Consider the following 114,342-nt stretch of genomic DNA (forward strand, 5'->3'; position numbering starts at 1 on the left):
CTTGTCGCCGTTGCGATGCGCGCTCAGCGCGTAAATCGAAAAACGCTCGGGATGACGCGCGACCACGTCGAGCGTACTGTCTCCAATCGAGCCCGTGGAACCGAGCAATGTCAGACGTTTTTGCATATCTCTTTCTCTAGCCGAGCAGCAGCATGGCGAGCGGCAGCACCGGCAACAACGCGTCGATGCGATCGAGCACGCCGCCGTGCCCCGGCAACAGGCCGCTCGAGTCTTTGACGCCGGCCTGACGTTTCATCATCGATTCGAACAGGTCACCGACCACGCTGAAAACCACCAGCAGGGTCAGCGCGAGCACCGCGCGCAGCGCACCCAGTTGCGCCAGCAGCGCAGAATACAGGGTCGGCTCGAACGCGTGCAAAAAGATCGCCGCGGCCGCGACGATCATGACCAGCAGCCAGCCGCCGATCGCCCCCTCCCAGGTTTTACCCGGACTGATCGCTGGCGCCAGCTTGTGCTTGCCAAATGCCTTCCCGGAGAAGTATGCGCCGATATCGGCGAGCCATACCAATAGCAGCAGCGACAGCACGAACGGCACACCCTGCATGCGCGCGGCGACGAGAGCATGCCAGCACGCGATGAAACCGACGATTCCGGCAAGAAACAGAAACGCGCGCCACGCGCCCTGCGCGAGCACGGGCTTGCGCAGCAGCACGAATGGACCGGCGATCACCCAGAAAATCGCCGCCGCCTGGAAGAACGGCCGCGCAGGCTCGGTGCCGATGCCCACCCGCGTACTGGTGACGAGTCCGAGTGCCGCGACGAGCGCGTACAGCACCGGACCCGCGCCACCGAGCTTCAGCAGGCGCGCCCACTCCCACGCGGCGAACACGACGACGAAAGCGATCAGCGCGCCGAATGCGCCGACAGGCGCGAACAGCGTGACAGGCAGGAACACTGCCAGCAACACGATCGCCGTGATGACACGGGTCTTTAGCATGGAAGCGAATCGACGTTCTGCGATTGCGGCTCGAGCTGAGCACTGGTGCGGCCGAAGCGGCGTTCCCGCTCCGTGTACGAAGCGATGGCGTGACCGAGCGCGTCGGCGTCGAAATCCGGCCAGAACGTGTCGGTGAAATAGAACTCAGTGTAGGCAAGCTGCCACAGCAGGAAGTTGCTGACGCGGCGCTCGCCGCCGGTGCGGATGAACAGGTCCGGCTCGGGTGCGTAGGCCATCGACAGGTGCTCGGCGAACGCGTCCTCGTTGACCTCGACCGGCTTGCCCGCCGCCGCTTGCTCGACGAGCTTGCGGGTGGCCTGCATGATGTCCCAGCGCCCGCCGTAGTTCGCGGCGATGGTCAGCGTGAGACGGGTATTGCGCGCGGTCTTGGTTTCCGCGCGCTTGATCAGATCGCGGATCTTGTCGTCGAAACGCTCGAGATCGCCGACCACGCGCAAACGGATCCCGTTCGCGTGCAGCTTGCCGATCTCGCGCTCAAGCGCGGTGACGAACAGGCGCATCAGGAACGATACCTCTTCGTTCGGACGGCGCCAGTTCTCCGAGCTGAACGCGAACAGCGTCAGATATTCGACGCCCCGCCGCGCGCACGCCTCGACGGCCGCCCGCACCGCGTCGACGCCGCGCGTATGGCCCGCCACGCGGGGCAGACGCCGCTGCGTGGCCCAACGGCCGTTGCCATCCATGATGATCGCGATATGTCGCGGCACCGCGGCGACTTCAGGCACGCGCACGGTTGAGCTGGTATAGGTCATGGCCGTCGGGACAGTAATGCCAGTAAAGAAGTGGAAATCAGAAGGTGCTGAGCCGAACGGCGTCAGACCGTCATGATCTCGGCTTCTTTCGTTGTGACGAGCTTGTCGATTTCGGCGACGAACTTGTCCGTCAGCTTCTGGACGTCGTCACCGGCACGACGCTCGTCGTCTTCCGAGATTTCCTTGTCCTTGACGAGCTTCTTCAGTTGCTCGTTGGCGTCGCGGCGCAGGTTGCGCACGGCCACCTTGGCCGTTTCGGCTTCGCTGCGAACGACCTTGGTCAGCTCGCGGCGACGCTCTTCGGTCAACGCTGGCATCGGTACGCGGATCACATCGCCATGGGTAGCTGGGTTCAGACCGAGATCCGACTCGCGGATCGCCTTTTCGACGACCTGGACCATCTTCTTTTCCCACGGCTGCACGCCGATCGTGCGCGCGTCGATCAGCGTCAGGTTCGCGACCTGCGAAATCGGCACCGGCGAGCCATAGTAGTCGCACTGGATATGATCGAGCAGGCCCGTGTGCGCACGGCCCGTGCGGATCTTCGACAGGTCGTTCCTGAACGCGTCGATGGAGCGCTGCATCTTCTGTTCAGCGCCCTTCCTGATATCAGCCACAGACATTTTTAAACCTCCGAACCTTCAAAACGGTGCGAGCCGCCCGGCACGCGCGATGCGGCGGCCCGGGCTCGCGTCAAAGCCCACGTAATGTAAACGAAGTTTACACGTGGACGAGGGTGCCCTCGTCCTCGCCTAGCACGATGCGCTTGAGCGCACCGGGTTTGACGATCGAAAACACGCGGATCGGCAGCTTCTGGTCGCGGCACAGAGCGAAAGCCGTCGCGTCCATCACCTGCAGATTGCGGCCGATTGCCTCATCGAAGCTGATCGTGCTGTAGCGGGTCGCGCTCGAATCTTTCTTCGGATCGGCCGAATAGACGCCGTCCACCTTGGTCGCCTTCAGCACCACTTCCGCGCCGATTTCCGCGCCGCGCAATGCAGCGGCCGTGTCGGTCGTGAAGAACGGGTTGCCGGTGCCGGCCGCGAAGATCACGACCTTGCCTTCCTCGAGCTGGCGGATCGCGCGGGGCCGGATGTACGGCTCGACGACCTGGTCCATGCGCAGCGCCGATTGCACGCGCGCCTCGATGCCGGCGTGACGCATCGCGTCCTGCAGCGCCAGCGCGTTCATCATCGTGGCGAGCATACCCATGTAGTCGGCCGTTGCGCGGTCCATACCCGCCGCACCGCCCGCGACGCCGCGAAAAATATTGCCGCCGCCGATCACCACGGCCAGTTGCGTTCCGAGACGGACCACTTCGGCCACGTCCGCCACCATTCGTTCGATGGTTCCGCGATTGATGCCGAAGGCATCGTCGCCCATCAGAGCTTCACCGGAGAGTTTGAGCAGGACGCGTTTATAGGCAGTGGGCATAGGGGTATCCAGATCGCGCAGAACAGGGCAACAACAAGGGACTAATGTAGGGGTGAAATGCTGATTCGGGCAAGCACCGCCAAATTGGCGAACCCTGAGGTTCGCCAGCGGCGGCCGCGCGGCGAGGGTCAACTCGTGCGCGGTCTTGCGGCGCTGCCGACCGCGGCGAGGTCTTGCCTCGCCGCGGGTCCAAACGGTACGGCGGTGAAGCTTGGGTAACGCTTATTGTTGCTTTGCAGCAGCGACCTGGGCGGCCACTTCCGCTGCGAAGTCGTCCTGCTTCTTCTCGATGCCTTCGCCGACCACGAACAGCGCGAACTTCTGCACGCTCGAGTTGCCCGCCTTCAGCATCTGCTCGATCGTCTGCTTGTCGTTCTTCACGAACGTCTGGTTCAGCAGCGACACTTCCTTCAGGTACTTCTGCACGCTGCCGTCGACCATCTTCGCGACGATTTCAGCCGGCTTGCCCGATTCGGCGGCCTTCTGTTCAGCGATGCTGCGTTCCTTGGCGATCAGGTCCGCCGGCACGTCGTCCGACGACAGGGAAACCGGCTTCATCGCGGCGATGTGCATCGCCACGTCCTTGCCGACCTGTTCGTCCGCGCCGGTGTACTCGACCAGCACGCCGATGCGCGTGCCGTGCAGGTACGCCGCCAGCTTGTTCGCGGTGTCGAAGCGCACGAAACGGCGGATCGACAGGTTTTCGCCGATCTTGCCGACCAGCGCGAGGCGCACTGCGTCGACGGTTTGGCCGTCGAGCGGCAGGGCTGACAGCGCCGCGACGTCAGCCGGGTTTTGCGTCGCGACGAGTTCGGCGATCTTCTTCGAGAACGCGAGGAAGTCGTCGTTCTTCGAGACGAAGTCGGTTTCGCAGTTCAGCTCGACGAGCGAACCAGCGTTGCCGTTGATGAACGATGCGACGACGCCTTCGGCCGTCACGCGCGATGCCGCCTTGCTCGCCTTGTTGCCGAGCTTCACGCGCAGCAGTTCTTCAGCGCGCGCCAGATCGCCGTCGGCTTCCGTCAGCGCCTTCTTGCATTCCATCATCGGCGCGTCGGTCTTCGCGCGCAGTTCTGCAACCATGCTTGCGGTAATTGCCGCCATCATTTGCTCCTTGAGTTCTGTCTGTCACACGCCGCCCGCATTTCGATGCCGGCGGCAGGAATTCGTTTCAGCGTTTTCGCGCATTTTTTGCGAGCGACGCGCCTCGCGTCGCCTCGAGCACTCTGCCAGATGCCCGTTACAACAACTGTCATAGACGTCGCGACTTAAAAAAAGGGGGCCTGTAGAAAGCCCCCTTTTATGCCGGACCCTGGGCAGCCTTACGCTTCCGGGTTGACCTCGACGAACTCGTCGCCGTCGCCGCCACGCGCAGCCTGGACCACTTCGTTGACCGCGTTGGCACGGCCTTCGAGGATCGCATCGGCCACGCCAGCCGCGTACAGGGCGACGGCCTTGCTGGCGTCGTCGTTACCCGGGATCACGTAGTCCACACCTTCCGGCGAGTGGTTCGTATCGACCACGGCGATGACCGGAATGCCGAGCTTGTTTGCTTCGGTCACGGCAATCTTGTGGTAGCCGACGTCAACCACGAAGATCGCGTCCGGAATGCCGCCCATGTCCTTCACGCCGCCGATCGACTTCTGCAGCTTGGCCATTTCACGTTCGAACAGAAGCGCTTCCTTCTTGCTCATGCGCTCGGTTTCACCGGCTTCCAGCGCCGCTTCCATGTCCTTCAGGCGCTTGATCGAAACCTTCAGCGTCTTGAAGTTGGTCAGCATGCCACCGAGCCAGCGCGCGTTCACGAACGGCATACCAGCGCGCTGCGCTTCCTGGGCGATCGTGTCACGCGATTGACGCTTCGTACCGACGAACAGGATCGTGCCGCGGTTCGATGCCAGCTGACGCGCGTACTTCAGCGCGTCGTTGTACATCGGCAGCGTCTTTTCGAGGTTGATGATGTGAATCTTGTTGCGATGACCGAAAATGAAGGGGGCCATCTTCGGGTTCCAGAAGCGGGTCTGGTGACCGAAGTGGACACCTGCTTCCAGCATTTGACGCATCGTAACTGCCATGAAATTCTCCACGAGGGTTGGGTCTTAAACCGGCTGCCGTATCGGCCGCGCTCGCCTCTACCTCGGCTGGAACGCGACGACACCCTGGGTGCGCCGGCTTGCGAATTGGTTGCCTGACACGACTTTCTCTCACTCACGACACCCAACAACCGGAGTGCCGCGAGAAGCCGCTCCGCCCAGCTGCCATGCGCGAATTTGCGGACTCGCGAATAAAAGCGGACTAGGACCGACTTAGCCCGAGAGTATAGCACGCGACGACCGACTGACTCAACCGGCCCGACCACCGGCCGATGGTCCTACGCACGGGACCGCGCCGCCGGGCCCGAAGCCCGGCCTGGCGTCCTTTGGGCCGCCAATTTGCCGATTCTGGCGCTTTTCGCCCATTGCCGCCCGATCCTGCGCAACGACCCGGCCCCCACTGCTGTAAAATGCCTCGATTCCGCCACGCGCGGGGGCGTTAAGGATCGACCGGCATTCCGTGCCCGGCAGACGCCCCTCCGCCCGGCCACCGCAACACCCAGCAAGCCTTATCCAGCAAGGCTTCCGAGGAAACCATGGCTATCACCATCAAAAACGAAGACGATATCGCGAAGATGCGCGTCGCCTGCCGGCTCGCGAGCGAAGTGCTCGACTACATCACGCCGTTCGTCAAGGCCGGCGTCACCACTGGCGAGCTCGACCGTCTGTGTCACGAATACATGCTGAAGGACCAGGGCACGGTCCCCGCGCCGCTGAATTACCAGCCGCCCGGCTACCCGCCCTACCCGAAAGCCACCTGCATTTCTGTCAACGACGTGATCTGCCACGGCATTCCGGGCGACAGGGCGCTCAAAACCGGCGACGCGCTGAACATCGACATCACCGTGATCAAGGACGGCTATTTCGGCGACACGAGCCGCATGTTCATCGTCGGCGAAGGGTCGATCATGGCAAAGCGCCTCGTGCAAGCCACTTTCGAATGCATGTGGCTCGGCATCGACCAGGTGCGACCCGGCGCGCATCTCGGCGACATCGGCTATGCGATCCAGAAGCACGCCGAAGGCCTCGGCTACAGCGTGGTGCGCGAATATTGCGGACACGGCATCGGCACCGTATTCCACGAAGATCCGCAGATCCTGCACTACGGTCGCCCCGGCACCGGGTTCGAACTGCAGGCCGGTATGATCTTCACGATCGAGCCGATGATCAACGCCGGCCGCCGTGACATCCGCACGATGCCCGACCAGTGGACCGTCAAGACCAAGGACCGCAGCCTGTCCGCGCAGTGGGAGCACACGGTGCTCGTCACCGAGACCGGCTACGACGTGCTGACCGTGTCGGCCGGCACGCCCGCGCGTCCGCCCGTGGTCGCGGCCACGGCCTGACCGATTCCGACCACACCGCCTTCCTGCCAATGAGTAGCGTTCCAGCCGTCGCCCCCTCCCATGCCTCGTCGCTCAAGGCGGACTACAAAGTGGCCAAAGCCCAGTTGCTGGAACGCTTCCGAACGGCCACCAACGTCGACGCGTTGATGGCCGCCCTCGCGCGCGCCACGGACCATTCGCTGCGCGCCGCCTGGGACACCTGCGAGCTGCCTGACGACCTCGCGCTGGTCGCGGTTGGCGGCTATGGGCGCGGCGAACTCGCGCCGCACTCCGACATCGACATCCTGGTGCTGTTGCCCGACGCGCGGCTCGAGCATCTGGACGCGCGCATCGAGCGCTTCATCAGCCTCGCGTGGGATCTCGGGCTGGAACTCGGCAGCAGCGTGCGCAGCGTGTCGCAATGCATCGAGGAAGCGGCCAACGACGTCACGGTGCGTACCTCGCTGCTGGAAGCGCGCCGCATCACCGGCAGCACCGCACTGTTCGACGATTTCGCTCGGCGCTACCGTGCGGCGCTCGACCCGAAGGCGTTCTTCCAGGCGAAGGTGCTCGAAATGCGCCAGCGTCACGCGAAGTTTCAGGACACGCCCTACGCGCTCGAGCCGAACATCAAGGAAAGCCCGGGCGGGCTGCGCGACCTGCAGCTGATCCTGTGGATCACACAGGCGGCCGGCTTCGGCAGCAGCTGGCGCGAACTCGAAGCACGCGGACTCATCACCGAGCGCGAGGCGCGCGAGCTGCGCCACAACGAAGGCTTCCTGAAGTCGCTGCGTGCGCGGCTGCACGTGATCGCCGGGCGCCGCCAGGACATCCTGGTGTTCGACCTGCAGACGCCGGTCGCGGAAAGCTTCGGCCTCAAGCCGACCGCGACCAAGCGCGCGAGCGAGCAGCTGATGCGCCGCTACTACTGGGCCGCGAAAGCGGTCACGCAACTCGCGACGATCCTGATCCAGAACATCGAGGCGCAGCTGTTTCCGAGCACGAGCGGCATCACGCGCGTGCTGTCGGATCGCTTCGTCGAAAAACAGGGCATGCTCGAAATCGCCTCCGACGACGTGTTCCAGCGCGAGCCGAAGGCGATCCTCGAGGCGTTCCTGCTATACGAGCGCACCCCCGGCGTGAAGGGACTGTCGGCGCGCACGCTGCGCGCGATCTACAACGCCCGCGACGTGATGGATCAGCACTGGCGGCGCGATCCGGAAAATCGCCGGCTCTTCATGGAAATCCTGAAGCAGCCGGCCGGCATCACGCATGCGTTCCGGTTGATGAACCAGACGAGCGTGCTCGGGCGTTATCTGCTGAATTTCCGGCGCATCGTCGGGCAGATGCAGCACGACCTGTACCACGTGTTCACGGTCGATCAGCACATCCTGATGGTGCTGCGCAATCTGCGCCGCTTCGCGGTCGCCGAGCATGCGCACGAATACCCGTTCTGCAGCCAGTTGATCGTCAACTTCGACCGGCCGTGGGTGCTGTACGTGGCCGCGCTGTTTCATGACATCGCGAAGGGCCGCGGCGGCGATCATTCCACGCTGGGCATGGCCGACGCACGGCGCTTCTGCCGCCAGCACGGCATCGAAGGCGAGGATGGCGAGCTGGCCGTGTGGCTCGTGCAGCAGCATCTGACGATGAGCCAGGTCGCGCAGAAGCAGGACACGAGCGACCCTGAAGTGATCAAGCGCTTCGCCGAGCTGGTCGGCACCGAGCGCCGCCTGACCGCGCTCTATCTGCTGACCGTCGCCGACATCCGCGGCACCAGCCCGAAGGTCTGGAACACGTGGAAAGGCAAGCTGCTCGAAGACCTCTACCGCACCACGCTCGCCGTGCTTGGCGGTGCCCAGCCGGACGAGCATTCCGAGCTGAAGTCGCGCCAGGAAGAGGCGCTCGCGCTGCTGCGTCTCGAAACCGTGCCGGAAGGCGCGCAACGGGCGCTGTGGGACAAGCTGGACGTCGGCTATTTCCTGCGCCACGACGCGGCGGACATCGCGTGGCAGACGCGCGTGCTGTACCGCCACGTCGAAACGCCGACGCCGCTCGTACGCGCGCGGCCGTCGCCGATCGGCGAGGCGCTGCAGGTGCTCGTCTACGTGAAGGACCAGCCCGATCTGTTCGCGGGCATCTGCGCGTATTTCGACCGCAACGGCCTGTCGGTGCTCGATGCACGCGTCAGCACGACGCGCCACGGCTACGCGCTCGACAACTTCCTCGTCGCGCACACCGAAGAGGACGTGCACTATCGCGACATCGCCAATCTGGTCGAGCAGGAGCTGACCGCGCGCCTCGCGGGCCACGGCACCTTGCTGCCGGGACCGTCGAAGGGCCGGCTGTCACGGCTGTCGCGCACCTTCCCCATTACGCCGCGCGTCGACCTGCGGGCCGATGAGCGCGGCCAATACTACATCCTGTCCGTGTCGGCGAACGACCGGCCGGGCCTTCTTTATTCGATCGCGCGCGTGCTGGCTGAGCACCGGGTCGGCGTCGCCTCGGCGCGGATCAATACGCTCGGCGAACGCGTCGAGGACGTGTTTCTGCTCGAAGGACACAGCCTGTCGGACAACCGCCTGCAAATTCAGGTCGAGACCGAACTACTGCGCGCGATCGCAGTGTGAGATTTCATGCGAATCAAATTAACAGCGAAGCATCCGCGGCCGGCGTCGTCCGAACGCGCCCCTGTCCGCCCCGGCAGCGCGTCGGCGCGTAAGCCGACCCGTCCAGCGCGGCCGAAGCCATTCGAGGCCGAGGCCGGCGCGAAGCGCGAAGGCGCGGCGTCGACGGGTGGTGGCGCGAAGCGGCCGGTCGGTGCGAAGCCGGCGGGCGCTGGTGCACGCGCGCCGCGTGCCGAAGGGTCGGGCGTGCGCGAACGGGGCGCGGCTGCCGCGGGCGCACCGCGCCGCTTCGAAGGTGCGGCTGAGCGAGGCGAGCGCGGAGAACGCGCGCCGCGTCGTCTCGAAGGCAGCGCTGAGCGTGGTGAACGCGGGCCTCGGCGCGATTTCGGCGAACGGACTGAACGCGCGCCGCGTCGTCTCGAAGGCAACGCTGAGCGTGGTGAACGCGGGCCTCGGCGCGATTTCGGCGAACGGACTGAACGCGCGCCGCGTCGTTTCGAAGGCAACGCTGAGCGTGGCGAACGCGCTCCTCGACGCGAATTCGGCGAACGGACTGAACGCGCGCCGCGTCGTTTCGAAGGCAACGCTGAGCGTGGTGAACGCGCTCCTCGACGCGAATTCGGCGAGCGTGGCGAACGCGCGCCGCGTCGTTTTGAAGGCAGCGCTGAGCGTGGCGAACGCGCTCCTCGGCGCGAATTCGGCGAGCGTGCAGAACGCGCACCCCGTCGTTTCGAGGGCAATGCGGAGCGCGGCGAGCGCGCACCGGGCCGCGACGCCGGCGAACGCCGTCCGTTCAGCGGTCCGCGTCCAGGCACAGGCAGGCCGTCGGAAGGCGGCGCGCGTGGCGATCGTCCGGTGCGCCGGGAGCGCGAGGCCGCCGACCGTCCGCGCTTCGGTAGCGATCGCGGTGAGCCGCAGGAGCGTCGCGGTGGCGATCGAGGTGCGCGCAGCGACAGCACCTCGCGCCGCTTCGAAAGCGAGCGTGGCGAGCGCAGCTTCGCGAAGCCCGCAAAAGGCGGCTACGGCGAACGCACCGAGCGTCGCGAGCGCCCTGCGCGCAGCTTCGACGACACGTTGCCGGCCGCGAACCGCCGCTTCGGCGACGACCGACCGGCCCGCGCCGCCAAGCCGCGAGCCTCGGCATCAGCAACCGCCCGCCCCGTCGACACCCCCGTCGACACCCCCATCGACACCCCGCACCCGCCCCGCCGCGATCGCGAAGACGCGCCGGGCATGCTGCGTCTGTCGAAGCTGATGTCCAAGCTCGGCCTGTGCTCGCGTCGCGAGGCCGACGAATGGATCGAGAAAGGCTGGGTCATGGTCGACGGCGAGCGCGTCGATACGCTCGGCACGAAGGTGTTCCCGGATCAGCGCATCGACATCGACCCGGCCGCCGAAGCCTTTCAGTCGAGCCAGGTGACCGTGATCGTTCACAAGCCGGTCGGGCTCGTGTCGGGCCAGGCGGAGGACGGCTATCAGCCGGCCATCACGCTCGTCACGCCGGAGAATCGCTGGGAAGGCGACCGTTCGGGGATCTCCTTCTCGGCGTCGCATCTGCGCCAGCTCGCGCCGGCCGGGCGTCTCGACATCGATTCGACGGGCCTGCTCGTGCTGACGCAGGACGGCCGCATCGCGAAGCAACTGATCGGCGGTCACTCGGACGTGGACAAGGAGTATCTGGTGCGCGTCGCCTACGGCGATCACACGGTCGACGTCGAAAGCCATTTCCCGGCCGAAAAACTCGCGCTGCTGCGCCACGGCCTGTCGCTCGACGACGTCGCGCTGAAGCCCGCGCAGGTCAGCTGGCAGAACGGCGAGCAGCTGCGTTTCGTGCTGCGCGAAGGCAAGAAGCGTCAGATTCGCCGCATGTGCGAACTGGTCGGTCTCGAGGTGGTGGGCCTGAAGCGCGTGCGCATGGGCCAGGTGATGCTCGGCGCGCTGCCGCCGGGACAGTGGCGCTATCTGTCGGAAGACGAGTCGTTCTGAGGTCCGTCCAATGCGCCTCTTTGCTGAGAGCGGGCGCATCGGCACAACAAAAAACCCACGCACTTTGGCGTGGGTTTTTTGTTGGCGGCAGCTGTGTCAGTCGTCGCTATTCGTATCGAGATCCGGGAACAGGACCTCCGTAAAGCCGAACTTCGAGAAATCGGTAATCCGCATCGGATACAGCTTGCCGATCAGATGATCGCATTCGTGCTGCACAACCCGTGCGTGAAAACCCTCAGCGACCCGGTCGATCGGATTGCCGAACTGGTCGAAGCCGTGATAACGGATCATCGAAAACCGGCTCACCACGCCGCGCAGCCCCGGCACCGACAGACAACCTTCCCAGCTTTCTTCCATGTCCTGCGAGACCGGCGTGACGGTCGGGTTGATCAGCACCGTTTCGGGCACCGGCGGCGCGTCCGGATAGCGCTCGTTCGAACCGAAGCCGAAGATCACCACCTGCAGATCGACGCCGATCTGCGGCGCGGCGAGACCCGCGCCGTTCGCCGCGTGCATGGTCTCGAACATGTCTTCCACGAGCCGGTGCAGTTCGGGCGTGTCGAAGTGATCGACCGGCTCGGCGATTCGCAGCAGGCGCGGATCGCCCATCTTCAGAATGTCGTGAATCATCAGTGCCCCTCCAGGAGCTTGCGCATACCATCTTCGTCGAGTACGGGGATGCCGAGTTCCTCGGCCTTCGAAAGTTTGCTGCCCGCGTCGGCCCCCGCCACCACGTAACTGGTTTTCTTCGATACCGACCCCGCCACCTTCGCGCCGGCCGCCTCGAGCATTTCCTTCGCGTCCTCGCGCGACAGGTTTGGCAGCGTACCGGTCAGCACGACCGTCTGCCCGGCCAGCACGCCCTGCGGCGCCTTCGGCGCTGGCGACCCCTCGGGCCACGTGACCTTGCCCGGCGCGCGCAGCTGTTCGATCACCGTGCGGTTGTGGTCCTCGGCGAAGAACTGGTGGATCGATTCGGCGACGACCGGCCCCACGTCGTTGACTTCGAGCAGTTCCTCCAGCGACGCATCCATGATCGGATCGAGCGAGCCGAAGTGCTTCGCGAGATCCTTCGCGGTCGATTCGCCGACATGGCGAATCCCCAACGCGTAGATAAAGCGCGCGAGCGACGTGTGCCTGGCCTTGTCGAGCGAGTCGAGCAGGTTCTGCGCGGACTTTTCGGCGAAGCGGTCGAGTTCCGCGAGCGTCGTGAAGCCGAGATTGAACAGATCGGCCGGCGTGCGCACCAGGTTCTGTTCGACCAGTTGATCGATGATCTTCTCGCCTAGGCCGTCGATATCGAGCGCGCGCCGCTGCGCGAAGTGCCACAACGCCTGCTTGCGCTGCGCCGGACAGAAGAGCCCGCCCGTGCAGCGCGCGATCGCCTCGTCGGGCAGCCGCTCGATCGCCGAACCGCACACCGGGCACTGCGTCGGCATCACGAACTCGCGCGCGTCGGCCGGACGACGCTCGAGCAGCGCGCTGACCACCTCCGGAATCACGTCGCCGGCGCGCCGCACGATCACCGTGTCGCCGATGCGGATGTCCTTGCGGCGCACTTCATCCTCGTTGTGCAAGGTCGCGTTCGTGACCGTCGCGCCGCCGACGAACACCGGTTCCAGCCGCGCGACCGGCGTGATCGCGCCGGTGCGGCCGACCTGCACGTCGATCGCGACCAGCTTCGTCAGCGCTTCCTGCGCGGGGAATTTGTGCGCGAGCGCGAAGCGCGGCGCGCGCGACACGAAACCGAGCGCATCCTGCTCGTCGCGCCGGTTGACCTTATAGACCACGCCGTCGATGTCGTAGGGGAGCCTGTCGCGCTTCTCGCCGACCGCGTGGAAGAAGCCGAGCAGGCCTTCGGCGCCCTGCACGACCGCGCGCTCGCCATTGACCGGCAAGCCCATCTCCTTGTACCAGTCGAGCAGTTCGCTATGGGTGGCCGGCATCTCGATGCCTTCGAGCACGCCGATGCCATACGCGAAAAACGACAGCGGCCGCTGCGCGGTGATCTTCGAATCGAGCTGCCGCAAGCTGCCCGCCGCCGCGTTGCGCGGGTTCGCGAATTCGCGTTGTTCGGCGGTGCGCTGGCGTTCGTTCAGGCGCTCGAAATCGCGCTTGAACATTAGCACTTCGCCGCGCACGTCGAGCACGTGGGGCACGCGCTTACCCTTCAGCTTCAGCGGAATCGAGCGGATCGTGCGGACGTTTTCGGTGACGTTCTCGCCGGTTGTGCCGTCACCGCGCGTGGAGGCCTGCACGAACACGCCGTCGGCGTAGCGCAGCGAGATCGCGAGGCCGTCGAATTTCAGCTCGGCCGCGTAGTCGACGGGAACCGGCGGCACGCTCGCGTTGTTGCCGAGCGCGTCGCCGATGCGCTTGTCGAACGCGACGATGTCTTCGTCGGCGAAACCGTTGTTCAACGACAGCATCGGCAGATCGTGCACGACCGGCTCGAAACCGCTCGCGGCCTCGCCGCCGACGCGCTGCGTCGGCGAATCCGGCACGATCAGATCGGGATGCTCGGCCTCGATGCGCTCCAGCTCCTTGAACAGCTTGTCGTACTCGGCGTCCGGCAGGTCCGGTTGATCGAGCACGTAATACGCGTAGTTCGCGCGTTCGAGTTCCGCGCGCAACCACACGGCCCGCTCGGCCGGAGCGCTGGTTGCGGAAGGAGGGACGGAGGATCGGGCCATGCTGTCGGAAGCTTCTCGAGAAGAAAGTCGGACATCGGATTATCGCAGGAAGCGTGCCCCTTTACATCGCTGAATCGGGGCGGGCCGCGCTGCGACGCAAGCCGGAAACGACGACGGCCGCACATCGTGCGGCCGTCGTCAAAACGCGTAGAACACTGCAAAAGGCTTACTGGCTGAACAGGCGCCGCGTGGCCGGCGAACCCGCCGGAATACCCGCCTGTTCGAGCTTCGCGTACAGTGTCATCAACTGTTTTTCGATCGCGAGCAGCGCGCTTTCCGGCAGCGGCCGGCGACCGTCGTCGACCACGCGTCCGCCGATGCGCTCGGCCAGCGACTTCGCGTAATCGCACATCAGCCGGAACGGCAGGATGTCTTCGTCGGCGACCGGCACGTCGAGCACCAGCGTGATCATCTCGCCGCCTTTGTACGTGAGGTCGTCGCGCAGGAAGTTGGTGTCGCCGAACTGCAGCATGAACACCGGGCTTTGCCGCGAGTCGAGCTTGACGAAGCGCGTGCCGTCGCGCGACAGCAGCAGACCGTCCTGCGATGCGACCGCCTGCACGTAGTTGGCCGACCACGGCGCGCCGTCCGACAGCACGTTGATCGACAACTGCGCGTCGCACTGGGCGGCAAAGCCGTCGAGCTCGCGCGCCATCGCGACGGTTTCGAGCATGTCGGGGAACTCCGGCGCCGCGTCGAGCGCATCGGCGAACTGCTGTACGCCGGTCACGAACTCGGAAAATTCGAGCTCGTTCAGCGCGCCGCTACGGTTCGCGAGCTGCGCGGCCGCGCGCAGCTCTTCATAGCGCGTGCCGTTCTGCAGCAGCTCCCACGCGCCGCCGCCTTCGGGTTTGCCTTCGATGTGCACGGGCTTGCTGCCCGCCCGACGCAAGCGCTGCGCGAGCGGAAGCACCTTGTCGCCGGCCACGGGGCCGTTCAGCCGGATCGGCACGATACAGTCGATGCGTCGATCGACGATCGCAGGCGGCGCCGACGAAATCGTCGTGGCGGCCGGCAGGATCGGTTCGACCCGCTCGTGCCCGGCGGACGCGGGCTGGGCCGCGGGCGCTTCGGCCGTGGGCCGCTTCGCGTGCGCGCCCGGCGCCGCCGCATGTTCGCCTTCGCCCACGGTATCGGCGTCCGCCGATGGATAACCGTTCGGCGACGTCATCTCGGCCTGGATATCGGCCGGTGTATCGAGCGGTGCGGCGCCCGCGCCGAACGTCGGCTCGACGCGCGCCGCGCTCGGGTCCGCGGCCGCCTCGGCGCTCACGCTCGGCTCGCGCCGCGTGGTCGGCCGGGCCGGCTCGATGAACGGGCTCTGCTCCTCATGCTCGTCCCGCGCAAAGCTCTCGGCGGTGTCGGCCGGCATCGGCCGCGGCATTTTGCGGCGCACCTTCGCGCCCTGCCACGCGTTGTACACGACCACGCCCCCCACCACCACGGCACCCGCGCCGATCAAACCGAGTGTCAACTCGTCCATGCATGCTCCATCAGCAATTCTTCTATCCGCGTGGGCCTGTCGTCCGCTCCACGTACCGCGCGGCGCTCATCGAGGCCGCTGCGCTGGATGCGGATGCCCGCGAAGGCGTTAACTCAAACGATATTCTGGGCGAAACCCGCCGCCGTTTCCATGTCGACCGCGACGATCCGCGAGACGCCCTGCTCCTGCATCGTCACGCCGATCAGCTGCTGCGCCATCTCCATCGCGATCTTGTTGTGCGAAATGAACAGGAACTGGGTTTTGTCGGACATCGCCCGTACCAGATTCGCGAAACGCTCGGTGTTGGCGTCGTCGAGCGGCGCGTCCACTTCGTCGAGCAGACAGAACGGCGCCGGATTCAGCTGGAACATCGCGAACACGAGCGCGGTCGCGGTCAGCGCTTTCTCGCCGCCCGACAGCAGGTGAATCGTCGAATTCTTCTTGCCCGGCGGCTGAGCCATCACCTGGACGCCGGCGTCGAGAATTTCGTCGCCGGTCATGATCAGCTTCGCCTGGCCGCCGCCAAAGAGACGCGGGAACAGCTCGCCGAAATGACGGTTCACTTCGTCGAACGTGCTTTGCAGCAGCGTGCGCGTTTCGGCGTCGATCTTGCGGATCGCGTCTTCGAGCGTTTCGATCGCGCTCGTCAGGTCGGCCGACTGCGAATCGAGGAAGCTTTTGCGCTCGGTCGCGGCCTTCAGCTCGTCGAGCGCGGCCATGTTGACCGGCCCGAGCGCGGTGATCGCGTTGTTGATGCGCGTGACTTCGCCCTGCAGGTACGACGGCTTCATGTCCGCCGTCAGCTTGGCTTGCAGTTCGGCTTCATCGACACCGGCCGCGGCCAGCTGCTCGACGAACTGCTCGCCGCTGATGCGCGCGGCCTGCTCCTTCAACTGCAATTCATTGATGCGGTCGCGCAGCGGCTGCAGGGCGCGCTCGGCGGTGAGGCGCGTTTCGTCGGCCGAGCGCAGCTTCGCGGTCAGGTCGTCGAGCTCGACGCGCGCGGCGCGCAGCGCCTCTTCTTTCACGGCGCGGATGTCGAGCGCGTCCTGCAGCCCGGTGTGCGCGGTCTGCTCGTTGATCGTTTCCAGTTCGGCGCGCGCGTCTTCGAGCGCGCCCGCGACGCGCTCGCTCTGCTCGTGCGCGACCTGGATGCTGCGCTTCAATTCGTCGATGCGGTTCGCCATGTTGCGCGCGGCGAAGCGCGCGTCGGTAGCGGCGCGGTCGAGCTCGCGTGCTTCGCCGCGGGCGGTCGTCAGTTCTTCGTCGAGTGCTTCGAACGCGAGCTGGTGGTCTTCGAAGCGCGCCTGCAGTTCGGCGAGCTCGCCGTCGTGACGCTCGAAGTTCGCTTCCGACTCGGCGCGCAGCGCCCGCTGCTCGTCGATCTGCGCGGCGATTTCTTCGAGTTCCTCGCGAATCTGCGTGCTGCGCTGCGTGTAGCGTTCGTGTGCCTGGGTGAGCCTCAGCACGTCCATCTGCAACGCGTGCACCCGCTGCGTCGCGCGTTCGGCCTGCTGGCGCAGCTCGGCGAGCGCCTGCGCGGCTTGCGTGTGCGCGGCTTCGGCGCGGATCGCGGCGGCCTTCGCCTCGTCGGCGAGCAATGCCTGTGCGCGCACCTGGCGGCCGAGGTTTTCGATTTCCTGCTGACGCGCGAGCATGCCGGCCTGTTCGGAATCGGCCGCATACAGCTGGACGCCGACGCGCGTGACCACGTGCCCCGCCTTGACGACGAACGCGCCGCCCTCGGGCAGCTGCGTGCGCATCGAAAGCGCCTGCTGCAGATCGTCGGCGACGAACGCGAGGCCCAGCCAGTCGGTCAGCACCGCGCGAATACCCGCGTCCTCGATGCGCACGAGCGACAGCAGCGAGCGCAGCGCGCCCGCCGCCGGGGCAGGCTGACCAGCCGCGGGCGGCGCGTAGAACGCGAGCTTGGCCGGTGGCGCGTCGGTTGCGAACGCCTTGACCCAGTCGAGATTCGACACTTCGAGCGCGGCGAGGCGCTCGCGCAGCACCGCTTCGAGTGCGGTTTCCCAACCGGCCTCGACATGCAGCTTCTTCCACAGACGCGGCAGGCTGCCCAGCTCGTGCTTGTCGAGCCACGGCTGGATCTTGCCTTCGGTCTGCACGTTTTCCTGCAACTGCCTGAGCGCGGCGAGGCGCGCGTCGAGCTGATGGATCTGCGCGCTTTCGGCCTGCACGCGCTCCTGCGCGGCGCGGCGTTCACCGTCGAGCCGCGGCAGTGTTTCCTGCGCGTCGGCGAGGCGGGCCTGCGCGTCGTGAAGGATTTCCTCGTGCTCGGCGAGCTGCATACGCAATTCCTCGAGCTGCGCCTCGTCGGGCGCGTCGAGGCCACCCTCTTCCGATTTCAGCCGCTCATGGCGCTGCTGCAGCTGCTGCAACTGCTGATCGGCATTGCGCTGATGCGCGGCTTCGAGCTTCAGCGCCTGCTCGGTCTGCGCGATGCCGCCGCGCTCGGTGTTCAGCTCCGCCTGAGCGTCGCGCCAGCGCGCTTCGAGGGCGGGCAGCGCATCGTGCTTCGCGGCGGCGTCCTCTTCGGCGAGCACGGCCTTTTCTTCAGCGACGGCCAGTTGCTCTTCAGCGTCGGCAATATCGTCCTGCGCCTTGCCGGCCTGCGATTGCCACTGCTCGCGCTGCGCGGTCAGCGCGGCGATCTGCGCCTGCGCGCGGTTGCGCGATTCGACGATGAAGCGGATCTCGGCTTCCAGCCGGCTCACTTCCGCGTTCGCCTCGTACAGCGCGCCCTGCGCGCCCTGCATCGCGTCGCTCGCCGAATAGTGCGCGACGCGCAGCGTTTCGAGTTCCGCCTCGACTTCGCGCAGCTTCGCGGTTTGCGCCTCGAGGTCGATCTGCGCCTGCTCGATCGCGCGTTGCTGGCGCTGCTGCTCGCCGGCCGCCTCGTTCTTGCGCAGCAACCACAGCAGACGCTGCTTTTCCTCGCCGTCGCTTTGCAGCTCGCGATAACGGGTCGCGACGACCGCCTGCCCCTCGAGCTTCTCGAGATTCGTGCCGAGCTCGCGGACGATGTCCTCGACGCGCGTCAGGTTCTCGCGCGTGTCGTGCAGACGGTTCTCGGTCTCGCGGCGGCGCTCCTTGTACTTCGACACGCCGGCGGCTTCTTCGAGGAACACGCGCAGCTCTTCGGGCTTCGCCTCGATCAGCCGCGAGATCATGCCCTGCCCGATGATCGCGTACGCACGCGGCCCGAGGCCGGTGCCGAGGAAGATGTCCTGGATGTCGCGGCGCCGCGCCGGCAGATTGTTGATGTAGTAGCTCGACGTGCCGTCGCGCGTCAGCACGCGCTTCACGGCGATCTCCGCATACTGGCCCCACTGGCCGGCGGCGCGGCCGTCCGCGTTGTCGAACACGAGTTCGACGCTCGCGCGGCTGCCGGGCTTGCGGGCGGTCGAGCCGTTGAAGATCACGTCCTGCATCGACTCGCCGCGCAATTCAGAGGCGCGCGATTCGCCGAGCACCCAGCGCACGGCGTCGATGATGTTGGATTTGCCGCACCCGTTCGGACCGACCACGCCAACCAACTGGCCTGGGACCTGGAAATGCGTGGGATCGACGAAGGATTTGAAACCAGCGAGTTTGATCGAGGTGAGCCGCACGGCGATTTCGCTGTTTGAAAAGAGAGAGTGATAGGTGGCTCGCGAGGTTGCGCCAGTCGTTCACCGCCGCAGCGGGACGGCCCCGCGCAACCTCGCGAGCCTTCGCAATTTGGATGCCGGCTGCATGCGCTCATGCATATCTGAGGCACACACAGGTACGCATGCGCCGGCTAATGAGGGGGAATCATACCATCGCGCGTGGACGATTCTTACCGCCCTTTCGGCGGTCGTCACTGTCGCCGTCAGGGCCGGGTTCGTCACCGCGGTGGTCACCGCGTTTGCTACCGCATTGACCACCGCGTCCATCGCCGCCGCCGGGCCCGTCCGTGCCCCCGATGGCGGGATCGGGCGGCGCCAATTTCGTCCGATGCACCCAGCTCGACAAGGCCGACGCGAGCACGATGCACGCGCCGCCGGCCCATTCGCGCGGGCCCGGTACTTCGCCGGCGAACAGCCACGCCGACAGCGCCGTCACGACGAGTTCGAACAGCATGATGATCGACGCGCGATTGGCCGGCACGCGCGAGAGCCCGTATTGCACGAGCATGTTGTTCGACGCGAGCAGCAGACCGAGACCGAGCACCAGCAGCGCCGCCGTGCCCAGCTGCGCGCCGACGGGCGGCGCGGGCATCGGCTCGAACAGCGACGCGAGCGCGCCGAACAGCGCCGCGCCGCCGAAGATCACCGCGGTGCGCATTTCGGGCTTCATGTCCGGCAGCACGCGGCTCGTCTTCAGGATCAGCACGTTGCTCATCGCGAAGCCCATGCCGCCGGCGAGCCCGGCCCATTCGGCGGGATTGCCGGGCACCGGAATGCCGAGACGCGGCGACCATAGCATCGTCATCGCGCCCGCGAGCGACAGCGCGGCCAGCGCCGCGCCCGACCACGTGAGCCGCTCGTGCAGGATGAAATGCGCGAACAGCGCGGTCCACGCGGGCGTCAGATAGAACAGCAGCAGCACGCGCATCACCTGACCGTGGATCGCGCCCCACACGAAGCCGAGATTCGTGACGCCCGCGGCGAGCGCAAGCGCCGGCAGCAGCCAGTGCCACCGCACGGTCTTCAGCGCGCCATTCCGCACGAGCAGCACGAACAGGCAGCCGGTGCCGCTCGTGAGCGCGCTCGCGGCGGTGCCGGTCACCCCGAGCGCTGCCAGCATCCGCAGCGGATACCAGACCATCCCCCAGACCGACGCGCCCAGCATGATCGCGAGCGTCGGCCAGCCGTTGCGAAGCCAGCTGGTCATGGGGCGGGACTCCGACGGGCGTCGTGGGCGGGTCGTATGAGGGTCCAGCCGGCCGTCTCCTGAACTGCTGCGTACATTGCTGCTCCTGCGTATTCTTTTACGCGAACCGTGGCGGATTCGCGCCGTTCCCGCCGCGGCGCCCCGGTGCGCCGCCTCGCGGATTGCTCCCGCGCCGCGCGCCAGGCTCCCGCCCGGTCCGCGGGCGCGCCACGCTATAATCGCCCGTTCGCCGCCGCCCGCCGGCGCGCGTGCCCGGTTGTCCCGCCATTCGTCCGCGTCCATCCCGATCAGGCCATTTCGTCCGTGAATCCGCTACTCGACTCCCTTCAGCCCTATCCGTTCGAAAAGCTGCGCCTGCTTTTCAAGGACGTCACGCCGCCGGCCGGCCTTGCGCACATCAGCTTCGGCATCGGCGAGCCGAAACATCCAACCCCGCCGCTGATCCGCGACGCCGTCATCGATTCGCTCGGCGGCCTCGCCGCGTATCCGGCCACGCTCGGCTCGGCGCCGCTGCGCGAGTCGATCGCGAAATGGGTCACGCAACGCTACGACCTGCCGCCGCTCGATCCGCTGACCGAGGTGCTGCCGGTGGCGGGCTCGCGCGAGGCGCTGTTCGCGCTCGCGCAGACGGTGCTCAATCCGCGCCGCGATGCTGACGGCGAGCCTGCGATCGTACTCTGTCCGAACCCGTTCTACCAAATCTACGAAGGCGCGGCGCTGCTCGGCGGCGCGCAGCCGTACTTCGTCAACAGCGACCCGGCGCGCAACTTCGCGTGCGACTACTCGGCGGTGCCCGCCGACGTGTGGGCCCGCACGCAACTGCTGTACGTCTGCTCGCCGGGCAACCCGACCGGCGCCGTGCTCACGCTCGACGACTGGCGCGAGCTGTTCGCGCTATCGGACCGCTACGGCTTCGTGATCGCGTCGGACGAGTGCTACTCGGAAATCTATTTCGACGAGTCGAAGCCGCCGCTCGGCGGACTGGAAGCGGCGCACAAGCTCGGACGCGGCTTCGAGCGCCTCGTGATGCTGTCGAGCCTGTCGAAGCGCTCGAACGTGCCGGGCATGCGCTCGGGCTTCGTCGCCGGCGACGCCGCAATTCTCAAGGCATTCCTGCTGTACCGCACGTACCACGGCACGGCGCTGTCGACCGTGTTCCAAAGCGCGAGCGTGGTCGCGTGGAGCGACGAGACGCACGTGCGCGAGAACCGCGCCAGGTACCTGCGGAAGTTCACGACGGTCACGCCGATGCTCGCCGACGTGCTCGACGTGCGGCTGCCCGACGCCGCGTTCTACCTGTGGGCCAACGTCGAGCGCACCGGCCTCACGGACACCGAGTTCGCCCAGCGCCTCTACGCCGACTATAATGTGACGGTTCTGCCGGGCTCGTTCCTCGCGCGCACCGCGCACGGCGTGAACCCCGGCCGCAATTTCGTGCGCCTCGCGCTCGTCGCCGACGTCGACGAATGCACGGCGGGCGCGCAGCGGATCGTCGAATTCTGCCGCTCGCTCAGTGTCAACTGAGTGCAGCCTGAGCCTCGCTTGAGCTACACGGCATGCCCTTCTTCAGACTTCAACCCTTCAGATAATCACGCCTATGTCGCAACAACTTCAGAGCATCATCGATACCGCCTGGGACAACCGCGCCGAACTGTCGCCGAAAGCCGCGCCGGCAGAAGTGCGCGAAGCCGTCGCCCATGCGATCGAGCAACTCGATAAGGGCGCGCTGCGCGTCGCCGAAAAGAAGGACGGCGACTGGGTCGTCAACCAGTGGCTGAAGAAGGCCGTGCTGCTGTCGTTCCGTCTGGAAGACAACGCGCCGATGCCGGCCGGCGGCTACAGCCAGTTCTACGACAAGGTGCCGTCGAAGTTCGCGAACTACACCGCTGAAGACTTCGCCGCCGGCGGCTTCCGCGTGGTGCCGCCCGCGATCGCGCGCCGCGGCTCGTTCATCGCGAAGAACGTCGTGCTGATGCCGTCGTACACCAACATCGGCGCGTACGTCGACGAAGGCACGATGGTCGACACGTGGGCCACCGTCGGCTCGTGCGCGCAGATCGGCAAGAACGTGCACCTGTCGGGCGGCGTCGGCATCGGCGGCGTGCTGGAGCCGCTGCAGGCGAACCCGGTCATCATCGAAGACAACTGCTTCATCGGCGCGCGCTCGGAAGTCGTCGAAGGCGTGATCGTCGAGGAAAACTCGGTGATCTCGATGGGCGTGTACCTCGGCCAGAGCACCAGGATTTACGACCGCGAAACCGGCGCAGTCACGTACGGCCGCATCCCGGCGGGATCGGTCGTGGTGGCGGGCAACCTGCCGTCGAAGGACGGCACGCACAGCCTGTACTGCGCGGTCATCGTCAAGAAGGTCGACGCGAAGACGCGCGCGAAGGTCGGCCTGAACGAGTTGCTGCGAGGCGATTGATGGCGCGCGGCACCAAAACCGTCGTCTACGGCATTCCGAACTGCGACACCGTGAAGAAGGCCCGTGTGTGGCTCGAAGAGCACGGCGTCGAGTTCGAGTTCCACGATTTCAAGAAGGCCGGCGTGACCGAGCCGCTCGTGCAGGACTGGCTCAAGGACGTCAAGCTCGATGCATTGCTGAACCGCCGCGGCACGACGTGGCGCGCGCTGTCCGACGACATGAAGGCGGCCGCGGAAACGCAGCCGGGCGCGATCGCGCTGATGATCCACAAGCCGTCGGTAATCAAGCGGCCGGTGCTGGTCGTGAACGGGCGGGTGAAGTCGCTCGGCTTTTCGGCGGACGAGTACGCGGCGCTGTTTGTCTGAGCGCGGCGCTGAAGCGCCAGGCTCCAGCACGAGGTAGTCGAACGCGTGGCCTCGCGCCGCGTCGTTCAAAGGCTGTTGCCGGCTGCGGTGCCTCACCGCGAGCCGGCATTTTTTCATTTCAAAGTGGCTTGTACTGAATCCATGTCCGGCACCCTCGCCCTTACCGAACAACTGATCGCGCGCGCGTCCGTCACGCCCGACGATCAGCATTGCCAGCGTCTCCTGATCGAGCGCCTCGCCGCGCTCGGCTTCGAGCACGAGACGATCGAATCCAACGGCGTGACCAACCTGTGGGCCGTCAAACGCGGCGTCGACGGCACGCAAGGCAAGCTGCTCGCGTTCGCCGGCCACACCGACGTGGTACCGACCGGCCCGCTCGAACAGTGGCGCTCGGCGCCGTTCGAGCCGACCCAGCGCGACGGCAAGCTGTACGGCCGCGGCGCGGCGGACATGAAGGCGTCGATCGCCGGCTTCGTCGTCGCGAGCGAGGAGTTCGTGGCGGCAAACCCCAGGCACCGCGGCTCGATCGCGTTCCTGATCACGAGCGACGAGGAAGGCCCCGCCACCGACGGCACCGTCAAGGTCGTCGAAGCATTGCAGCAGCGCGGTGAGCGCATGGACTACTGCATCGTCGGCGAGCCGACCTCGAGCGAGCGTTTCGGCGACATGGTCAAGAACGGCCGGCGCGGCTCGATGTCGGGCAAGCTGATCGTCAAGGGCGTGCAGGGCCATATCGCCTACCCGCATCTGGCGAAGAATCCGGTGCACCTGCTGGCGCCAGCGCTCGCCGAACTCGTCGCCGAGCGCTGGGACGAAGGCAACGAATATTTCCCGCCGACCACCTGGCAGGTGTCGAACCTCCACAGCGGCGCCGGCGCGACCAACGTGATCCCCGGCCACGCGGACGTGATGTTCAACTTCCGCTTCTCGACCGCGAGCACCGTCGAAGGACTGCAAAAGCGCGTGCATGCGATTCTCGACAAACACGGCCTCGAATACGAACTGCAATGGACCGTGAGCGGTCTGCCATTTCTGACCCCGAGCGGCGAGCTGTCGAGCGCGCTCGCGCAGGCGATCAAGGACGAAACCGGCGTAGACACCGAACTGTCGACCACCGGCGGCACGTCGGACGGCCGCTTCATCGCGCGCATCTGCAAGCAGGTGATCGAGTTCGGCCCGCTGAACGCGAGTATCCACAAGATCGACGAACATATCGAAGTCGCCCATATCGAGCCGCTGAAGAACGTGTATCGCCGCGTGCTCGAACAACTGATCGCGTAACCTGGAACTTTGCGATGACGCTTCCTTTTTGCACCGTCCGCGACCTGCTGCGTTATGCAGTGTCGCGTTTTAGCGAGGCCAAACTGTCGTTCGGCCACGGCTCGGCCAATGCCTACGACGAAGCCGCCTATCTGATCCTGCACACGCTGCATTTGCCGCTCGACCTGCTCGAACCGTTTCTCGACGCGCGCCTGACCACGGCCGAAATCGAGGCGGTGCTGAAAGTGATCGAGCGACGCGCCGCCGAACGCGTGCCGGCCGCGTACATCACGCAGGAAGCGTGGATGCACGGCTATCGCTTTTACGTCGACGAGCGCGTGATCGTGCCGCGCTCGTTCATCGGCGAGCTGCTGCAGGACGGCCTGCAGCCGTACGTCGAGGACCCCGAGCAGGTCGGCGCGGTGCTCGAACTGTGCACCGGCTCCGGGTGCCTCGCGATCCTCGCCGCGCACGCGTTCCCGAACGCCGACGTCGACGCGGTCGATCTGTCCGCGCCCGCGCTCGAAGTCGCGACGCGCAATGTGCTGGACTACCACCTCGACGAGCGCATCGCGCTGTTCGAAGGCGATCTGTATGCGCCGCTCGCCGAGCGCCGCTACGATGTGATCATCAGCAATCCGCCGTACGTGAACGCCACGTCGATGCAGGAGCTGCCGGCCGAATACAGGCACGAGCCGGAGATGGCGCTCGCCGGTGGCGCGGACGGCATGGACATCGTGCGCCGGATCATTGCCGACGCGCGCAACTGGCTGACCGAAGACGGCGTGCTCGTCATCGAGATCGGCAACGAACGCGAGCACGTCGAGGCCGCGTTCGGCGGTCTCGACCTCGTGTGGCTGTCGACCAGCGCCGGCGACGACAACGTGTTTCTGATCCAGGCCAGCGACTTGCCGGTCTGAGTCCGGCATGCTGACCGTTTGAGCGTCGTTTCAAGCGCGTTTCTCAGGCAGGGTCACGAGCAATCGCCGCGACAGCGCGTGGCCTTGCCCGCAACCGCAGCCTGAGCCCGTTGCCCGACGCGTTCGCCGCAGACCACGGAGCGAGCCCGTGCCCGCCTCCGTTTCCTGAACCACGGCGCTTCGCCAACTGTTCGCGAGCTTATGTCATTCGACCTGCTTCACGTCGGCACGCTGGTTGCTGTTGCCCACATTCTCGGCATCATCGCGGCCGCTCACGCGATTCTCCATACCCGCACCTCGCAAGGGGCGATCGCGTGGGCCGTGTCGCTGGTCGCGATGCCTTATCTGACGCTCGTACCCTACCTGTTCCTTGGCCGCAGCAAGTTCGCCGGCTACGCGGACGCGCGCCGCGTCGAGAACGAGCTGCTGCGCACGCGCGCGCATCCGCTGGTGTGGGACACGCAGGCGTCGTCGGCCGGGGTGCCGACGCAGCAGCTCGGCTCGCGGCTCGTGCAGTCGCTCACGCGCCTCGGCGGCATGCCGTTCCTGCCCGGCAATAGCGTGCGCACGCTGGTCAACGGCACGGCGACTTTCGAGGCGATCTTCGAGGCGATCGAGAACGCGCGCCGCTATGTGATCGTGCAATTCTTCATCGTGCGCGACGACGCGCTCGGCGACATGCTGAAGGACGCGCTGATCGCCAAAGCCAAACAGGGCGTGCGGGTCTACTTCCTGTATGACAGTATCGGCAGCTTCGATCTGCCGCACCGCTACGTCGCGGCGCTGCGCGCCGCCGGCATCGAGATGCAGCCGTTCGCCACGAACCGCCTCTTCGTCAACCGTCTGCAACTGAATTTCCGCAATCACCGCAAGATCGTGGCGGTCGACGGCGAGCGCGCGTTTGTCGGCGGTCATAACGTCGGGGTCGAATATCTGGGCGCGAAGCCGCCGCTGTCGCCGTGGCGCGATACGCACATCGAAGTGCGTGGTCCGGCGGTCGCAAGCATCCAGTTCGTCTTCATCGAGGACTGGTACTGGGCCACGCAGCAGTTGCCCAAGTTCGACGCGCCGGCCGCGGATTCCGTGCCCCCATCCTTCGACCAGCCCGGCGACCACGGCGCCAACGAGCGCGCCGCGAACAACATGCACTGCCTCGTGCTGCCGAGCGGCCCGGCCGACAAGCAGGAGACCTGCTCGCTGTTTTTCGTCGAAGCAATCAACGCGGCACGTGAACGCATCTGGATCACGACGCCCTACCTCGTCCCCGACGAAGCCGTATTCGCTGCGTTGCGCCTCGCTGCGCTGCGCGGCGTCGACGTGCGCATCCTGATTCCGAGCCGGCGCGATCACCTCGTGGTGTTCGCGGCGTCGAAGCTCTATGCGTACGACTCGCTGCGCGCGGGCATTCGCATCTTCCGCTATCAGCCCGGCTTCCTGCATCAGAAAGTCGTGCTGATCGACAGCAGCGCGGCCGCGATCGGCAGCGCCAATCTCGACAACCGCTCGTTTCGCCTGAACTTCGAGATCATGGTGCTGACCGTCGACCGCGGCTTCGCGCTCGAAGTCGAGACGATGCTGCTCGACGACTTTGCCGAGTCGCGCGAAATCGACCGCGACGAGTACCACAAGTCGAGCGCGCTGCGACGCATGCTGATGCACGTCGCGCGGCTCTTTTCGCCGATCCTGTAGGCGCGCCCGCTTACAGCAGCGCTTCGATATCCCCGGTGATCGCCTCGGGCTTGGTCAGCGGCGCATAGCGCTTGACGACGTTGCCGTCGCGGCCGATCAGAAACTTCGTGAAATTCCACTTGATCGCCTCGAGACCGAGCAGTCCCGGCGCCTCGATCGTCAGATAGCGGAACAGCGGGTGCGCGTTCGGACCGTTCACGTCGATCTTGTCGAACATCGGAAACGTCACGCCGTAGTTCTTCTCGCAGAAGCTGCCGATCTGCGCGGCGTCGCCCGGCTCCTGCTTGCCGAACTGGTTGCACGGAAAACCGAGCACCGCGAGCCCGCGCGCCGCGTACGCGTCATACAGTTTCTGCAAGCCCGCGTATTGCGGCGTGAACCCGCATTCGCTCGCGGTATTGACGATCAGCATAACTTTGCCTTCGTACTGCGCGAGACTCGCTTCCTCGCCGCCGAGCGTGCGTGCCGAAAACGAAAAGATCGATGTCATGTGCCCTGCCCTCCCGTGAAAGCCGTCAGTCTATGCCAAAAGCGCTGCCGATACAGTCGGCCGGATGGCCGATGAGCGCTGCGCGCGAAGTGACAGACGGGCAATCGGCGCCGCACGCCCGGCAACGCGCCGGGCAGTCTAAAATAGCGGTTTTCTTCAGCCGGCCACGTCGTGATCCGCTTCAATCAGTTCAGCCTCGCGCGCGGCACCAAGCCGCTTGTCGACAACACCACATTCACCTTGAACCCCGGTGAAAAAGCCGGCCTCGTTGGAGCGAACGGCGCGGGCAAGTCGACGCTGTTCGCCGTGCTGCTCGGCGAGCTGCATGCGGACGGCGGCGATTTCTCGATCCCGCCGACCTGGCGCATCGCGCACGTCGCGCAGGAAACGCCCGCCGTCGACAAAACCGCCCTCGCCTACACGCTAGACGGCGACGCCGCGCTGCGCGACATCGAAGCGCGCATCGCTTCGGCCTCCGCGGCGCACGACGGCGCGGCAGAAGCCGAAGCGCACGCCGCGTTCGCCGACGCCGACGGCTACACCGCGCCGGCTCGCGCCGAAGCGTTGCTGCTCGGCCTCGGCTTCACGCTCGAGCAGACCCGCGAGCCGGTCAGCAGCTTCTCGGGCGGCTGGCGCATGCGCCTGAATCTGGCGCAGGCGCTGATGTGCCGCTCCGATCTGCTGCTGCTCGACGAACCGACCAACCACCTCGACCTCGACGCGATCGTCTGGCTGGAAGATTGGCTGAATCGCTATGCGGGCACGCTGATCGTGATCTCGCACGACCGCGAGTTTCTCGATTCCGCCTGCAACGTCACGCTGCATCTCGAGTACCAGCAGATCAAACGCTACGGCGGCAACTACTCGCAATTCGAAGTGCTGCGCGCGCAGCAGATCGCGCTGCAACAGAGCGCGTACGAAAAGCAGCAGCGCACGGTCGCGCATCTGCAGAGCTACATCAACCGCTTCAAGGCGCAGGCCACCAAGGCGCGTCAGGCGCAAAGCCGGGTGAAAGCGCTCGAGAAGATGGAGCTGATCGCGCCCGCGCACGTCGGGTCGCCGTTCACGTTCGAGTTCCGCACTCCCGACTCCGCGCCGAATCCGATGATGGTGATGGAAGACGTGCGCTGCGGCTACCATCCCGAAGACGGCAGCGAGATTCCGATCGTCGAGCGCGTGATGCTGTCGATCCAGAATGGTCAGCGCATCGGCCTGCTCGGCGCGAACGGCCAGGGCAAGTCGACGCTGATCAAGACGCTCGCGGGCACGCTCGAACCGTTGAGCGGCCACGTACGCGAAGGCAAGGGTCTGCGCATCGGCTACTTCGCGCAGCATCAGCTCGAAACGCTGCGTCCGGACGACACCCCGTTGCAGCACCTCGCGCGTCTCGCGCCCGATACGCGCGAGCAGGAGCTGCGCGACTTCCTCGGCAGCTTCAACTTTTCCGGCGACATGGCGACCGCGAAGATCGCGCCGTTCTCGGGCGGCGAGAAGGCACGCCTCGCGCTCGCGCTGATCATCTGGCAAAAGCCGAACCTGCTGCTGCTCGACGAGCCGACCAACCACCTCGACCTCGAAACGCGCCACGCGCTGACGATGGCGCTCGCGCAATTCGAAGGCACGCTTATCCTGGTCTCGCACGACCGGCATCTGCTGCGCGCGACGACCGATCAGTTCATGCTGGTCGCGAAGCATCGTCTGCAGGAATTCGACGGCGATCTCGACGACTACCGCGACTGGCTGCTGCAGCATGCGGCCGAGCAGCGCGCCGCGCTGAAGGCCAATGCTTCCGGTGCGTCGGACGCAGCGTCCAACGGCGCGGCAAGTGGCGACAGCAACGTCAATCGCAAGGAACAGCGCCGCCTCGAAGCGGAAACGCGGCAGAAGCTCGCGCATCTGAAGAAGCCGCTGCAAAGCCGCATCGCGAAAATCGAAAAGGAAATGGACGCACTCAACACGGAGAAAGCGACGCTCGATACATTCGTTGCCGATCCCGCGAGTTACGAACCGGAGCAGAAGAGCAAGCTGACGGCGGCGATCCGCCGTCAGGCAGACGTGAACGCGCGCCTCGACACGCTCGAAGCCGAATGGCTCGAGACGCACGAGGAACTCGAACAGATCGGCTAGCGGCACCGCGCCGGCATCCACGGGAGCTTGGCTTTGTCATTTGCGAATTCATCGTCCGGGTTATCGGCCCCAGAATCCGTAGCTGCATCGGCAGCCGATGCGCCGCCGTTGCAAGGACTGCGCGTGCTCGACCTCACGCGTCTGTTGCCGGGTCCGGTGGCCGCGCTGCGCCTCGCCGAGCTCGGCGCCGATGTGCTGAAGATCGAGGCGCCCGGCGCGGGCGACCCGACTCGCACGATGATGCAGTCGTCGAGCGATCGTGTCGCGGGCCGACCCGGCGCGTTTTACCGGATGGTCAATCGCGGCAAGCGCGAGACGCGCCTCGACCTCAAGTCCGAAGCAGGACGCCAGGTGCTGCGCGCACTCGCGGCTGAAGCCGACGTGCTGATCGAGAGCTTCCGGCCCGGCGTGATGGAGCGGCTCGGCCTCGGCTACGCGACGCTCAGCGCAGCCAATCCGCGGCTCGTCTATTGCGCGATCAGCGGATATGGCGCGAGCGGTCCGTTCGCGGACCATGCCGGCCACGATCTGAATTACATCGGCTATGCAGGCGTGCTCGATCAACTGGCGAACCGCGACGGTGCGCCGATCCTGCCGAACTTCCAGATCGCCGATCTGCTCGGCGGCGCATTGAGCGCGGTCACGCAGATTCTCGCCGCGCTCTGGCATGTCGCGCGAGGCGGCGCGGGCCGCTTCGTCGATGTATCGATGACGCACACGAGCTATGCGCACAACTTCGTCGCGCAGGTGTCGCTCGTCAACGAAGGTGCGGCGCCCGCCGCGGGCAGTGGTCTGTTGAACGGCGGCGTGCCCTGCTACAACCTCTACCGCACCAGCGATGAACGCTGGCTCGCGGTCGGCGCGCTCGAATTGAAGTTCTGGGAAACGCTGTGCATGGCGCTCGATCGGCCGGAATGGGCGACACGTCACTGGAGCCTGGGTCAGGCGATCGGCGGTCCCGATGCCGTGGCACTCATTCAGGAAGTCGCCAATCTGATTGCGACGCGCACGCTCGGCGAATGGGTGGAATCGCTGGAATCGCTCGATTGCTGCGTGTCGCCGGTGCTGACGCCCGCTGAAGCGGCGCAGCATCCGCTGTTCAATCCGCACGCGTATGCGGCGGTGGCCGCGAGCGCCGCCGACTCACACGACGACGGGGCCTAATGCGCGTGGCGCAGCCGCGACGCGGGCGCAATGAAGATCAAGGCCCGGTCAATCGAAAAACCCGCCGCCGTCAACGCCGCGTCGGCGTCTGCCTCGGCAGCGTTTGCCGCGGCGACTTTTCGTCGTCGTACAGCAGGTGCTTGCGGCCTTCCACATGGCGGCTGATCGTGGCACGCACTTCGGCGGGCGTTACGTCTTCGGCCACCACCCGCCGCGAGATCTGGCCTGCGGTGTCGATCCACTCGACGATCCGGCAAGCGCCGCCCCACGGCTGATGAATCGGTGCGGAGACCCGGCAGCCGCGCACCTGGATGTTATGGTGGGCAGCGGTTTCACGAGACTGTTTCAAGGCGCGATCCTTTTTCGAGCATCAGACGGGATGCATATCATTACAGCTTAGAAAAAAGGCATGGCGACCAGGTTACAGCCAATACGAAGATATTTACCGGGCATTACGGTGCCGCAAGCGTACAAAGTACTGGCGAGCCGTCCCGGCCCCCGTCTATTCGAGCGTGCGGACGCGGTCGATGGCCTGTTCGATCCGTTCGACCGCAACGACCTGTAAGCCTTCGATTGGCTGTTTCGGCGCATTGGCCTTCGGAATCACCGCCACCGAGAAGCCGAGCTTGGCTGCTTCCTTCAGGCGCTCCTGACCGCGCGGCGACGGCCTGATTTCGCCGGCGAGGCCCACTTCGCCGAATACGACGAGCCCCTTCGGCAGCGGCTTGTTGCGCATCGACGAATGGATCGCGAGCAATACCGCGAGGTCGGCGGCGGGCTCGGAGATCTTCACCCCGCCCACCGCGTTCAGGAACACGTCCTGATCGAAACAGGCGATGCCCGCGTGCCGATGCAGCACCGCGAGCAGCATCGCGAGCCGGTTCTGTTCGAGGCCGACCGCAAGGCGTCGCGGATTCGGCGCGTTGGCCGCATCGACGAGCGCCTGCACTTCGACGAGCAACGGCCGCGTGCCTTCCTGCGTGACGAGCACACACGAGCCCGGCACCGACTGCTCGTGCTGCGATAAAAACAATGCCGACGGATTCGCGACGCCGCGCAAACCACGCTCGGTCATCGCGAACACGCCGAGTTCGTTGACCGCGCCGAAACGGTTCTTGATCGCGCGCACGAGACGGTACGACGAGTGCGTGTCCCCCTCGAAATACAGCACCGTATCGACGATATGTTCGAGCACGCGCGGACCTGCGAGCGCGCCCTCTTTCGTCACGTGCCCGACCATGATGATCGTCGTGCCCGACTGCTTGGCGATGCGCGTGAGTTGCGCCGCGCACTCGCGCACCTGCGCGACCGAGCCCGGCGCCGATGTCAAAGCATCCGAATAGACGGTCTGGATCGAATCGATCACGGCGACTTCAGGCCGTTGCTCCGTGATCGTCGCCTGAATTTTTTCGAGCTGGATTTCCGCGAGCAGTTGCAGCTCGCTTGCCTTCGAGCCGGGTTCGAGCAACGCCAACCGTTGCGCGCGCAACGCGATCTGCGCGCCAGATTCTTCGCCGCTGATATAGAGCGCGCGTTTGTCCGCCGCGATTTCCGCGAGCGATTGCAACAACAGCGTCGATTTACCGATGCCCGGATCGCCGCCGATCAGCACCACGCCGCCCGGCACGAGGCCGCCGCCGAGCACGCGGTCGAATTCGCTGACGCCGGTGGAAAAGCGCGGCACGTCCGACGCGTCGATGTCGGCGAGGCGCCGTACCGGCGTGCTCTTCGCGAGCGACTGGAAACGGTGACCGGACGGCGCCTCCGCGACCGATTCGACGAGCGTGTTCCACGTCTGGCAGGACGGGCATTGACCGGACCACTTCGGCGACTGTCCGCCGCATTCCCCGCAGATGTACAACGTCTTCGCTTTCGCCACGCGTTACTCCGCCCGAACCGGCACACGCGGCGCGACCGCGCACATCAGCTCGTAGCCGATCGTGCCGCAGGCCTGCGCGACGTCGTCGATGGGCAGCGCGGTGCCCCACAATTCCACGCGCGAGCCGACGTTGGCGGTCGGCACCGGGGTCAGGTCGACGGTCAGCATGTCCATCGACACACGTCCAACGATCCGTGTGCGCACGCCATCGACGATCACCGGCGTGCCTTCCGGCGCGACGCGCGGATAGCCGTCCGCGTAACCGCACGCGACCACGCCGATGCGCATCGGACTGCGCGCAGTGAACCTCGACCCATAGCCGACCGAGCTGCCTTCGCCGAGCGTCTGCACGGCGATCAGTTCCGACGCGAGCGTCATCGCGGGCTGCAGGCCCGTGCCGTCGATCGCGGCCGTCACGCCGGACGGCGACGCGCCGTACAGGATGATGCCCGGACGCACCCAGTCGAAATGCGCTTCCGGATGCCACAGCGTCGCGGCCGAATTCGACAGACTGCGCGCACCGGCGATGCCCTGCGCGCCGCGCTCGAACGCCTCCATCTGATGCGCGATGCCGCGCTCGGCATCGGCATCGGAAAAATGCGTCATCAACGTGATCTGGCCGACGCCCTGACAGGCACGCGCACGTTCCCACGCGGCACGGAATTTTTCGACCGTGTAGCCGAGCCGGTTCATGCCGGTGTTCATCTTCAACTGAATATTGACGGGTTTCGACAGACGCGCCATTTCGAGCATGCGCAGCTGCTCGTCCGAATGCAGCGCCGTGGTCAAACTGTAGCGGTCGATTACGTCGATGTCGGTCGGCCGAAAAAAGCCTTCCAGCAGAAGAATTGGGCCCGCCCAGCCCAATTCACGCAACTTCACCGCTTCTTCGAGGTCCAGCAACCCAAAGCCGTCCGTAGCGCGCAAACCGGGAAACACGCGCGCGAGGCCATGCCCGTAGGCATTAGCCTTGACGACGGCCCAGATTTTCGATTTCGGCGCATAGCGCCGCGCGACAGTGAGGTTATTGGCGAGAGCAGCGGTATGAATCGTGGCGGAAAGGGGGCGCGGCATGGGATTTTTTCGTAAAGACACTTGCGAATCAGCGGCTTACAGGGCGTTTTCAGCGCTCGGCGGCCCGCTGGGCGGTGCGATCAAGGATTCTGCTAGTCCGAATTCAGCTATTTTCATGATATAAAGCCGTGCGCACAACCCATTTCGATCGGCATAAGCCCGGACACATGACAAACGGCCGGGGCGGACAGACCGCAGCGAGGACAGCATCGCATCAGATGAAAAAAGGTTTTTACACCATCATGGCCGCGCAGTTTTTTTCGTCGCTGGCCGACAATGCGCTTCTGATCGCTGCTATCGCACTGCTGAAAGATCTTCACGCTCCGAACTGGATGACGCCGCTGCTCAAGCTGTTTTTTGTGCTGTCGTACGTCGTTCTTGCCGCCTTCGTGGGCGCATTCGCCGACTCCCGTCCGAAAGGACGCGTGATGTTCATCACCAATACGATCAAGGTGGTTGGCTGCATAACGATGCTGGTCGGCGCGCATCCGCTGATTGCGTACGGCATCGTCGGCTTCGGCGCGGCGGCCTACTCGCCCGCCAAATACGGCATTCTCACCGAACTGTTGCCGCCTGACCGGCTCGTTGCCGCGAACGGCTGGATCGAAGGCACCACGGTCGGCTCGATCATTCTCGGCACGGTGCTCGGCGGCGCGCTGATCAGCCCGCATATCGCCGCGCCGATTCTCAAATGGCACGTCCCCACCGTGAACACGCCCGCGGAAGCCGCGATGCTCGTGATCATGGCCATTTACGTGATCGCCGCGCTGTTCAATCTGCGCATTCCCGACACCGGCGCGCGCTATCCGCGACAGGAGCACGGGCCGATCCGCCTGATCACCGATTTCGCCGACTGCTTTCTCGTGCTGTGGCGTGACAAGCTCGGACAGATTTCGCTCGCCGTGACGACGCTGTTCTGGGGTGCGGGCGCGACGCTGCAATTCATCGTGCTGAAGTGGGCCGAAGTGTCGCTGGGCATGTCGCTGTCCGAGGCGGCGATCCTGCAGGCGGTGGTCGCGGTTGGCGTCGCGTTCGGCGCGATTTTCGCGGCTTCGCGTGTGCCGTTGAAGAAGTCGCTGTCGGTATTGCCGGTCGGCATCATGATGGGTATCTCCGTGATGCTGATGGCGTTCTACACGCGCGATCTGTTTCCCCCGCATTGGGGCGTGTATTTTGGCCGCATGCACGTGTCGGGCTATCTGATTTTCGCGTATATCTTCCTGATGTTCGTGGGCGGCCTGTCGGGCTTTTTCGTCGTGCCGATGAATGCGCTGCTGCAGCATCGCGGGCACGTGCTGCTGTCGGCGGGCCATTCGATCGCCGTGCAGAACTTCAACGAGAATCTGTCCGTGCTCGTGATGCTGTGCCTGTACGCGGTGCTCGTGTGGCTCGACGTGCCGGTCACCATCGTGATCGTGCTGTTCGGCACCTTCGTCTGCCTGATGATGTGGCTCGTGATGCGACGCCATCAGGCGAACCAGCGTGCCTTCGATTCGGTCGCGCTGATCGGCGAAGCCAAGCACTGATCGGCTGCGCCGGGCCGGCCGCGGCACACACGAGCGCGCCCCCCTTCTTCCTCGCTCGACCATGACTCAATCGATTCCCAATGTGCTGACGATCGCCGGTTCCGACTCCGGCGGCGGCGCCGGCATCCAGGCCGATCTGAAGACCTTCTCCGCGCTCGGCGCCTATGGCGCGAGCGTGATCACCGCGCTGACCGCGCAGAACACGCGCGGCGTGAGCGCGATTCACGCGCCGGACCCGGGCTTCGTCACCGCGCAGCTCGACGCGGTGTTCGACGACATCCGCATTGACGCGGTGAAGATCGGCATGCTCGCGAATGCGCCGATCGCGCGTGCGGTCGCCGACGCGCTGCGCCGTCATCAGCCCAAACACATCGTGCTCGACACGGTGATGATCTCGAAGAGCAATCACGCGCTATTACTACCCGATGCGGTCGCGGTGGTACGCGACGAACTGCTGCCGCTCGCCGATCTGCTGACGCCGAATCTGCCGGAAGCGGCCGCATTGCTGGGCATGCAACCCGCCGCCGACGAAGCCGGCATGGTCGAGCAAGGCGAAGCGTTGCGCGCGCTCGGCGCGCGCGCGGTGCTGATGAAGGGCGGCCATCTGAGCGCGACCGATAGCCCCGACTGGCTCGTGCAGGAAAGCGGCACGCTGCGTCTCGGCGGTCCGCGCGTGCCGGTGAAGAACACGCACGGAACGGGCTGCACGTTGTCTTCGGCGATCGCGGCCTTGATTGCGCAGCGCGACGATCTCGCTAGCGCGGTCGCCGATGCGAAGGTTTATCTGACGGGTGCGTTGCAGGCGAGCGAGCGGCTCGACGTCGGCCACGGCGTGGGGCCGGTGCATCACTTTCATCGGTGGTGGTGAGCGACGTCATTGCTTCGCGTAACGCCGCGCGTGCTCGGGCCAGTCGTCGGGCACGATAAAGCCGCGCGAGCGTTCAAGTACACGCCCCGTGTTGTCTTCGATGAATCCGGCGACCATCGTCGGGCCCTGCTGCGGTGAGATCTGCGCGGCGAGCGTGTTTGCGTCTACGTACCACGTGTCGTCCGCACCGGCTTGCGTTCGATATTGCGGCGCGAGCCATTCGAGCCGCGGCAACACCCGCCACCTGTGCGCATGCGCGCACGCGAAAGCCGGCCAGTCGCGATGCGTGACCCACCAGCCGCGACCGTGCGCGGGATCGAGTCCGGCAGGATCGGTGGGCATCTCGCCATGCCGGTAAAACAGCCAGCCTTTGACGAACATCTGCGGCGTCCACGCGCCCGCATAGCCCGTCGAGGCAAATTCCTCACGTGCGCTGAGCGGCAACTGATGATCGAGCAAATGCGCGAGCTTCAGATCGAGGCGGTCTTTCAGATTGGGGCCGACATAATCGGCGAGACGCGCCGCCTCTGCCCCATTCGCATCGCCCGCATGCAGATAGCACTTCACCGCGAGTTCCCAATGCAGTCGCGCGCCTTGGCGCGTGCGCACGAGGAAATCGCATTCACCGAGCGTGAGGCCCGCATGTCGTAGCGGCACACCCGCTGCGATCAGTTGCGTCGCCGGTCCATGACGAAGGAAAAAGCCCAGCAGGCGTTCGGCGTAGCGGCCAAGGCGCGTGATACGCGTTGCCGCGAGATCCTGACGCAGAAGTGCCGGCGCGGCGTCGAGCGCGCGCAGCCAGTCGAGCGTGGCCTGCAATTCCTGCGGCGTGCCGAAAGGATCGGCGAGCGCGCCTGTGGGAAGCTGAGGGCGCAACAGATCGGGACTGAGCAGCAGCCACGCGAGATCGCGGACAGCGGGATCGCGCAGCGCATCGACTGAAGCATCGCCACGCAAACCCAGCAAGGTATCGAGAAGCGCCGCGCGGCTGACAAACGCGGCGGGCATGCGCGCCGCCGGTCCCTCGGGCATCGTCACTTTGATTCGTTCGACGGCACGCCGCCGTTCGCGAGCCACGTGGCACGCGCGAGGCACAGATCCGCCCAGGCCTTGGCCTTGTCGGGCAGGCTACGCAGCAGATAGGCCGGGTGATAGGTGACGATCACCGGCACGCCCTCGTACGTGTGCACGCGGCCGCGCAACGACGAAATGCTCGCGTCGGTCCTGAGCAGACTTTGCGCGGCGAAACGGCCGAGCGCGACGATCAGCTTCGGCTTCACGAGCGACACCTGACGCTGTAGATAAGGTTCACAACGCGCGACTTCGTCCGGCTGCGGATTGCGATTGCCAGGCGGCCGGCACTTGATCACGTTCGCGATATACACGTTGGTGCCGCGCGCGAGCGCGAGCGAGTGCAGCATGTTGTCGAGCAGCTTGCCGGCCTGGCCAACGAACGGTTCGCCTTGTCGGTCCTCGTTCTCGCCGGGCGCTTCGCCGATCAGCATCCAGTCGGCCTCGCGATCGCCGACGCCGAACACCGTGTTCGTGCGCTTCTCGCACAGCCGGCACGCCTCGCATCCGGCGACGCGCTCGGCGAGCGCGTCCCAGTCGAGTGTGTGGGTAGACGGCAGCGCGGGCGCGTCGCGGCGCGCTTCGGCGGGCGCAGGGGCCGATGCGGTTGGATCGTCGAACCACGCGAAGTCGTGCTCGGGAGGGGCGTCGAAAGTCGGCGGGGCTGAAAAGTCAGTTTGCGATTCTGATGTTTCGCGCTGCGCTGCAGTTTCGTCGAAGCGCGGCGTGGATTCGCGCTGCACTTGCGGCGGCTGCACCTCGGCGGACGCGCGCAGCGGTTCGCACGAGGTCTGCGTCGCAGGCTCCGCGCGACGCAAGTCTTCCGCGTGTTCCCGCGGCGACTGCAGCGCATCATGCTGCCCGACCTCCTCTCGCGCCGCGAGTCCGCGACGCACCCACAACGGCGCGAGTCCAAATTCTTCGAGCACCGATTCATGCAGCGCCATCTGCGCCCTCCGTGGCTAACGACAGACGCATCACGATCGCGTCCTCCCGGCCGCGATGCCGCGCCGGATAATAATTTTTGCGCCGGCCGATCGACGCGAAGCCGAAGCGCTCGTACAACCGGATCGCCCGACGATTCGACGGCCGCACTTCGAGCAGCAGCCCCTCGAGCCTCTCCGCGTGCGTGATGCGCACCGCCTCGCGCAGCAGCGCGAGGCCTGCGCCGGCGCCTTGTGCTTGCGGCGTGACGCACAGATTCAGCAGATGCATTTCATCGACGACCGGCATCAGCACGCAGTAGCCGATCAACGTCCCCGTCACGTGACGCAGACAGACGCCGAAATAGCCATTGCGCAGCGAGTCGCCGAAGTTGCCGCGGCTCCACGGAAACTCATACGCAAGTTTCTCGATCGCGGCGACTTCGTCCAGGTCGCTTTCGGTCATCGGCGACATGTAGCGGTCCGTGAGCAGCACGCCGCTCATGGGCGCGCCTCGTCGTGGGACGGTTGGCCGGAGCCGCCATCGGGCGCGTGCTGCGCGGACTGCTCGGCGCTATGAGCCGCTTTGGCTGATTTCGCCGCTTTGTCGGCCATGCGCTCTGCGGTCGTCTGCGCGACCTTGTCGCGCACGTACTCGGGTGCGGCCTGATCGGCGCGCACCGTGCGGCCCGCATGAAACGCGCGCAGCGCCGCGTACGCGAGCGGCAACGCATGCGGCAACGCTTGGCCATCGACGCTCCGCGCGGCCGCGACCGCCGGCAAGCGCTCGCCGAACGCGGCGGCCGCGTTGCCGGCGAGTGTGAACGGCACGTCGGGCAGCACGAGCCGCTCGGGTGCATCGAGCGTCGCCGCCTGCACGGTGCGCCATTCGTGTTGCGTGTCGTCCCACGCGTAGTCGGCCCAGTAGATTTCGTCCATGCGCGCGTCGAGCGCGGCGAGCACGCGCGTCGTCGACGGATCGCGCAGGCGGGCGCTCTCCGCGCACGCGAGCAGCGTGCCGATCGGTACGACCGGCAGGTTCAGGCCGAACGCGAGGCCTTGGGCGACGCCGGTCGCCGTACGCAGCCCGGTGAACGAACCCGGACCCGAGCCGAACGCGATCGCGTCGCAATCCGCCAGCGTGAGGCCGGCTTCGTCGAACAGCTCGCGGATCGCCGGCAGCAGGCGGGTACTGGACACCGCGCCGGTTTGTTCGTGACGAACCCAGACGCGCGGTTCGGCGCTGGGCTGACCGGCGGCATCGACGGACGCGGACACGAGCGCCGCCGAGCAGAACTCGGTCGATGTATCGAGGGCAAGGAGCACTGTTTGAGTCATGGACCGTATTGTAATCGGCGCGGTGCGCCTGAATCGTGGTTTGCGCGGCCGCGCTGCCCGGCTTCGCGGCCGCCATCGTTTGGAATAAGCCCTCGGTCCCGGGGCGGCGGGCAATTGCTATGATTTTCGGCCGATCTCATCTATCCCGCCACGCGGGCCAAACGACCATGACCGACATCAATTCCCAGTTCGAGCAAGCCCAGCAAGACGTCAAGCAACTGCCCGAGCGTCCGGGCAACCTGACGCTGCTGCGTCTCTATGCGCTCTTCAAGCAGGCGAGCGAAGGCGACGTGCACGGCGACAAGCCGGGCTTCACCGACATCGTCGGCAAATACAAGTACGATGCGTGGGCGGCGCTCAAGGGCACCACGCAGGACGCGGCGAAGCAGCAATACATCGAACTCGTCGAATCGCTGAAGAGCGGCACCGCGGCCTGAGTTTCCGGCGCGCCAATCATCTGCCGAAATGGCCGTCTGGCAATGCGGCGACCGCCTTGCGGCGGTTTCGGACACGAAGCTCCGGGCCGCCGCCCTCGCTCGCCTACTTCATTTCGGCACTTTCTTCTGTCGGAACTGCCTGAATGGTGGCGCAGTGCAGCAAATGTCGCTATAATCCTGCCTGCGCTTCACTGCTTTGCCCGTCTTTTCCAGCGGTCCTCGCGGCGCAGCGTCCATAGCGTTTGCTCCAATCCAGTTTAGAACCTGTCCCCTTCTGCCTAGCCCACTCCGGGCTCAAGTCCCAGGCTGGCGACTCGCCATGTTGGCACGTCGCATCCGATACAGCTTCTAACGAAAAACTCGCCTTCATTGTCGCGAGTTGCCCCCGTTTTTCGATTTGCTCGCTGCTGTTTTGCTCGCTGAATCCGACGACTTGGGTATGCCGATTGGCGTTGACGTTTTCATCCGATGAACCACCCAGGATCGTTTTCAAGGATTCACATGACTTTGAGCAACACTCCCAGCAGCCCGTTGAACGTCATCGCCGACGAAGCACTCGGTCTTTCGCCCGCCGCTCCCGAAGTCGCCGCGCAGGCTGACGCCCAGCCGACCTTCGCGTCGCTCGGCCTGTCCGCGGACGTCGTCTCCGCGCTGACCGCCGCCGGCTACGAGCACCCGACGCCGGTGCAGCAACGCGCGGTGCCGGCAGCGATCGCCGGCCGCGATCTGCTGGTTTCGAGCCCGACCGGCTCGGGCAAGACCGCCGCGTTCATGCTGCCCGCCATCGAGCGTTTCTCGCAGCTGCAAAAGACGCAGGCGAGCCAGCCGCGCGAACCGCGCCCGGCCGACGGTGGCCGCGGCCGCCGTCCGCAGCCGGTCGCGCGTCCGACCATGCTGGTGCTGACCCCGACCCGTGAACTCGCGATGCAGGTCACGACCGCCGCCGCGACGTACGGCAAGCACCTGAAGCGCCTGCGCACCCTCAGCATTCTCGGCGGCGTCGCTTATGGCCAGCAACTGATGCTGCTCGCGAAGAACCCCGAAATCCTCGTCGCAACGCCGGGCCGTCTGATCGACCACCTCGAGCGCGGCCGCATCGATCTGTCGCAACTGCAGATCCTCGTGCTCGACGAAGCCGACCGCATGCTCGACATGGGCTTCATCGAAGACATCGAAACGATCGTCGCCGCTACGCCGGCTACGCGCCAGACGATGCTGTTCTCGGCCACGCTCGACGGCAAGATCGGTTCGCTGACCGGCCGTCTGTTGAAGGACCCGGAGCGGATCGAGATCGTCCAGCGCATGGAACAGCGCACCAACATCGCGCAAACCGTCCACTACGTCGACGACCGCGATCACAAGGACCGTCTGCTCGACCATCTGCTGCGTGACGACGGCCTCGACCAGGCCATCGTCTTCACGGCCACCAAGATGGACGCCGACCAGCTGGCGGGCCGTCTGGCCGACGCCGGCTTCGAATCGGCCGCGCTGCACGGCGACCTGCCGCAAGGCGCGCGTAACCGCACGATCCGCGCACTGCGCGAGCGCCGCGTGCGCGTGCTGGTTGCGACCGACGTCGCAGCTCGCGGTATCGACATCCCGGGCATCACGCACGTGTTCAACTACGACCTGCCGAAGTTCGCCGAAGACTACGTGCACCGTATCGGCCGTACCGGCCGTGCGGGCCGCTCGGGTATCGCCGTGAGCCTCGTGCATCACGCCGAACAGGGCGCGTTGAAGCGCATCGAGCGCTTCGTGCGCACGCCGCTTCCGGTCAACGTCGTCGCAGGCTTCGAGCCGCGCAAGGCGGCGCCCTCGGGCAACGGCCGTCCTGGCTTCGGCGGCCGCGGCCGTCCTGGCGGTGGTAACGGCCGTCGCTTCGGCAGCGGCTCGGGCAAGCCGGGCGGCTACGGCGGCTCGCGCAACGGTAACGGCACCGGCAACAGCAACGGCGGCGGCTGGGGTAACAAGTCGGCCGGCGGTTCGCGCGAAGGCTTCGGCTCGCGCGAAAGCCACGGCGGTTCGCGCGAAGGCTTCGGCGGTGGCTCGCGTGACGGCTACGGCGCGCGCCGCAACGACGGTCCCCGTTCGGCACGTCGCGGCAGCTAATAGCGACCCACCTGACCGACCGGATGGCTTCGCGCCGTCCGTGACACAGAAGAAAACCGGCGCTCGGGCGCCGGTTTTTTTTCGTCTATCGACTGCCCGCCCCAAATTTCACGATGTAAAAAATTTTTTTGCGTCGTAAAAAATCATGCTGCAAGGCACAAGAAGGACTATTGCAACAGGGAAAATATCGTTTCTTATCGCGAAACGCAAGCATCAAGTCATTGATTTTATATAAAAATAAATATTGGAAAAACGCTTTGCGGCGTCTATTGCGCGTCCTTCGATTTGCCTAGACTCTTATATAAGACTTCACGAAACAGAACGCCTCTCCGGGCCCGACGCTTCGAGAAGACAGAGTCGCCCATCCTCCATAACTGGCATCGAAGGAGCACATCATGACCATGACCCGCGAACAGCAAGTGCAGCAACTCAAGCAGCAATGGGAAACGGACCCGCGTTGGAAAGGTGTCAAGCGCACCTACTCGGCCGAAGACGTGGTGCGTCTGCGCGGCTCGGTGCAACCTGAGCACACGCTCGCGAAGCGCGGCGCGGAAAAGCTGTGGGCCGCCGTCAACAACGAGCCGTTCGTCAACTCGCTCGGCGCGCTGACCGGCAACCAGGCGATGCAGCAGGTGAAGGCTGGTCTGAAGGCAATCTATCTGTCGGGCTGGCAGGTCGCGGGGGATGCCAACGTCGCCGGTGAAATGTACCCGGACCAGTCGCTGTATCCGGCCAACTCGGTGCCCCTCGTCGTCAAGCGCATCAACAACACGCTGACGCGCGCCGACCAGATCCAGTGGTCGGAAGGCAAGAACCCGGGCGATGAAGGCTACGTCGATTACTTCGCGCCGATCGTGGCCGACGCGGAAGCCGGTTTCGGCGGCGTGCTGAACGCGTTCGAACTGATGAAGGCGATGATCGAAGCGGGCGCGTCCGGCGTGCACTTCGAAGACCAGCTCGCATCGGTCAAGAAGTGCGGTCACATGGGTGGCAAGGTGCTCGTGCCGACCCGCGAAGCCGTCGCGAAGCTGACAGCCGCGCGTCTGGCCGCCGATGTGTCGGGCGTGCCGACCGTGCTGCTCGCCCGCACCGACGCGGAAGCCGCCGACCTCGTGACCTCGGACATCGACGACAACGACCGCCCGTTCCTGACCGGCGAGCGTACCGTCGAAGGCTTCTATCGCACGAAGCCCGGTCTCGAGCAGGCAATCTCGCGCGGCCTCGCCTATGCGCCGTACGCAGACATGATCTGGTGCGAAACCGGCAAGCCGGACCTCGAGTTCGCCAAGCAATTCGCCGACGCGATCCACAAGGAGTACCCGGACCAACTGCTGTCGTACAACTGCTCGCCGTCGTTCAACTGGAAGAAGAACCTCGACGACGCGACGATCGCGAAGTTCCAGCGCGAACTCGGCGCGATGGGCTACAAGTTCCAGTTCATCACGCTGGCCGGCTTCCACGCGCTGAACTACTCGATGTTCAACCTCGCGTACGGCTATGCGCGCAACCAGATGACCGCGTTCGTCGAAATGCAGCAGGCGGAGTTCGCGGCGGCCGAAAAAGGCTTCACCGCGGTCAAGCATCAGCGTGAAGTCGGCACCGGCTACTTCGACGCGGTCACGCAGACGGTCGAGCGCGAAGCATCGACGACCGCGCTGCACGGTTCGACGGAAAACGAGCAGTTCTTCGACAAGAAGGTCGCCTGAGATCAGCCAGTCGGGTTATGCAGTCCCGTGGCCTGAGCGCAGGAACGATCGGCAAACGTCGAGCGGCACCACCAGAGTGCCGCCGACGCAGGGAGGGCCGTGCCGTCCTGGATTGGTGAGAGCGTCAGCGCGAACGCCGACGGCCGGAGAGTCTGAAAGAAGCCAGCACGCGGCAAGCGTGCGGCGAACCTGAACGCGCCGGCAGCGCCGCCGGCGCGCTTTTTTTAGAAGGCGGTGCATGCCGGCACGCTGCCGGCAGTGCCAAGCGATTCAGCGATAGACGATCACAGGAATTTTCGTATGCGTGAGCACGCGCTGCGTTTCACTGCCGATCAGCAGGCTGCCGAGCCCGCGCCGCCCATGCGATGCCATGAAGATCACGTCGCAGCGCCCCTGCTCGGCCGCTTCGATGATGCCGAGATACGGCGCCGGATGCACGCTCGTGCGGCTCTCGACACTGACGCCGACGCGGTGCGCCGCATGCTCGACTTCGCGCAGATGCACGCGCGCCTCACGCTCGCTGCGTTGCAGGAACTCGCCGGGCGGTTCGACCACGACATCGGAGAACGGCGAGTACGGATATTGCGGCAGACAGGCGTATGCGGTAACGCGGGCGCCCACGGCCTGCGCGAGGTCGATCGCGCCCGCTATCGCCTTGCGTGACAGATCTGAACCATCGGTCGGAACCAGGATGTGCCTGAACATGATCCCCTCCGTCGCCGGCTGCCCGCAGACGGCGTCAGCGTCCAACAAAGCCCAGGGTGCAGGTTGCTCGAAACGATTGTAATGCGTATGAATGCGGGTACTCGCGTCTGTCTGGAGATTGGCGCATCAGTCCCAGTAACCGGGTTCGCCGTACGTATGCTTGAGAAAGTCCAGAAACAGCCGCACCCGCAGCGGCAGGTGACGGCGCTGCGGAAACACCGCGTGGATGCCGATCGGCGGCGCGGCGAATTCGTCGAGCACGCTGACGAGGCGGCCCGTCGCGATCTCCGCACCGACCTCCCACCACGAGCGCCACGCGAGCCCGTGTCCGGCGAGACACCATTCGTGCAGCACCGCGCCGTCCGAGCACTCCATCGTGCCGGATACCTTGATCGACACGACCTTGCCGTCGTGCTGAAACATCCAGCCGCGCTGCTGGTTCGCGCTGGCGCCGAGCGCGAGGCAGTTGTGGCGCGCGAGGTCGGCCAGGCTGTGCGGCGCGCCGCGCCGGCTCAGATACGCGGGCGACGCGACACATACGCGCCGGTTCTCCGCGAGCTTCAGCGACACCAGCGACGAATCGGGCAATTCGCCGAGCCGCACCGCGCAATCGAAGCCTTCGTTGACGAGGTCGACGAGACGGTCGGACAGATCGAGCGTGATCGACACGTCCGGATGCGCGACCGTGAACGCGGGCACCAGTGGCGCCACGTGCCGGCGCCCGAAGCCGGCCGGCGCCGACAGCCGGAGATGGCCGCTCGCCTTCACGCCGCCCGCCGACACGCTCGCCTCGGCGTTCTGCATGTCGTGAAGAATGCGCTGGCAGTCTTCGAGAAAGGCCGAGCCTTCGAAGGTCAGCGTGATCTTGCGCGTCGTGCGCACGAGCAGCTTGACGCCGAGGCGCTCCTCCAGTGCGTCGATGCGCCGGCCGATGATCGCGGGCGCGACGCCCTCGGCGAGCGCCGCCGCGGACAGGCTCCCTTTGGCCGCGACAGTGGCGAAGGTCTCGATCTGCTTGAAACGGTCCATGAACGATGCGCGCCGCGGCGAGGCGGAAAAGTGAGCAGTGCGCGTCACATTAGGGACGAAAAAGTAAAAGATCAAGTGATCTTTAGCCTATTTTTTAGCACCTAAGGTCAGCAATACAATCGATCCCGACCTCTGACAGGAGCGCATGGCAATGTCGGCCACAACGACACCTTCCCCGCGAGCAGTGATTTTCGACGCCTACGGCACGTTGTTCGACGTGCATTCGGTGATCGCCGCCGCGGAGCAACTGTTCCCCAGCCACGGCGACGCGCTGTCGCAGCTGTGGCGCCAGAAGCAGATCGAATACACGCAATTGCGCACGCTCGCCGCGCGCAGCGACGCCCCCGGCGAACACTACCGCCCGTTCTGGGACATCACGCTCGACGCGCTGCGCTTCGCCGCGAAAAGACTGCAGCTCACGCTCGGCCGCGCGGCCGAAAAGCGGCTGATGGACGAATACGCGTGCCTGTCCGCATTTCCCGACGCGGTGCCCGTGCTGCGTGCGTTGCGCGAGGCCGCCGCCGCGCCACGCGTGGGGCTCGCGATTCTGTCAAACGGCAATCCGCAAATGCTCGACATCGCGGTCAAGAGCGCCGGCATGAACGCCCTCTTCGATCACGTGCTGTCGGCCGACGCCGTGCGCGCGTACAAACCCTCGCCTGCCGCGTATGCGCTCGGCCCCGACGCGTTCGGCGTGGCCGCGCGCGAGATCGTGTTCGTGTCGTCGAACGGCTGGGACGTCGCGGGCGCGACATGGTTCGGCTTCACGACGTTCTGGCTGAACCGGCAGAACCTGCCCGTCGAAGAGCTCGGCGTGACGCCGCATGGTACCGGTGGCGGCATGAACGATCTGCTGGACTTTCTGCACACACTCGCGACGTCGTCACGCTCGAGCGGCGGCCGTCGAACGAAAATTCATGGCAGTGGCAGTCGCAAGCGCGCCGGCCCGCGCGTATGACGGCACCCCTCGCATTCGGCAATCCACTTCCCCCTTTTCAACCTTCGCATTTTTGCAATCTGACCGACCAAGGAGACAACATGGCTCATTCGCTGTCGTTGCCGCAAGGCATGGAAATCACCGGCGACATCAAGCCCGGCTTTGAAGCGATCCTCACCCGCGAAGCGCTGGAACTCGTCGCGGCCTTGCACCGTACGTTCGAGCCGCGCCGTCAGCAGTTGCTGCAGGCGCGCGTCGAGCGCGCGAAGCGGCTCGACGCGGGCGAGCGGCCCGACTTCCTCGCCGCCACGAAGAGCGTGCGCGAAGGCGACTGGAAGATCGCGCCGCTGCCGCAGGATCTGCAGTGCCGGCGCGTCGAGATCACCGGCCCCGTCGAGCGCAAGATGATCATCAACGCGCTCAATTCGGGCGCCGACTCCTACATGACCGACTTCGAGGATTCGAACGCGCCGAGTTGGGACAATCAGATCACCGGTCATATCAATCTGAAGGACGCGGTGCGCCGCACGATCTCGCTCGAACAGAACGGCAAGGCGTATCGGCTCAACGACAGGACCGCGACGCTGATCGTACGTCCGCGCGGCTGGCATCTCGACGAGAAGCACGTGAAGGTCGACGGCCAGCGCGTGTCGGGTGGCATCTTCGATTTCGCGCTGTACATGGTGCACAACGCGAAGGAGTTGATCGCGCGCGGCTCGGGCCCGTACTTCTATCTGCCGAAGATGGAGAGCCATCTCGAAGCGCGGCTGTGGAACGACATCTTCGTCGCCGCGCAGGAAGCGGTCGGCGTACCGCGCGGCACGATTCGCGCGACGGTGCTGATCGAGACGATCGTCGCCGCGTTCGAAATGGACGAGATCCTGTACGAGCTGCGCGAACATAGCTCGGGCCTGAACGCGGGCCGCTGGGACTACATCTTCTCGGCGATCAAGAAGTTCAAGAGCGACCGCGACTTCTGCCTCGCCGATCGCTCGCAGATCACGATGACCTCGCCGTTCATGCGCGCGTACGCGCTGCTGCTGCTGAAGACCTGCCATCGCCGCAACGCGCCGGCGATCGGCGGCATGAGCGCGCTGATTCCGATCAGGAACGATGCGGCCGCGAACGACAAGGCGATGGCCGGCGTGCGTTCAGACAAGGCGCGCGACGCGGGCGACGGCTACGACGGCGGTTGGGTCGCGCACCCGGGCCTCGTGCCGGTCGCGATGGAAGAGTTCGTCAAGGTGCTCGGCGATCGGCCGAACCAGATCGGCAAGCAGCGCGTCGACGTGCTCGTGGCCGCGACCGACCTGCTCGACTTCCGCCCGGAAGCGCCGATCACCGAAGCGGGCTTGCGCAACAACATCAACGTCGGCATTCACTACCTCGGTTCGTGGCTCGCAGGCAATGGCTGTGTGCCGATTCACAACCTGATGGAAGATGCGGCCACCGCCGAGATTTCGCGCTCGCAGGTCTGGCAGTGGATCCGCTCGCCGAAGGGCAAACTCGACGACGGTCGCAAGGTGACGGTCGAACTGGTGCGCGAGCTCGCGGCGCAGGAGCTCGACAAGGTCAAACAGACGGTGGGCGAAGATACGAAGCCGTATGAGCGTGCCGCGCAGATCTTCGAGCAGATGTCGACTGCGGAGCAGTTCACCGATTTTCTGACGCTGCCGCTTTACGAAGAGATTTGATGGTGCTGATGATGCGGGCTCGAGCGCCTTGGGCCTGCTCGAGCCAGGTGATCGCATCGGCTTGCACGACGGCACGCCGCGGACATACGTGGCGCGCCGTTTTTTTGCTCGCCTTCGTGGACCAGCTCAGCGCGTGCGCCGATGTTCGACCCAATCTCCTGAACGGATCTCGGGCAACCCTTTTACCGCGCTCGGCGCGACCGGATAGAAGCGGCAATTCACGACGTTGCCGTCCACTTTGACCATCACCTCACGTGCCAGAAAACGATCCTCGACGCCCGGATACACGGCTTCGATTTCGTCGAGCACCGCGACGAGCGCATCGTCGATTTCATAGACGTCGCCGCGCACGTCGATGCCCGCTTCGTCGACGACGAGACCCGGATAGGCGCCAAAATCGAACAGATGCCCGCGCACGGTGGTACTGCCGAGCAGGCTCGGTGCGGGGATGTCGTTGCGCGCGGCGGCTTCGCTGATGTCGTTGGTTTCACCGGCACGCAGCGTGCCGTAGACAAAGACGGTCTGCATCGTCGTTGAGTCTCCATGGTCAGAGGTGATGTCGGTGGCTCGGGGGCCATCGGGACATTATGCAACGGCGGCCCGTCGGCAACAGAAACTGGGCACGGCCTACAATGCTTGATGCCCGCGGCGGTGAATGGCCTCGACCGCGCTTCGCCGTTGCCAGCTCCGTGATCCGAACCGACCTTGCCATGACCTCGTCCTCCGACTCCGACTTGTTGAGCCGCGTGCGTTTCGCCGACATACCGCCCGAGTTCGCGCCGAACGAGATGCATCCGATCCGCGTGCGCTCGCGGCCAATGCCGGCGGGCTGGCATATCGCGCGTCATACGCATGCCTGGGCGCAGGTCGCGTATGCGTCGCGCGGCGTGCTGCGGGTCGCAACGACGGGCACGACATGGATGGTGCCGCCATCGCGCGCAATCTGGTTGCCGCCGCATGTGACGCACGAAGTGGTCGCCGTCGAGGATGCGTTCCTGCGCACGCTGTACATCACCGAGAGTACGGTGCCGGCCGGGCTCGATACGCCGCGCGTCGTCGAAGTATCGAACCTGTTGCGCGAGGTGATTGCCGCGCTCGATACGGCTGGCCTGTCCACCGCGCGCGAGCAACTGCTCGGCGCGCTCGCGCTCGATGAACTGACGCGCTCCGAGCCGTTGCCGCTGTCCGTGCCGATGCCCAGCGAAAAGCGCCTGCGCGCGCTGTGCGAGGCCGTGATCGCCGACCCGATGCATGGCCAGTCGCTCGAGCAGTGGGCATCGACGGTGGGCGCGAGCACGCGCACGATCGCGCGGCTGTTCCGCCAGGAGCTGGGTGTGAGTTTTTCGCAGTGGCGTCAGCAGGCGATTCTCGCGCGCGCCATTCCATTGTTGAGCCAGGGACGGCCGCTGTCGCACGTCGCGCAGGAACTGGGCTATCAGAGCCAGAGCGCCTTCTCCGCGATGTTCCGGCGTGCGTTCGGCGCGAGTCCACGCGCGTTTATCGAGCGAGGCGCCGAGCATCGCGCGAGCAACGGCGAGCATGATGACGCGCAAGCGGATGATGAAACGGCACAGGATCAAGCCGGTTCGACGGACGTCGCCGAGCGGTGAATGGCGACAACTTGCGCTGCGCGTCGGCCATCAATGCGGGGCACGCCTCAAACCCGCCGCGCCAGATGACGGATTGCGCCTAGCTGCGCGAGCCGCGGCCCGGCGAGCTTATAGCCCTTGCGCTGATAGAGTCGCGCCGCCGGATTGTCGACGAACACGCGCAACTGCAACTCGCGCAGCCCGCGCTCGCGCGCCCATTGATGCGAGATGTCGAGCAGAAACGTACCGGCGCCAAGCCGACGATATCCTTCGGCGATCTGCACGTCGCGGATATGCAGCGAATCACCCTCCTCGGTGATACGCAGCACGCCCATCGGCACGCCATCCACTTCGAGAATGAAATTCTCCGATTCGCGCCAACTGCCGAGAAACAGATCGCTGCGCCACACCAGATGATGCCGGCGATAGTAGCCGCCCATGTTGTTGCGGGTCAGCGCCTCGGCAAACTCGAAATCGTCCATGCTGGCCGTGCGCAGATGAAACGGTGACGGAGCTTCGGTGGGATCGAACATGGCAGGACCGCGAGGATGAGTCGGATAAACGGTAAAACAGGCCGCGCGCGCTGGCAATGGCTGTTTGTCCCGAGCCTTCCGGGAGGCGCCCGGCAACGGCAGTAGAAACGGAGCGGTTACGGTCCTATGCGCAGGCGCCATCACCCGCTCACCAGCACGACGGCTGCGGACATACACGTTCGCATCGTCGGCACAGCGCACGAAGCAGTGGCCGCGCCGTTCCAGTTCCTTGTCCACCACGTCGAGCAACACGTTGGCCAGCAACGGCGGATCAGCCGGATCACGCTGGCCTCCCCAATTCGTTTTCTGTAGACGGTCAATCAGGATGTCGTGGTTGACCCGGTCGAAGAACTTCTCCAGATCAACGTCCACTACGATTCGCCGGCCCGACTACACGTACGACTGCGCGGCAAGCACCGCGTCGTGCGCACGCCGTCCGGGCCGGAAGCCGTAGCTCTCCTCGTTGAAGGTCGGGTCCAGAACCGGCTGCAGCACCTGCCGCAGCGCCTGCTGGATCAGCCGGTCCGTTACCGTCGGGATGCCAGGCTCGCGCTCACCTCCGTCCGGTTTCGGGATCGTCACCCGCCATACCGGACCGGGCCGGTACGTCCCCTTCTGCAACTGTTCATAAATCGCGGGCCACGCTGTCACCAGATGGTGTTGGCCCGTACCCGTTTGAACGCGTGCTTCAGGTTCTCTTTCGTCAACGCCGCTACCAGCAGCGGTGACCCTGTGTCCCCGGATTCATGGCGCGGGCAACAGGCTTCGTCGCTCACGGAAATAGGCGCAGCTTAACCGCGCGTGCCTCCCGATCGCCCCGCTTGCGCGGGCATCTGACGCAATTCCTGTCGCATCGACATGGCGCTGGACACTCCCTCCCGTTCGGCCCTTCATCACCAGCTCCAGTCTCACTGACCTGTCCTGTGACTACTTACGGCCTCTGCTGACTTCTCGCTCCGGCTCGACGCCGTCGCCCTTTCAGGCATGAGGCGAGATCTCCCCAGGTAAGAGCGCACTCCTTCATGGCACAGCCGCCGCATTTACGCCGCTTCGCCTTGGTCACGAGAGCTTCGCGGTCTATTACCCGCCCGCCCTGCTTGGCAACGCCTTCTATGCGGTTCTCGTTTATCGGCTCGCGACTTACGCTCCACGCTTCCTTCCCACATTCGGCCGCCGTCATGCAGTTGCGCTTCACTTCATTCGCTGTGACCAGCTTATGGCGGGACTTGCACTCGCAGGAGTGCGCCCATGCTGGGCGCACAATAAAAAAAGCCCACTTCTCGCGAAGTGGGCTTTCTCAAATCTGGCGGAGCGGACGGGGCTCGAACCCGCGACCCCCGGCGTGACAGGCCGGTATTCTAACCAACTGAACTACCGCTCCAGATTTTGCATCGCAGCCTGCGAGCCATACTCTCAGCCTGCTGCACCGTTCAAACTTCCAACCGAACGACGCCGATGTTCTGGCGTCCCCTAGGGGATTCGAACCCCTGTACTCACCGTGAAAGGGTGATGTCCTAGGCCTCTAGACGAAGGGGACAACGTACTGCTTACACCTTTAATGAAAAAGCCCGTTCAAGTATGTGTGAACGGGCTTTGTCTGGCGGAGTGGACGGGACTCGAACCCGCGACCCCCGGCGTGACAGGCCGGTATTCTAACCGACTGAACTACCACTCCAGTCTTTACACCCTGCTTGCGAGCGTCGGTTAATTCTCTGCAAGCTGCGCTGCTCTACTACTCGAATACTAAAGCGACGCTGATGTTTGGCGTCCCCTAGGGGATTCGAACCCCTGTACTCACCGTGAAAGGGTGATGTCCTAGGCCTCTAGACGAAGGGGACAAAATCTTTTCAGATCCGTCTCAATTCGCTTTTGACTTGATCAACTCGCGCTAACTTTTCAGTTAATTCGCCAAGCTGTTTTCTGGTCAACAGCGAAGACCGAAATTTTAACTACATTTCAGCGATTTGTGAAGTCTTTTTTCTACAACCATCTGACTTCTTAACCACTTTAACCTCTCTGCTCTCTTGGTGGAGGTAAGCGGGATCGAACCGCTGACCTCTTGCATGCCATGCAAGCGCTCTCCCAGCTGAGCTATACCCCCGCGCACATCAGAGAAACGAGATTTTAGAGGGCGATCTGCGCTTTGTAAATACCCTTTGAGCAATTACATTCGAATTTTCTCCGGAGGCATGCGAAACCTCTGACGCACGCTGCCAACGGATTAGCCAAGCGCTTTTCCGATGCGGCTAACGACGACGTCGCGACCGAACAGCATCAGCACGCTATCGATCGACGGTGTATGCGTCGTACCCGCCACCAGCAGACGCACCGGCATCGCGAGCTGCGGCATCTTCAGCTTGTGCGTGCCAAGCGTCGCTTTCAGCGCGGCGGCGATCGCCTCCTTGGTCCATTCGACCGTATTCAATGCAGCGACCAGATCAGCGAGCGCCGGACGAACCGCGTCGGTGACGTGCTGTGCAAGCGACTCAGCGTCGGGTGCCGGAGTGCGATAGAACATCGCGGCGTTCTGCGCGATCTCCTTCACGGTCGACGCCCGATCCTTCATCAGGCCCACCACGCCCGTCAGATCCGGACCTTGGGCGAGTGTGGCTTCGTCGATGCCGAGCTCCGCGAAGAACGGTTTCGCCAGTTCGGCGAGGCGTGCGTTGTCGGCTTCCTTGATGTAGTGCGCGTTGAGCCAGTTCAGCTTGTCCTGGTCGTACTGCGCCGGCGACTTGCCGAGGTGCTCGAGATCGAACCACTCGACGAACTGCTCGCGCGTGAAAATCTCCGCGTCACCATGCGACCAGCCGAGGCGCGCCAGATAGTTGACGACCGCTTCCGGCAGATACCCCGCATCGCGATAACCCATCACGCTCATTGCGCCGTGGCGCTTGCTCATCTTCTCGCCCTGCTCGTTCAGCACGGTCGGCAGGTGTGCATACACCGGCGGCTCGCCACCGAGCGCGCGCAGTATGTTGATCTGGCGCGGCGTGTTGTTGACGTGGTCGTCGCCACGAATCACGTGAGTGATGCGCATGTCGAGATCGTCGACGACGACGCAGAAGTTATACGTCGGCGTGCCGTCCGGACGCGCGATCACGAGGTCGTCGAGTTCTTCGTTCGAGATTTCGATGCGGCCTTTCACCGCGTCGTCCCACGCGACCACGCCGGTCAGCGGATTGCGAAACCTTAGCACCGGCTTCACGCCCACGGGCGGCTCCGGCAGCACCTTGCCCGGCTCCGGGCGCCACGTGCCGTCGTAGCGCGGCTTTTCGCCTGCTTCGCGCTGGCGCTCGCGCAGCGCGTCGAGCTCTTCGGTCGACATGTAGCACGGATAGACGAGCCCCGCCTCCTGCATCTGCTTCAGCACTTCGCCGTACCGGTCCATGCGCTGCATCTGGTAGAACGGGCCTTCGTCGAAATCGAGGCCGAGCCACGCCATGCCTTCGAGAATCGCGTCGACGGATTCGGTCGTGGAGCGCTCGAGGTCGGTGTCCTCGACCCGCAGCACGAAGGTCCCTTTCATCTTGCGCGCGAACGCCCACGGATACAGCGCGGAGCGGATGTTGCCCAGGTGGATGAAGCCGGTGGGACTCGGCGCGAAACGGGTACGAACGGAGGTGGTCATTAGCGGTTACTCGGAAAACAGGCGCCGGCGCTCAGGCGAACATGGCTGCGAAGCGCGGCAGCGGAGCGTGCCCATGCTGCGCGCGACGTCGCGCACGGCCACGAGGGAATAAGTGCAAGAGCCGAATTATACCTTCCGCACGCGGGTTGCCGCCCTCGTCCGAACGGCCTAAGGCGCATGGGCGAACGGCGTCCGGACATCTGCGTACGCACCTTCCCAGCGCTCGCCCAACTCATCTTGAAAAAGCGCCGCGTCAGTTCCGAATACTTCCTCTGCAACGTTTCATTACAGCGGACCGCGCGAGCCGATCGTTTGCATTAAGATGTGCGCGCGCTGCGATGCGGGCTTACCGCACATCGATCCGATACGGAGCGAACACCGCTGCAGCGCGCGCAATCGCCGTCGGCGATCCGCCCGGTCTGACCTCAGCCTGATCGCGGTACGCGCGACGCCGCTCGCGTCGCGCGCGCCGTTGCTGGAGAACTCGTTGAAACCCTCATCCCCGAACTTGAGCCGCCGCAGCTTTTCGCTGGCGGCCGCATCCGCGGTGCTTGCCGCCTGCACCACGACCGCCGGCAAACTCGATGGCGCGCCGATCACCGCGACGCCCGCCGTTCCCTCGCCGCCTGAAAAAGCGCAACAGAAGCCGGTTCGCGTCGCGCTCGCTCTCGGCGGCGGCGCCGCGCGCGGCTTTGCGCACATCGGCGTCATCAAGGCTCTCGAGGCGCGCAATATCCAGATCGACCTGATTGCCGGCACGAGCGCCGGCTCCGTCGTCGGCGCGCTGTACGCGTCGGGCATGAACGGCTTCGCGCTGAACAAGCTCGCGCTGTCGATGGACGAAGCGTCGATCAGCGACTGGGCGATGCCGTTTCGTACGCGCGGCTTCCTGCAGGGCGTCGCGCTGCAGAACTACCTGAACACGACGCTGAACAACCGCCCGATCGAGAAGATGGCGAGGCCGCTCGGCGTAGTCGCGACCGATCTGCAAACCGGCCAGCCGATCCTGTTCCAGCGTGGCAACACCGGCATCGCGGTGCGCGCGTCGTGCAGCGTGCCGTCGATTTTCGAGCCGGTGAAGATCGGCGGTCACGAGTACGTGGATGGGGGTCTCGTGAGTCCGGTACCGGCGTCGTTCGCGCGCAAGATGGGCGCGGATTTCGTGATCGCCGTCGATATCTCCCAGCGACCGGAAAACGGCGTCACGGCAAGCTCGTTCGACGTGTTGATGCAGACCTTCACGATCATGGGCCAGACGATCAAGGCCTACGAGCTCGACAAGTACGCCGACGTGGTGATCCGGCCGAATCTCGCGGCGATGAGCGGCAGCGATTTCTCACAGCGCAACGCCGCGATCCTCGCCGGCGAGGAAGCGGTCGCGAAGATGATGCCGGAGTTGCAGCGCAAGCTCGCCGCGCGGCGCATGGGAGCCTGAAAGCCCGGCGACGCACGGTCGCTGTGCGTCGCCATGGCAAAAATGCGCGCATCAAACGCAAAAAGCCTGCTTCGAACGAAGCAGGCTTTTTTATCGCCAGGCCTGGCGCCGAATCAGTTATTCCCGCCGATCGTCGCGGTCACGCGCTTGCGCAGATCGTCGGCCTGATACGAGGTCTCGATCCGACGCGCACCCGTAAAGCGCTTTTCCCAGTAGCCGTCATCCATGTCGTCGACGCGGATCGTGCTGCCGGTGGACGGCGAGTGCACGAACTTGTTGTCGCCGATATAGATGCCGACGTGCGAGAACGTGCGGCGCATCGTATTGAAGAACACCAGATCGCCCGGCTTCAGGTCGCTTACCCGCACCTTCTCGCCCACGCGGCTCATTTCCTCGGCACGGCGCGGCAGCGCGAGACCGAGCGTGTCCTGGAACACGTAGCGCACGAAACCGCTGCAATCGAGCCCCGAATCAGGCGTATTGCCGCCCCAACGGTAGCGAACGCCGATCATGTTCAACGCGCCGACCACCACGTCGCCCGCTTTGCCGGCCATGCCCGAAAGGAACGATTTGGCGCTGCCGCTTTCGCTGCCGGCGGCCTTGGTTTGGGGAGTGAGAAGGGAGAGAGGATCCGAGCCGTTGGTGGTCGGATATGAGGCATTCTGATTAAAACCGCTTACTTCGTCGGCGAACGCGCTGGGAGCTGCTGCCATCAAGACGCCAATGAACATCCCGGCGACGACGCGCGTGCAAGCCTGGGTGAAGTTTCTGTGCTGCATTGGTCGGTAGTTTTTGCCAAAAAATCAGGGGTCTAGAAAAAAAGTTTGCTCGATACTAGCCAGTAAGTATTTGCCTGTCAAAAGGAATAGGAAAAATCAATCGACAGACGCACTCAATTGGGGAAAGGGTGAAAAATCAACGATCAAGCGCCGCTTTCAGCAGCTTTCGCGTGTAAGGATGCGCGGGTGCAGCAAAAATTTTCTCGACTTCGCCGGACTCGACGATCGATCCGTTTTGCATCACCACGACTCGGTGCGCCATCGCCCCGATCACTGCCAGGTCGTGGCTGATGAACACGAAGCCGAGGTTGTATTTGTGCTGCAAACCGGTGAGCAGCTTGAGCACCTGCTGCTGGATCGATACGTCGAGCGCGCTGGTCGGTTCGTCGAGGATCAGCACGCGCGGCTCCAGTACCAGCGCGCGCGCGATCGCGATGCGCTGCCGCTGCCCGCCCGAAAATTCATGCGGATAGCGATACAGCGCGGTCCGGTCGATGCCGACTTCGCGCAGCACCGCGACGACCTTGTCGCGCCGCGCCTGCGGAGTCATCTGCGGCCGATGCAGCGCGAGCCCCTCACCGACGATCCGCTCGATCGTCTGCCGCGGCGAAAGCGAACTAAAAGGGTCTTGAAAGACGACCTGCATATTCGAGCGCAGCGCGGTCTTTTCGGCGCCGCGATAGCTCGCGAGCGCCCTGCCCTGAAACTGGATCTCGCCATGCGCAGTGCGCTGCAGACCGAGCAGTGCCATCGCGAGCGTCGACTTGCCCGATCCCGATTCACCGACGATCCCGAGCGTCTCGCCCTGGCGCACCGACACGTTCGCCGCGTCGACCGCGCGAAACCGCCCCGCGCCGAACCAGCCACGCAGGCCGGTCAGTTTCGTTCTGAAGTCGACCGCCACGTCGCGCGCTTCGAGCAGCACCGGCGAGATCGGCAGCACCGGCACGACCTCGCGCTGCGGCCGGCTCGCGAGCAGCCGCTGGGTATACGGATGGCGCGGCGCCTCGAACACCTGCTCGACCGTGCCGGTTTCGACCAGCACGCCTCGCTCCATCACCGCGACGCGCTGCGCGAAGTGGCGCACGAGGTTCAGGTCGTGCGTGATCAGCAGCACGGCCATGCCGCGCTTTTGTGCTTCGTCGCGCTGCAGTTCCAGCAGAAGCTCGACGATTTGCGCGCGAATCGTCACGTCGAGCGCGGTGGTCGGCTCGTCGGCGAGCAACAGGCGCGGCCGGCAGGCGAGCGCCATCGCGATCATCGCGCGCTGCCGCTGCCCGCCCGACAGCTGATGCGGGTAGCTGTTGATGCGCTTCTCCGGCTCGGTGATGCCGGTGCGCGCGAGCAGCGCGACCGCCCGCCTGCACGCTTCGGTCGCGCTGACGCCGTCATGCACGACGATCGTTTCCGCAATCTGGTCGCCGATCGTATACAGCGGATTGAGCGCGGTCATCGGTTCCTGGAAGATCATCGCGATGTCCGAGCCGCGCAGGCCACGCATCGCACGCTCGCTCTTCGCGAGCAGATCTTTGCCATCGAAGCGGATTGCCCCGCTCACCTGCGCGTCGTTCAGCAGGCGCAGCACCGACAGCGCGGTCACGCTCTTGCCCGAGCCCGACTCGCCGACGAGCGCGACGCGTTCACCGCGCGCGATCGCGAGCGTGACGTCGTCGACGGCCACCGTGTCGCCGAACGCGACACGCAGATGGTCGAGTTCGAGCAGCGGCGTGTCCGTCGATTGCGGATCGATTTGCGGCAACGCGCTCATTGACCACCTCCGGCGTGTATCGCGTCGGAGATACGCGTGTCGAGCGCGTTGCGCAGCGCGTCGCCCATGAAGGTCAATAGCAGCAGCATCGCCACCAGCACGCCGAAGGTCGACACCGAGATCCACCACGCGTCGAGATTCGCCTTGCCCTGAGCGAGCAGTTCGCCCAAGCTCGGCGTCGGCGGCGGCACGCCGAGGCCGAGGAAGTCGAGACTCGTCAGCGCGAGAATCGCGCTGCTCATGCTGAACGGCAGGAACGTGATGACCGGCGTCAGACTGTTCGGCAACACGTGACGCCACATGATCTGCCAATGCGACAGGCCCATCGCGCGCGCGGCGCGCACGTAGTCCTGCTGGCGATTGCGCAGGAACTCGGCGCGCACGTAGTCGGACAGGCCGATCCAGTTGAACAGCGACAGCAACACGATCAAAAGAGCGAAGCTACGCTCGAAGATCGATGAAAAGATGATCAGCAGATAGAGCTGCGGCATCGCGTTCCAGATCTCGATCAGACGCTGCCCGACGATGTCCGTTCGCCCTCCGAAGTAACCTTGCACCGCCCCCGCGGCGATGCCGACGATCGTGCTGATCACGGTCAGCACGAGGCCGAAGACGACCGACACGCCGAAGCCGTACAGCAGACGCGCGAACAGATCGCGGCCGCGGTCGTCGGTGCCGAGCCAGTTCTCGCGCGACGGTGGCGCCGGGTTAGGCGCCTTCGAAAAGTAATTGAGCGTGTCGTAGTAGTAATGATTGGGCGGATACAGCGCGAAGTTGCCCGGCGCATCGAAGCGGTGACGGATGTACGGATCGAGATAATCGGTCGGCGTGGGGAAGTCGCCACCGAAGGTGGTCTCGGCGTAGGTCTCGACGAGCGGGAAATACAGATGGCCGTCGTAGCGCACGACGACCGGCTTGTCGTTCGACCACAGCGGCCCCACGAGGCTCGCCGCGAACGCGACGACGAAGATGATCAGGCTCCAGTAGCCGAGACGCTGCTGGCGAAAACGCTGCCACACGCGACGCGCCGGCGACGGCGACATCAGTGCCCGCGCGGGTTCGGTGCGCGCCGCCGCGTCGGCGGAAAGGCGGGCTCGATTCATCAGCGCTCCAGTTGTTCGAATTGGATGCGGGGATCGACCCACACATAGCAAAGGTCGGAGATCAGCCGCGTGACGAGGCCGATCAGCGTGAACAGATACAACGTGCCGAGCACGACCGGATAGTCCCGCCGCATCACCGATTCATACGACAGCAACCCGAGCCCGTCGAGCGAGAACAGCGTTTCGATCAGCAGGCTGCCGGTGAAGAACGCGCCGATGAACGCGCCCGGGAAATTGACGATCAGCGGCAGCAGCGCATTGCGAAACACGTGCTTCCACAACACGCGCCGCTCGGACAAACCTTTGGCACGCGCGGTCAGCACGTACTGCTTGCGGATTTCGTCGAGGAACGCGTTTTTCGTCAGCATCGTGACGACCGCGAAGCTGCCCACCACCGACGCCGTGATCGGCAGCGTGATATGCCATAGATAGTCGAGGATCTTGCCGACGAGGCTCAACTGGTCCCAGTTGTCGGAAGTGAGGTTGCGCAGCGGAAACAGCTGCAGGAACGTGCCACCGCCGAACAGCACGAGCAGCAGCACGCCGAGCACGAAGCCCGGAATCGCGTAGCCGACCAGCACGACGAGGCTCGTCGCGATATCGAAGTGCGAACCGTTGCGCACCGCCTTCGCGATGCCGAGCGGCACCGATATCAGATAGGTGAGAAAGAACGTCCACAGGCCGATGCTGATCGACACCGGCAGCTTCGACACGATCAGCGACAACACGCTCTGATGACGGAAATAGCTCTGGCCGAGATCGAAGGTCGCGAAGCGCTTGAGCATCAGCACGTAGCGTTCGAGCGGCGGTTTGTCGAAGCCGTACAACTGCTTCAGTTGCGCGATCTGTTGCGCATCGACGCCGCTATGCGAGCGCAGCCCGAACGGCGAGGCGCCCTCCGCGCCCTTGCGCAGTTCGTGCTGCATCTGCTCGACGGGGCCGCCCGGCACGAACTGGATCACGACGAAGGTCAGCGTCAGCACGCCGAGCAGCGTCGGGATCATCAGCAGCAGGCGTTTGAGGATGTAGCTCCACATAGGCGGTGTTCCAGTGCGAACGCGTTGGTGGGGGCGATGGATCTGCGGATCAGTCGGCGCTGCCCGTGGGCGTGCGCGCCCGCGGATCCTCGTACCACCACATCGTCGTGATCCAGCCCTCCGCGCCATAGTACAGCGGCAAAGTCTTCGGCCACGCGAGCCCGCGCTTGAACGCGACGCGATGCGTGCCGCTGTACCAGTGCGGCACCACATAGTAGCCATGCGTCAGCAGACGGTCGAGCGCGTGCGCGGCATCGGTCAGCTGCTCGCGCGTTTGCGCATGCACGAGCGCGTTCAACACCGCGTCGACGGCCGGCGACTTCAGGCCGATCGCGTTGTCCGAGCCGGGGGTATCGGCGGCCTTGCTGCCGAAGCGGGTGATCTGCTCGGAGCCCGGCACCTGCACGTCGGGCATGCGAATCGTCGTCACGTCGAAGTCGAATGCGTCGAGCCGCTTCTGATAGACCGCGAAGTCGGTGGTGCGGAAGTTCGCGGTAATGCCGAGCTTTTGCAGATTGCGCGTGAAGGTCGCGATGATCGGCTCCATCGACGAGGCCGAACCCGAGTCGTCGAGTATCTCGAACTGGAAAGGCTCGCCCTTCGCGTTGCGCAGCGCGCCGTCACGATAGGTCCAGCCGGCCTGCTGCAGCAGATCGCGCGCTTGCAGCAGATTCGCACGCAGCGAGCCGGGCGGATCGGTATCGGGCTGCTTCGGCGGCGGCCCGAATACCGCCGGATCGAGTTGGGCGCGAAACGGCTCCAGCAGCGCGAGCTCGCCTGGCGAAGGCAGCCCCTTCGCCTGCCATTCGGTGTTGGCGAAATAGCTGTCGATGCGCGTGTACTGGTTGAAAAACAGCTGGCGGTTCAGCCACTGAAAGTCGAGCGCGAGATCGAGCGCCTTGCGCACCCGCACATCCTGGAACAGCGGCCGGCGCGTGTTCAGGAAAAAGCCCTGCATGCCGGTGCCGTTGTGCTGCGCAAACTCGCGCTTGATCAACTCGCCACTGTCGAACTTCTTGCCGACGTCGCGCCGCACCCAGTTGCGCGCGATGTATTCGACCAGCGCGTCGTACTCGCCAGCCTTGAACGCCTCGAGCCGCGCGGTGCTATCGGCATACAGCTTGTAGACGATGCGTTCGAAGTTGTTCATGCCGACGCGCACCGGCAGATCGGCGCCCCAATAGTGCGGGTCGCGTTTGAACGTGATCGTGCGGCCGTTGTCGTAGCTGTCGATCAGATACGGCCCGCTGCCGACTGGCTTTTCGAATGCGAGCTGGTCGAACGGTACACGGCTGCCGTCGGGCTTCATCCCCCACTTGCGCGAGAACACCGGCATGCTGCCCGCGAGCAGCGGCAACTCGCGATTGCGCTCGCGAAACTCGAAGCGCACCGTGGCCGGATCGACGACGACCGCGCGCTTGATCTCGCTGAAAAGCGATGCGAACTGCGGCGCGGCCTGCGGGCTCTTCAGCGTGTCGAGAGAGAACTTGACGTCGTCTGCGGTCACAAGGTCGCCGTTCGAAAAACGCGCGCGCGGATTGATGTGGAACGTGACCGACAGACCGTCGGGCGCGACGACGATGTCGTCGGCGAGCAGCCCGTAGGCGGACGCGACTTCGTCGCTGCTGCCGATCGTCAGGCTCTCGAACATCAATTCGAGGCCGGGCGCCGCATTGCCACGCAGAGTGAACGGATTGAACTTGTCGAAGCTCGTTAGACGGCTCGGGTTCGCGAGCACGAGCGTGCCGCCTTTCGGCGCATCGGGATTGACGTAGTCGAAGTGCTTGAAGCCGGCCGGATATTTGGGCTCGCCGTATTGCGCGATCGCATGCGCGGCATGCGCGTGCGGTGCGACGAGCAGACTCGCGCACAGCAACGCGACGGCGAGCGCGGCTCGCAAGGGTCCGTGGATCACGCTGTGTCGAAGTCCCTCAGGCGTTTGAACCCGTCGCGAGCCAGTTGTCATGGAGTCGTGCTGGTAAATGGGCAGTGGCGATGTGGGGGATTCTACCCAATTAGCTTGCGCGATCTGGCGGGCGACTGCGACGAAATGCATCAGCGACGGATGTTTCAGCACAAAAAACAAAACCGCCCTCCAAGGGCGGTTCTGTCATCGCTGCGGCCGGTTGGCGCGCTTCAGCGCTGACGAAGTGGCGACTCAGTGCCAGCCGCGATGTTGGTCGTAGTGGCCGCGCGCATAGCCGCCGTGGCCCCGCGGATTGTGGCGATACCAGTCGTCGCGCGCCCAGTAGCGATGGCCGTCCCAGTAACGGTCGCCATGCCAGCCGATCACGATTTGCGGACCGCCGTAGTACACGGGAGCCGGCTGATAGACGACGGGCGGCGGCGGAGGCGGCGGCGGTGCGTAGACCGGAGCCGGTGCGACGTAGACCGGCGCGGGAATGCCGATATTGACCCCGATGTTGAGCCCCGCGGCCATCGCGGCACCCGATGCAGCCAACGTCAACACGCCGAACACAACCGGAACAAGACGAGCGGACTTCATTGATCACCTTTGTAGGAACATGTTTTGTTGGCGGAAATATAACGCAAAGGCAGCAACACGCGTATTTCAACTTTGTAATAACTGATGCTGAAAATCGCCTCGCCGGCGGCGGCGTAATGTCTGGTTACACACGCCAGACGGCGGTGAAAGAGCACCCTCCGCGCGGGCGCCGCTCGCGGCCTGGCTGACATCCCGAAAACGAACATTTTTAAGTTCGAAAGAACATATCTGTTCGATATTTTTCACCACAGTCATCCGATCACCACTCCGATACCAGGCAAAAAAATATCAAATTATCCCGAAAACTCAAGGAAAAACATGGCACCAAGTATGGTTTTCCCGGATATCCAGGTCGATTCCAAGTGATAGGATGACTGCCATTGAAAACCAATAAATGTTCGAATTCGCGCATATCCGAGCACTGCGTCGGAAGCAACCGCTCATGCGCCACGGAGACTAATTTTGAAAACGATCAAGGGATTGCGCTGGTGGATCATCGCCCTCGTGTGCGTTGGGACGATCGTCAACTATCTGTCGCGCAACGCGCTCGGGGTGATGGCGCCCGAGCTGATGAAACTGCTGCACATGAACACGCGGCAGTACTCGTACGTGGTCGGCGCGTTCCAGGTCGGCTATACGGTGATGCAGCCCGTCTGCGGCCTGATCATCGATCTGATCGGCCTGCGCCTCGGCTTCGCGCTGTTCGCGTGCCTGTGGTCGCTGACCGGCGTGTTCCACGGTTTCGCGGGCAGCTGGTTTTCGCTCGCGGCGCTGCGCGGCTTCATGGGCCTGTCCGAAGCGGTCGCGATTCCGGCCGGCATGAAGGTCGTCGCCGAATGGTTTCCCGATCGCGAGAAATCCGTCGCGGTCGGCTATTTCAATGCGGGCACCTCGCTCGGCTCGCTGCTCGCGCCGCCGCTCGTCGTTTTCCTTTCGCTGCGCTACGGCTGGCAGAGCGCGTTCGCGGTGACCGGCGCGCTCGGCTTCGTGTGGGCCGCCGCATGGTTCGTGCTGTACCGCTCGCCCGCCGAGCACAAGCGCGTGAGCGATGCCGAGCGCGCCACGATCGTCGAAGGCCAGGCACCGCCCGCCGCGCGCCGCGCGACCGTGCGTGAAGTGCTGCGCACGCGCCGCTTCTGGGCGATCGCGCAAGCGCGCTTTTTCGCCGAGCCCGCGTGGCAGACGTTCAGCTTCTGGATTCCGCTCTATCTCGCCACGCAGCGTCATATGGATCTGAAGCAGATCGCGATGTTCGCGTGGCTGCCGTTTCTAGCCGCGGACCTGGGCGGTCTGTTCGGCGGCTATCTGTCGCCATTCCTGATGAAGCATTTTCGCGTGCCGCTGATCTGGTCGCGCATCTCGGGCGTCGTGCTCGGCGCGCTGATGATGATCGGGCCGGCATCGATCGGTCTCGTCGCGTCGCCCTACCAGGCCATCGCCCTCTTCTGCGTCGGCGGCTTCGCGCACCAGATGATCTCGGCGCTCGTCAACACGCTCGCCGCCGACGTATTCGATCCGGGCGAAGTCGGCACCGTCGCCGGCTTCGCGGGCATGGCCGCGTGGATCGGCGGCCTCGGCTTCTCCCTGATGGTCGGCGCGCTCGCCGATTCGATCGGCTACACGCCGCTGTTCGGTGCGCTCGGCGCATTCGACATCATCGGCGCGACGCTGCTGATCATCCTGATGCGCGGTGTGCCGCGCCACGGCCGCGCGCGCCACGCCGAACTGAGCGTCAACACTGCTGCCTGACCTTCCTCGAAGACTCATCATGCGTTCACAGATCAATCTCAAACATCCGCCGCGCTTCGCGCTCGTCCCCCACGCTGGCAACCCGGCGGCCAACCCGGTCGTGCTAAGCGCGCAGCCGAATTGCCGCATCGAGCTGTTCGTGCTCGCCGAGGACATCATCCGCGTGCTCGTGCTGCCGGACGGCGAAACGCGCGGCCCGCGCACATGGGCGATCGCGCCCGGGATGGACGACGTGCCGCTCGAAGGCCGCGAGCGCCGCGACCTGAGCGGCTTCACGCCGCCGCCGTTCACGGTGAACGAAGCAGCCGGTCACATCGTGATCGAAACGGCGCGCGTGCGCGTGAGCGTGGCGCTAGATGGCGGCGCCTGCGCCTTGGACATCCTGCACGAAGGCACATGGCATCGCGTGATGAGCGATCGCAAGACCCAGGCGTACAACTTCGGCTGGTGGGACTCGCGCGTCTATCACTACGTCGAGCGGCGCCGCGACGAAATGTACGTGGGCCTCGGCGAGCGTGCCGGCTCGCTCGATCGCGCGCGGCAAAGCTACGAGATGCGCAACATCGACGCGATGGGCTACAGCGCGCGCACCACGGACCCGCTGTACAAGCACATCCCGTTCTACGTGACGTGGCAGCCGCAGACGTCGACGGGCTTCGGCCTGTTCTACGACACGCTCGCCGATTGCCGCTTCGACATGGGCCGCGAGCTCGACAACTATCACGGCCACTATCGGCACTTCATCGCCGAGCATGGCGATCTCGACTACTACTTCATCGCATCGCCCGGCTCGCCGCTCGACGCGGTGCGCCGCTTCACGTGGCTCACCGGACGTCCCGCGTGGATGCCGAAGTGGGGCATCGGCTACTCGGGCTCGACGATGAGCTATACCGACGCGCCGGACGCGCAAAAGCAGATGGGCAAATTCATCGAGCGTTGCCGCGAACACGACGTGCTGTGCGATTCGTTTCATCTGTCGTCGGGCTATACGTCGATCGGGCCGAAGCGCTACGTGTTCAACTGGAATCACGACAAGTTTCCGGACATCGACGGCTTCGTGCGGAGCTATCTCAATCACGGCGTGCGTCTGTGCGCGAACATCAAGCCGTGTCTGCTGCAAGACCACCCAGCGTTCGACGACGTCGCCCACGCCGGCCTGTTGATCGAAGCGCCCGATGGCGATCCCGCATGGGTGCAGTTCTGGGACGAAGTCGGCGGGTACCTCGACTTCACGAATCCCGCGACGATCGACTGGTGGAAAGCTCGCGTGAAGGACGCACTGCTCAAATACGGCATCGCGGCCACCTGGAACGACAACAACGAGTTCGAGATCTGGTCGCCGCATGCGATCGCGCGCGGCTTCGGCAAGCCGTATCCGGCACACCAGGCGAAGGTGCTGCAGACACAGCTGATGATGCGCGCGTCGCACGACGCGCAGCGCGAGCACGCGCCTGACAGGCGCCCGTTCCTCGTGTCGCGCTCGGGCGGCGTCGGCATGCATCGCTACGTGCAGACGTGGTCGGGCGACAACTACACGTCGTGGGAAACGCTGCGCTTCAATCTGAAGATGGGTCTCGGGCTCGCGATGTCGGGCGTGTCGAATAGCGGTCACGACATCGGCGGCTTCTCGGGTCCGGCCCCGGAGCCGGAGCTGTTCGCGCGCTGGGTCGCGTTCGGCATCTTCCTGCCGCGCTTTTCGATTCACTCGTGGAACGACGACGGCACCGTCAACGAGCCGTGGATGCATCCCGAAGTCACGCGGCACGTGGCAGACCTGATCAAGCTGCGCTATCGCCTGATCCCTTATCTCTACGAGCTGCTGTGGCAATCGCATAGCGCGTACGAGCCGGTGCTGCGGCCGCTGTTCGCGGAGTTTCCGCACGATCCGCGCTGCCTCGTCGATGGCGACGACATGATGCTCGGCCCGTCGATGCTGGTCGCGCCAGTGGTCGATCCGGGCCAGAGCACGCGCGCCGTGTATCTACCGGCCGGTTCGCGCTGGGTGTCGTACTGGAGCGGCGAAACGTTCGACGGCGGCCAGACCGTCACGTTGCCCGCGCCGTTCGAGCGGCCGGTGTTCCTGCTGCGTGAAGGCAGCGTGATTCCGCTCAACATCGCCGAGCAGCATTTTGGCCGCCCCGCCGACGAACGCGCATTCCTCGCGGTGCCGTATGCCGACGCGGGCACCGCGCAAGGCGGCTCGATCGAGGACGACGGCGAGACCGAAGCCTGGCGCAACGGCGAGCAAGGCCGCTGGAACGTCACGCTGACGGGCGACGCAAACACTTTGCGGGTGACGCTCGAGCGTTCGCAATGGATGCCGCGCGTGCAGTCACAAGTGCGCGTGTTCGTGCCGATGCGCGAAACACGCGCGGTCGTCTGCGCTAACGGCACGCTCGTCACCGATCACACCGCGGACGGCTGGCGCTGCCTGACGATTTCGGTGCCGCACTGAACAATACACCGCACCGGCCTGAGGGATCAGGCCGTCCCATCAGTCTGGAGACATCCCAATCATGAAAATAAACCAGCGCGCGCGCACCCGCGCGTTCGTCCTCTGCTGCCTGCCGTTCGCGGGCACCGCGTTGTCCACCAGCGCATCGGCGCAAAGCAGCGTCACGCTGTATGGCGTCGTCGACAATGCGTTCGCCTATGCCAGCAACCAGAAGGGGCATTCGAATTTCTATATGAGCCAGGGCAACCTGCAGGCGAGCAAGTTCGGCTTCCTCGGCTCGGAAGATCTCGGCGGCGGCACGAAGGCGATCTTCCGGCTCGAGAGCGGCTTCAATTCGCTGACTGGCGCGCAAAGCACCGCGGGCTACCTGTTCAATCGCCAGGCCTATGTCGGCCTCGCGAACGACCGCTACGGCGCGTTGACGCTCGGCCGCCAGTACACGCCCTACTTCCAGATGGTCGGCGCGCTCGGACCGACCGGCGTGCTGACCGGCGCGACCGGCGCGCACCCCGGCGATCTCGACGCCCTCGACACGACGCTGCGCTTCAATAATTCGGTAACCTACCTATCGCCGACGATCGGGGGCCTGCAGGCAAGCGCGCAGTATGGTCTCGGCGGCGTGCCCGGCAGCGTCGCGAACGGCAGCCTGTTCAGCGCGGCGCTGCGTTATGACTTCCAGCCCGTGTCGCTCGCAGCCGGCTACGTGAAGCTGAAGGACATTTCGACGAGCGCGGCGCTCGGCAGCTTCGCGATCAACTCGCCGGTCAACAACGGTTACGCGAGCGCGCGCAGCGCGCAGCTGTTCGCCGCGGCGGGTCGCTATACGTGGCACGATCTGATGGTGGGCCTCAACTACTCGAATGTGCAGTACGCGCCGGGCCACGGCTCGCTGTTCTTCGACAAGGCCGTGTTCAACACGTACGGTGCGATCGCGACGTACCGGATCACGCCGAGCGTGACGGTCGGCGGCGGCTATAGCTTCACCCAGGCAAGCAAGGCGAACGGCATCAGCGATCCGGCGCACTATCATCAGATCTCGCTCGAACAAACCTACAACCTGTCGACGCGCACCACGCTGTACGCGCTCGAGGCCTATCAGCATGCAGGCGGCAAGTCGCTGATCTCGTCGGGCAGCGGTGTGACCATCGCCGACGCGGTCGCGGTGGTCGGCGACTCGCAGAACACGACGCCGTCATCGGGTCCGTCTCAGTTCGTCGGCATGGTGGGGTTGCGGCACGCGTTCTAAGCGAGGCGGTCTCGGTCAGCGGCACGACGGGATCAGTCATGCGGACTCCTTGCCTGCCGCCCTGGATCTGGCGCGGTTTTCTGCGGACCAGCGTGGCGGGCTAACGGCGCCATGCATTGATCAGCAGACCTGCCTATTCACGTAGGACGTGGTCACACGCTGGAGGGCTGGGAATGCCGCTGACATCGCTGAAGTAGCGAGCGAGATCAAAATCAAGCCCCGCAAAAACAAAAACCCCGCAGAGCCTAGACTCTGCGGGGTTTCGCCACCATTGCTGGCGGAGACGGAGGGATGCAAAATCGCCCGCAAACCCTTGACCAGAAAGGCTCTGAGAAAACGCTTTTCCACTACCCATACTTCTACCCATATTCAAAAAGCCTCGTTTTTTCGCTGTCGGGGACGGCCCGATTCCCGATTTCAACCTGCCGAAAGACGGTTCGAATCCCGATTCAGGACAGCGCCCACGGATCGATGACGGCTATGTCGCACCCGGTGAAATCCTTCACATTACGTGTGGCCAGCGCCGCCCCTCTGGATCGCGTAGTAGCAGCGATCATTGCGTCGAACTGGCTGATCGGCCGGCCGTCGTTTCTGCGCGACACCGCAATCCTGGCGTACTCCTCCGCGGCATCACTGTCGAAGCTCAGGAGCCGGCCGCTAAAATCCTCGGTGAAAATCGCATCGACTGCTGCGGACAGTGCTCTCCTCCGGGTGCCATCCGGCAGGAGACCAAGGCCGTAAAGGATTTCGGCACGGGTTACTGTCGTCGTGAAAAGCGCCGCGCGCGGCTGGGCAGCAAGCCACGCCATTACTCTGGCGTCGGGTAGAGGTCGCAACGTTTCCGACAGAACATTGGTATCCAGGACGATCATGCGCCCAGATCCATCTGTTCCCGAATCGCATCGCGCTCGGGCAACTCCAGGTCGATACCGCCAAGCGGTTCGATCCGGCTCCGGATCGATTCAGCCAGGTTGCGCTGCCCCCCGGTCGATTCGGTCGAGAGCGCCGCACGGAGAATGTCGCGAGCCTCGTCCTCCATTGACCGTCCATGCTGCGCCGCCTGAACGCGCAGACGCGCCTTTAGCTGGTCGTCGATGTTACGAATTGTCATACTGGCCATGTTCGCCTCCAATCATTGATGGCATTTTAATCAATGATGGCAAGCTTTTCAACCACCTCGGCATCTGGACAACTCGAAATTCCAGAGAGCAGAAATCTGTCGTTGGGCGTAACTCCTTATCTGATAGGGGTTACGCGGCTTATCATCGCTATTAGATGCGCCTCGGAGGAGACCATGTAGGTACCATAGGCGTTCCAGAGCACCGCTGCTCCATTGCAATCAATTTGCTTGTCGTGAGGCATCGCCAAGCTGTCTTGCCTTCAGCCCCATGATCGACACGCACCATCGCTGAAGAGGTGCCGGCCCATCCGAAAAGCGAGCGCTGACAGCACACCGACTTATGCCATTCGAATCGCCGACCTGACCTGATCTGGCGATCTGGCATAGCTGGCGCAGCGCCGTTACCGAGCTAGTGCTACCCTGGATATACTCGTGAGCCTCGGGCGGGTACGGCGTGAGTTCACTGCTAGCGCCGAGCAGTTCACAGATAATACGAACGTCGCATTCACTACGGGGAATTTCGTGGCAGAAACTAGCAAGATTGCGCAGATGGCGGTGAAGCTATCTGACGAGGTGTTCGCCGAGTTCTTTTGGGAAAAAGTTGGACCGGAAGACCAAAACTGGCCGTGCGAAGACCCGGATAATCACAAGGTAGCCACACATCCAGCCGATGTCGTTTTCTACTACGACGAGCCTTATTCGCTGAAGCGCACATTCGTCCACTGTGACCTGAAGAGCTACGCGAAGAGCACGATCACAGCTAACGCTGTTCACGGAGCCGTTGAAAGTCTTGCGAAACAAGTCGCCTGCGCCGAGAAGAGCGAAACTTGGCGCAACCTGTACATGCACGGCGACGTCACTCCCGACGTGTGTGGTCTCCTGTTTGTCTATAACCACGATGGTGGTTACGAGAAAGACTTTTCCGCCCATCTCAGCACTGTAAAGGACGATCGCCTACCCCTTCCCCAAGGGGCAAGACTGTTCGTTCTCGGTCCAGAAGACATCTTCTGGCTCGACAATGTCCGCTATGACATACGACAGTTGCGAGGCGCTGCGGGTGGAACAACGCTTCCGGGTGCCCAGTATTGCAAGTACTTCTATCCGCAGCTCGATGGACGCGCGAATTTGCAGCCCGATAAGGCGCGTGCTGCAACGCTTGAGATGCTTACGTCACCTTGGATCGTCCTCGAGTACAAGTACGGATCGGGTCATAGCGAGCGTGGCTGTCTCGTGTATTACCGTCGTCCAGGTAGCACCGAGGAGGAGTTTATGTACCTGCTAGATTACTTGCGGCACTATCAGGTTCTTGACGAGACCACGAAGGTTGAGGTGCGAATGCTTGAAGGGGATGCGGCTGCCTCCGCGCGCTTTCAACGTGCAAAGCAGCGCTACATCGAAGGCCTCGGGGACGATGCACAAACGACGGAGCTTGCGGCTAAGGTTAAGGGCATCAAGTACTCCAAGATGACCCAAATCATCACTGATTTTTCCTCGATCGACATCGGATTGGATTATGCGTGACCTGAGCCAATTGTACTACGCCACTAACCTCGAGATTCGCGATCTGATTCTCTCCGCAAAGCAAAAGATTACTGAGAATGTCTTGCGCGAACTCTTACGAGATCGTGGAATGTTCTGTTCTCCGCGCGACTCACGTGAAGCTCTGGCCGAACGACTCTCGATGTTGACACACGACTACGCTGACGTATGTGGGATCCTTGAGCGTCGCGAAACGTCCAAGCGGGGCGAAAAGACGGCGACGGTAAGTATCAACACCGACCTCACACCTGCCGAGCTCAAGGAGGTTGTAGAAGAGTACCAAAACGATGAGACCCAGGAGAAAATCCACCACCACCAAAAAGGCGCCGCGGGATTTGTCATGAATGTGACTTACTCGGACTTCGACTACTCCAAGACCAGGCTGTTGCAGAGGCAGGAGAGAGACGCCACTATCGAGTTCGTGAAGAAGGAAGGGCGCATGGAACTTCGGCTTCCAGCAACCGATAAAGCCCGTGCAATTGTCGAGAACCTTAAGGGGCGCATAGAGGAAAAGACAAAGCAGGAAATCAAACTTGAAGAAATTGAGTTGACCGAACTTACTTCTCCCGAAGATCGAACGACATTCTTCACACGCCTCATTTCGTCGCTGCCGCAGTTCCCGCTTGAGAACGTCTCGCGTTTGCGGGTTGCCCATTCCAACAGTGAACAGGTTGACGATCTCGACATTGAAAATGAAGAGGTCGAAGACGCCGCGGAACAGATGCTAGGCGTTGTAGAAAACGTTGCACTAACCGGCGAGAATCTGGTGGCATCGGAAATGTATCAGGAGTTGAAGGAAAAGGGATTCTTCATCACATCCATCACGTGGAGGGCTCGTCAGACCGTAGATCCCTACTCCATTGTTGAGTTCGACGCCGGCTTCGAGGACAAACAGGCAGCGAAGAGATTCAGGTACTCCGTACACGGTGCCCGTAGATTCAAGAATGGTAGCTACACCAAGCATAACCGGCCGGTCGAGGAGGTCGAGAAAGCTCAATTGCTGGACATGATCGAAGAAACTGCGCGCAAAGTGCTCGCGGAATTGTTGGCAAAAACATCGGCAGCCGAACCAGATGGAGACAACAAATGAAGCGCTACCGTTGGCTGAAGGCCAAGTGGCCTATCTCGATGCGAGTGCTTGCCAAACGGCTAAAGGCCAAGAGTTTCGAGGAGGATTCAACGGAAGGTTTTGTCATGGATCGGGTTCGCGATGACTATATCGAGGCAAGATTTGTCGAACGGGTTGAGTACGATGACACAATCACCGATCCGTTTGGCAAGGAGCTGTCCTTTCATCGTGTTGAATACAAACAGTGCGAATTCCGGGCGTCGGCCGACGGTCCTGGACTCGAATTGATTGATGCACCAAGAGCTGTTCAAGCAATGATCAGCAGGCTTGCTGAAGCGACTGATTTTGGCCTCGCTATTAGCCCAGTATCGATCAACGCCGTAGAATGGGCCAAAGGAGTGCAAAGATTTCTCAACGTTAATGGATTTGTCGATTCACTCCAAATTGGATCTCTTGAGCTGGCCCCCGGAGTAGAGGCAAAGGTACTGGTCCGCAGTTCGAAAGATGTATTGGGTGCATCCAACCGCCTCGTCGACGGCAAGAAGCACGTTATTGAGAAGGTCCAACTGAAATTGCCGGCGGCGCGCAAAACCGTGCTCATTCTGTCAAGGAACGGAACTGTCCGCATCGATGCCGATACCCCAGCCGACTCTCTGCCGTCCGTTCGGGCGGCTTTGCTGGAGCAGCTAGCGGGCCCTTGAGAATTCGCTTATGGGCTGCGCGATCCTGCGGCGTAAACGCTGCGCATCGTTAAGATGCGCATTCAAGTCAAGTGGATACACGGTCGTCAGGATGGCAGGCTGCTCCGTTCTGCCTGAACTCATCGTAAGCCGGATGGTGGTTCGTCCTGCCGTCATTGCCCCGCCTCTCTGCTGTGTTCGTGTTACTGTCCGCTTTAACACAGCTTGCGAGTATCACGAATTCGCTCTTGGCTTGCGCATACCGCCTGGGCGCTGATCGGGAAAACCGGTCTCCCGCAGCCCTCCCGACAGCTTGCCCCCGAACGGGCAATGCGCCTCGTCCCCGATCTGCTGAATCTCAGGCGCCAATGCCGTCATCACGACCTGGTCGAACGCCGCGCAGACCTGCGCGAACTGAGCCCGTCGCTTGATGTCGTGTGCATGCGCGCACGGTCACGCGGCCGGAACGCACGTCGTGCGCAACCTCGCGCCTGTATTCAGGCCACCACTTCGCAGATGCCCCAGCGCGTATCGAGAATCGCACCCGCCGGCGCGATGACCGCCCCCACCGATCGCGCGCGGAAGGTCACTCTACGGCCCGGCCCCTGCCCGAAGGGTCCAATTTCGACCACTACCAATTCGTGGTCCCGGATCCTGATGCAGGATCCGGTGAAAGCGCTGGTGCGAGAACGCCCGGACATCTGGCCACGCTGTCGCGTCGCATCCAGGGCATTCATGCTCACATCCGCGAGCAGTTCAACATCGACTGTCAAAGGCATGGGTCGCAACGGTCCGTTCTTCAGTCCGGCATTCTAGCAACGATGCCGGAAGCTACGTCACTGCGATCCCAACGCCCGCACGGGGCACCCCCTCCGCTTGCGCTGCGGGCGGGCTTTCATTCTTCGCACCGGGCCGCCTGCGGCGTCCCGGCCCTCGCGGGCTTCAATCCCTGGTGCAAAACCTCAACCCCCGACACCCAACACCTTTAACCTCCAGTCAGGTGAAGGCCGCAGGCGGCCTCCACATTCGCGCTCGCCGCGCGGCGGCTCATCCCGGTCAAACCCGAAGCTTCACATCCACCAGTCCCCTGAGTTCCCGCCCGAACCCCGCGACAGTAGCCGATGGCGGGCAAACGTCAAGGGGCGAGGGACCGTGTTGCCCGCACCCCTCCCTCGCCTTTTTCCTTGACGTTTGCCCGCCATCGGCTCCTTGAGTCGCACGGGCGCGAACTCAGGAGACTGGCGGCAGTAAAGCCAGCCCCGGGTTCCACCGGGACGAGCCCAATCCCTACGAGGCGGGCGGAATCTTGGAGCCCGGTCAGCGCAACACCGTTCAACCCTTTTTGTTGTGGAGAGTGCCATGCAACTCGCTTCCTCCTTCCGTTACGGCTCCCCGATGCTCCGCTCCGACTCGCCCCTGTCGGATGACCAGATCCGCCGTGTCGCCCCTTCAATTTTCGCCGAAGGCAAGCACGACAGCCGCTCCGAGCGCTACACCTACATTCCCACCATCGACGTGCTGCGCGGCCTGCGCAATGAAGGCTTTCAGCCTTTCATGGTCTGCCAGACCCGAGTGCGTGATCAGGACAAGCGTGAATTCACGAAGCATCTCATCCGCATGCGCCCCGCGAACGAAATCACGGGCGAGGACGTCAACGAAATCATCCTCCTCAATTCGCACGATGGGACAAGCTCGTATCAAATGCTGGGTGGCATCTACAGGTTTGTTTGCCAGAACGGCATTGTCGCGGGCGAAACCGTCGGCGAAGTACGCGTTCCCCACAAGGGCTCCATTGTGCAGAACGTCATCAACGGCGCATTCGAGGTGCTCGACGGCTTCGACCTGATCCGCGAACAGAAGGACGGCATGCGCGCCGTGACGCTCACCCGCGACGAACAGCACGCGTTCGCGCGCTCCGCCCTCGCGCTGCGTTACGACCCGACCGACGCGGACGCGCCCGCCCCGATCACCGAAAGCCAACTGCTCAACGTGCGGCGCTTCGAGGACCGCCGCGATGACCTCTGGACGGTTTTTAATCGGATTCAGGAATCTTTAACCAAAGGTGGACTGCACGGGCGCTCGCGCAGCGGACGCTCCATGTCCACCCGCCCCATCACCGGCATCGACCAGAACGTGAAACTGAACCGCGCGCTCTGGATGCTCGCAGACGCGATGCGCCAGATGAAGGCATAAGCAGGGCACGGGCGGCTGCCCATTGCCGCTCGATTCCGTTTCATACCATCAGGACTCCTATCCGGGCCCAGTCCTGACTGGTATCCCGTAACACCGAGACCCGGAACTTTCCTTTTCAACTTTCTGGAGTGAACCATGCAATCCGACGTCAACACGCAAGCAATCGACACCGCAACGGAACCCTCCGCCGCAGACGTGACGGCTACCGCTGCCCCCCTGCTTGAAACCAGTTTCGGTAACGAGCAGCCGGTCGTGACCGTGCCGTATTCCAGCCTGCGGCGCTCGCCGCTTAATGCCCGGACGAAACCGCTCACGGATATTCCCGCCCTTGCCGTTAGCATCCGCGCAAAGGGCCTGCTGCAAAACCTCGTTGTCCATGAGCTGAAGGGGTCGCGCGGCAAACATCGCAAGCTTGGCGTCTGTGCCGGTCAGCGCCGGCAGGCCGCACTCGATCTGCTGTTCGAGCAGAAAGACATTACCGCCGATTACCCGGTCCCGGTGCGGATAGTCAGCGAAGGCGAAGCCCTTGCGATCAGCCTGATCGAGAACAGTGAACGCGAAGGGCTCGACCCGTTCGACGTGCTGCGCTCCTACAGGCTGCTCGCTGAGGAAGGTCGCAGCGCCGACTACATCGCCCTCTTATTCTCGGCCGCGCCGATCACGGTCAAACGACGCATGAAGCTCGCCAGCGCCTCCCCGAGGCTGCTCGCCCTGCTGCGCGAGGACGCGATCACGCTTGACCAGCTTGCCGCGCTCGCGCTCACCGATGACCACGAGACGCAGGAGAGTATCTGGTTCGATGCCAACGAGTGGCAGCGCCAGCCCAACTATCTGCGGCAGGCCATCACGCGCACCGAGATCGACGCGAGCCGCAGCCGTCTGGTTCGCTTCGTCGGACTGAACACCTACGAGGCAGCGGGCGGCTTCGTGCGCCGCGATCTCTTCAGCGACCGCGAAAACGCCGGATACATTGCCGACGCCCAACTGCTGCAACGCCTTGCCGCCGCGAAGCTCGACGCCGCCGCCGAAGAAGTCCGCCGTGAGGGCTGGGGTTGGACCGAACAGCGTATCGAGCGCGATGTGTTGGAACTGAATCGCTACGGCAGGCTGCAACCGGTGCAGCGCGCCCTCACCGCCGAGGAACAGCGGGAAATGGACGCGCTCACCGCGCAGCAGAACCAGTTGGCCGACCAGTTTGATGCGCTCGGGGAGGACGATGAAAACGCGTACGAAGAAGCCGAACGGCTCGAAACCGAAATCGACAAGGTGAACGCCGCGCTCATCGCGCTCGAAAGCCTCACGCAAACATGGGACGCGCAGCAGATGACCGAGGCGGGCGCATTCGTGATGCTCAGCCCGCAGGGGGAACTCGTGATCGAGCGCGGGCTGGTGCGCCGCGAAAACAGCGCAGCACTCGATGCGGCAGGTGCGACCGTGACCGGCACGCCAGAAGCCGAACGCGCATCCGAAGCGACCGAGGAACCCGAGGCGAAGGAGAAGCCGGTCCACAGCGCCAAGCTCTGCCAGCGCCTGAGCGCGCATCGTACCGCCGCCGTTCATGCTGAACTGATCGCGCAGCCCTCCGTCGCGCTTGCCGCCCTCCTGCAACGCCTGATTCCGGCAGTCTTTCCGGAACGGTATGGGATCGGCTTCGCGCCGCACACGCTGGCACTGTCCTGCGACAGCAACCGCGAAAGGCTGCTCGGCGCGGCGGACGACCTGCCCGCCAGTACCGCGTGGAGTGTCATCGAGACGCAGCGCGAGCGGTGGGGCCACGAACTCCCCGCGCGCCGCGCGGACCTGTTGCCGTGGCTGATCGAACAGGACCCCGGCACGACCCTGCTCGACCTGCTCGCGTTCTGCACTGGCACGCTGCTCGACGGCATCGCCGGGGAAGAAAAGCCCCACGCCATCAATGCGCTCGTCAGCGCGCTGAACCTTGACATGACGCAGTACTGGACGCCCACGCGTGCCTCGTATTTCGATCATGTCAGCAAGGCGCGCATCGCCGAAGTCATCGCCAGCGCCGTGTCACCGAAGATCGCCGCCGACATCGGCAAGATGAAGAAGGTCGATGCGGCTGCCGCCGCCGAACTGCGGCTCGCGAGGTCCGCATGGTTGCCGGAAATCCTCACCGACCGCGAAGTCCCGGCAGCGCGCTCTTACGGCGTCGCCCATGACGCGGATGAGGATGACGACGAGGAAGGGGACCCCGGCGATGAAGCGCAGGAGGACGTCGACGCTCACGGCGATGACCACGCCAACGAGCACGCTAATGAGCCCGGTAATGAGCCCGGTAATGACCGGATCAACGGCACGGAACCCGCCGAAGGCACAGGAACTTCATCGCCGGTGGACGGCCCGACCGTGGCACAGGAGCCCGCCCCGACAGGCAGCAACAGTGCGCTGCCCGCGTGGCCCTTCCCGACTGCCGCAACCGCTGCGACCGCTGCGACCGGCGCACCCTCAACGCGGCCTGACGACGCGTCCACGACGCAGGACGCGGCGTAATCCGTGCGGGTTCCGCCGGTCAGCCCGGTGGAACCCGCTGACCGGGCGCAGCCCCGCAGGACCACGCTCCTATCCCGCGTGCCGCCAGCGGCACGCGTATCCAGACAGAGCTCACCATGAAAAAAATCCATCAAGGTCACCGTGATCACAATCAACGACGGGGCTGGCCACGTTTTCACGACTGCCGTTGACGTGACCGATGACGAATACGGCAACGGCGAACACGTCCGCGTCGCAGTCACCCGGACCAGGCTTCGTATCTCCCATGCTGGCTCTGGAGGCCGACGATCTGGTCAGGCTGCTGATGGACATCAGGACATCCATCGCACGGCGCAACGCCATGCACTAACCCATCACGCGACGGGCCGGGAATCCCCTTCCTCCCTCTCGCGCCTGTCGCGCCGGTTTGTTATCCCCGCCATACGGTCAGCCACACAGCGATCGCTGCCGCACCGCCCAGCAGCACTGTCAGCACGAGCGCCAGCATGGCCCCCAGCGCGCGCCAGTACCGGCGCTCTAGTGTTTGCGCCCCGACCTGCGCCCGCCGCCCTGCTTCCCGCGTCGCCCGCTCGAAAGCCGCAACGGCCCCGTCAAGTCGCGCGTGCTGCTCGCGTGCCGCGATGGCGAACGCGCCCACCAGGCGGTTACCCGCAGCATGTGCGATCCGGTTAGTGGCGCGCTCTACCAGCGCATCGAGCGCGGCCTCGTTCAGCCCCGCGAGAGCGGCCCGGTGTCGCTCCTCATGCTCGCGGATCATGTGCTCGGCAAGCCTTATCGTTTCCTTGCAGCGCGCGAGCGCATCACGGTGCTGCGTCATCAGCACATCCGTCGCTTCCCTGGCTTCGGAGCGAACCGTGTCAAGGCTGCCCTCGCCCGCTTTCCTGATGCGATCCGGCATCGCCTCGTACAGCCGCGCATAGTATTCGAGCACGGCGAGCACTGACCAAAGCGCATCGTTATCGTGAAGATTCAGCGCCGCCGACACCCGTCGCATGCGCGCGATGCTCGCGTCGTCCGGGATTTCGCCCGACACGTCGAGGAACAGGCGTGCAAGCGGATCGGGCGGGCGGGCGCGCCGCGCGCGACGCGGACGTCCCGGGCGTGTCCAGGCACTGGATGTTGCGTCAGTCATCGATAATGACACCGGCAAACATCGTGTCATAGAGCGAGCGCCAGCGCAGCAGTTCGGCACGTTGCCCGATGGGCAGCGTCTCTGCCGCCTTGCGCGCCGACAGACGCTGGCTGCGCAGGTCATCGGCCACCCGATCCGCAAGGTCCGGAAAATCCAGAGACAGCCCTTTCGCTTCAATACTCTTGCGAATGTTCGAATCCTGATAGAGCGTGAACTTGTCGGCAGTGCCAAAGTAAGCATTGCGCACGACGTGGGTGGTCGCATCGGGAAACGTCGCACCGAACTCGCGCAGCAGTTCGAGACTGTCGCGCTGCCGGTTGATGACCCAGAACACAACGAGCCGCCGCGCCAGTTCATCAAGCGTACTCGCTAGTGTCGCGCCATACCGCGCCACGCCCGCCTGATTGCGCGCCGCCGTATTGACGATCACGATTGCATCGCGCTTCGCATCGCAGTAGTTGACCAGTCCAATCCAGCCGTCCGCCTCGTCGAGGTCGAACGCTGCACATTCGATCTCGCCGTGGACCGCTTTCATGACATCCGGATTTGACGTGTCCGTCTCGACCAGTACGAGGCTCGCGTGGCGCCGTTGCAGGTGGTCGGCCAGCGCCAGCGCAACAATGCTTTTGCCCACGCCGCCCTTGCTGCCGCCTACCAGATAGATGGGGTTGAGGGTCGTTGCCATTACCGTCCTTTACAGGTCGTCGGTATCGGGTTTGATCGCAAATGCGAGCGAACCCTGTACCGGCATGGGTTGTGATTTGACTTCTGCCTTTCCCCCATGCGCACGCGCTTCAGTGCGCCCCTCAGTACGTCCGTCTGCACGCCCTTCTGTGCGCGGGCGGTTCGCGCGTGACGCGCCACCCTGCACGGTCGCATGCGCGCGCGGCAGTGTCGTTACCATGCCCGGCGCAGGCGCTCCAGTCCCCGAACGTACCATGTTGCCTGTGCTGTTTGCCTTTCCCGCGCCGTTTCCCTTTCCTCCGGAACGCAGCGCATAGCGGATCGTGCCAGCCGTAATATCGATGCCCGCCTGTTTTGCCTGCTCCGCGATCTGCTCCAACGTATATCCCTTGCCTTGCGCATGACGGATATGGGCACGCACGTCTTTCATCGCATCGCGAACACTCAGGCCCCGTTCGGTCTCCGGTTTTTCCGGCAGCGCATCAAGCGTCCGGGCAAACGCATCCCATTGCGATTTCGTATAGACCCTGGCAACAGGCATCGCCACCTCCAGCGCACATTGGTACGCACCGCCTGCGCACCATCCTGCTCACGCATAACGCACCTGTCAACGCCGCCCTTTTGTATCGCAAGACACCGTAGGAACTCCAGGGAACTCGTGGGAACACGGGAGAACAACGCACTTTTTTTCGTGTGTCGTACACACGCAACGCTTCCGCCCAGAAGCACGGCTGTTCGCCGAGATTACGCACGCGGTTTGCGTCGGTCACGGACAACTTGCCGCCACCGTTACGCACTCCGTTTACGCTGAACCCGGCCCCCTTGACGCATCAATATCGCCGACGGTAACGCAACCGGTTTGCACATTGTCGTGAACCCTCGACGCGCGAGATTTGCCAGCGGTTCGCCATTTCTACGCTCATATCACGCTCACGTTGTGCCTTGTGTTGCACACGGCGCCGGACAAGTCCAATATCCGCCCTGCGCAGAAGATACGCTTTCGCCTGTGTTCGGGTGCGCCGCCGGAACGCATTGCATTGTTCCGGCAAAGCGCATTTTTAACGCATGCGGTTTGCGCCTAGTGTGACCACCTTGACGCACGAGGCACACGCACTGATACGCATCTCTGTACGCACGCGGTTTAATCTAAAACGGGATGGCATGACGCACGGGGTTACGCATTTTTTGCGAACCTTGAAGCGCACGGCGTTTACGCTTTCACGGGGACCGTTACGCCATTTCTTCGCACGGGTTACGCAACGTTTCTATAGGGCCTGATCTGTCATTTGCGTGAAAGCCGCCCCCCTGCGCAAAACGTTTACTCCGGGCGACAAAAAGCGCAATGAAAATGAGTGATTGCAGGATAGGCTTGCGCCGGTTTTGGGCGCCCAGGGGGCCAACGCTTGAATTCCAGAGGGTCGTCCGCGCTGCCTCCACATCGTCATCGTGGTCGTACGCGTCGTTTTCGTCGCCGACGCACTGAACTGGATGCCCAACACTGAGCCTACGCAGAACACGACAATAGGATATGGAATGAAGCTCTGACATCAATCAAAATTTTGCTCATTCCTTTTATGTTAAATCCGCTTCTACAAAAACATCTGAGCCGAGTTCCCACGGGCAGTCTTTTTCCCGTGGCCGTCCAGTATGCGTCGAGGCCATGTGGGGTGCCGCATGCGGGTCTCGCCAAGTAGTTGGGTCAAGGCGCGGTGACGAGCATCCAAGTGGATGGACTGCTGACAGACATGCTCTTGTCGCTTGATCTGTGAGGCAACACGGACGCCGTCGAGTCGTGCACCGCAGACTGGTTGCGTCAACATCCATACTGACAAGCCTGACGTGGCACGCGCCGCGCAGCACCGCTCCGAGCCGATTCCCACTTTGCAATAGCCGGCCCGTATGGCCCTTGCGCCTTGCTTGCGCTGTTGATGCGCTGACCGACGAACGTCATCCTGGAACGGTATCGGCCCTGTAATTGTGCGATAGCGCGGTTGTCGCGGACGTCAAAAACTGCTTCGACTCTGGCATTGCCAGGCGTGAACAATCGATCGCAATCGCTCAGACAGCGTTGCCCACAACGCTGTCTGCAATTTGCGCGTCCTGAACGGCTACCCCCGTCAGGTCCGCAACGGTAATCTGCTCGCCTTGAGAATCGTCACGTCCGCGTTTCCCGCTTGCAAGCAAGGTTCCGAGCTCGATCAACCGCTCCTCCTGAATCAGTCCGGCGGATAACGCGTGAGAGACCTCACCGTACTTGCTACATTGCGCGATCGAATCGACCACAATGACGCCTGCGCGCCCGACGATCCAGGCGTCCAATTCCTGTTTGCCAGGACCATCCGCACCAACAGCAGTGATATGGGTGCCGTCCTGAACCCATTGGGATTTCAGCAACGCCTCGCGCGATGGCGTAGCGGTCACAATCAGATTTGAATTGATTGCAACGCCTTCTGCGGACTCGTAGGCATGAACCGAGAACCCGAATACCGACATGTCGTCTGCAAAACGCAGCCGCCGCTCGGCATTCGGTTCCCAGACATGCACGTCGCGGCACGATGTTACCGCGCGCAGATATTCCAACTGTAGCCGCGCCTGCACACCCGTGCCGATGATGCCGATCCCGTGAACCTCGCGCGGAGCGAGCGCGCGTGCAACTAGTTGGCCTGCGATTGCAGTGCGCACGCAGGTCAGCCAGCCTTCGTCCTGCAGCAACGCGACAGGCGCACCGGTCTTTGCCGAGAAGAGCATGACCAGCCCGTCGTTGCTGGGTAATCCCGCTGCGGGGTTGTTGTAAAAGCCGGACGACACCTTCACCGCGAACGTAGCGGCCCCGTCGACGTACGCTGACTTGATGCAGCATTCGCCGTTGCTCGACTCGAACCGGAAGTTCTGAATCGGCGGCACCTGGGCCGTTTTGCGGGAATAGGCGATAAGGCCCTGCTCGACCATGCGTACCGCCCGTTCCATGTCGAAGCGCGCCACGATTTCGTCTTTCGTCCAGATTTTCACTTCACGGCCTCGATGAATTTGTTCAGCATGATGTTCCGGCCGCACAACACGACCGCTACCGCGCGCCCTTGATAGCGTGGCGCGAGCCTGAGCAGCGACGCCAGCGCTACGCCCGCGGCGCCTTCCACCATGAAGCGCTCGGTCTGCGCGAGCAGTTTCATCGCGGCCTTGATTTCCTCTTCGGTCACGAGGTCGGTATCGGAAATGACCTGCCGGCCGATGCCGAACGTAATCGAATCCGGTTCGATGCCACCCGCCGTGCCGTCGGAAATCGTGTCGTACTCTTCGACCTCGATGATTTCTCCCGCTTTCAGCGAGCTATACAGTGCCGTCGAGTTGGCCGGCCAGCAACCGACCACCGCCGTCTGCGGGCTTAAGTGCCGGATTGCTGTCCCTACGCCCGAAATCAGACCGCCGCCGCCGACCGACGCGAACACGGCGGCCAGTTCGACGCCGGCCGCACGCGCCTGTTCGTGCATCTCGATACCGATCGTGCCTTGCCCCGCGATGACGTCGATATCGTTATAGGGCGACACGAACGTCATGCCCTTGAGCTTCGCCTGCCGGCCTGCTTCAAGCTCGACCGCAAGGGAGGTGTCGTCAATCGTGACGACCTCGGCGCCAAGCGCCCGGATCGCGTCGAGCTTGATCGCCGATGCGGAGCTGGTAGCGTAGACCGTGACGGGGACGCCGGCGAGTTTGCCCGCGAGTGCCACACCCTGACCATGGTTGCCGCTCGACACCGTCAACACGCCATTGCGCCGGGACGCCTCGGCGAGCAGACGCAACTTGTTCGTCGCGCCGCGAAATTTGAACGAGCCCGTCAGTTGCAGATGCTCGCACTTCAGATACACGTCACAACCGGTCAGCTTCGACAGCATCGGACTGTATGAAAGCGGTGTAATCGCAACCTGTTGGCGAATGGCGCGATGCGCGTCGTCGATCCGCTGGAATAAATCGTGTGTCACCCGTTACCTCTCAAATCTTTCAGATGGTTGAAAACAGTGGCGCGCCCCATCGACAGCACCTTCGCCACATAATTCGCCGCGCTTTTTCCTTTGAAGGCACCCTCTTCGTAGAGCGCCTCGACGAGCACACGCTTATGCTCGCGCGTGAGCATAGACAGTGTGAGCTTGCGTTCCTGCAACCAGTGATTGAGAAACACGTTCACCCGGTCCTGCCAGTCGTCGTGAAAAAGCTTCTCCGGCTGCGGCTGAAGCACCGCGCTCGAGACCAGCAACTCAAGCGCCTGCCTGGCCTGTTCGAGCGCCGCGAGATGGAAGTTGATACACATCACACCGATCGGCTCGCCCGCTTCGGTGCGGACCACAACGCTGGTCGAACGGACCCTGCGGCCGTCCCAGCCGAGCTTCTCGTAGGGACCGATGACCGTCTCCCGTTCGTCGAACTCAATGTCGTCGAGCGCCGAGTCGTCTCCCAGTTCGCGCTTGGACTGGTTGTTCGCTACGTACACGACAGTCTGCGTTGCGAGGTCATGTAGAACGACTTCCGTGTACGGCGGAAACAGCATCGCGATGCCGTCAGCCACCGCGCAGTACGGCGCCAACGGTCCCAGCGAAGTCTGCCGGCGGCGGGTCCGACCGGCTCCAGTTTTTGCGGCAGGCTTCACCTGCTTTGAGGCATGGGTGGAGCCGTTGGCGGAAGTGTTTGCTCTGGTCATGTGTTTGCCTGCACGGTGCGGAACGCACGCAGCACGCCGCATGTGCGGCCTAGCGCGCGGTAAGGTCCACAGTGAAATACTTCTTCAGAAGCTGTTGGTAGGTGCCGTTGCGCTTCAGTTCCGCGAAAGCGCCGTTGAGCGCGTCAAGCAGTTCGTGATCGCCCTTGCGCACACCAATACCAACACCGGTTCCGATGATTTTCGCATCATTGACCGAGGGCCCGGCAAATGCGAAGCCCTTGCCGTTCGCCTGGTTCAGGAAGCCGAGACTGGCGGCCGTCGCATCGACGAAGGTGGCATCGATACGGCCCGCCACCAGGTCGTCGTACGCAAGGTCCTGCGTCTGGTAAGACTGCACGTCCACATTTTTCGGCGCCCACATCTGAATCGCGTACTGCTCCTGGATTGAGCCTTGCAGCACCCCGACCTTGTGGCCGGCCAACGATTCCGCACTCGGCAGCAACGCGCTTCCTTTCTTCGCCACCAGCTGGGCGGGCGTCAGATAGAGCGGGACTGTGAAGTCCACCTGCTCGGCGCGCTTTGCATTGATGTTCATCGCGGAATCGATCGCGTCGAACTTCCGCGCTTTCAGGGCCGGGATGAGACCGTCGAACGAATTTTCGACCCACACACATTTCGCCTTCAGCTGCGCGCAAAGCGCATTGCCAAGGTCGATATCAAAACCTTGGAGCTGCCCGTGCGCCGTTTTGGATTCAAACGGGGGATAAGCGGCTTCGACGCCGAACCGGATAGTCGCCAGATTCTTTACCTGCGCCGGAATCGGAAACGCGCTCGCCAACAATGCAAAAGCGGCTATCGCACGTAATGCCTGCTGCTTCATGATCAACCTCACTCTTTCTGTGGAGGACCCCAAAATATTTTGGTATCGGCTTCGGCCGCATCTCAGGACAGTCGGCGCGAAGTAAGCGACGGCTCATCGCGCGGCCGGCAAGTGTTGTAGAATCTGTACCAGTTGGTATAGACTAGACTTTAGTGTATAAAAAGTCAAACACCTTTGATCAGAGGTGTTCGACTCGCCGGGCGGGATTTACAGGGATCGTCAGCGAATACGTCCGTGCCGCTCGTTGTCAGTCGTACCGTCAATCTGGACTTTTTGTCTATTTTTTTGAGGCATAGGCAGCGCGCCGCGCGCAGGCCAATCACCCACACTGGGATGGAGGTTCTATGGGGCGGCTTAACATCAACTGGGAGCGCGACGGTCGTCAAGTCGCCTACCTCGAGCTGCCAAGCTCGACCAACACGAGCGCTTGGCAAAACTTGCGAATACCGGTTTTCTATTTCAGACGTGGCGATGGACCCAGAACGCTCCTGATTGGCGGTAGCCACGGCGACGAGTACGAAAGTCAGGTGGCATTGTCAAAGCTTGCGCACACCCTCGACCCGCACACACTGATCGGTTCGATTCTCGTCATCCCGTCGCTGAACCTGCCTGCGGCGCTTGCGGGAGCGCGCCTGTCCCCAATCGACGGAGGCAATCTCAATCGTGAGTTTCCTGGTGACGCGCGAGGGTCTGTCACGCAGCGTATGGCTCACTTCGTTAGCCATGAACTGGTGCCGCGTGTCGACAGCGTGGTCGACCTGCATTCGGGTGGACGCACCCTCCGGTTTCATCCCTGCACCTTCGTTCACGCACAGGCAGACCCGGCGCGCACGGCGGCCTTCCTCGCCGCGGCCAGGAGCTTTGGGGCGCCACTGACCGTCATCCTTCGGGAAGACCATGCGGACGTCATGCTGGACGACGTCGTGGAGCGCGCGGGAAAGTTAATGTTAGCAAGTGAGCTTGGTGGAAGTGCCCTGGTGACACGGGATACTGTCCGCCTCACATCTGAAGGCCTGCGGCAGCTTCTACAGCATCTAGGGCATATAAGTGGCGCGCAATCGCAGCCTACAACCGTAGCGCCCTCAAGGGTGGTCTGCGTGCCAGGGCCGGAATACTATCTGCATGCAGATGACACCGCACTGTTCGAGCCCGTACTGGAGCTCGGAGAAGCCGTTCAGGAGGGTGCTGTCGTCGGGTTTTATCACTACATCGACCGGGTGGACCGTGCGCCTGTTCCACTGTACGCCCCGCGGAGTGGCCTGCTGTTGTGCGTCAATGGACAGGCATTGGTCCATCGCGACGACGCGGTCGCCGTAATCGCGGTCGACTATGAGGGCTAACCGTCTTGCCTAGCGCCCTGTTTTTTTATGTTGCGTACCGATCTTTATGGGAAGCTCTTTCTTGCCGCGGCGCTCTTTCTGTCGGGGAGCGTAGCATGCGCCTTATCCGGTTCGCATGGCCCCATGTTTCTCGATCGTTAAAGAGTTTTGCACAAAGGCAAACAGCTTTCAGCGCACACGCCGTCAGGAAGTCTATGTGTCTACGGAGCGAAAGCAAAACATATCCCGATTGACATGGAAGTCATATCACTTCTGCGCCGGTCAACGTCCGCATAAGCAACATCGCCTTCAGGCGGTTGATCGGCCTTTTCAGTCAGCCGGCAGCGGGCAAAGGTGCGTCCGGTCCGCTTGCGCCTGCGGTTCTTCGTCGGGGCGGAACCCTGCATCAAAAAAACTCAACCCTTTTAAATAAGACAAGTCGTCGCTGTACGCGATCCGATACAACCCAATCAGGCAATGCCCGCAAGCGCAGCAGCAATATCGGCATCGCGTGCCGAGACCATCAGATCATCGCCTGACGCCAAACTTGGAACTTCGGTACGATAAGCCGCCTGTCGCACGAACACACATTCCTATGAACGAAATGACAATGGATTGGGGCGATGTCCGCGTGTTTCTCGCGATCGCCCGTTGCGGCACACTCGGCGCCGCCGCGCGCCAACTGGGACAGACCCAGCCCACCATGGGGCGCCGACTGCGTGCGCTCGAAAACGCGGTCGGTCAGGCGCTGTTCCAGCGCACCGCCGACGGCTTCGTACTGACCGACGAAGGCACTGCTGTGTTGAGTTTCGCGGAGCGAATGGAGGAAGAAGCGCTCGCGTTCACACGTTCGCTCGCAGGGACCACGCAGCAGTTGACGGGGTCGCTGCGCGTGTCGTCTTCGGACTGGTTCGGCATTCATGTGCTCACCCCTGTGTTCGCCGCGTTTCTCTCGCGGCATCCGCAGCTCTCGATCGAGTTAATCACCGATTCGCGGCGCTACAGTCTTTCACGCCGTGAAGCGGATCTCGTGTTTCGCATCACGCCGTTCGACGAACCCGACGTCATCCAGCGAAAGATCATGGATTTGAACTACGCGTTGTACGGGCACGTCGACCTGGTTGCGCCGCAGGCCGGCGATGGCGCAGGGCAGTCGCTCATCACGATGGACAGCGCCTTTGAGGCCTTGCCCGATGTGACGTGGATCCGCCGCATGCTGCCGAATGCGCGGGTCGCGTACGCCAGCAACAATCGTGGCGTCCAGGCGCGCATGTGCGCCGAGAGCGGCGGCTTCGCGGTCCTGCCGTGCGCGCTTGGCGACAACACGCCCGGCCTTCGGCGCATCGACCTCGGCGAAACGCCGCCGGGCCGCCAGGTCTGGCTCGGCTACCATCGCGACCTTCGGCGGCTTGGGCGGTTGCGGGCGCTGATCGACGTTGTCGTCGACAAACTCGCCAACGCGTAATTGACATCTGGCCGCCGCTGAAATCATTCACGGTTGCCGACCCGCGCGACCAGCGTCACTCGATATCGACGACGATTTTGCCGCGCGTGCTGCGATCGGTGATTGCGTCGTACCCTTGCTCAGCCGAGCGAAGATCGAAGCGGCGTGGATCGAGCCGTGGCGTCAATTGACCCGCCTCGGCGAGGCGCGTCGCCTCGCCAAGCATCTCGCCGTGATGCGCCCGATTCTCGCCGGTCAACAGCGCATGCAGGGTGAACACTCCGGAGTAGGTCGCCTCGCGAAACGACAGCGGCGCGAGTGCATGGGTACCCCAGCCGAGCGCGCTGACGACATGGCCGAAATGCTTGACAGCCGCGAACGATGCATCGAGCGTCGCTCCGCCGACCGTGTCGGCGACCAGATCGAAACCCGCGCCGCCCGTATGCTGCGCGACGTATTGCTCGACGTTCTGCGCGGCGTAATCGATCGGCGTGGCGTCTAGGCGCGTGAGCTCGTCGTGATCGCGCGAACTCGCCGTGGCGAACACCCGCGCCCCGAGCGCCCGCGCCAGTTGCACCGACACGTGACCCACGCCACCCGCACCGCCCTGGACAAGCACGGTCTGACCGGCCTGAAGCTTCGCCCGATCCACGATCCCCATGTAGGCGGTGATGAATGCCAACGGCAGCGCGGCGGCTTCGCGCATCGACAGATTGGAGGGCTTCAGCGCGAGCAGATCCGCGTCGACTGCGGCGTATTGCGCGAGCGAACCCTGGATGCCGCCGACGCCGCCCGTCATGCCGTAGACCCCGTCGCCCGCTTTAAAGCGGGTCACGCCCGCGCCCACCGCCTCAACCACACCGGCCATGTCGATGCCGAGCACCAGCGGCAGCGGATGTTTTGCATGGGCGGCGCCGCCTGCGCGGATTTTTGTGTCGAGCGGATTCAGACCGGCTGCCGCGATGCGCACCAACACCTGGCCGGGCAATGGCTCGGGGCGCGCCAGGGCGGTGAGTTCGAGCGGTCCGTTGTACTGGGTGAGAACGAGGGCTTGCATAGTCATGGTGAACGCTCCTTGCAAATACCGGTAAAGGGAAAAAGCAGACAAAGCGAATGATGAACTATGCAGTTAAGATTGACCATTTACAAAATAGCATATCATCCATGCATTTATGAATGGCGCCAATGTGCGGAGCGCTGCCCTTGCCGATGAACCTTTTGACCATAGGCCGCACAGGATCGATGTGGTAGTGTCCCTGTACAGCCTTCGAGGCGACGCACACCTCGCGGTTCTGGCCAATCGGGATAAGTGACGCGTCAGTCTCCCGATCCAATGCTCCTGCTTCCGACCTTGGCGTAGTCGTGCTGCTTATGCAGATGGTCCACATAGTCCAATGCATTCCTGTTAAGCACATCTTCGGGAATGGGGTGATTGGCACCGTGCATCACAAACGTTGGTAACGGTCGCGCCTTTATGAACCGAATCGTTTGCTCGAGCGGCCGGAGTAATTCATCCAACGTATGGCCAAGGCGGCCATTCTTCTGATAGGCGTCAGCGGGACTACCGGTCGACACAGCAAATCCGATCTCTTTCCCTGCTAATCTGTTACCGCCTGGACCGTAAGCCCAGCCATACAGAAACACATCGTCAATCCATTTTTTCAGTAACGGTGGAACGCTGTACCAGTAGACAGGAAACTGCAAGATGATTCTGTCGTGTCGTGCCAATAACACCTGTTCGCGCGCTACATCGATATTCCAGTCTGGATAAGCCTGATAGATGTTCTGCAAGGTGGTTGTTTCCGGCCGCTTGTGAAGCTCTGCGGCCCACACCGCGTTAACCTGCGAGCTTTCAATGTTCGGATGAGCCAGAACCACTAATGTGCGCATTTGCCAATTCCTCAAAGAAATCTTAAACAGCGTTCCGGCCGGCTAAAGCGCTGGTCACACTGAAAGGTAGACGGAGCCTCCTAAGCTCGCCAGTAAAACGATGTGAATTATCGTGACGTCCATGTGTGAAGCCCATCCAGAGTTTGCCAGGAGCCCAGCATAGGAACACCCGGGAGACCGGTGAGGTTTCTAAATAATCCGCTACTGGTAAAATCTGTCTCAGACTGCTGTGTGCGAAGCAGGATGCGGGAGGACCGGATGCATCTTTTCGTGCTCAAATGCCTCGAGCGCGACAATTGACTGTTTGAATTGGAGGTTGGAGATGGGTGTGTACGGCGACCAGATTGGCAGTCATTTCCGCGTGCAAAAACCGCGAACGCTAATAAGCCGTGGTCTAAGCCATGCGACTATCGCAGTCACGGAGTTGCGCTGCGATGCGCCCGATCACGGCATGACAACGCCGATTGCACCGGAAGACGCGTTCGTCGTCGGATTGCAGTTGCGCGACTATTCCGGCGACCTCTGGCTTGACGGAAAGTCCGCGAAGGTTAAACCCATCCATCGCGGACAGATTGCAGTCTACGATCTCAAGGTCGACACACAAGCCTATCTACGGACGCCCTTTCACTGCCTTCAGTTCTACCTGCCGGGACATGGACTGACCAGCCTTGCGGAGCAGAACGGCGCAAGCTTTAATCGCGACCTGAACTGCGCGCTCGGCGTGACGCTGGAGGACCCAATCTGGATGCAGATTGCACAATTGATGATGCCGGCGCTGGAGGCACCCGAACAGGCAAATCCACTCTTCCTCGATCACCTCTCCCTGGCTTTGGCGGCGCATTTCGCCGGCAAGTATGGCGGCATGCATACGAGCGACCGGCTCGTGCGCGGCGGCCTCGCACCCTGGCAGTTGCGTCTGACCAAAGAAATGATCGCGGACAGGCTCGACGGAAATGTCTCGTTATCGGAAATGGCGCAGGCGTGCGGTTTGACGCCCACCTACTTTGCTCGGGCATTCAAGCAAAGCACGGGATTACCGCCGCACCGTTGGCTGCTTACGCAACGTCTTGAGAAAGCCCGATCTCTGATGGTGAGCTCCGCAATGACGCTTCTCGAGATTGCCTTTGCGTGCGGCTTTGCCGACCAGAGCCATTTCACTCGTGTGTTCACTCGCTATTATGGAGTGACGCCGAGCGTCTGGCGCCGGTCTCACCACGGTCGCGAGTTGAAGACAATGCACTGACAAAAAGGTTGTTTTCACCAAAAAGTCACCACTTTCGGCAACCACAGTAGAACATTTACGAAACCTACAAGAAGGATAAGAACGTTCCAGTTACCACAGGAATGTTCAAGCGACCGAAGAAACCCGCAGGTACGATGATTTCGTCCAAATCCCACGTGTCCGAGCCCATGATCACCGAGCCACAAGCCCTGTTCCGCTTTGGGTCTCTCACCGTTGCGCCGTCGCGTCGGGTATTGTCCTGCGACGGCAGGCCAGTGATGATCGGTAGTCGTGCGCTGGAAATCCTGATTGTCCTGCTCGAGCGCGCGGGTGAACTAGTCGACAAACGTACGCTGATGAAGCGCGGCTGGCCCAGCACTGTTGTTGAGGAGAGCAATCTGCGTGCGCAGATTGCCGCGCTGCGGCGCGTCATCGATTCCGTAAGTCCGGACATCGGCGTAACTGGCGAGTTGATCGCCACTGTGCCAGGGCGCGGATATCGGTTTTGCGGTTCAGTGGCAGTCGTCCCAGAATTGCAACCCATTCGCTTTAACCAGCGGGCCGGCATTCCACGACGCCTCAATCGGGTGATCGGCCGCGACGACGCCATTCGCGACATAAGCGAACGGCTTCACACTTGCCGCTTCGTCACAGTCACCGGGCATGGCGGGGTCGGCAAATCGACGATCGCTCTGCAGGTCGCGGAATATGCAGAGCACACCTATTGTGGGGGAGCGCTCTACCTCGATCTTTCGTCGGCAAGCACACCGGAAGACGTCTCCACTTCGCTCACCCAGGCGGCTGGTCTCGCTTTCACCACGGGTGACCAACTTTCCGGAACGATCGCCGCCATTTGCAGCCAGGAAGTGCTTGTTGTTTTGGACGGTTGCGACCACGTCGCACACAGTGTGGCGCTCCTCGCCGAAGCGATTCTGCAAACCTATCCTAAAGCGCGGGTACTCGCCACAAGCCGAGAAACCCTACGTGCCCAAGGAGAACACGTCTGTCGACTCCTTCCGCTGACTGCCCCACCCAATCACGTGGAACCAATCTCGGCTTGGAATGCGAGCCGTTACTCCGCAGTAGAGCTGTTTGTCGAAAGGCTGACCTCGAACATGCACGACTACGCACTGACCGACGACGACGCGCCGATGGTTTCTACCATCTGTCGACGTCTTGACGGTATTCCGCTCGCGCTGGAATTTGCCGCGGGTCGCGTCGATGTCTTCGGCATTCCGGGCACATTAGCGCTCCTCGACGACCGTTTCACGTTGATGTCGCTGGGCAGACCTCACGGCCTTGAGCGTCATCGAACGCTCGATGCTTTGCTCGGCTGGAGCTACGACGCCCTCACCCATCAGGAACAGCTTGCGTTGCGCCGGCTTGGCATCTTCGACGCCCCTTTTCTGCTCAACGCCGCGTCCTTCGTCATAGCCGATGCATCGATCGCGGCTGACGACGCCTATCTCATCGTTGCGGCGCTAGTTGAAAAGTCACTGGTGACTGCCGAGAACATCGGCACAAAACCCACTTACCGTTTGCTTGATGTGACGCGCGCTTACGCGCGGGCACGGCTCGTAGAAACCAGCGAGCTGGACTCCACCAAAGCCAGACTTGAAGTCTGGCTGACCAGGCATGGACAGGAGCAGGGAGCCCCCGTTCCTGCGCAGGAGGAAACTCGCTGCGCAATGCAACGGTGCACGGGAGCGGGCGTTGCTGGCCTTCAAGGTCCACCGGCCGGATGATCAGCTACTCTAACCAATCGGAGATTGCCAAAGCAGCTGAAGCCTTGCCTACTTCGACATCGACCGCTCGCACGACGTGAACCTTGTTTTTGCAGGCAGTCACTTCGGCGAGAATTGAAATCGCGATCTCCGCCGGCGTGCGGCTGCCGATATAGAGTCCGACAGGGCCGTGCAATGCATGCATTTCCTCGGCCGAAACGCCGAACAGTGCGAGCCGCTCGCGACGCGCCGTGCTATTACGCCGAGAGCCTATCGCGCCAATGTAAAAGGCCGGGGTCTTGAGGGCCTCCATCAATGCGAGATCATCGAGTTTTGGGTCGTGAGTCAGTGCGATGATCGCCGTCCGCGAGTCCGGACGCATCTCCGTCACCGTGTCGTCGGGCATCGTGCGCACTACGCGCGTGTCGGGCACGTTCCACTCGTCGGTGTATTCGGTCCGCGGGTCGCAGATCGTGACGTCATAGCCCAGACCGACCGCAATCGTCGCGATGTAGCGGGAAAGGTCGCCCGCGCCAATCAACAACATCCTATAGCGAGGGCCGTGCACGGTGCAGAACGTTTGTCCGTCGAACCGCAATCCCTCATCGCTGTCCACTGCAACGATCTCAACTTCGCCCGTTGCCATGTCGAGCCGACGTGAAAAAAGCCGCCCCTCCTGCATGGCGTCAACGAAACCAGCTACGACGTCCGCGGTGAGAAGTGGCTCAAGCACGAGCCGAACGGTACCGCCGCAAGGTAGCCCGAAACGGTGTGCTTCGTCGGCGCTTATACCGTATGAGAGCAGTTGCGGGCGTACTTCACGTATGCCTTCCCGCCTTACGCGCTCGATCAGATCATCTTCGATGCAGCCACCCGAGACAGACCCGGCCGCCCTGCCGTCGTCCCGGATCGCGAGCATCGATCCTTCCGGGCGCGGCGACGAACCCCATGTCGAGACCACCGTGACGAGCAGCACACGATTCCCGCTTTCAAGCCAGCGCAAGGCATTTGACAGCACCTCTGTGTCCATACTGTCCATCGGCGTTCCCGTTCAAACAGCCGGCGCATCACCCGGTGATGCGTGATGTCCGCAACCGGGGTGATGAACGTGCGTCGCGCTGTCGTCCCACTGCGAGCCGAGGATAATCTTGCAGAAATTGAGCCGCTTGTAGCTCGGATCGCGCAACTCCAGCACATCGGCCTTTACGTTGCCGAACGTGGTGTCAGGTTTCGCGATGGTGCCCTGCGCGAACGCGTCGATAATGCCGTTCTTGAAGTCGCGCTCGCGCGGGTGCGCAGCGACCACATTCACACGATCCTGTTCCGCGAATTCTGAGTACCCAAGGCCCAGCACATCCATTTCGACACCCGCGGTAACCAGCGCCACCACAGGTTTCAAATACCCCGGCACGCCCGGCGTCGTGTGTAAAGCGATCGAAAGCCAGACCTGCTCGATGTCGTATTCGCTGGCTCCGTACTGCCGCAGGAAATCCCCCGCGGCATTCGCACCGTCCACTTCGAAACGATCGTTTTTGCTGCTGTGAGCCGGCATCAATCCCATGTCATGGAACATCGCGCCGATGTATAGCAGTTCGGCATCGTAAGCGAGCCCTTGGCGATTTCCGGCCAGTGAGCCCCACAGGAATACACGCCGTGAATGGTTGTACAGCAGGTCAGTCTCCGTGTCGCGTACCATTTCGGTCGCCGCGCGGGCCATCTGGCCGTCCGGAATCGCAATGCCGGCAATGGTCGTGGTCATGAGTTTCTCCAGGTAGGTACTTGGCTTAGAAGCCGACGTGAGCGTGCGGAATGTAGGAACGTTCGAGTAGCGCAATCTCCTCGCCGCTCAGATCGAGCGAAAGGGCGGCAACAGCATCCTCGAGATGGAGAGGCTTCGACGCCCCGACGATTGGTACGGTCACCTCACGCTTTTGAGCGACCCACGCCATTGCGACCTGTGCACGCGGAACACCGCGTTCGCGCGCCACCATGGCGACCGCTTCAATGACACGTCTATCGGCATCGACTGTCTGACCGTAAAGGGACGCACCGATTTCATCGGTTCTCTCCCGTTCGGTCAGTTCGTTCCAGTCCCGCGTCAGACGGCCACGAGCAAGCGGGCTCCACGGCATCACGGCCAGCCCTTGGTCAGCGCACAAAGGGAGCATCTCGCGCTCCTCCTCCCGGTTTAGCAGATTGAGATGGTCCTGCATGCTGACGAATTCGGTCCAGCCATGCAGCCTTGACGTGTACAGTGCTTTCGACAATTGCCAGGCAAACATCGACGACGCACCGATGTAGCGCGCCTTCCCGGCTTTCACCACATCGTGGAGCGCTTCGAGCGTCTCTTCGATCGGCGTTGTGGCATCCCAACGATGGATCTGATAGACGTCGACGTAGTCTGTGCCGAGCCTGCGTAAGCTGTTGTCGATCTCGGAGAAGATAGCCTTGCGTGACAGTCCCGCGCCATTCGGTCCCGGATGCATCCGGTTGTTCACTTTGGTGGCAATAACCACTTCGTCGCGCGTCGCAAACTCCTTGAGCGCACGGCCGACAATTTCTTCCGACGTGCCATCCGAATAGACATTTGCCGTATCGAAGAAATTGATGCCCATATCGAGCGCCTGACGGATAAGCGGGCGGCTGGTTGCCTCGTCGAGGGTCCACACGTGGTTGCCGCGCTCGGCAACCCCATAGGTCATGCATCCAAGGCATAGGCGTGACACTTCCAGCCCCGTCCTGCCGAATTTCACATAGTCCATTTCGTATCTTCATTAATGCCGGGTTTCATTTTGCGAGCGTGTATCGCCAGATCGCTGAAGCACATTCTGGACGACACACCCTCTTCCACACAGTGAATCCTCGTGAAATGCCGTGAGTCCCAGCGCGGCGGATAGGTTCACAGGCGGCCTGAAAGTCGAAGCGCGTCGTTCGATGTGACGTCTTTTTACAAGGATTTACTAGAAACGCGTCTAGCGGTCGACCAGACTTGCCCTGACTGCGCGATTAAGCAAATACGAGCACATCAAGTAGAGGTCGCAATGGACTATGACTCAGCGATGAACCGCACGGCACCGTCGAATCCTGACGATGCGTACCTGCACGACCTCAGCAGCGCCACGCCGAGTTCGCGACGCACAGCCAATCCCGCATTGGCCTATCTGGCAGCAGCAATCTCCCTGTGGTGTCTGATCGAATTTCGTTGGGAGGCGCGATGGGAATTCGGGCAGAGCGATCACGGAGTGCGGATTGCCGCGCTTGTGGTGTCGAAAGCCATCGTAATTGGTCTCGGACTAGGCGTGCTGGCCGGACGCCCGCCAATGCGCATGGCATTTCTATTCCTGTGCATCATCAGCGTGGCTTGTCTCGTCTGGAGCCTGCCCCATGTTTACCACGTATCGCGACCGTTTTTCCTGCTGTCACTGGTCGAGTGTGCGTTTAAGACGGGTTTCGTCGTCGCCTTTGCGCTCGACGTTACCGATGCTCAGTAAGGAGTTGCCGTGAGCCCAATCGAAGCGATGCGCGTCTTCTCCACGGTGGTCGAGCGCGGGTCGCTTAGCGCAGCCGCCCGATCATTGCACATGTCAACAGCGCACGTCTCCCGTGCGGTCCAAATGCTCGAACGCCGTATCGACGCGCCTTTGCTGGAGCGCGCCGGTCGCCGAACCCGGATCTCCGAGTTCGGTCGGGCGTACGCGCATGGTGTGACGCCGATGCTCGCTTCGCTGGATGAATCGGCAGTCAGGCTCGCGCACGCCAGGCTTGCAGAGGGCGGCAGGCTTCGCATCGGCGTCTCAGCGGCACTGGCATCTACAGTGCTGCTGCCGGTGCTGGCCGATTTCCGGACGAGATTCCCTGCAATCGAACTCACGCTGACCGACGCGCCGGAACGCGCACTGCTGGACGGTTCCGCTGACTGTGTCTTGACCTACGACGCACCCTCCGAAAACTCCCTGGTCAGCCGTTCGCTGGGGAAAGTGCCGCTGGCGTGCTGTGCCAGCCCGAAGTACATCGGCCACGCGGGTCTGCCGGGCCATCCTGCGGAGATTGCGGTTCGACATAGCGTGGCGCTTCGAATGACCGGCACGCCGCGCCGCCCACAGTCGCTGACGTTCCAGCGCAACGGCGAGTGTCTGAATCTTTGCGGCGCGACCAATGTGGCCATGGACGATGACGCAACGCGAATCGCGGCGGCGGTCGCGGGCGTAGGCGTGATACAGGCGCCCTATGTATTGCTACGCCAACAGCTAGCCACCGGCGCACTCCTACCCTTGCTTGACAACTGGTGGCCATCGATCAGTGTGCAGTTGTTGTACCAACCCGATCGTCACATGTCGCGACGACTGCGCGCGTGGATCGACTGGTCGATACTGGTCGTGGGCGCTGCGCTAGAAGCACCGCGACCGCAAGTCGGCCCGGCCGCCATAGGGACCATTTTCGACGCGCCCGACAGCGCCACTTATTAGGAGCGCATTGAAAACGAATTGGCTAGATGCGCCCGCAGCATCCTATATTGCCTGGCTTTACGGCACTGGCCGCCACTCAAACTTCATCCTATCTTCAGAATGGACCAGCTAACAGCAATGAGGGTCTTCGTCCGTGTGGTCGAGGCCGGCAGCTTGACCCGTGCGGCGGAGTCTCTCGGCATGCCCACAGGTTCCGTTTCACGCACGCTTCAGCAACTCGAAACCGCCCTTGGCGGGCGTCTGATCAACCGTACCACCCGCTCAAATAGTCTGACCGACGATGGCTCCGCGTACTACAACAGGTCGCTCGGCGTACTGGCAGAAATCGACGAAATGGCCACCCTGATCTCGCAGGCAACACAACGCCCGAAAGGCAAGATGAAGGTAAACATGCCATCCATGATGGCCAATAGCCTGCTCATCCCAGCGCTGCCGCAGTTCTTCGAGAAGTATCCCGACATCGAAGTCGAAATGGGACTCACGGACCGCCCTGTCGATCTGGTTGAGGAGGGTGTGCATTGCGTGATCCGGGTTGGCGAGCTCGGCGACTCCGGCCTGATCGCGCGCCGCATCGGCAACGTGGCGCGGCTGACCTGCGCGTCGCCAGCGTATCTGAAGCGCTGCGGAGAACCAAAAACGCTTGACGATCTGTCTCAGCACGTTGGAATCAACTACTTCTCAAGCAGCACGCAGCGGGTGCGCGGTTGGGACCTCGAGGTAGACGGCAATCTTCACACGGTTACGATGAAAAGCCAGATCACTGTCAACGACGCGACGTCCTATGTCAATTGTTGCCTCGCCGGCCTTGGAATCGTGAACGCCTCGCGGTATGCACTCGATCCGTACCTCACTCGCGGTGAGCTCCGCGAAATACTCACTGACTACCCGAGTGCGTCAATGCCGGTTTCAGTGCTCTACTCGCCGAACCGACACCTGCCGCTGAAAGTCCGGGTATTTATCGAGTGGGTTGCGGAGCTATTTCAGCAGAAACCGGCTCTGCAAGCGGGAAGGCTCGCGAATTGAAGCCTGACTGCAAAACGCTACCTTCGGCTGGTTTATACAAGATCGTTTCCTGGATGCTGGCTCCGTGCCCTCCGTACAACTGCGCCCTTTCAGCTTGCCCGAATAGTGCGAAAGGGCTACTGCTGGCCTTCGACGCCCGCTCAGGGTTTCCGCACAGTGGTAAGCAAGCGCGGCATCAGCATGTGCGGCTCACCGTGCTTCACATGCAGCACCGGTTCTCCGGATTCCTCCTTGATCAATACACACGCCTCGGGCGACTACGCCTTCAAGTTCTCAGCGACGCGCACACCATCGCGCATGAGAGCGTCGAACGGCGCCTCCGGCACACAGATGCATACAGTTGGACTAGTGACTGGATGCGTGCCTCGACAAAGCCCGCATCGAGCTACGCACGCTCACGTTCGTTTGGGCCGTTAAAGCGCTCGAGCATTCCCCCTGTCGTGTCGGCTGCACAACACTACTACACATGTCTGCTGCGCTTAGCCGCTTCAACTTCATTAGCAACGTTTATCGTCAACCCGACCCGAACGAATTGGCCCGCCAGGACCGCATTCCTTATAGTTCATCTCACGGACAGCACAACGTTGTCCTCACCAACCAAGGAGCTGAACATGAAGAACGCTATTGCCACTCTCGCTTTCGCCATCGGTGCGGTCGCAGCATCTTCCGCATTTGCTGACGAATCGCTCACGGTTTCGCGGGCAGAAGTACGCGCTGAACTGGCGCAAGCTCGCGCCGCAGGTTCTTTCAACACGGCGGACGCGCAGTACCCCGCAGGTTTCGTAAACGCACCTGCCGCTACGCCGCGTGCCAGGGAAAAAGCACCCGGCGAGCATCGCACATTCGCCGAACGCGTTCATGCGCTGAAGGCCAAACTTGCCCGCCCCGCCACCAGCCGAAGCATCGGCAACAACAGCGATCTCTATCTGCACAGCTGATTGCGATCATCGACACAGGCACGCGAGCCGATAATCCTCTCATCGAACGCGTGCCGCCTCCGTCCGAAAAGGCCTCACCATGAAAGCAATAATCGAACGTCAATTGCAGCGACCGGAGTTCTTTATCCCGCTCGCATCGCTGAGCTGGCTGATGATTTCTTCGGACTTCAATCTCGGCAAGATCGCACTGATCCTCGCCTTCCGCGGCGGCAGGAATCTGCTTAACGTCCTGGCCCGGTAACGCGCGCCGCTTCAATATCTAGAGCGCGCGAATGCGCTCAACGGCGGGGTCGACACTACGCGCCTTACACAATGCCCGCACCATCGGTCTTCAGCCAACTCACCCAACGCAGAATTCGCATGAGCCGCTTCCCGCGCCTCGCGATATGTCACCACATGTTCAATGAGAAGGTCGGATCGCGACGCCGTTCCACACGTCAGCGAGGTGGTGATCAGCGCGCCGAACCTTCGATAATACAATTCGACGCGCTAGCCCCGACCATGCTTGGACTTCCCGCGCCACTCAAGGCAACTGGGCGGTAGGCCGAACAATGATTTCGTTGACGTCGACTTCGGCCGGCTCACTGATCGCGAAAGCCACAGCGCGCGCTATCGATGCAGCTGGAATCGCCATCTTGCGATAATCGTTCATCTGCTTACGTAACTGATCGTCCGAGATGGTCTCGGCAAGTTCAGACTCGACGGCGCCTGGCGACACGATCGTGACACGAATCTTTTCACCGACTTCCTGGCGCAGCCCCTCAGATATCGCCCATACCGCGAACTTGGTGCCCGAATAGACCGATACGTTGGGGCGAACGTTATGTCCCGCCACTGATGCCAGATTGATGAAGTGGCCACTGCCCTGTTTCTGGAAGACGGGCAGTGCGGCAGCGATTCCGTACAGCACGCCCTTGATATTCACATCGATCATCCGCTCCCACTCGTCGACCTTCAACTGGTCGAGACGGGATAACGGCATCAATCCTGCGTTGTTAAGCAGCACGTCCAGCTGGCCGAATTGACGTTGGGCGAAAGAAATGAACGAGGCGACGCTGTCGCGATCGGTCACATCGAGCGCTTGATAGACAGCTTCGCCGCCCTCGGCGCGGATCTGCCCCGCGAGGGCGTCAAGCCGCTCGGTGCGGCGCGCGCCGAGCACCACCTTGGCGCTCAGCGCCGCCAGATGCCGTGCAATCGCTTCGCCGATCCCGCTGCTCGCACCGGTGATCGCAACAACCTTGTCCTGAATATTAGGCATGACGTTCTCCGAAAGAAGGAGACTTAATTGTGGTCCGAGCTCGGCCTGGCGGCCAATTTGAAGGCAAACGCAATGTGATAAGCGCTGGTTATGGCGCGATCTCGCCGTTCTAATTGGGAAGCGCCGGGGGCGACGTCGATAATCAGTTCACTCGCTACGAAATGGATGACCGTCATGGCAAAACTTCTCAAGATCGATTTTGTTTCAGACGTTGCGTGCCCGTGGTGCGCCATCGGTCTGACCGCACTCGAACAGGCGATTGAGCGTGTGGGCGACGAAGTCGAAGTCGACCTGCTATTCCGCCCATTCGAACTGAATCCCTACATGTGGCCTGAAGGCCAACCGGTGAAGGACTACATGGTCGGCAAGTACGGCAGCACAGATGAACAGATCCGCCAGAATCACGCGATGATCACGGCCCGAGCGAACGCAGCGGGCTTCGCCATTCGCATGGACCTGCGCACACACGTGTACAACACCTTCGACGCACACCGCCTGCTGCATTGGGCGAAACTTGAAGGTCATCAGCGCGCCGTGAAAAAAGCCCTGTTTCAAGCGTATTTCGTGGAAGGTAAAAATTCTAGCGATCACGATGTACTGGTCGAAGCGGCCGGACGCGCCGGCCTCGACATTGCCCGCGCCCGCGAGATGCTGAGCAGCGGCGAATATGCGGCCGACGTGCGAGGACTGGAAGAGCGGTATGTGAATATGGGTATCCGGTCTGTGCCGTCAATCATTTTCAACGAGCAACACCTTGTATCGGGTGGGCAACCCGTCGACGTGTTCGAGCAGGCGATCCGTCAAACCCTCGCAAAGGAGTGACACGTCATGAACACCGTCTCTGACCCGCAACGCCAGGAGGTCGCAGAAGACGTCGGCGAACCGATGTCTTCTGACAGCCGCAAGGCAATGGGTGCCGTTCTGCTCGCTGTCGCGCTCGCGAGTCTCGACACGGCTATCGCGAACACGGCACTGCCGCAGATCGCCGCGGACCTGCACACCACTCCCTCAGCCTCGGTGTGGATCATCAATGCCTATCAACTTTCGATGGTGGCGACTCTGCTGCCGTTTGCATCGTTAGGCGAGCGCGTCGGCCACAAGCGCGTGTTCATCGGCGGGGTGTCAATCTTTTTGATCGCGTCGCTGCTATGCGCGCTCGCGCCGTCACTGAATGCGTTAACAGCGGCGCGCGTGCTGCAAGGCGTCGGTGCCGCCGCCGTGATGAGTGTGAACGTCGCGCTGATCCGTTTTCTTTATCCCGCCCATCGGTTGGGCCGCGGTGTCGGGCTCAACGCGCTGGTAGTGGGTGTGTCCTTCGCAGTGGGTCCAACCGTGGCGTCGCTGCTACTAGCAATCGCATCGTGGCCCTGGCTGTTCGCGATCAATATTCCACTCGGGCTGCTCGCGCTCGCCTTCGGCTTGCCGAACCTCCCCGCTACACCAAAGCGCGACGCGCTCTTCGACCCGCTCGCCGCATTGCTCAACGCAGTGGCCTTTGCGGCATTGATCTTCGCGCTGGGCCACGCGGCGCAGCGGGCGAGCTGGCAAACCGTCGTCATATCGCTCGGCGTAACGCTCGCCGCCGGTGTCCTGCTGATTCGCCGCGAGGCCGGGCATCGGGCGCCGATGCTGCCGATCGACCTGTTTCGCCGGCCGATGTTCGCGCTTTCGACACTCACCGCGATCTGCGCTTTTGCCGCGCAGGGTCTGGCATTCGTGTCATTGCCGTTCTTCTTCGAGAATGTGCTTTCACGCAGCCAGGTCGAAACAGGATTCCTGATGACGCCATGGCCAGTGATGGTGGCAGCAATCGCACCCATTGCCGGGCGCCTGTCGGACCGCTATTCGCCGGGTGGGCTTGGCGGCATCGGGCTCGGCCTGCTGTGTATCGGCATGACATTGTTGGCGTTGATGCCGGCCCATCCGGGCGTGCTCGACATCTCCCTTCGTATGGCGCTGTGCGGCCTTGGCTTTGGATTTTTCCAGTCGCCTAATCTGAAAGCATTTATGGCAAGCGCGCCGCCTGAGCGTAGTGGCGGTGCGAGCGGTGTGATCGGCACCGCACGCTTACTGGGTCAGGCGACCGGCGCCGCTCTGGTTGCCTTGAGTTTCGGCATTGCTGGACATCACGGGCCGGTCCTGGCGCTTGCGTGGGGAGCCGGTTTCGCTGCGGTAGGCTGCGTGGCTAGCGCGCTTCGGGTGATGGGCGGCAAGGTGAGCATGAAACATTAGATGCCCACATCAGATAAAGCGGCAGTTCGGCGGACGCTGAGCGGCCGCCTTCCGCGCCGTGAAGCGAAACGAGGATCCTACAGGTATCGACTATTTAGCGGCTGGCCTCTTCAATGACCGCTGCGACTGCGTCCGGCTTCGCGAGCATCGCGACGTGGCTGCTGTCGACCTCAGTGACGTGAGCACCGATCTTTTGCGCCATTGCCCGTTCGAACGTTGCCGGAATCATGCGGTCGTTGCGCGCTACCACCGCCCACGACGGCCGGGTCTTCCATGCTGCTGTCGTGACCTTGTCCTGCAAGCAGTGACTCTGCCATGAGCCCTGCGTCGCGGCGAGCGTTCGCGCGGTAGCCGGCGAAAGGTCCTGAGCAAAGTACGTTGCCACGGCGGCAGGCGTCAAGGTAAGGAAACCGCCTTCGTCGGGCACGAGACTCTTCGCATATGGCGGCGGCGGAGCGTCTTTGGTCATGTCGGCGATGGACTCACCTTCAGCGGGAGCGAAGGCTGCTACATAGACCAGTGACTTTACCTTGTCGTTGTTGCCCGCCTCCGTGATGACGACACCGGCCCACGAATGGCCGACAAGGACGACTTGACCGGGCTGCGCATCAATGACGCGTTTCGTCGCAGCAACGTCCTCGGCGAGCGACGACAACGGATTCTGCACCGCGACCACTGTGTAGCCTTTTTGCTGCAGGATCGGGACGATCTTGTCCCAACTGGAGCCATCCGCGAACGCTCCATGCACGAGTACGATCGACGGCTTTGCAGACATTGCCTCGGCAACGGAGTCGCCGGATCCTGCGGCGCGCGCAGGCGAAATCTGAAGAAAAAACGGCAGCAACGCGGCTGCGACACACGTGGCCGATTTGCGCAAGAAAAGAGAATTCATGGATGTGCCCCACATAGTTATAAAAAATGCTGCACGACCGGTTCATCTCGAAGGAATGGTCTCACGACACGATCGACGGGAAGCCGGGCAGCACGGCCCATTGTGGTGACACACGATTCGAGCCGCGAATGAATTGCTGTGAATTTGTGTGGGGAGACCGAATGCGTTCAGGAAGACGCACTCAGCGTCGAGTCCGCAATAATCGAGCGATAGCGGAGTTCGACGGAGTTGAGCTTCGTCGACGAGCGGCGCGTGTGGGCAAGCCATTCCCCGAGCGCCGTCGAGAACGCACGGATGAGCGCCTCCGGTTCGAGCCATACCCGGTCTTCGTCGCGGTTCTGGTACTGGCGATAACCTTGCAACGCAGATGGAAGGATCAAGCGGATTCGGCCGCCGTTGGCAGGAAGCGCCGCGAATCCAGGTCGCAGCGAGTCGCGCAGTACAATCAGATCGTTGGCACTCACGTATAGCGACGCAAGATCGACGTACACCGTCAACCAACCGCTGACTGCGTCGGCGTCTGGATACACATCGTCATCGTCCCCGTCCAGGTAAATCACCGCGTCGACCATCTGGAACAGCAACCTGAGGCTCGCGACATACTGCCGGTTGTTGAACAGCAACCTTATCGGAACCAGGAAGTCGTCGTGAATCTGTCGGGACAGCAGAGAAGGCGAATTACCGGTAACTGGCGTGGGAGAGGGTATGGCGTCCGTCATAAATGGCAAGGTTGTCAGCGGGAGTACTTTCCTGTATTGAGCCAGAACCAAAGGCGTGACGCGGTGCAATTTCGTGAATTTCCGTGAAGTGTCCGATGTCGGGGAGTCGCTGCTTCCCTGGCTTTGGCACTCGTCGCGATGACCCAGGCATGCGCGAGACGAAGTTTCCTGACCATTTTCACGCAACACCTGCGTGCAGTGAAAGTGAACACACTTCAACATCAACGCCTCTCCGCACTTCGCCACGAATCCTCACCACCAACAATCTTGATGATCCGCACCGTGCATCATTCAAACGTAGTACCCGCCCAGAGCGACGACAGTTACGCTGCACATGTGTTTAGTCAAGTGCCCCCGCCATCGCCTAAACAGGCTGCGTATCCACATTCATAAATTTCACGACAACCTTTGCCAGCTTGGTTTTCGTCGCGAAATTTCACAGTTTTCACAACGTTTTTGAAATTTCATTTGACGTGCAGTCCTGCTGCACATATATTTCGGCTCACTGCACACAGCATAGTAGTGAGGGCAGATCGAGTGTCCATCGATCGATCGGCTTTGCGTCCCGAAATGCTAGTCCAGCCAAGCAAGTGGCTCGAGCAAGTTGTCGGATTTGTGCAGTAGCAGTGCATCTTCCGCACAGCCACACCGATTGGAGAACTTGAATGCAATCTGGAACCGCCTTGGATTCTGAACGCCTGAAAGCTTGCGTCCGCGCCAACAGCGATGATGCCGCAGTGTGGCGCTGGTACTCCGACATGATGGAAGACCGCCGCATCGAGTGCCTCTGCGTCAACGGCAATTGGGCGGTCAAGCTCGACGGCCGCGAGATTGCCGCCGACCGCTCGTTCGATCGGGCGGCAAGACTGTCTTACGCGACATCACGCGCACTGATCGCGATCGCTGCAAACGGCTGATAGACGGCCATCCAATTACCGACGTCGGCGTAAAACGCGCGCGTCCAAAGAATAAGGAGTCACCCGTGGATCTATTGCATGCGATCAAGGTGTTCGGCAAGGTGGTCGAGGAAGCGTCGTTTTCAAAGGCTGCCGGTGCGCTAGAGCTCTCCACGTCGAGCGTGACGAAGACCATTCAGAATCTCGAGGATCATCTGCGGATGCGGCTGATTCTGCGGACGACGCGCAAGGTCGCCGTGACCCCGGAGGGCCGCGAGTACTACGCTCAAGCGACCCGGATCGTACAGGATCTGTATGAGGTGGAGCGCTCGTTGAAGGGCGAACGCAATGTCCCCGCCGGACGCTTGCAGATCGGCGTCGCGCCGGTCGTCGCACGTCTTTTGCTCGTGCCGGCGCTGTCCAGTTTTCAATCACTTTTCCCCGACATCCAACTCGAGATGAGCATCGGAGAACGCCCATTCGACGTCGAAAACGGGGAGATGCAGTGCGCAGTCACGTCCGTAGCACCAACCAGCAGCGAAGTGGCCGTGGATCAGATCGGCGAACTCGCGCTGGTCACATGCGCGGCTCCTCAATACATTGACCACTTCGGCATGCCACACAAGCCGTCGGATTTGCGTGACGGACATATCGTCGTCCGCTGCGCCCCGCATGAGCGCCTCGAAGGCCAAGGGCTGCTGCTCGACCAAGACGGTGAATCGGTCCGAGTACCGTGCGATTGTCGTCTGATGGTCAGCGACAGCGATGTCCAGCTAGCTGCTGGCCTGGCCGGCCTTGGCATCGTGCAATTGCACGAGGTGGCCGCACGCGACCATTTCGCCGCTGGAGGCCTCGTACCGCTTCTCGACGCCTGGCGCCCGGCGCCCCAACCGCTATACCTGGTCTCGACGGCAGCGCAACAGGCCAGTCCACGGGTGCGGGCGTTCAATAGATGGGTAACCGAGCTTGTGCGAGACCCGCTGGCGTTCGGCCGTATCTCCGCCGGGCCGGCGCCGCGCAAACTGCGCAGCGAGTTCGGCAATCACGCGCCGCGCTCCCTCGAACAGGTGTGGGCAGGCATGTCCACATCGTTAATGGAACGCAGCGCATTGGGCCAAGCCAGCGCGGCGTAACTACTCCGGCTCGGGGATGTTCGCGGAGCGCGAGGTTGAACCAGAACTACTACTCACCGTGCAAGCTGCGCGTCATCGTCCAACACGTTGTGCGTTTGCACACAGTTCAGGTGCTCGCAGAGTAATCGCAAAGCTGAGCCCAATCACGACCAAGGCATTGACAAGCATGGCCACGAGGCCCGGCACGCACTGCGGCATATGGACGGCCAGCCATTCGCGCGACGCCGGTGCCAGCAGAATAAACAGCCCTGTAAGCAGCCCCGCCAGTACGGCCACAGCCTGCGTTCGCCGCCACGCAAGGCCCAGATATACACCGGGAGCAAGCATACCGATCGCCGAATACGCCTCCAGCAGGACCTCGAATAGCGAATCGCGCTGTCGCAATGACAGCCACGCCGCCAGCGCGGCAATGACCACCATCGCAAGACGCGAGACACGTAAGGCCGCGCGGGACGACTCCCCGGTTGTCCAACGTGCTGCGATATTGCGCGTGAAGATCGAACCCGCCGCGAGCAGCAACAAGGTGCCGGGGACCAGCGCTAGCAGAATGCAGGTGGCGGTGAACAGGCCGGCCAGCCACGGCGGATATCGAGCGACGATAAATTGCGGGAGCGCCGCATTGAGATCCCCGCCAGCGGGCGTCGTACCGGCGACGAGTGCGCCGAGACCTAACATAATGATGAAGAAATACGCGAGTGCATAAACAGGCTGTAACGCGGCATTGCGCCGGATCAGTTGCGGATCGCGAACCGCATAGAACATCTGGAACAAATGCGGGAACATCCAGTTCGCAAGACCGATTTCCAGCGCTGCCGTCATGAACCACCATGACGTAGTCGATGCACCCGGTTCGCGCCCCGGCAATACCGTGATGCCCGGAGCCCGTTCTCGAGCCAGCGCGAACACGTCGGCAAGCGAGTGTGCCCCTACGTTGCGAGCCAGCGGCACGCATAACATCACTACGACGGCCAGCATCAATACATCTTTGATTGCCGCAGCAACTGCGGCAGGACGCAGCCCGTGGAACACCCCGAACAGCACCATCAGTGCGGCCGCGCCGATCATTGCCACGTCGCGCGGCACGCGTGAGCCGAACGCGATGTCGACAACAAGGCTCAGCGCAACCAGTTGGATCTGGATATAGATGACGATGCCGACGATCCCGACACCCGCGACCACGCCGCCGAGCCATGGCGCACGATAGCGCGACGAGAAGAAGTCCGCCTGAGTAACGAGACCCGCGCGACGCCCCGCTGACCAAATACCCGGCCCAAGCAGGTACGCAAGCGCATAGCTCACCGACACGGAACTGAAGGCGATGTACGCGGGCGCCCCGGATGCCCATGCCATACCCGAAACTCCGAGTACTGCAAAGGTGGTGTACATCTCGCCGGCGTTCATGAACCAGAACAGCACCGGCCCGATCATCCGGCTACCGACCGCCCAATCGGTGAAACTGGTGGCACGATGGTCACGCCCATAAATCGTCGCAGCGACGAGAGTCAGCGCGACGACCGCCGCGATCACCGCGGCCATGGTCTCACGCGGGCTCAATGCACCACTCCTTCGCCTCTCTCGCGCGCATCGACTCGGCAGTCGATCGCGTAGACGAGCCCGAGCACGCCGCCGCTGAGCAGCGTCGCCAGCATTTGCCAGAACAAGGGGAAAGGAATGCCGAATGGCTCTAGCGTACTTGCATTTGCAAGTGGCATGAGGCCCGCGTGAAAAACGAACGGAAGCACTAGCATGGCCCGATGAGGGCGCCGGCGTAAAGTCATGAATATCGGGCAAGCGTCACGAAGAACACTGACCGCGTGGAATCGCGGCTGCTTTTGCTTCGCGCGCAACCACTCGGGTCGCTGCGTTTAGCAGCGGCCGATTATCGCACAGGCTTTCCGATATTCAATTTACGGACTGGGAGGCGTCACCGAAAGAATGACCTCGGTTTGCTGGTCGGAACAATTACAGTAACGGTGCGGCAAGCGGGCGTCGAACGACACGCTCTCACCCGCCAGCAGATCGTAGTTCACGCCGCCGATTTCGGCCCTCAAAACACCAGCCACGACGTACGCGCATTCGGACGACGGGTGCCCGCGCGGCTCTGCCGCCGACTCCTGCCCAGGTTCGAGTACGGCGCGCAAGACCTCGAGCTGACCGTTGCCCCCCGTCAGACGTTCGTAGCTGACACGGCCTTTTGCGGCCATTAGCACGGTGCGGCTGCCTGGCTTGCTGACCCACACCGATGGCAAAGCTGGATCCGCGAACAGCGACGCAATCGACTGGCCGAACACACCTGCCAGCCGGCGCATTGTTTCCAGGCTGGGGTCTGTTACGGACCTCTCCACCTGGCTCAACAAGGTAGGCGAAACGTCAGCCAGACGTGCAAGCTCCCGCAGCGACATGCCGTGTTCAGAACGCAGTTCCCTGAGTCTCTCTCCAATCATTTCATATCCCATACGCAACCGAAAGATGGTTCGGTGCGACGAGTCTATGTGTTGCTGGACTGCACGTCAAGCAACGTTTTCCCCGCACCCAATAGTTACGCGCCAAGGCTCCTCCATTCCACGGCGGGCAATTAGAGCCCGGCCCGAGCGTTCTTCGTGCAGCGTGCGCCATATGCAGGACCGCAATACTGCTAATCACCACGCTTTTCGATGTGCAGTCGCAATGCACAAGCATCGGAAGTCTTTGAGCCATCAATGTAATTTCGGGCAACGTGGGGTGGATGCAGCCAGTCCTCCGCTGTCCGGTGCAACACGCTAGCGGTCCAGCGGGACGCGAGCCCACCTGCGAAGGACGCAATCTGTGTCGCGCCGTGCGCCGAATGTCTCATAGCAGGGCTCGCCATGATCGTCATCGCGGCCGGTTCAGGCGATGCAGGCACCGCGGCGTGTGCTTGTACGGCGTGGACGCCCTGAAAATCGGAATCCGCACTGGACAGAAACGCTCGTTCGAAAGTCGGCACGCGATAGCGTACAAAACCGCGCGAGCATTCTGCTATCAGCCGGGACTGGTTGACCAGCCGTCCGATCGCAGCCGCCACACAATCCGGTGGACACGGGCGCGCGCAAGCCTGGAGTTCGCCCTGCACCGCCGCTTCGGCAGCCATCGCGCACGCGTCGGTCAATGTGAAGTCACCGCGCCACGCGGCGAATCGCTTCAGCAAAGTTCGCTCCGGATCGGCAAGCAGATCGCGCTGCCACTCGATCAGCATACGCAGAGACGAGTGGCGCTCCACCGGCACGCGACGGGACAGATCCAGCAGTTGTCGCGGCTGCTGCGCAAGCGCGCAAAGGCCACCGACACCGAACGCCTCAACGTGCCCTGCAAGCAGTTCAATGACGAACGGAGAGCCCTCGATGTGCCGGCAAAGGTCCGCAAGCAGTGGGACCTCGCTATCGTCGAGACGGAAATCATGACGTCGCGCGACCGCGTGGTCGACGAACATTCGCAACGCTGGAGATGCGCTCAGCGCGGCGTGATCCAAGGTTCCCGCGTCTGGTACCGAGAGTCCTCCGATCCGGAAGACATGCTCTCCTTCCGCGCGCAATGCCTCGCGACTCGAGATCAGGAACGCGCCCCGCGCGCCCACACTCAGACTGCGCTCGACGATATGCGCCACCATATCGGTCACCCGCTCGCAACTGTCGATCAGTAGTAGCGCTTGTTGGGTGGCGAGCTGCAACGCTATGTCGTCGGCTGACGCACGCGACGATAGGGGTAATCCGCACGAAGCCGCAATTGCATCGCGCACATCGGCAAGCGTAGCGGCTTCAGAAAGGTCGACAAACCGCGCGCCGCCCGCAAAGGTGTCCTGAAGTTGGCGCGCGACCTCAACAGCAAGCCGAGTCTTGCCGATGCCGCCGGGGCCCGATACGGTCACGAAACGCCGCAGCACAAGCGTTTCCGCAACCCGCCGTACATCCGTGTCGCGGCCGTGCAACTTATCAGCGTAGGCCGGCAGCCGCCTGGCGAGCATGGTGTCGCCAGGCTCTTGTGTCAAGGCGTGCGTAACCGGCGCAATGAACCGGTAACCGCGGCCTGGGACAGTCGCCAGCATATTCTGCCCCTCCCCGCTGTCCCCCAAGGCGAGTCGAAGCGCCGCAATTTGTCCGCGCAGATTGCTTTCGTCCACAACGGTAGTCGGCCACACGACTTCAATTAGTTCGCGCTTACTCACGACCTCGCCCGCCCGGCGAATCAGCGCGAGGAGCAGATCGAATGCACGTCCGCCAAGCGCGACCACCGTGTCGTCGCGATAAAGACGAAATTGCTGTGAGTCGAGGCGATAAGAACCGAAGAAATAGCAAGCGCCAACTGATGTCATCGCAATGTCCCTAACAGGAAGAGCAAAAGCTCGATGACGTCAGTGTGCGCAACAACGGATTGTCCTGCCTGGGGAAACATCGCTACGCATTTCTTGGGCAACGCGAACAATCGCATGGGACCACAGCACGCGAATTCACAATGATTAACTTGGGTAGTAGGCGGTTGCTCGTCCAGACTGGCAGCATCGACTCACCATGCAGGAACTACCGGAAACCACCATGAACCTCGACGAAACGCTCGACCAACGCGTGCGCAATGCTTACGACGACATTCACGACCTCAGTCAATACTCACTGCGCGTGACACATCGCCGCGATCGTGCCTCCTCACGCCATATGACAGTCGTGCCCATCGCAGCGGTATGTGCGTGGTCGCTACTGGAAACGCGATGGGAATTGAGCCCGGCGGACGGCTCGATGTTGATGCTCGCCTTGGCTGTGGCCAAACTGATACTGCTCTGCTCGGGAGTCGCAGCCATACTCGACGTGCCCAATGCTCGCCCGCTGTTCGTCTTTCTTTGCGGCGCGAGCCTGATGGCGGTCGCCTCAGCGCTGCCGTTCGAATACACCGCATCGCGCGAACTGTTTGGCCTGTCGCTGATCGAGTGTCTGTTGAAAGCAGCCGTCGTTGGGCTCTATGCATTCCGCCGCCCACAGCGCCGCTGAATGCGATAAAAGTACACCGGAGATGTCAAAGCTTCGGCAATACCATGCCGCGCTGCACCGCCGGTCGCTGACCGATGCGTTCAAGCCAGGCCCGTACCGACGGTTTCGTCTCGAGCATCGGCAGCACATACTCCTGCATCAGCGTAGTCGCAGTGACGGTCCAGGGATACGCGGCAATGTCCGCGATCGTGTATTCGTCTCGGGACAAATACATATGTTTCTGCAATTGACGGTCCATCACTCCGAATAGCCGGTTAGCCTCTTCACGAAACCGTTCGATGGCAATCGGCAGCCTTTCGGGCGATCGCACGCCGAAAAATCCTAACTGACCCAACATTGGGCCGAGCCCACCGACCTGCCAGTTCAACCATGACAGCGTCCGGTAGCGCTGAGCGCCGGTGGGAGCCAAATACTGGCCACTCAGGTCTGCCAGATACGTCAGAATCGCGCCACTTTCGAAGAGCACCAGCGGTCCGCCTTCGGCATCCTCATCGACAATCGCCGGGATCTTGTTGTTGGGCGAGACTTCGAGAAACGCAGGTGCGAACTGCTCGCCTTCCGACAGATCGACAGGATGAATCCGGTATTGCAAGCCCAGCTCCTCGAGCATGATCGTAATCTTGCGACCATTCGAAGTTGTCCACGTATATAGGGTAATCATTTCACAAACTCCGGTATGACGGACGGCCATCAGGCCGCCCGCGAGTGTCGTGATTCAGTCGCCGCTCAGTCGCTTGCGGACGAACACGATCGCCAGCGCCGCGCTACCCGCAAGGAACGCCGCAAATACCGTGGCAGCCGCTGCCATCCCGATAGCGTCCACCAGATAGCCCGTTCCGACTGCAAACGCACCTGCCGGAACATACGCACCGAAGTTCAGAATCGAATTGGCTTCCGCGCGCCGGTCGTCGCGCACATGGGTGCCGATCAGCGTCAGGCCGCCCAGTTGCCCAAGTCCCTGCCCAGCTCCGGCAAGTACCGCCGACGCGATTTGCAGCACCGCTATCGACAGGTTGGCGGCGAGTGCGAGAGAGACCATGGATGCAATGCTTGCCAATGCACCGAGCACGAGAATCGTCCTCACATGGAGACTACGCACCGCGAACTGCACGGCTGTCGCCGACAGGAACATCAGGCAGACCATGCCGCCCGCCACCAGCGGACTATGAACGTGCAGCAGCCGCGAGAGCAGCGAGGGGCCGAGCGCCGCCACGAACGTCGTCGCCGAAAGTCCAGGAGCGAATACTGCTACGCCCAGTGCAAGGTGGATCCGGTTTTCTGCCGGCACTGACGGTAGATGCATCGCCCCTACGACCGCCGCAGGACGCGCCAGCGGCAACAGCGCCGCTACCGCGAGACCACTAGCAAGCACGACCCCGAGCAACGCATAAGTCCCACTGACCGGGTGGACGGAATACTGCGCGAAAATACCCGCCAGCAGCGGACCGAGACCAGCTCCGAGAACCATCGCCACGGATGCCGCGAGCGAAGCAAGGCGTCGACGCGCCGGACCGCCGACATCGACGACGCTCGCCATTCCGGCCGACACGATCACGCCCACGGAGATGCCCGTCAACAGACGCGCAATGCCCAACGTGACGACCGAAGACGCTGTGGCAAACAGCACGCACGCGACTAGCGCCGTGAGCAAGCCCGGAATGAGCACGGGCTTGCGGCCGACGCGGTCCGACAATTGTCCCGCCACCAGCAGCGCAACGAGCAAGCCTACAATGTAGGCTGCGAAGACCAGCGTCAGCGTGCCGGACGAAAAGCCGAGTCGCTGCTGCCAATGCACGTACAGTGGCGTCGCCGAGTTCGACAGCATGAATACCGCAGTGACCATCCAGGCGGCGGACCACATGCGCCGTACGGGATGCGTTTCGGGGACGGCGCGCGCACTGCGCGCCTCAGCAACACCGCTTGTCATCACAAACTCCATCGGAAGGGTAAGAACCCGGCGCGCCCAACCCTAAGCGGACACGCCGGCGAGCGAAGCTTTACTTACGGCTCGACGTGTAGATATGCACATGCTCCGCGCGGTGAACCGGGCCGAACTCGAGCGGCACCCAAGCGTATCCATCGCCCTCGATCCGCACACGGCCCATACCCGGGAACGGCAGATGGGCTGCACTGACGATCTCTCCGGTGGATGCCGCTTCGGCGAGAATCGCCCGGCGCGTTGCGACCGATGCCGTGGTGTCGACGTCGAATTCGATAGCGATCTCCGGCCGTGCGAATTGCAGCGCCTGGTTATGGATCGCATCCCCCCACGTGAAGAAGCGCTCGCCCTCCGACGTGAACACGAAACCGGTATGGCCCGGCGTATGTCCCGGCAACGGCATCGACCGGACACCCGGCGCGAGCATGTCGCCCGCTTCAAACGTCTTGAAACGACCTGCTTCGATATACGGGGCAACCGAGCGGCGGGCGATCTTCGTCACCTGAGCCACGGCATCCGGCGCGCGGAGTTGCGGATCATCGCTCAGCCAGAAGTCGGCTTCACGCTTGGCAACGTAGATATCGGCATTCGGAAAGGCCCGCGAGCCGTCGGCCGCAATCAAGCCAGCGACGTGATCCGCGTGCAGGTGGGTCATTAGTACCGTGTCGATCTGCGACGGTTGATAGCCCGACGCGATCAGGTTGCGTTCGACCCAGCCGAGGCTTTCACCGAACGTATCGGCCGCGCCGGTATCGACAAGGATCAGGTTCGAGCCCGTGTTCACTACATAGATGTTTCCCGAGCCCTGAATGGCCGGTGCATTGATATACATCTTCTGCAATAGCGCCTGGATCTCGCTATCCGGGGCATGCATGAACAGGTTCCGGTCGAAATCGACATAGCCGTCATAGAGCGCGGTGATTTCGAAATCCCCAACCGCGATCCGGTAATAGCCCGGCACCTGGGTGTTGATCTTGGAAGGTACGGGTGCGTCGATCGAGCGGGTCAGAATGTTGGTCATGGTACTTCTCCTTGATGATAAACGAGGCACGAAACGATGCGTTTCGGCACATGGATGTAGAAAGGAAACGTGATGGCGGTAAGCGCTACACGTCAGAATTCCTGCACTGTCGGGCGCACGATGATGTCGTTGATGTCGACGTCGGCCGGCTGCGAAATCGCGTATTCGATTGCACGCGCAATGGTGTCGCTCGGAATCGCGACTTTGTAGAACTGCTCGAGGCCTTCAGAACTCGCTTCATGCGATGTGCCCAACTTGAGCTCGGTTTCGATTGCGCCAGGGGAAATCGTCGTCGTACGGATCGAGCCGCCGACCTCTTGACGCAAACCCTCCGAGATCGCCCGTACCGCGAATTTCGTCCCACTGTAGACCGTGCCACCCGGTGCGAACACCTTATGTCCGGCGATCGATGCGACGTTGATGAAGTGGCCGCTGCCCTGCTTCTGGAAAACCGGCAGTGCCGCAGCGATGCCGTACAGCACACCCTTGATGTTGATGTCGATCATGCGATCCCATTCGTCGACCTTTACATCGCTGAGCGGTGCAATCGACATCAGACCGGCGTTATTGATAAGCACGTCGAGACGGCCGAATCTCTCGATAGCGAAACGGGTGAGTGCTTCCACATCGGCGCGGGACGTCACGTCGGCTGCGAAGGCTTCCGCGGTCCCGCCGGCGGTGCGAATCTCTTGCGCGAGCGATGTGAGCCGCTCGACACGGCGCGCTGCAAGTACAACGCGCGCGCCATTTTTCGCGAGACGCCGTGCGGTCGCCTCGCCAATGCCGCTGCTCGCGCCGGTGATGACGACTACCTTGGTGTCGATGCTGTTTTCCATGATTGAAATCCTGTCCGATGAAATGCGTTGGAAGTGCAACCGATGCGCGATGTGCCGCACACCCTGAACTGAGCAAACGACCTGTTTCGCGGTGTGTCGAAACGTGTTTGCATGGAT

101 protein-coding genes, 5 tRNA genes and 1 pseudogene (1 of these 107 cut by a window edge) are annotated in these 114,342 nt (G+C 63.0%); 42 read left to right on the forward strand and 65 right to left on the reverse strand.

Annotated elements, in window-relative coordinates:
• The 7 genes from OKW29_RS26940 to rpsB all read right to left on the reverse strand — a co-directional run.
• Positions 1-126: the start of a 1-deoxy-D-xylulose-5-phosphate reductoisomerase gene (locus OKW29_RS26940; protein ID WP_429293259.1), read on the reverse strand. 1,080 nt of this gene lie to the left of the window's left edge; 126 of the gene's 1,206 nt are visible here — the first part of the coding sequence; it begins with the start codon at positions 124-126; its stop codon lies off the left edge, out of view.
• A gap of 10 nt (positions 127-136) precedes the next feature.
• Entirely contained in the window at positions 137-958 is an 822-nt protein-coding gene (locus OKW29_RS26945) for a phosphatidate cytidylyltransferase (protein ID WP_429293260.1), read from the reverse strand.
• On the reverse strand, positions 952-1,731 hold the full coding sequence (uppS, locus tag OKW29_RS26950) for a polyprenyl diphosphate synthase (protein ID WP_184022637.1): 780 nt from the start codon (positions 1,729-1,731) through the stop codon (positions 952-954). The genes OKW29_RS26945 and uppS overlap by 7 nt, the downstream gene beginning before the upstream one ends.
• A 62-nt stretch (positions 1,732-1,793) precedes the next feature.
• The gene (gene frr / locus OKW29_RS26955) at positions 1,794-2,354 is read right to left on the reverse strand and encodes a ribosome recycling factor (RefSeq protein WP_090800586.1); all 561 of its coding nucleotides are present in this window, start codon (positions 2,352-2,354) and stop codon (positions 1,794-1,796) included.
• Between the two features lie 97 nt (positions 2,355-2,451).
• A complete protein-coding gene (gene pyrH / locus OKW29_RS26960; RefSeq protein ID WP_090800588.1) occupies positions 2,452-3,165 on the reverse strand; it encodes a UMP kinase in 714 nt (237 codons plus the stop codon).
• Positions 3,166-3,387: 222 nt separating this feature from the next.
• Positions 3,388-4,269, reverse strand: coding sequence for a translation elongation factor Ts (tsf, locus tag OKW29_RS26965; RefSeq protein WP_184066181.1), 882 nt, complete (start codon positions 4,267-4,269; stop codon positions 3,388-3,390).
• Positions 4,270-4,487: 218 nt separating this feature from the next.
• Positions 4,488-5,240 (reverse strand): 30S ribosomal protein S2, encoded by a 753-nt coding sequence (gene rpsB, locus OKW29_RS26970; RefSeq protein WP_013089705.1) that lies wholly within the window; start codon positions 5,238-5,240, stop codon positions 4,488-4,490.
• 554 nt (positions 5,241-5,794) lie between these two features.
• Between rpsB and map the strand changes: the two genes are divergently transcribed.
• From map to OKW29_RS26985, 3 genes are read left to right on the forward strand one after another with little or no spacing between them, the layout of a single operon-like run.
• On the forward strand, positions 5,795-6,604 hold the full coding sequence (map, locus tag OKW29_RS26975; protein WP_429293261.1) for a type I methionyl aminopeptidase: 810 nt from the start codon (positions 5,795-5,797) through the stop codon (positions 6,602-6,604).
• A 29-nt stretch (positions 6,605-6,633) separates the two neighbouring features.
• Positions 6,634-9,213: a [protein-PII] uridylyltransferase gene (locus tag OKW29_RS26980; RefSeq protein ID WP_429293262.1), complete on the forward strand. Its 2,580-nt coding sequence runs from the start codon at positions 6,634-6,636 to the stop codon at positions 9,211-9,213.
• Positions 9,214-9,219: 6 nt separating this feature from the next.
• On the forward strand, positions 9,220-11,196 hold the full coding sequence (locus OKW29_RS26985; protein ID WP_429293263.1) for a pseudouridine synthase: 1,977 nt from the start codon (positions 9,220-9,222) through the stop codon (positions 11,194-11,196).
• A 96-nt stretch (positions 11,197-11,292) separates the two neighbouring features.
• On the opposite strand, the gene def is transcribed toward OKW29_RS26985, so the two are convergent.
• The 5 genes from def to OKW29_RS27010 form a co-directional block, all read right to left on the reverse strand.
• On the reverse strand, positions 11,293-11,826 hold the full coding sequence (gene def / locus OKW29_RS26990; protein ID WP_090800596.1) for a peptide deformylase: 534 nt from the start codon (positions 11,824-11,826) through the stop codon (positions 11,293-11,295).
• The gene (gene ligA, locus OKW29_RS26995) at positions 11,826-13,889 is read right to left on the reverse strand and encodes an NAD-dependent DNA ligase LigA (RefSeq protein ID WP_429293264.1); all 2,064 of its coding nucleotides are present in this window, start codon (positions 13,887-13,889) and stop codon (positions 11,826-11,828) included. The genes def and ligA overlap by 1 nt, the downstream gene beginning before the upstream one ends.
• Before the next feature lie 166 nt (positions 13,890-14,055).
• On the reverse strand, positions 14,056-15,372 hold the full coding sequence (locus tag OKW29_RS27000; protein ID WP_184066197.1) for a cell division protein ZipA C-terminal FtsZ-binding domain-containing protein: 1,317 nt from the start codon (positions 15,370-15,372) through the stop codon (positions 14,056-14,058).
• A 113-nt stretch (positions 15,373-15,485) separates the two neighbouring features.
• Positions 15,486-19,004, reverse strand: a complete 3,519-nt coding sequence (gene smc, locus OKW29_RS27005) for a chromosome segregation protein SMC (RefSeq protein WP_429293265.1) — start codon at positions 19,002-19,004, stop codon at positions 15,486-15,488.
• 184 nt (positions 19,005-19,188) lie between these two features.
• Positions 19,189-20,250 carry a DMT family transporter gene (locus OKW29_RS27010; RefSeq protein WP_429293266.1) on the reverse strand — a complete coding sequence of 354 codons (1,062 nt, stop codon included), beginning with the start codon at positions 20,248-20,250 and terminating at the stop codon, positions 19,189-19,191.
• Positions 20,251-20,553: 303 nt separating this feature from the next.
• Between OKW29_RS27010 and dapC the strand changes: the two genes are divergently transcribed.
• The 6 genes from dapC to cls all read left to right on the forward strand — a co-directional run bounded on the left by dapC (position 20,554) and on the right by cls (position 26,909).
• Complete coding sequence (dapC, locus tag OKW29_RS27015) at positions 20,554-21,774, forward strand: succinyldiaminopimelate transaminase (RefSeq protein ID WP_429293267.1); 1,221 nt, start codon at positions 20,554-20,556, stop codon at positions 21,772-21,774.
• Positions 21,775-21,847: 73 nt separating this feature from the next.
• Positions 21,848-22,675, forward strand: a complete 828-nt coding sequence (dapD, locus tag OKW29_RS27020) for a 2,3,4,5-tetrahydropyridine-2,6-dicarboxylate N-succinyltransferase (RefSeq protein WP_184066209.1) — start codon at positions 21,848-21,850, stop codon at positions 22,673-22,675.
• A complete protein-coding gene (locus OKW29_RS27025) occupies positions 22,675-23,040 on the forward strand; it encodes an ArsC family reductase (protein ID WP_018417635.1) in 366 nt (121 codons plus the stop codon). Before dapD ends, OKW29_RS27025 begins: the two co-directional genes overlap by 1 nt.
• Positions 23,041-23,181: 141 nt before the next feature.
• Positions 23,182-24,321 carry a succinyl-diaminopimelate desuccinylase gene (dapE, locus tag OKW29_RS27030; protein WP_429293268.1) on the forward strand — a complete coding sequence of 380 codons (1,140 nt, stop codon included), beginning with the start codon at positions 23,182-23,184 and terminating at the stop codon, positions 24,319-24,321.
• A gap of 14 nt (positions 24,322-24,335) precedes the next feature.
• A complete protein-coding gene (gene prmB / locus OKW29_RS27035; protein WP_184022625.1) occupies positions 24,336-25,220 on the forward strand; it encodes a 50S ribosomal protein L3 N(5)-glutamine methyltransferase in 885 nt (294 codons plus the stop codon).
• 201 nt (positions 25,221-25,421) lie between these two features.
• On the forward strand, positions 25,422-26,909 hold the full coding sequence (cls, locus tag OKW29_RS27040) for a cardiolipin synthase (RefSeq protein WP_429293269.1): 1,488 nt from the start codon (positions 25,422-25,424) through the stop codon (positions 26,907-26,909).
• A 10-nt stretch (positions 26,910-26,919) separates the two neighbouring features.
• Here cls and OKW29_RS27045 read toward each other — a convergent pair whose 3' ends face one another.
• A complete protein-coding gene (locus OKW29_RS27045) occupies positions 26,920-27,399 on the reverse strand; it encodes a glutathione peroxidase (RefSeq protein WP_090800611.1) in 480 nt (159 codons plus the stop codon).
• Positions 27,400-27,570: 171 nt separating this feature from the next.
• Here OKW29_RS27045 and OKW29_RS27050 point away from each other — a divergent pair, with 171 nt between their 5' ends.
• Together OKW29_RS27050 and OKW29_RS27055 are read left to right on the forward strand one after the other, a co-directional pair.
• Positions 27,571-29,526, forward strand: a complete 1,956-nt coding sequence (locus OKW29_RS27050; RefSeq protein WP_429293270.1) for an ATP-binding cassette domain-containing protein — start codon at positions 27,571-27,573, stop codon at positions 29,524-29,526.
• Between the two features lie 108 nt (positions 29,527-29,634).
• Positions 29,635-30,690, forward strand: coding sequence for a CaiB/BaiF CoA transferase family protein (locus OKW29_RS27055; RefSeq protein ID WP_018417629.1), 1,056 nt, complete (start codon positions 29,635-29,637; stop codon positions 30,688-30,690).
• 70 nt (positions 30,691-30,760) lie between these two features.
• Here the strand turns inward: OKW29_RS27055 and OKW29_RS27060 are convergent, their stop codons facing one another.
• The 3 genes from OKW29_RS27060 to alr all read right to left on the reverse strand — a co-directional run bounded on the left by OKW29_RS27060 (position 30,761) and on the right by alr (position 33,643).
• Positions 30,761-31,039, reverse strand: a complete 279-nt coding sequence (locus OKW29_RS27060) for a DUF2866 domain-containing protein (protein WP_429293271.1) — start codon at positions 31,037-31,039, stop codon at positions 30,761-30,763.
• Between the two features lie 153 nt (positions 31,040-31,192).
• Positions 31,193-32,569, reverse strand: coding sequence for a DNA repair protein RadA (gene radA / locus OKW29_RS27065; RefSeq protein ID WP_184056927.1), 1,377 nt, complete (start codon positions 32,567-32,569; stop codon positions 31,193-31,195).
• Positions 32,570-32,572: 3 nt separating this feature from the next.
• The gene (alr, locus tag OKW29_RS27070; RefSeq protein ID WP_429293272.1) at positions 32,573-33,643 is read right to left on the reverse strand and encodes an alanine racemase; all 1,071 of its coding nucleotides are present in this window, start codon (positions 33,641-33,643) and stop codon (positions 32,573-32,575) included.
• Between the two features lie 218 nt (positions 33,644-33,861).
• Here alr and lplT point away from each other — a divergent pair, with 218 nt between their 5' ends.
• Together lplT and thiD are read left to right on the forward strand one after the other, a co-directional pair.
• Positions 33,862-35,169 (forward strand): lysophospholipid transporter LplT, encoded by a 1,308-nt coding sequence (lplT, locus tag OKW29_RS27075; RefSeq protein ID WP_187610461.1) that lies wholly within the window; start codon positions 33,862-33,864, stop codon positions 35,167-35,169.
• Between the two features lie 61 nt (positions 35,170-35,230).
• On the forward strand, positions 35,231-36,037 hold the full coding sequence (gene thiD / locus OKW29_RS27080) for a bifunctional hydroxymethylpyrimidine kinase/phosphomethylpyrimidine kinase (RefSeq protein ID WP_184066230.1): 807 nt from the start codon (positions 35,231-35,233) through the stop codon (positions 36,035-36,037).
• Between the two features lie 6 nt (positions 36,038-36,043).
• Here thiD and OKW29_RS27085 read toward each other — a convergent pair whose 3' ends face one another.
• The 4 genes from OKW29_RS27085 to tsaB are packed head-to-tail and all read right to left on the reverse strand — an operon-like array spanning position 36,044 to position 39,369.
• A complete protein-coding gene (locus OKW29_RS27085; RefSeq protein WP_429293273.1) occupies positions 36,044-37,075 on the reverse strand; it encodes a DUF1853 family protein in 1,032 nt (343 codons plus the stop codon).
• Positions 37,072-38,055 (reverse strand): uracil-DNA glycosylase family protein, encoded by a 984-nt coding sequence (locus OKW29_RS27090; protein WP_429293274.1) that lies wholly within the window; start codon positions 38,053-38,055, stop codon positions 37,072-37,074. Before OKW29_RS27090 ends, OKW29_RS27085 begins: the two co-directional genes overlap by 4 nt.
• A complete protein-coding gene (gene rimI / locus OKW29_RS27095) occupies positions 38,042-38,536 on the reverse strand; it encodes a ribosomal protein S18-alanine N-acetyltransferase (protein ID WP_184049061.1) in 495 nt (164 codons plus the stop codon). The genes OKW29_RS27090 and rimI overlap by 14 nt, the downstream gene beginning before the upstream one ends.
• Positions 38,533-39,369, reverse strand: a complete 837-nt coding sequence (gene tsaB / locus OKW29_RS27100) for a tRNA (adenosine(37)-N6)-threonylcarbamoyltransferase complex dimerization subunit type 1 TsaB (RefSeq protein ID WP_429293275.1) — start codon at positions 39,367-39,369, stop codon at positions 38,533-38,535. Before tsaB ends, rimI begins: the two co-directional genes overlap by 4 nt.
• A gap of 167 nt (positions 39,370-39,536) precedes the next feature.
• On the opposite strand from tsaB, the gene OKW29_RS27105 reads away from it, so the two are divergent.
• A complete protein-coding gene (locus OKW29_RS27105; RefSeq protein WP_429293276.1) occupies positions 39,537-39,806 on the forward strand; it encodes an acyl-CoA-binding protein in 270 nt (89 codons plus the stop codon).
• Between the two features lie 169 nt (positions 39,807-39,975).
• Here OKW29_RS27105 and OKW29_RS27110 read toward each other — a convergent pair whose 3' ends face one another.
• Positions 39,976-40,299, reverse strand: coding sequence for a hypothetical protein (locus OKW29_RS27110; protein WP_184066241.1), 324 nt, complete (start codon positions 40,297-40,299; stop codon positions 39,976-39,978).
• A gap of 8 nt (positions 40,300-40,307) precedes the next feature.
• Here OKW29_RS27110 and OKW29_RS27115 point away from each other — a divergent pair, with 8 nt between their 5' ends.
• Both OKW29_RS27115 and aceA read left to right on the forward strand, forming a co-directional pair.
• On the forward strand, positions 40,308-41,915 hold the full coding sequence (locus OKW29_RS27115) for a DEAD/DEAH box helicase (protein ID WP_429293277.1): 1,608 nt from the start codon (positions 40,308-40,310) through the stop codon (positions 41,913-41,915).
• A gap of 401 nt (positions 41,916-42,316) precedes the next feature.
• Positions 42,317-43,621 carry an isocitrate lyase gene (gene aceA, locus OKW29_RS27120; RefSeq protein WP_429294945.1) on the forward strand — a complete coding sequence of 435 codons (1,305 nt, stop codon included), beginning with the start codon at positions 42,317-42,319 and terminating at the stop codon, positions 43,619-43,621.
• Between the two features lie 270 nt (positions 43,622-43,891).
• Here the strand turns inward: aceA and OKW29_RS27125 are convergent, their stop codons facing one another.
• Together OKW29_RS27125 and OKW29_RS27130 are read right to left on the reverse strand one after the other, a co-directional pair.
• A complete protein-coding gene (locus OKW29_RS27125) occupies positions 43,892-44,326 on the reverse strand; it encodes a universal stress protein (protein ID WP_090800630.1) in 435 nt (144 codons plus the stop codon).
• Positions 44,327-44,452: 126 nt separating this feature from the next.
• Positions 44,453-45,355 (reverse strand): LysR family transcriptional regulator, encoded by a 903-nt coding sequence (locus OKW29_RS27130; RefSeq protein WP_184004033.1) that lies wholly within the window; start codon positions 45,353-45,355, stop codon positions 44,453-44,455.
• 151 nt (positions 45,356-45,506) lie between these two features.
• On the opposite strand from OKW29_RS27130, the gene OKW29_RS27135 reads away from it, so the two are divergent.
• Positions 45,507-46,313 carry a haloacid dehalogenase type II gene (locus OKW29_RS27135; RefSeq protein ID WP_429293278.1) on the forward strand — a complete coding sequence of 269 codons (807 nt, stop codon included), beginning with the start codon at positions 45,507-45,509 and terminating at the stop codon, positions 46,311-46,313.
• A gap of 80 nt (positions 46,314-46,393) precedes the next feature.
• A complete protein-coding gene (aceB, locus tag OKW29_RS27140) occupies positions 46,394-47,986 on the forward strand; it encodes a malate synthase A (protein WP_429293279.1) in 1,593 nt (530 codons plus the stop codon).
• A 126-nt stretch (positions 47,987-48,112) separates the two neighbouring features.
• Here the strand turns inward: aceB and OKW29_RS27145 are convergent, their stop codons facing one another.
• The gene (locus OKW29_RS27145) at positions 48,113-48,514 is read right to left on the reverse strand and encodes a gamma-glutamylcyclotransferase family protein (RefSeq protein WP_184066255.1); all 402 of its coding nucleotides are present in this window, start codon (positions 48,512-48,514) and stop codon (positions 48,113-48,115) included.
• A gap of 182 nt (positions 48,515-48,696) precedes the next feature.
• Here OKW29_RS27145 and OKW29_RS27150 point away from each other — a divergent pair, with 182 nt between their 5' ends.
• Positions 48,697-49,596 carry an AraC family transcriptional regulator gene (locus tag OKW29_RS27150; RefSeq protein ID WP_429293280.1) on the forward strand — a complete coding sequence of 300 codons (900 nt, stop codon included), beginning with the start codon at positions 48,697-48,699 and terminating at the stop codon, positions 49,594-49,596.
• A gap of 47 nt (positions 49,597-49,643) precedes the next feature.
• Here OKW29_RS27150 and OKW29_RS27155 read toward each other — a convergent pair whose 3' ends face one another.
• The 8 genes and pseudogenes from OKW29_RS27155 to gltX form a co-directional block, all read right to left on the reverse strand.
• Positions 49,644-50,108, reverse strand: coding sequence for a GNAT family N-acetyltransferase (locus tag OKW29_RS27155; RefSeq protein ID WP_018417609.1), 465 nt, complete (start codon positions 50,106-50,108; stop codon positions 49,644-49,646).
• 123 nt (positions 50,109-50,231) lie between these two features.
• A pseudogene (locus tag OKW29_RS27160) lies at positions 50,232-50,968 on the reverse strand (reverse transcriptase domain-containing protein); the annotation flags it as partial.
• 444 nt (positions 50,969-51,412) lie between these two features.
• Positions 51,413-51,489, reverse strand: a tRNA-Asp gene (locus OKW29_RS27165).
• 80 nt (positions 51,490-51,569) lie between these two features.
• Positions 51,570-51,645 (reverse strand) — tRNA-Glu (locus OKW29_RS27170).
• 61 nt (positions 51,646-51,706) lie between these two features.
• Positions 51,707-51,783, reverse strand: a tRNA-Asp gene (locus OKW29_RS27175).
• An 87-nt stretch (positions 51,784-51,870) separates the two neighbouring features.
• Positions 51,871-51,946, reverse strand: a tRNA-Glu gene (locus tag OKW29_RS27180).
• A gap of 187 nt (positions 51,947-52,133) precedes the next feature.
• Positions 52,134-52,209 (reverse strand) — tRNA-Ala (locus tag OKW29_RS27185).
• A gap of 120 nt (positions 52,210-52,329) precedes the next feature.
• Positions 52,330-53,739 carry a glutamate--tRNA ligase gene (gene gltX / locus OKW29_RS27190; RefSeq protein ID WP_429293281.1) on the reverse strand — a complete coding sequence of 470 codons (1,410 nt, stop codon included), beginning with the start codon at positions 53,737-53,739 and terminating at the stop codon, positions 52,330-52,332.
• A gap of 487 nt (positions 53,740-54,226) precedes the next feature.
• Between gltX and OKW29_RS27195 the strand changes: the two genes are divergently transcribed.
• Positions 54,227-55,174: a patatin-like phospholipase family protein gene (locus OKW29_RS27195; protein ID WP_429293282.1), complete on the forward strand. Its 948-nt coding sequence runs from the start codon at positions 54,227-54,229 to the stop codon at positions 55,172-55,174.
• Between the two features lie 113 nt (positions 55,175-55,287).
• Here OKW29_RS27195 and OKW29_RS27200 read toward each other — a convergent pair whose 3' ends face one another.
• From OKW29_RS27200 to OKW29_RS27225, 6 genes are all read right to left on the reverse strand, one after another.
• Positions 55,288-55,953: a C40 family peptidase gene (locus tag OKW29_RS27200; RefSeq protein ID WP_429293283.1), complete on the reverse strand. Its 666-nt coding sequence runs from the start codon at positions 55,951-55,953 to the stop codon at positions 55,288-55,290.
• Positions 55,954-56,089: 136 nt separating this feature from the next.
• Entirely contained in the window at positions 56,090-57,721 is a 1,632-nt protein-coding gene (locus tag OKW29_RS27205; RefSeq protein ID WP_429293284.1) for an ABC transporter ATP-binding protein, read from the reverse strand.
• Complete coding sequence (locus OKW29_RS27210; protein ID WP_184022601.1) at positions 57,718-58,824, reverse strand: ABC transporter permease; 1,107 nt, start codon at positions 58,822-58,824, stop codon at positions 57,718-57,720. The genes OKW29_RS27205 and OKW29_RS27210 overlap by 4 nt, the downstream gene beginning before the upstream one ends.
• A complete protein-coding gene (locus OKW29_RS27215; RefSeq protein WP_090800650.1) occupies positions 58,824-59,861 on the reverse strand; it encodes a microcin C ABC transporter permease YejB in 1,038 nt (345 codons plus the stop codon). The genes OKW29_RS27210 and OKW29_RS27215 overlap by 1 nt, the downstream gene beginning before the upstream one ends.
• A gap of 49 nt (positions 59,862-59,910) precedes the next feature.
• Positions 59,911-61,827 carry an extracellular solute-binding protein gene (locus OKW29_RS27220; RefSeq protein WP_429293285.1) on the reverse strand — a complete coding sequence of 639 codons (1,917 nt, stop codon included), beginning with the start codon at positions 61,825-61,827 and terminating at the stop codon, positions 59,911-59,913.
• Positions 61,828-62,019: 192 nt separating this feature from the next.
• Positions 62,020-62,367: a hypothetical protein gene (locus OKW29_RS27225; protein WP_429293286.1), complete on the reverse strand. Its 348-nt coding sequence runs from the start codon at positions 62,365-62,367 to the stop codon at positions 62,020-62,022.
• A gap of 462 nt (positions 62,368-62,829) precedes the next feature.
• Here OKW29_RS27225 and OKW29_RS27230 point away from each other — a divergent pair, with 462 nt between their 5' ends.
• The 3 genes from OKW29_RS27230 (at position 62,830) to OKW29_RS27240 (ending at position 67,817) form a co-directional block, all read left to right on the forward strand.
• On the forward strand, positions 62,830-64,116 hold the full coding sequence (locus OKW29_RS27230; RefSeq protein ID WP_429293287.1) for an MFS transporter: 1,287 nt from the start codon (positions 62,830-62,832) through the stop codon (positions 64,114-64,116).
• Between the two features lie 19 nt (positions 64,117-64,135).
• Positions 64,136-66,571 carry a TIM-barrel domain-containing protein gene (locus OKW29_RS27235; RefSeq protein ID WP_429293288.1) on the forward strand — a complete coding sequence of 812 codons (2,436 nt, stop codon included), beginning with the start codon at positions 64,136-64,138 and terminating at the stop codon, positions 66,569-66,571.
• Positions 66,572-66,632: 61 nt separating this feature from the next.
• On the forward strand, positions 66,633-67,817 hold the full coding sequence (locus tag OKW29_RS27240; protein WP_429293289.1) for a porin: 1,185 nt from the start codon (positions 66,633-66,635) through the stop codon (positions 67,815-67,817).
• A 449-nt stretch (positions 67,818-68,266) separates the two neighbouring features.
• On the opposite strand, the gene OKW29_RS27245 is transcribed toward OKW29_RS27240, so the two are convergent.
• Entirely contained in the window at positions 68,267-68,689 is a 423-nt protein-coding gene (locus OKW29_RS27245) for a type II toxin-antitoxin system VapC family toxin (RefSeq protein WP_184056981.1), read from the reverse strand.
• On the reverse strand, positions 68,686-68,937 hold the full coding sequence (locus tag OKW29_RS27250) for a FitA-like ribbon-helix-helix domain-containing protein (protein WP_184056983.1): 252 nt from the start codon (positions 68,935-68,937) through the stop codon (positions 68,686-68,688). The genes OKW29_RS27245 and OKW29_RS27250 overlap by 4 nt, the downstream gene beginning before the upstream one ends.
• Positions 68,938-69,459: 522 nt before the next feature.
• Here OKW29_RS27250 and OKW29_RS27255 point away from each other — a divergent pair.
• The 3 genes from OKW29_RS27255 to OKW29_RS27265 are packed head-to-tail and all read left to right on the forward strand — an operon-like array spanning position 69,460 to position 72,246.
• On the forward strand, positions 69,460-70,458 hold the full coding sequence (locus OKW29_RS27255) for a hypothetical protein (RefSeq protein ID WP_429293290.1): 999 nt from the start codon (positions 69,460-69,462) through the stop codon (positions 70,456-70,458).
• Positions 70,451-71,566, forward strand: a complete 1,116-nt coding sequence (locus tag OKW29_RS27260) for a hypothetical protein (protein ID WP_429293291.1) — start codon at positions 70,451-70,453, stop codon at positions 71,564-71,566. Before OKW29_RS27255 ends, OKW29_RS27260 begins: the two co-directional genes overlap by 8 nt.
• Positions 71,563-72,246, forward strand: coding sequence for a hypothetical protein (locus OKW29_RS27265; protein ID WP_429293292.1), 684 nt, complete (start codon positions 71,563-71,565; stop codon positions 72,244-72,246). The genes OKW29_RS27260 and OKW29_RS27265 overlap by 4 nt, the downstream gene beginning before the upstream one ends.
• A 476-nt stretch (positions 72,247-72,722) precedes the next feature.
• On the opposite strand, the gene OKW29_RS27270 is transcribed toward OKW29_RS27265, so the two are convergent.
• Positions 72,723-73,004 carry a hypothetical protein gene (locus OKW29_RS27270; protein WP_429293293.1) on the reverse strand — a complete coding sequence of 94 codons (282 nt, stop codon included), beginning with the start codon at positions 73,002-73,004 and terminating at the stop codon, positions 72,723-72,725.
• Positions 73,005-73,584: 580 nt separating this feature from the next.
• Here OKW29_RS27270 and OKW29_RS27275 point away from each other — a divergent pair.
• Together OKW29_RS27275 and OKW29_RS27280 are read left to right on the forward strand one after the other, a co-directional pair.
• Positions 73,585-74,418, forward strand: coding sequence for a DUF932 domain-containing protein (locus OKW29_RS27275; RefSeq protein WP_184056989.1), 834 nt, complete (start codon positions 73,585-73,587; stop codon positions 74,416-74,418).
• Positions 74,419-74,553: 135 nt separating this feature from the next.
• Positions 74,554-76,929 carry a ParB/RepB/Spo0J family partition protein gene (locus OKW29_RS27280; RefSeq protein WP_429293294.1) on the forward strand — a complete coding sequence of 792 codons (2,376 nt, stop codon included), beginning with the start codon at positions 74,554-74,556 and terminating at the stop codon, positions 76,927-76,929.
• Positions 76,930-77,040: 111 nt separating this feature from the next.
• Here OKW29_RS27280 and OKW29_RS27285 read toward each other — a convergent pair whose 3' ends face one another.
• The 8 genes from OKW29_RS27285 to OKW29_RS27320 all read right to left on the reverse strand — a co-directional run bounded on the left by OKW29_RS27285 (position 77,041) and on the right by OKW29_RS27320 (position 84,288).
• Positions 77,041-77,241 carry a hypothetical protein gene (locus OKW29_RS27285; RefSeq protein ID WP_429293295.1) on the reverse strand — a complete coding sequence of 67 codons (201 nt, stop codon included), beginning with the start codon at positions 77,239-77,241 and terminating at the stop codon, positions 77,041-77,043.
• 97 nt (positions 77,242-77,338) lie between these two features.
• On the reverse strand, positions 77,339-78,061 hold the full coding sequence (locus tag OKW29_RS27290) for a hypothetical protein (RefSeq protein WP_429293296.1): 723 nt from the start codon (positions 78,059-78,061) through the stop codon (positions 77,339-77,341).
• Positions 78,054-78,746 (reverse strand): protein mobD, encoded by a 693-nt coding sequence (locus OKW29_RS27295; RefSeq protein ID WP_184056994.1) that lies wholly within the window; start codon positions 78,744-78,746, stop codon positions 78,054-78,056. Before OKW29_RS27295 ends, OKW29_RS27290 begins: the two co-directional genes overlap by 8 nt.
• A 9-nt stretch (positions 78,747-78,755) precedes the next feature.
• A complete protein-coding gene (locus tag OKW29_RS27300) occupies positions 78,756-79,286 on the reverse strand; it encodes a hypothetical protein (protein WP_429293297.1) in 531 nt (176 codons plus the stop codon).
• Between the two features lie 1,517 nt (positions 79,287-80,803).
• Positions 80,804-81,754 (reverse strand): ornithine cyclodeaminase family protein, encoded by a 951-nt coding sequence (locus OKW29_RS27305; RefSeq protein WP_429293298.1) that lies wholly within the window; start codon positions 81,752-81,754, stop codon positions 80,804-80,806.
• Positions 81,751-82,722 (reverse strand): threonine/serine dehydratase, encoded by a 972-nt coding sequence (locus tag OKW29_RS27310; protein WP_184067972.1) that lies wholly within the window; start codon positions 82,720-82,722, stop codon positions 81,751-81,753. The genes OKW29_RS27305 and OKW29_RS27310 overlap by 4 nt, the downstream gene beginning before the upstream one ends.
• Positions 82,719-83,477, reverse strand: a complete 759-nt coding sequence (locus OKW29_RS27315) for a helix-turn-helix transcriptional regulator (protein ID WP_429293299.1) — start codon at positions 83,475-83,477, stop codon at positions 82,719-82,721. Before OKW29_RS27315 ends, OKW29_RS27310 begins: the two co-directional genes overlap by 4 nt.
• Positions 83,478-83,484: 7 nt before the next feature.
• A complete protein-coding gene (locus tag OKW29_RS27320) occupies positions 83,485-84,288 on the reverse strand; it encodes an ABC transporter substrate-binding protein (RefSeq protein WP_409340032.1) in 804 nt (267 codons plus the stop codon).
• A 332-nt stretch (positions 84,289-84,620) separates the two neighbouring features.
• Between OKW29_RS27320 and OKW29_RS27325 the strand changes: the two genes are divergently transcribed.
• Both OKW29_RS27325 and OKW29_RS27330 read left to right on the forward strand, forming a co-directional pair.
• Positions 84,621-85,616, forward strand: a complete 996-nt coding sequence (locus OKW29_RS27325) for a succinylglutamate desuccinylase/aspartoacylase family protein (RefSeq protein WP_184067964.1) — start codon at positions 84,621-84,623, stop codon at positions 85,614-85,616.
• Positions 85,617-86,190: 574 nt separating this feature from the next.
• The gene (locus tag OKW29_RS27330) at positions 86,191-87,060 is read left to right on the forward strand and encodes a LysR family transcriptional regulator (RefSeq protein WP_184067961.1); all 870 of its coding nucleotides are present in this window, start codon (positions 86,191-86,193) and stop codon (positions 87,058-87,060) included.
• Between the two features lie 55 nt (positions 87,061-87,115).
• On the opposite strand, the gene OKW29_RS27335 is transcribed toward OKW29_RS27330, so the two are convergent.
• Both OKW29_RS27335 and OKW29_RS27340 read right to left on the reverse strand, forming a co-directional pair.
• Positions 87,116-88,102 carry a zinc-dependent alcohol dehydrogenase family protein gene (locus tag OKW29_RS27335; protein WP_429293300.1) on the reverse strand — a complete coding sequence of 329 codons (987 nt, stop codon included), beginning with the start codon at positions 88,100-88,102 and terminating at the stop codon, positions 87,116-87,118.
• A gap of 254 nt (positions 88,103-88,356) precedes the next feature.
• Positions 88,357-88,929, reverse strand: coding sequence for an NAD(P)H-dependent oxidoreductase (locus OKW29_RS27340; protein ID WP_429293301.1), 573 nt, complete (start codon positions 88,927-88,929; stop codon positions 88,357-88,359).
• A 322-nt stretch (positions 88,930-89,251) separates the two neighbouring features.
• Here OKW29_RS27340 and OKW29_RS27345 point away from each other — a divergent pair, with 322 nt between their 5' ends.
• On the forward strand, positions 89,252-90,172 hold the full coding sequence (locus tag OKW29_RS27345) for a helix-turn-helix domain-containing protein (RefSeq protein WP_429293302.1): 921 nt from the start codon (positions 89,252-89,254) through the stop codon (positions 90,170-90,172).
• Between the two features lie 134 nt (positions 90,173-90,306).
• Positions 90,307-91,896 carry an ATP-binding protein gene (locus tag OKW29_RS27350; RefSeq protein ID WP_429293303.1) on the forward strand — a complete coding sequence of 530 codons (1,590 nt, stop codon included), beginning with the start codon at positions 90,307-90,309 and terminating at the stop codon, positions 91,894-91,896.
• Positions 91,897-91,900: 4 nt separating this feature from the next.
• Here the strand turns inward: OKW29_RS27350 and OKW29_RS27355 are convergent, their stop codons facing one another.
• The 3 genes from OKW29_RS27355 to OKW29_RS27365 are packed head-to-tail and all read right to left on the reverse strand — an operon-like array spanning position 91,901 to position 94,637.
• Entirely contained in the window at positions 91,901-92,914 is a 1,014-nt protein-coding gene (locus OKW29_RS27355; RefSeq protein ID WP_429293304.1) for an XdhC family protein, read from the reverse strand.
• 12 nt (positions 92,915-92,926) lie between these two features.
• Positions 92,927-93,634, reverse strand: a complete 708-nt coding sequence (locus OKW29_RS27360; protein ID WP_429293305.1) for an HD domain-containing protein — start codon at positions 93,632-93,634, stop codon at positions 92,927-92,929.
• A gap of 25 nt (positions 93,635-93,659) precedes the next feature.
• Positions 93,660-94,637 carry an aldo/keto reductase gene (locus OKW29_RS27365; protein ID WP_429293306.1) on the reverse strand — a complete coding sequence of 326 codons (978 nt, stop codon included), beginning with the start codon at positions 94,635-94,637 and terminating at the stop codon, positions 93,660-93,662.
• A 279-nt stretch (positions 94,638-94,916) separates the two neighbouring features.
• On the opposite strand from OKW29_RS27365, the gene OKW29_RS27370 reads away from it, so the two are divergent.
• From OKW29_RS27370 to OKW29_RS27390, 5 genes are all read left to right on the forward strand, one after another.
• Positions 94,917-95,366 (forward strand): hypothetical protein, encoded by a 450-nt coding sequence (locus tag OKW29_RS27370; RefSeq protein WP_429293307.1) that lies wholly within the window; start codon positions 94,917-94,919, stop codon positions 95,364-95,366.
• Positions 95,367-95,375: 9 nt separating this feature from the next.
• Positions 95,376-96,341 (forward strand): LysR family transcriptional regulator, encoded by a 966-nt coding sequence (locus OKW29_RS27375; protein ID WP_429293308.1) that lies wholly within the window; start codon positions 95,376-95,378, stop codon positions 96,339-96,341.
• A gap of 117 nt (positions 96,342-96,458) precedes the next feature.
• Positions 96,459-97,364, forward strand: a complete 906-nt coding sequence (locus OKW29_RS27380) for a LysR family transcriptional regulator (RefSeq protein ID WP_429293309.1) — start codon at positions 96,459-96,461, stop codon at positions 97,362-97,364.
• Positions 97,365-97,975: 611 nt separating this feature from the next.
• The gene (locus OKW29_RS27385; protein ID WP_429293310.1) at positions 97,976-98,302 is read left to right on the forward strand and encodes a DUF4148 domain-containing protein; all 327 of its coding nucleotides are present in this window, start codon (positions 97,976-97,978) and stop codon (positions 98,300-98,302) included.
• Positions 98,303-98,381: 79 nt separating this feature from the next.
• On the forward strand, positions 98,382-98,543 hold the full coding sequence (locus tag OKW29_RS27390; protein WP_429293311.1) for a hypothetical protein: 162 nt from the start codon (positions 98,382-98,384) through the stop codon (positions 98,541-98,543).
• A 282-nt stretch (positions 98,544-98,825) separates the two neighbouring features.
• Here OKW29_RS27390 and OKW29_RS27395 read toward each other — a convergent pair whose 3' ends face one another.
• Entirely contained in the window at positions 98,826-99,563 is a 738-nt protein-coding gene (locus OKW29_RS27395) for an SDR family oxidoreductase (RefSeq protein ID WP_429293312.1), read from the reverse strand.
• 174 nt (positions 99,564-99,737) lie between these two features.
• Here OKW29_RS27395 and OKW29_RS27400 point away from each other — a divergent pair, with 174 nt between their 5' ends.
• Positions 99,738-100,385 (forward strand): DsbA family oxidoreductase, encoded by a 648-nt coding sequence (locus tag OKW29_RS27400; protein WP_429293313.1) that lies wholly within the window; start codon positions 99,738-99,740, stop codon positions 100,383-100,385.
• Between the two features lie 63 nt (positions 100,386-100,448).
• Positions 100,449-101,795 carry an MFS transporter gene (locus OKW29_RS27405; RefSeq protein ID WP_429294946.1) on the forward strand — a complete coding sequence of 449 codons (1,347 nt, stop codon included), beginning with the start codon at positions 100,449-100,451 and terminating at the stop codon, positions 101,793-101,795.
• A 94-nt stretch (positions 101,796-101,889) separates the two neighbouring features.
• On the opposite strand, the gene OKW29_RS27410 is transcribed toward OKW29_RS27405, so the two are convergent.
• Both OKW29_RS27410 and OKW29_RS27415 read right to left on the reverse strand, forming a co-directional pair.
• Positions 101,890-102,570: an alpha/beta fold hydrolase gene (locus tag OKW29_RS27410; RefSeq protein ID WP_429294947.1), complete on the reverse strand. Its 681-nt coding sequence runs from the start codon at positions 102,568-102,570 to the stop codon at positions 101,890-101,892.
• Positions 102,571-102,854: 284 nt separating this feature from the next.
• The gene (locus OKW29_RS27415) at positions 102,855-103,475 is read right to left on the reverse strand and encodes a hypothetical protein (protein WP_429293314.1); all 621 of its coding nucleotides are present in this window, start codon (positions 103,473-103,475) and stop codon (positions 102,855-102,857) included.
• A gap of 596 nt (positions 103,476-104,071) precedes the next feature.
• Here OKW29_RS27415 and OKW29_RS27420 point away from each other — a divergent pair.
• Entirely contained in the window at positions 104,072-104,323 is a 252-nt protein-coding gene (locus OKW29_RS27420) for a hypothetical protein (RefSeq protein WP_184067914.1), read from the forward strand.
• Between the two features lie 65 nt (positions 104,324-104,388).
• Entirely contained in the window at positions 104,389-105,435 is a 1,047-nt protein-coding gene (locus OKW29_RS27425) for a LysR family transcriptional regulator (RefSeq protein ID WP_429293315.1), read from the forward strand.
• Between the two features lie 72 nt (positions 105,436-105,507).
• Here OKW29_RS27425 and OKW29_RS27430 read toward each other — a convergent pair whose 3' ends face one another.
• From OKW29_RS27430 to OKW29_RS27445, 4 genes are all read right to left on the reverse strand, one after another.
• Positions 105,508-106,971, reverse strand: a complete 1,464-nt coding sequence (locus OKW29_RS27430) for a sodium:solute symporter family protein (RefSeq protein ID WP_184068082.1) — start codon at positions 106,969-106,971, stop codon at positions 105,508-105,510.
• Between the two features lie 14 nt (positions 106,972-106,985).
• A complete protein-coding gene (locus OKW29_RS27435) occupies positions 106,986-107,213 on the reverse strand; it encodes a DUF3311 domain-containing protein (protein ID WP_429294948.1) in 228 nt (75 codons plus the stop codon).
• A 129-nt stretch (positions 107,214-107,342) separates the two neighbouring features.
• Positions 107,343-107,891, reverse strand: coding sequence for a cupin domain-containing protein (locus tag OKW29_RS27440; protein WP_429293316.1), 549 nt, complete (start codon positions 107,889-107,891; stop codon positions 107,343-107,345).
• Between the two features lie 179 nt (positions 107,892-108,070).
• On the reverse strand, positions 108,071-109,762 hold the full coding sequence (locus tag OKW29_RS27445) for an ATP-binding protein (RefSeq protein ID WP_184067910.1): 1,692 nt from the start codon (positions 109,760-109,762) through the stop codon (positions 108,071-108,073).
• A gap of 220 nt (positions 109,763-109,982) precedes the next feature.
• On the opposite strand from OKW29_RS27445, the gene OKW29_RS27450 reads away from it, so the two are divergent.
• Positions 109,983-110,429: a hypothetical protein gene (locus OKW29_RS27450; RefSeq protein ID WP_184067906.1), complete on the forward strand. Its 447-nt coding sequence runs from the start codon at positions 109,983-109,985 to the stop codon at positions 110,427-110,429.
• Between the two features lie 25 nt (positions 110,430-110,454).
• On the opposite strand, the gene OKW29_RS27455 is transcribed toward OKW29_RS27450, so the two are convergent.
• The 4 genes from OKW29_RS27455 to OKW29_RS27470 all read right to left on the reverse strand — a co-directional run bounded on the left by OKW29_RS27455 (position 110,455) and on the right by OKW29_RS27470 (position 114,225).
• Positions 110,455-111,120 carry a glutathione S-transferase family protein gene (locus OKW29_RS27455; protein WP_429293317.1) on the reverse strand — a complete coding sequence of 222 codons (666 nt, stop codon included), beginning with the start codon at positions 111,118-111,120 and terminating at the stop codon, positions 110,455-110,457.
• Positions 111,121-111,144: 24 nt separating this feature from the next.
• Positions 111,145-112,356, reverse strand: a complete 1,212-nt coding sequence (locus OKW29_RS27460) for an MFS transporter (RefSeq protein ID WP_221307731.1) — start codon at positions 112,354-112,356, stop codon at positions 111,145-111,147.
• A gap of 70 nt (positions 112,357-112,426) precedes the next feature.
• Complete coding sequence (locus OKW29_RS27465) at positions 112,427-113,389, reverse strand: MBL fold metallo-hydrolase (protein ID WP_184067899.1); 963 nt, start codon at positions 113,387-113,389, stop codon at positions 112,427-112,429.
• Between the two features lie 92 nt (positions 113,390-113,481).
• Positions 113,482-114,225 (reverse strand): SDR family oxidoreductase, encoded by a 744-nt coding sequence (locus OKW29_RS27470; protein ID WP_429293318.1) that lies wholly within the window; start codon positions 114,223-114,225, stop codon positions 113,482-113,484.
• Between the last annotated feature and the right edge of the window lie 117 nt (positions 114,226-114,342).

Origin of the sequence: Paraburkholderia sp. CI3 (genome assembly GCF_050436505.1) — a bacterium.
Classification (GTDB): Bacteria; Pseudomonadota; Gammaproteobacteria; order Burkholderiales; family Burkholderiaceae; genus Paraburkholderia; species Paraburkholderia tuberum.

What these genes read in the sequence shown, in the direction of transcription:
- OKW29_RS26945 (WP_429293260.1), bottom strand. Translation starts at nt 958, where the DNA reads ATGCTAAAGACCCGTGTCATCACGGCGATCGTGTTGCTGGCAGTGTTC.
- uppS (WP_184022637.1), bottom strand. Translation starts at nt 1,731, where the DNA reads ATGACCTATACCAGCTCAACCGTGCGCGTGCCTGAAGTCGCCGCGGTG.
- frr (WP_090800586.1), bottom strand. Translation starts at nt 2,354, where the DNA reads ATGTCTGTGGCTGATATCAGGAAGGGCGCTGAACAGAAGATGCAGCGC.
- pyrH (WP_090800588.1), bottom strand. Translation starts at nt 3,165, where the DNA reads ATGCCCACTGCCTATAAACGCGTCCTGCTCAAACTCTCCGGTGAAGCT.
- tsf (WP_184066181.1), bottom strand. Translation starts at nt 4,269, where the DNA reads ATGGCGGCAATTACCGCAAGCATGGTTGCAGAACTGCGCGCGAAGACC.
- rpsB (WP_013089705.1), bottom strand. Translation starts at nt 5,240, where the DNA reads ATGGCAGTTACGATGCGTCAAATGCTGGAAGCAGGTGTCCACTTCGGT.
- map (WP_429293261.1), top strand. Translation starts at nt 5,795, where the DNA reads ATGGCTATCACCATCAAAAACGAAGACGATATCGCGAAGATGCGCGTC.
- OKW29_RS26980 (WP_429293262.1), top strand. Translation starts at nt 6,634, where the DNA reads ATGAGTAGCGTTCCAGCCGTCGCCCCCTCCCATGCCTCGTCGCTCAAG.
- OKW29_RS26985 (WP_429293263.1), top strand. Translation starts at nt 9,220, where the DNA reads ATGCGAATCAAATTAACAGCGAAGCATCCGCGGCCGGCGTCGTCCGAA.
- def (WP_090800596.1), bottom strand. Translation starts at nt 11,826, where the DNA reads ATGATTCACGACATTCTGAAGATGGGCGATCCGCGCCTGCTGCGAATC.
- ligA (WP_429293264.1), bottom strand. Translation starts at nt 13,889, where the DNA reads ATGGCCCGATCCTCCGTCCCTCCTTCCGCAACCAGCGCTCCGGCCGAG.
- OKW29_RS27000 (WP_184066197.1), bottom strand. Translation starts at nt 15,372, where the DNA reads ATGGACGAGTTGACACTCGGTTTGATCGGCGCGGGTGCCGTGGTGGTG.
- OKW29_RS27010 (WP_429293266.1), bottom strand. Translation starts at nt 20,250, where the DNA reads ATGACCAGCTGGCTTCGCAACGGCTGGCCGACGCTCGCGATCATGCTG.
- dapD (WP_184066209.1), top strand. Translation starts at nt 21,848, where the DNA reads ATGTCGCAACAACTTCAGAGCATCATCGATACCGCCTGGGACAACCGC.
- OKW29_RS27025 (WP_018417635.1), top strand. Translation starts at nt 22,675, where the DNA reads ATGGCGCGCGGCACCAAAACCGTCGTCTACGGCATTCCGAACTGCGAC.
- dapE (WP_429293268.1), top strand. Translation starts at nt 23,182, where the DNA reads ATGTCCGGCACCCTCGCCCTTACCGAACAACTGATCGCGCGCGCGTCC.
- prmB (WP_184022625.1), top strand. Translation starts at nt 24,336, where the DNA reads ATGACGCTTCCTTTTTGCACCGTCCGCGACCTGCTGCGTTATGCAGTG.
- cls (WP_429293269.1), top strand. Translation starts at nt 25,422, where the DNA reads ATGTCATTCGACCTGCTTCACGTCGGCACGCTGGTTGCTGTTGCCCAC.
- OKW29_RS27045 (WP_090800611.1), bottom strand. Translation starts at nt 27,399, where the DNA reads ATGACATCGATCTTTTCGTTTTCGGCACGCACGCTCGGCGGCGAGGAA.
- alr (WP_429293272.1), bottom strand. Translation starts at nt 33,643, where the DNA reads ATGCCGCGCCCCCTTTCCGCCACGATTCATACCGCTGCTCTCGCCAAT.
- lplT (WP_187610461.1), top strand. Translation starts at nt 33,862, where the DNA reads ATGAAAAAAGGTTTTTACACCATCATGGCCGCGCAGTTTTTTTCGTCG.
- thiD (WP_184066230.1), top strand. Translation starts at nt 35,231, where the DNA reads ATGACTCAATCGATTCCCAATGTGCTGACGATCGCCGGTTCCGACTCC.
- OKW29_RS27090 (WP_429293274.1), bottom strand. Translation starts at nt 38,055, where the DNA reads ATGGCGCTGCATGAATCGGTGCTCGAAGAATTTGGACTCGCGCCGTTG.
- rimI (WP_184049061.1), bottom strand. Translation starts at nt 38,536, where the DNA reads ATGAGCGGCGTGCTGCTCACGGACCGCTACATGTCGCCGATGACCGAA.
- tsaB (WP_429293275.1), bottom strand. Translation starts at nt 39,369, where the DNA reads ATGACTCAAACAGTGCTCCTTGCCCTCGATACATCGACCGAGTTCTGC.
- OKW29_RS27105 (WP_429293276.1), top strand. Translation starts at nt 39,537, where the DNA reads ATGACCGACATCAATTCCCAGTTCGAGCAAGCCCAGCAAGACGTCAAG.
- OKW29_RS27115 (WP_429293277.1), top strand. Translation starts at nt 40,308, where the DNA reads ATGACTTTGAGCAACACTCCCAGCAGCCCGTTGAACGTCATCGCCGAC.
- aceA (WP_429294945.1), top strand. Translation starts at nt 42,317, where the DNA reads ATGACCCGCGAACAGCAAGTGCAGCAACTCAAGCAGCAATGGGAAACG.
- OKW29_RS27125 (WP_090800630.1), bottom strand. Translation starts at nt 44,326, where the DNA reads ATGTTCAGGCACATCCTGGTTCCGACCGATGGTTCAGATCTGTCACGC.
- OKW29_RS27130 (WP_184004033.1), bottom strand. Translation starts at nt 45,355, where the DNA reads ATGGACCGTTTCAAGCAGATCGAGACCTTCGCCACTGTCGCGGCCAAA.
- OKW29_RS27135 (WP_429293278.1), top strand. Translation starts at nt 45,507, where the DNA reads ATGTCGGCCACAACGACACCTTCCCCGCGAGCAGTGATTTTCGACGCC.
- aceB (WP_429293279.1), top strand. Translation starts at nt 46,394, where the DNA reads ATGGCTCATTCGCTGTCGTTGCCGCAAGGCATGGAAATCACCGGCGAC.
- OKW29_RS27145 (WP_184066255.1), bottom strand. Translation starts at nt 48,514, where the DNA reads ATGCAGACCGTCTTTGTCTACGGCACGCTGCGTGCCGGTGAAACCAAC.
- OKW29_RS27150 (WP_429293280.1), top strand. Translation starts at nt 48,697, where the DNA reads ATGACCTCGTCCTCCGACTCCGACTTGTTGAGCCGCGTGCGTTTCGCC.
- OKW29_RS27155 (WP_018417609.1), bottom strand. Translation starts at nt 50,108, where the DNA reads ATGTTCGATCCCACCGAAGCTCCGTCACCGTTTCATCTGCGCACGGCC.
- gltX (WP_429293281.1), bottom strand. Translation starts at nt 53,739, where the DNA reads ATGACCACCTCCGTTCGTACCCGTTTCGCGCCGAGTCCCACCGGCTTC.
- OKW29_RS27200 (WP_429293283.1), bottom strand. Translation starts at nt 55,953, where the DNA reads ATGCAGCACAGAAACTTCACCCAGGCTTGCACGCGCGTCGTCGCCGGG.
- OKW29_RS27205 (WP_429293284.1), bottom strand. Translation starts at nt 57,721, where the DNA reads ATGAGCGCGTTGCCGCAAATCGATCCGCAATCGACGGACACGCCGCTG.
- OKW29_RS27210 (WP_184022601.1), bottom strand. Translation starts at nt 58,824, where the DNA reads ATGAATCGAGCCCGCCTTTCCGCCGACGCGGCGGCGCGCACCGAACCC.
- OKW29_RS27215 (WP_090800650.1), bottom strand. Translation starts at nt 59,861, where the DNA reads ATGTGGAGCTACATCCTCAAACGCCTGCTGCTGATGATCCCGACGCTG.
- OKW29_RS27220 (WP_429293285.1), bottom strand. Translation starts at nt 61,827, where the DNA reads ATGACAACTGGCTCGCGACGGGTTCAAACGCCTGAGGGACTTCGACAC.
- OKW29_RS27225 (WP_429293286.1), bottom strand. Translation starts at nt 62,367, where the DNA reads ATGAAGTCCGCTCGTCTTGTTCCGGTTGTGTTCGGCGTGTTGACGTTG.
- OKW29_RS27235 (WP_429293288.1), top strand. Translation starts at nt 64,136, where the DNA reads ATGCGTTCACAGATCAATCTCAAACATCCGCCGCGCTTCGCGCTCGTC.
- OKW29_RS27240 (WP_429293289.1), top strand. Translation starts at nt 66,633, where the DNA reads ATGAAAATAAACCAGCGCGCGCGCACCCGCGCGTTCGTCCTCTGCTGC.
- OKW29_RS27245 (WP_184056981.1), bottom strand. Translation starts at nt 68,689, where the DNA reads ATGATCGTCCTGGATACCAATGTTCTGTCGGAAACGTTGCGACCTCTA.
- OKW29_RS27250 (WP_184056983.1), bottom strand. Translation starts at nt 68,937, where the DNA reads ATGGCCAGTATGACAATTCGTAACATCGACGACCAGCTAAAGGCGCGT.
- OKW29_RS27260 (WP_429293291.1), top strand. Translation starts at nt 70,451, where the DNA reads ATGCGTGACCTGAGCCAATTGTACTACGCCACTAACCTCGAGATTCGC.
- OKW29_RS27265 (WP_429293292.1), top strand. Translation starts at nt 71,563, where the DNA reads ATGAAGCGCTACCGTTGGCTGAAGGCCAAGTGGCCTATCTCGATGCGA.
- OKW29_RS27270 (WP_429293293.1), bottom strand. Translation starts at nt 73,004, where the DNA reads ATGCCTTTGACAGTCGATGTTGAACTGCTCGCGGATGTGAGCATGAAT.
- OKW29_RS27275 (WP_184056989.1), top strand. Translation starts at nt 73,585, where the DNA reads ATGCAACTCGCTTCCTCCTTCCGTTACGGCTCCCCGATGCTCCGCTCC.
- OKW29_RS27280 (WP_429293294.1), top strand. Translation starts at nt 74,554, where the DNA reads ATGCAATCCGACGTCAACACGCAAGCAATCGACACCGCAACGGAACCC.
- OKW29_RS27285 (WP_429293295.1), bottom strand. Translation starts at nt 77,241, where the DNA reads ATGTCCATCAGCAGCCTGACCAGATCGTCGGCCTCCAGAGCCAGCATG.
- OKW29_RS27290 (WP_429293296.1), bottom strand. Translation starts at nt 78,061, where the DNA reads ATGACTGACGCAACATCCAGTGCCTGGACACGCCCGGGACGTCCGCGT.
- OKW29_RS27295 (WP_184056994.1), bottom strand. Translation starts at nt 78,746, where the DNA reads ATGGCAACGACCCTCAACCCCATCTATCTGGTAGGCGGCAGCAAGGGC.
- OKW29_RS27300 (WP_429293297.1), bottom strand. Translation starts at nt 79,286, where the DNA reads ATGCCTGTTGCCAGGGTCTATACGAAATCGCAATGGGATGCGTTTGCC.
- OKW29_RS27315 (WP_429293299.1), bottom strand. Translation starts at nt 83,477, where the DNA reads ATGCGGCGTGCTGCGTGCGTTCCGCACCGTGCAGGCAAACACATGACC.
- OKW29_RS27325 (WP_184067964.1), top strand. Translation starts at nt 84,621, where the DNA reads ATGGGGCGGCTTAACATCAACTGGGAGCGCGACGGTCGTCAAGTCGCC.
- OKW29_RS27330 (WP_184067961.1), top strand. Translation starts at nt 86,191, where the DNA reads ATGAACGAAATGACAATGGATTGGGGCGATGTCCGCGTGTTTCTCGCG.
- OKW29_RS27335 (WP_429293300.1), bottom strand. Translation starts at nt 88,102, where the DNA reads ATGACTATGCAAGCCCTCGTTCTCACCCAGTACAACGGACCGCTCGAA.
- OKW29_RS27340 (WP_429293301.1), bottom strand. Translation starts at nt 88,929, where the DNA reads ATGCGCACATTAGTGGTTCTGGCTCATCCGAACATTGAAAGCTCGCAG.
- OKW29_RS27345 (WP_429293302.1), top strand. Translation starts at nt 89,252, where the DNA reads ATGGGTGTGTACGGCGACCAGATTGGCAGTCATTTCCGCGTGCAAAAA.
- OKW29_RS27350 (WP_429293303.1), top strand. Translation starts at nt 90,307, where the DNA reads ATGATTTCGTCCAAATCCCACGTGTCCGAGCCCATGATCACCGAGCCA.
- OKW29_RS27355 (WP_429293304.1), bottom strand. Translation starts at nt 92,914, where the DNA reads ATGGACAGTATGGACACAGAGGTGCTGTCAAATGCCTTGCGCTGGCTT.
- OKW29_RS27360 (WP_429293305.1), bottom strand. Translation starts at nt 93,634, where the DNA reads ATGACCACGACCATTGCCGGCATTGCGATTCCGGACGGCCAGATGGCC.
- OKW29_RS27365 (WP_429293306.1), bottom strand. Translation starts at nt 94,637, where the DNA reads ATGGACTATGTGAAATTCGGCAGGACGGGGCTGGAAGTGTCACGCCTA.
- OKW29_RS27370 (WP_429293307.1), top strand. Translation starts at nt 94,917, where the DNA reads ATGGACTATGACTCAGCGATGAACCGCACGGCACCGTCGAATCCTGAC.
- OKW29_RS27380 (WP_429293309.1), top strand. Translation starts at nt 96,459, where the DNA reads ATGAGGGTCTTCGTCCGTGTGGTCGAGGCCGGCAGCTTGACCCGTGCG.
- OKW29_RS27385 (WP_429293310.1), top strand. Translation starts at nt 97,976, where the DNA reads ATGAAGAACGCTATTGCCACTCTCGCTTTCGCCATCGGTGCGGTCGCA.
- OKW29_RS27390 (WP_429293311.1), top strand. Translation starts at nt 98,382, where the DNA reads ATGAAAGCAATAATCGAACGTCAATTGCAGCGACCGGAGTTCTTTATC.
- OKW29_RS27395 (WP_429293312.1), bottom strand. Translation starts at nt 99,563, where the DNA reads ATGCCTAATATTCAGGACAAGGTTGTTGCGATCACCGGTGCGAGCAGC.
- OKW29_RS27400 (WP_429293313.1), top strand. Translation starts at nt 99,738, where the DNA reads ATGGCAAAACTTCTCAAGATCGATTTTGTTTCAGACGTTGCGTGCCCG.
- OKW29_RS27405 (WP_429294946.1), top strand. Translation starts at nt 100,449, where the DNA reads ATGTCTTCTGACAGCCGCAAGGCAATGGGTGCCGTTCTGCTCGCTGTC.
- OKW29_RS27410 (WP_429294947.1), bottom strand. Translation starts at nt 102,570, where the DNA reads ATGTCTGCAAAGCCGTCGATCGTACTCGTGCATGGAGCGTTCGCGGAT.
- OKW29_RS27420 (WP_184067914.1), top strand. Translation starts at nt 104,072, where the DNA reads ATGCAATCTGGAACCGCCTTGGATTCTGAACGCCTGAAAGCTTGCGTC.
- OKW29_RS27430 (WP_184068082.1), bottom strand. Translation starts at nt 106,971, where the DNA reads ATGGCCGCGGTGATCGCGGCGGTCGTCGCGCTGACTCTCGTCGCTGCG.
- OKW29_RS27435 (WP_429294948.1), bottom strand. Translation starts at nt 107,213, where the DNA reads ATGACTTTACGCCGGCGCCCTCATCGGGCCATGCTAGTGCTTCCGTTC.
- OKW29_RS27440 (WP_429293316.1), bottom strand. Translation starts at nt 107,891, where the DNA reads ATGGGATATGAAATGATTGGAGAGAGACTCAGGGAACTGCGTTCTGAA.
- OKW29_RS27445 (WP_184067910.1), bottom strand. Translation starts at nt 109,762, where the DNA reads ATGACATCAGTTGGCGCTTGCTATTTCTTCGGTTCTTATCGCCTCGAC.
- OKW29_RS27450 (WP_184067906.1), top strand. Translation starts at nt 109,983, where the DNA reads ATGAACCTCGACGAAACGCTCGACCAACGCGTGCGCAATGCTTACGAC.
- OKW29_RS27455 (WP_429293317.1), bottom strand. Translation starts at nt 111,120, where the DNA reads ATGGCCGTCCGTCATACCGGAGTTTGTGAAATGATTACCCTATATACG.
- OKW29_RS27460 (WP_221307731.1), bottom strand. Translation starts at nt 112,356, where the DNA reads ATGACAAGCGGTGTTGCTGAGGCGCGCAGTGCGCGCGCCGTCCCCGAA.
- OKW29_RS27465 (WP_184067899.1), bottom strand. Translation starts at nt 113,389, where the DNA reads ATGACCAACATTCTGACCCGCTCGATCGACGCACCCGTACCTTCCAAG.
- OKW29_RS27470 (WP_429293318.1), bottom strand. Translation starts at nt 114,225, where the DNA reads ATGGAAAACAGCATCGACACCAAGGTAGTCGTCATCACCGGCGCGAGC.